Here is a 115343-nt window from a genome sequence, read left to right on the forward strand (position 1 = left end):
AAAATCCTCATGGTGCAAATGTAGCCAGTCGTATTCGGGCAGCTTGTTGTTCAGTACTTCGTCGTCGTACACCACATCATAGGGAATTTCGGCGTAGGTAAGCACCAAAGTCACGGCATCGTCCCACGGAAGCTTAGATTTGGGAGAATACACGGCAATTCGCGGCGCTTTTTGCAGTTTCACCGCGTCCATATTTACGTCCGGTGCGGCGATCTGGTTCAGTATCTGCCCGGCAGTGGCGTCGGAAATTACCTCAAAACTCACACCGCGCACGGTCATTTCCGAAGCAAACTGCTGATTATAAGCTACCATAAAACTGCCGCCCCGGTAGTTGAGGAGCCAGTCCATTTCCATTTCATAATTTTTCAGTATCCAGTACGAAATGCCGTATGCCTTCAAGTGGTTTTTTTGTGTCTCGTCCATCGGGATCAGCAGCCGGTTCGCCATTGCGTTGAACGAGCCGATCAAAAAAATGACGAGCGGGATATACAGGCGTATCACTGGTTTGACTCTTTCGACTTTCATGCGCAGTTTTACATTCAGGTAAAGAATAAATATAGAAAGAAACGGTTACGATCTGAAATTTACCACAAAACTGTACCAGCTTCTCAAACTAGAACTTCATTACTAACGACCAAACCCTGTTTCTGGTGCCCCAGTTTTGAACCGCTATGATAATACGCGAAAATATCGAAGAAGGTCTGCGTTCGATCCAGAGCAACCTGCTCCGCACCGTGCTTACAGCCATGATCATCGCCATTGGCATTACCTCGCTCGTGGGCATCCTCACTGCCATTGACGGTATCCAGGGCTCGGTCAACAGCAGTTTCGCCGATCTCGGGGCCAACACTTTTACCGTCCGCAACCGTGATGATGACGATTTTCGTCGGGGCGGACGCCGCAGCAAACAATACCCGGCAGTAACCTACCGCCAGGCAAAGACCTTCGCTGAAAAATTCAAAGCTTCCTACGAGGCGACCGCTTCGCTTTCCGCCGACATTGCGGGTGCCGTACAGGTTAACTACCGTAGCGTAAAGACCAATCCAAACAGTAATGTAGTTGGGTCCGACGACCAGTACCTGGGCATCAACGGCTATAAAATCGACCTCGGTCGTAATCTCGACAAAAATGACCTGGAAAACTCCCTGAATGTTGCAGTGCTCGGACAAGAAATCGCGCGTAAACTCTTCGAGCGGGCTGACCCGATCAACAAAGAGATCACATTTATGGGAAGCCGCTACAAAGTGGTGGGTGTATTACAAAAAAAAGGTTCGCTAGGTGGGAATAACAACTCCGACCGCCTGATTCTGATCCCGCTTGAAAACGGTCGCGGCCTGGCGGCCAACCGCACATTAACCTATAACATTACCGCCTCAGCCCCCAATGTGACCGACGGCGATATGATCGTGGAAGAAGCCCGCGGCATCATGCGCCGCATCCGTAACGACGAACTCGGCAACGAGGACTCTTTTACCATCGACCGCGCCGACGCTATGGCAAAGGATTTTGCCAGCATCACCGGCTACCTTCGTGTTGGTGGCTTCGTTATCGGCACTGTCACGTTACTCGGTGCTGCCATCGCATTGATGAACATCATGCTGGTATCCGTTACCGAGCGCACCCGCGAGATCGGGATCCGCAAGTCGCTCGGTGCTACCCCACGTGTAATACGCATGCAATTCCTGATCGAAGCCATTGTAGTATGCATTCTTGGTGGCATAGGCGGCCTGATTCTCGGAATTATAGTGGGGAATTCCATCACCGGCCTCATCAGCGAAAACAGCTCGTTTGTAGTTCCCTGGCTTTGGATGGGCGTTGGAATCACCATATGTGTCATGGTAGGCGTACTCTCGGGTATATATCCGGCCATCAAAGCCTCACGTCTCGACCCGATCGAGGCATTACGCTATGAATAAGTGGGTTAGTTGGCGGCACAGTCTTTTATCGTGAAAATCTCGCGAAAATTTGCAGCAAGGGCTTGCTTAATCTTTTTTTCTGTCTACTTTTGCACTCCCAACAAGTAAGAGAATGCCCAGATGGCGGAATCGGTAGACGCGTTGGTCTCAAACACCAATGAGGTTACACTCGTGCCGGTTCGACTCCGGCTCTGGGTACAAATGGCTCTAATGACAAATTAGGGCCATTTTTTGTTTTTAGATTGTTGGAAAAGCCCTTTCCGGTGCTTTTCATTATATTTAGACAACTTCTCTCCATCTCTCATCTAAATGCCCGTGCTGAGAAAATCTACGCTTTCAACCTTACTCCTTTTACTCATCTTTGACCTATGCATTGCTCAGTTGGATACCCTAAGGTGGCAGCCGGGATTGAAGTTCCAGTCTAGCGATTTTTCGATCGATACTGCAACGAATAATGTGTTTGCTGATATCGTCATTCATTACGAATATGCATTTCAGCCTTTGAAAGCAGGCAACTATTTGCCAATTGTTCACGCCTATGCAATATTGAATCGGAAAACCGCTACCCTACCAGATTCCAGTGAGCGAACACTTCGCTACGTCCAGCTTCTTTTTGATTTGTCGGGCTATCAGAGCAAGCTGATTGAATGGAAGACATTCGAGCTTGGCGAGCTGAACGAGAAGGTCGCTCCAATAAAACCGACCATGGACCGTATTTTTTTGGAAGCGACCAATGAAGTCTCGCAATTGAAAAAAGACATGATTGAACAGCTTTCCCAGCCTGACAATACACAGGCAATGGCTGAATGGGAAGCCAAACTTGCTGATCTGTTACATAATACGCCCGAAATAATAGAAGAAAAAAACGTCGGCGATTTCCAGATCGGACTTTTCGCAGGGATTACCCGAAGTATATTCACGGGAAAAACCAAAGACCATTTTACCGATGCGACCGGATTTGATTTTGGTTTTAATTTCGATATAAAAAGATCAAGGTTTGAATTGGATATGAATTTGGGCTTTAACAAAACAAAAAAAGAACTTCAAGGTAAAGGTGACTGGCCAGCCACGATGAAAACACACTTTGCCTCCATTGAAGTAACTTATGGTGTAAAGATCCACAAAAACAAATGGCTTGCAGTGCCCTACATCGGCTTGGCGATCAACGAATTCACTCCGGCAAAATCCGATAAGGACGACAAACGGCGAGTTGACGGGTACAGTCCGGTAGTGGGTTTTGAGCTCAATCGACTCTTTAAGGACATGCATGAACCGCAAGAAAAAGCCTCATTTTTTTATCGCATCCGCGCATCTGTCAGCCCTGCCAATTTAATCAAAAATTATAGCGGGACCCAGTTTAATCTTAAAGTAGCGGTCGGCTTTGATGTTGCCAAAGTGAGGAGCAGGATGGTGAAGAGAATGTGATTGGTTAAAAAATGCGTCCGATCCTTTTAATAAATCTTTTCCAAGTTCCATTATTTTCCCATTTCCATTCTAGGAATGCCATCACACAACAATTGAGCTATTTTATTCAAATCATCGTATAACCGGTTCGACATTTGTTCGGCTCTGGGTACAAACCGGAACTTTGACGAATTTTCGTCGTAAGTTCCGGTTTGTTCTTTGTATAAATCAGTGTTAATCTGAAAGAAAAAACGTATTTGTCTAAGACGGACAGAACTACGCTGCCTCCGCCAGGCGCGACGTTAGAGCTTAAAGCCCAGGGTCGCCCTGAGAATGTTGTTTTTCTGGTTGCTTTCTTTAAATAGTCGGCTCATCCCCCATTCATGTGAAAAATCCAAGGTCACAAACCCGAATTCAAGGCCGAATCCCGCATTGAGTCCATAAGAAAAATCTTCAATATTGTCTTTATCAAAACGATCAGAACCATTCTGGTCTACATTAATGACATAGGTTCCTACCACTCCGCCTTTGATATTGAATCTGAAAAAACCTCCTTTCGCTCTTGTGAGATAAACACCGATCATCAGCGGTGCCTTCAAAGAATGGATCCGTGGCCCGGTAAGCAGTGGCGCCGTCGAAATGCTATCCTCGCTGGTAACGTTTAAGGAAGAGCTGAAATAGTGCACTCCCGGCTGGATGAAGAACTTTCGCATCCTGAACCTGAAATCAAGGCCTGCATTCCAACCTGCACGTCCTTCATATTGGTCATCCTGGAAGTCTGCATTAAAATTCGAAGCATGAATCCCCACCATAGGAATCACCCACATTCCTGAATTTCTTTGGGGCTTCTCGCCAAACCGCTGCCTGAAATCAAGTCTGTCACTTTTGTCCGAAGGTTCGCTGCTTTCAGCTTCATTTCTGTTTGGAATGGCGGCGTAAGACGCTGCATCTGATGAGGCAGATTGTCCTTTTTTATGTCTTAGCCAAGCCTTATAGTCTTCGTAATCGGCTTGATCCTGATTTGTTACTTCCTCTTTGACAGGTTGAACTGCTCTGGATTGCTGCCCATTGTAGTCTGCCGGAACAATGATGTTGTTGATGATAATGGTAGGCTGACCCGGCTGCTGCGGATAATTCTTATAGGTAGCCTCTAACGCGCGCTGGGCGACTGCCGTTGCGCTGGCAGCATTTGCATCAGAGGTCACATCACGCTGCACAACATAGGGCGTGTTGGGATTCGGCGCGGTAGCAGAGGAGCCTTGCACAGCACTTCCGGTTTGAGAAGAACCAGCATTCGCAGCGACAGGCGCTTGCGGCGCCGGCGTAGACATTCCCGTATTCGATGCTAACTCCTGCTCCTTTTCCTGTATTTCTTTTTGAAGATTTAACACTTCTTCATTCAGCTTGTCAACGCTATCCGAAACTTTCCGGGCATTTTTTGCATCACGCTGAGCATTCTTTGCAGCACTAGAAGCCTTTCTGCTCAGTTTTTTGTCTTGTGGGTTAGCGGCCAAGTCCCTGGCGGCGCTTGTATTGGCATCTGCCGAAGCCTGCGCTGTTGCCGCATTTTCCTGCATCTGGGCGCGCTGCTTATCCAGCTCCTGCTGCTTTTCAATGAGCTCGATCTTCCTTTCGTTAATATCCTTGCTGATCTCTATCGCCTTCTTCTGACCATTTAAGGCCTGTAAGGAATCATTAGGAGCGACTTGTGAAAATGCCGGCGCCGAAAATAGCATTGCCGCCAACACGTGTGTTGCTAGTATTGTTTTCATTAGGATTTTGGTTAGTGATGAATACAACGAATGCAGCTTGCCCGTCAAAGTGTGGATTTGCCGGCAACGAAGCGCCTGGTTTCAGGAAGTTGCATGATTGTGGCTGGCCAGTGGGATAAATATTATGCCGCCGAAAAATTCATCAGAGCATCGCCAACTTACGACGATGTGTACAGAAGTGAACTCAGCTATTTTCCAATAGCTTTAAATAGTAAGTCTGTTAAAAATCTCGCAGTAAAATCCTTGTGTCCCAGTCCACCCACGTCGGTCAGCTTGGGAAGGTAGTTGCTGAAAAACTGCTGAAAATGGGACATTTCTATCAATGTGCTGCTTAATGACCTCGGATACAGATAGTCCGGATTATATTCACTGACGACCTCGGCTATCTTCGCGCATAAATCCTTATACGCCTTGAAAACCTCCGATTTATTGATCTCCTTCACTTCCTTTACCAGGTACACCTTACTGCTTTCGGAAATAATGATCTGGTTCAGGTAGCGCTTATTATAATCCATTGTCCCGCTGCTTTCGGGAAGCTCCTGGGTAAGCAGCTCTATAATGATCTGCAATTTCACCTGCGGGTCGGCCACATTCTGCAACCTGAACATGACCAGGAACTCCATATAGCTCCAATACCAGTTGAGAATGTAAAGCAGTAAGCGGTGCTTATTTTCGAAATAGCGGTAAATCGTAGCCTCCGTAGTGCTCACCTCGGTCGCCAGCTTCTTAAAGGTAAAATGCTCAAACCCCAACTCATAAATCAGGTCTATCGCGCTCTTGATGAGCTGTTTGCCGAGCTCACTACTTTCCGGGTCTTTCAAAAAGACCTTTTCGTTGAGATGAAAACTTACCTGGAATTCCATACGGTGTCATTTACAAAACGAAAATAGTAAAATATCCAGCAGCAATAGTTATTGTATCAACAAAAAAATATTTACTTCTCCATATGATAGTATTACTATTGTTAATTGAAGTGTTGTTATATTTGTGCGATTCGTAAATCATCGAGCTATGGAAAAGGTAAACCCTTTCAAGAGATTATGGAACCTGATTCTGCTGGACCGGTCCGACGTTGGAGCGATTTACTTTTATGCGATGCTGAGTGGCCTGGTCAACCTGAGTCTTCCCCTGGGTATTCAGGCAATTATCGGGTTTGTATTGGGCGCATCGATGGTAACGTCTATTTACGTGCTGATCATTCTGGTGGTGATCGGGGTTGCCGCGGTCGGTCTGATGCAGATCAATCAGATGAAGATCATTGAAAAAATCCAGCAGAAAATTTTCACCCGTTACGCATTTGAGTTCGCCGATAAAATCCCTCGGTTCGACCTGATGAAGACGGACGGGTTTTACCTGCCCGAAAAAGTGAACCGCTTTTTTGATGTGCTCAATATACAGAAGGGGCTTTCCAAGCTGTTGCTGGACGTTCCTGTGGCCAGTATCCAGATCATTTTCGGTTTGTTTTTACTCGCAGTATACCATCCGTTCTTTATCGTGTTCGGGCTAACGCTGCTCTTCGTGCTCACGCTCATTTTCCGGCTAACCGGTACCGACGGGCTAAAAACCAGCCTCCAAGAAAGTGTCAATAAATACAAGACCGTGGGCTGGCTGGAAGAAATGGCCAGGGTTATCAATCCCTTTAAGCTGGGTTATGCCGCCCATTTAAACCTTACCAGGACCGATACCCATGTAAGCAAGTACCTGCAATCCCGTACGGACCATTTCTCGGTTCTGCTTTTTCAGTACAAAACACTGGTCATTACCAAAGTGGCGATTACCCTGGCGATGCTGGCGGGCGGCTCCTATCTTCTGCTCGAACAGCAACTCAATGTCGGCGAATTCATCGCCGCCGAGATCGTGGTACTGACCGTGACCAATGCCGTTGAAAAACTAATCGTCAATCTGGATAGTGTGTACGATGTAGCTACCGGTCTTGAAAAACTGGCGACTGTAACCGAAAATCTTTCCGAAAAGGAAGGTAATGTTGCCCTGGATACAGTCCAAAAAGGTGTGGGCATCGACCTGATTGATTTTTCCTTTTCATTCCATCACGGCAAAAGCATTTTCAGCAATGTGAACATCCACATTCCGTCGGGGAGTTTGGTAGGTGTTTCTACATCCGGCATGTCAGGTAAATCCACTTTCCTGAAAATCCTGGGCGGCCACTTCCAGCAGTTCTCTGGATCATTGCTTTTCAACAAAGTCCCGCTGAGCAATTATCAGCTGCCATCGCTCCGGAAAAGAATCGGTATGTACCTGAATCAGAAAGATATATTTATCGGCTCGGTCTGGGAGAACATCATTGTAGGCCGAAACCATATCACCGCCGAGCAGATCATCCTCCTCGCCGAGAAGACCGGGCTTGCCGGGTTCCTGGATCTGTTGCCCGAAGGATTTGAGACCCAGGTCGACCCCAACGGCAAAAACCTTCCCAGCCAGTACATCAAGCGCATTTCCCTGCTCAGGGCATTGCTCGACCATCCCACCCTTTTGCTGCTGGAAAATCCCTGGGAGGGCATGACGGGGCCTGAAAGGGAGAAAATGATGGAATATTTGTCGGGAAAACCTGACCAGGCTACGGTAATCATCGCCAGCAACGACCCTGAATTTTTAAACCGGTGCGATTACCATATCGTACTAAGTAATGCAACAGCAACCATCACCCGAAACATAGCAAATGGATCAGGTCAACTATAAAATACCGCTCAAATCCCTGGATGCTATTTACCTGCAAGATCAGGAAAGTAAGGTCAGGTATTGGTTTTACGGCATCATGCTCCTGCTCGGCCTCGCGCTTTTCCTGCCGTGGACGCAGAACATCAAAGCCCGGGGCGATATCACTTCGCTTTACCAGGAGCAGCGCCCCCAGAACATCAACTCCCCCATTCCCGGCAAAATCGTCAAATGGGCAGTTAAAGAAGGAGATTTTGTAAAAAAGGGCGATACGATCATGCAGATATCGGAGATCAAGGAGGATTACCTGGATCCTGATCTGGTCAATCGTACTCAGCAGCAGGTAGAAGCGAAAAAAGGCTCCATTAAATTTTATAAGGGAAAAGCCGCCACTTCGGTTTCGCAAATCGAGGCGTTGCAGGCTGCCAGAACTTTCAAAATCAAGCAACTTGAAAACAAACTCGGGCAGCTCAACAACAAGCTGAACGGCGAGCAGGCAGAGCTGGAAGCGGTCACCAATGAATTTAACCTGACGAAAGACCAATTCGAGCGCCAGCAGAAAATGTTCGAGCAGGGACTTGTTTCCCAAACCCAGCTTCAGCAGCGCAATACCACCTTTCAGAATGCCCTTGCCAAGAAAATAGCCGCTGAAAACAAGATCGCCCAGACAAAACAGGAAATGCTCATTGTGGAGATCGAACAAAATGGCGTGGCGCAGGAGTATGCAGAAAAGATCAGCAAAGCAGAAGGCGACCGGCTGCAAAGCCTGAGCAATATAGCCTCCGGGCAAGGGGAAATGGCGAAGCTTGAAAACCAGGTGGCCAACTACACGATCCGGAATGGCATGTACGTGATCCTGGCGCCACAGGATGGCCAGATTGTCCAGGCTAACAAAGCCGGGATCGGCGAGATACTTAAAGATGGGGAACGGATCACGGTGATCGTTCCGACCCGTGTGAATTATGCGGTCGAAATGTATGTGAGGCCCGTAGACCTGCCGCTGATCAGCATCGGGCAGAAAGTCCGGTTCATGTTTGACGGTTTTCCGGCCATCATATTCAGTGGCTGGCCCGAGAACAGTTACGGGACCTTTGGCGGGAAGGTAGTTGCATTCGAACACACGATCAGCACAAACGGGATGTTCCGTGTGCTTGTGGCCGAAGATGCCGCCGACCGGCCATGGCCTAAGCAATTGAAGCTGGGAACGGGAGCGCAGGGGATTGCATTGCTCAAAGACGTGCCGTTATGGTATGAGCTCTGGCGAAATATCAACGGGTTTCCACCGGACTACTACACCTTGAAAGATCCGGCATTGAAAGGTCAGGGAAAAGAAAAATAAAATAGGCTTGTGCATGAAAAGCTTGGCAATACAGTGGGGCCTCCTGATCGGGCTGGTGGTTTTTAATGTGGCAGAAGCGCAGGATTCTACCAGGACGCTCAGCGCGGCGCAGGTAATGGAGCTGGTCCGAAAATTCCACCCCGTCGCCAAACAGGCCAGTATCCTTATCGACAAAGCCCAGGCCGACCTGCTGATTGCCCGTGGCGGGTTCGACCCTGTTCTGGGTGCATATATCTCGCGTAAGCGTTTTGACGGCACCAACTACTATAACAGAACTTCGCCGGAAATTGTGATCCCCACCTGGTACGGGATCGAAGTACATACCGGCGTGGACAACTACACCGGAGAGCGCCTCGACCCGACGATGACCAAAGGACAATCGGCTTTTCTGGGTGTGAGCATCCCGCTCGCGCGGGACCTGCTGATGGACAAGCGGCGCGCCTTCTTAAAACAGGCCCGGATTTTCAGGTCGTTGGCCGACACCGAGCAAAGACTGGTCCTGAATGACTTGCTGATGGACGCCATGGATGCGTATTGGCAATGGGTAAGCTATTATAATCAGTATCTGGTAGTACAGGCCAATGTGGCCGTCAACACACAGCGGCTGGATTTTGTCCGCAAGTCACTGCTGAATGGCGAGCGCGCGGCCATTGATACCATTGAAACACTGGCCCAGTTGCAGAGCTTTCAGTACCAACAGAACCAATACCAGCTGGAATTTCGCAATGCGGGCCTCCGGCTTTCGGCATTTTTGTGGAACGAAATGGGTGAACCTTACACGTTGCCTGAAACCGTGACTCCTCCGGCCGACTGGGATGATGCCCAGCATTTCAAAGACTTCGACCTGGATCTGACCAGTTTGCTTTCAGCTGCCACGCAGACGCATCCTCAACTGCGGAGCTACGATTTTAAACTTCGTGCGCTGGATATTGATAAAAAACTCAAATTTCAGGAGCTTTTGCCCAAAGCGGACTTCCGCTACAACCATTTGAGCAAGGGGTATAATGCATTAGCCAGCGCCGGAGAAGCGGCGATCTTCGACAATAACTACCAATATGGCTTCAAGTTCGAAATACCACTACGGCTTTCGGCTGGCCGCGGTGCATATAAAAAGGCACAACTCAAAATCCAGGAAACACGACTGGGACAAATGCAGAAGCAACTGGAACTGGAAATCAAAGTCAGACAGTACTATAATGAGTTCAATATTCTCAAAGAGCAGATTAAACTGCAAAACCTGAACTATGCCAATTATCAGCAACTGGTTAAAGCTGAGGAGATAAGGTTCTCCAATGGAGAAAGCTCGCTCTTCCTGATCAATAGCCGCGAAAACAAGGCGCTGGACGCCAGGCAGGAGCTGATTGAACTCAAAACAAAATACTACAAAACCGCCTATGCCCTGCAGTGGAGCGCAGGCTTGCTGGATTAAGAATAGCCGGAATGTTTGAGCCAGAGCAGTTGAACTGCATCAAAACGTGTTCAGGTTAGTTACAGTAGGTGTGATCTGTCGCGGGGTACTGGCTTTGAGCACTTCGGCCATCGTCTGACGCAGCCGGTCGTGGGTAAATGCCTGAACGCAGATCAGTCAGAAGCTGGAATGAAAAGGGATTACTAAAAAACGGATTTTGTTCTTGTCTTGAAAGACGTGCTTTATGTCACTAATGGCTTGAATATCTCCCAGTGATGACCAAACGGGTCTGAGAGGTGACCCAGCCTATACCCATAATCCTGATCGGCCACTTCATAGATAATTGATGCCCCGGCTTTTACTGCAAGTTCAAAAACCTGGTCAGGATCTTCGACCTGCAAGCCGATTCTCACGGGTGTACCATTTAGCTTTTCTGGGCTAAAATTGCCATGCTCTTCCGACCGATCTGCAACCACAAACCTGGCGCCCATTATCTCCATCTCCGCGACCACGGATCCATCGGGTCCTGAATTGGACATGAGGACATTGGCACCGAATGCCTTCTGATAAAATGCAATCGCTTCTATACCGTTTCTCACAGTGAGCGTGGGAACAATGATTGCCTTTGCGTATCCATTTTGATCTGTCTTCATGATTGCCGTTTTGACGAAAGTAATACAGTTTCAGCGCCGCGGTCACGATCGTTGCTACGCTGATGTGCTACGAAGGCACCGTTGAATCTAAAAGTAGTAAACAAACTACTCCTACTAGACAGTGAACAGTGTCATCACGTATAAGGACATTTGGGCCGACGGTGAAAAAATGTATGATAATTGGGTTGCCGGCAGTCCAAGGAACGGTACGCTTACTGTATTTATGCACCCAAAGGAGAGATCAGAGAGAGGTAGTTCTGGCAACCAGGAAAATGCATCTCCAGCCTCTCACGGATATACACTTGCATTCGAAATCAGCGTCATAGCAGGCGCGTACCCGGCATGGTTTAACCGAACCTATTTGGGAGAGTTTGAAGAAATCGTACTACTGGGCGTCGCTGTACAAACCGATCGGTCATTCTCTGTCATTGTTCAAATCTGAACAATTGGAAACCCCTCCTTTCTATTTAAAGTAATGTAAACCAGATAATTACAAATGCAATTTCATTAGGCATAGTATTTTATCGACATTATCGGAACAAATCGAAAATACTTATGAAGCGAACGTCTCCGGGAGGGTTTGAAGAGATTCTTTTGCTGAAAGGCAGATGAAAAAGCTGTTTCCACCTCATTGGGCGAGCAAATTCCTGGCCCATTTTGCAGATCCCAACACTTCGGAAGAAGTTCAGGGAGATTTACTCGAAATGTATCAGCATTGGGCGGAAAACCTGGGGGAAAGCCGGGCCAGACGACTCTATGTATTGAACGTAATCAAGTTAATGCGGCCATTTGCCAAGGACAAAAAAGCACAGCAGTATTCCCAAACCTATTCAAATATTCCAGCCATGATCCTTAACTACTTCAAAATCGCATTTAGAAATCTTGCTAAAAACAAGGGCTACTCTGCCATTAATATCGGTGGACTGGCCGTCGGGATGGCCGTCGCTATCCTGATTGGCCTTTGGGTCTACGATGAATTGTCTTTTGACAATTACCATAAGAACTATGAGCGGGTAGGCCTTGTAATGCAACATGTAAGTTTTGATGTTGAAAAAACGACTTACGCCGATTCTCCTATTCCATTGGGTGATGAACTTCGCAGCACATATCCCGATTTTGAATCCGTCGCTCTGGCAAGAAACCAAGGATTACTTGTAGCCTCGGGCGATAAGAAGTTCTCTAAACGCGGCAAAGCCGTGGAGCCGGATTTTTTGGATATGATGTCTGTTAAAATACTTGCCGGCAGTCGTGCGGGGTTGAAGGATGTTAATTCAATTATGCTTTCTGAATCGCTGGCAGAAGCTTTTTTTGGGACCGGAAATCCCTTGAACAAAGTCATCAAGATTGACAATAAACTCGATGTGAAGGTTACGGGTGTTTACGAAGACTTTCCGGATAACAGTTCGTTTAAGGAAATTGCTTTTTTTATCCCGTGGACACTGGCCGTTGCCAAAGACGAGTATGTCAGAAGATCGTTACTGGAATGGGATGAGAATTCTTTCCAGGTTTATGGTCTTCTCAAAAAGGGGGCAGATTTTGATCTGGTTTCGGCTAAGATAAAAGATGTGCGGATGAAAAAGGATAATCCGCCTAGTTATAAACCTGAATTTTTTATCCATCCGATGAGCAAATGGCATTTGTATGCCGATTTTAAAAACGGAATAAACATCGGTGGACTGATTCAATTTGTATGGCTTTTTGCCATCATTGGCATTTTTGTATTGCTTTTGGCATGTATCAATTTCATGAACCTGAGCACTGCCCGTTCGCAACAACGTGCGCGGGAAGTGGGGATCAGGAAAGCCATCGGATCATTTCGCTGGCAATTGATCGGGCAATTTTTGAGTGAGTCATTTCTGGTCGTCTTCGTGGCTTTTGTAATTGCTATTGCACTGGCAGCTCTGGCACTCCCGTTTTTCAACGAAGTTGCAGAAAAGGAAATGTCCATTTTGTGGTTCAATCCCTGGTTTTGGGCCACTGGAATCGCATTCAGCGTCCTGACAGGATTCCTTTCGGGCAGTTACCCGGCACTTTATTTATCTTCCTTTCAGCCACTCAAAGTTCTTAAAGGAACGTTTAGTGTAGGTCGTTTCGCAGCAGTTCCCCGTAAGGTGTTGGTCGTCATGCAGTTCACGGTTTCGGTAACACTGATTATCGGGACCATTGTCGTTTTCCGACAAATCCAACATGCTAAAAACCGTCCAATCGGATACAGTCGCAGCGGCCTTATTGAAGTCCGCATGAACACCCCGGAACTGTACGGGCACTACGATGCCATGCGTAGCGACCTGAAAAACACGGGTGCAGTGAAAGAAATGTCTCAATCTTCAAGTGCAGTAACCGCACAAGATGGCGGAACGACCGATTTCTCCTGGGAAGGAAAGAGTCCGGAAGCGCATCCCCTGTTTATGTCCAATGCCGTGACGCACGACTATGGTAACACCATTGGATGGCGGATAAAAGAAGGCAGGGACTTTTCCAGAAGCTTTTCTACGGACACTGCTTCCATTATATTAAATGAAGCGGCGGTTAAAATAATGGATATAAAAAGCCCGCTTGGCTCTTTCGTCAGGGCGAGAGGTCGATCCTTTAAAGTTGTGGGAATTGTGAAGGATATCATCAAAGAGAATCCTTTTTCGCCCGTCAATCCATCTTTTTTTATATGTAATTATAACTACGTCAATACTATAAACATTAAACTTGCACCAGGTCAGAGCGCAAGTGAGGCGCTGGCGAAAGTTGAAAATGTTTTCAAGAAGTACAATCCTGGCAGTCCGTTCACTTATGAGTTTGCTGATGAAGAATACTCCAAAAAATTCGGTACAGAAGTACGGGTTGGTAAGCTGGCAACTTTCTTTGCCTGCCTTGCGATTTTGATCTCCTGTTTGGGATTGTTTGGATTGGCTTCTTTCGTTGCAGAACAACGGACCAAGGAAATTGCCATTCGTAAGGTATTGGGCGCATCAGTCACCAATTTATGGCAACTGCTTTCGAAGGATTTCGTGATTCTTGTTCTCATCTCTTGTGCCATTTCCGTACCATTAGCACAGCATTTTATGGGAAATTGGCTGAAAAACTACAAGTATCACACTGAAATATCCTGGTGGATTTTTGCTGCTACTGCCCTTGGCGCCTTGATAGTTACGTTACTAACGGTAAGTTTCCAGGCAATCAGGGCGGCATTGCTGGATCCGGTAAAGTCGTTGAAATCAGAATAGCTCTGTAACTTATCTTGTTAAAACAAGCGCCTAGCTAATCCCGGCTATCAGCAGTTGCCGGAACGCATCGGTTGAAACTTCGATATGTTATATATTGTGCGGATTGAGGAGTTCCCCGGGGGTAAGTACTTAGTTTATTATTAACTTGTAAAATACCCTAGCAATTGTGACATGGAGCGCTATTACGTAAGCTTGTTCAATTATGTTGAACAACTCATAGTCCTGCCCGAGACAGATAAAGCGTCGATTCGGGAGTCCTTCCGGCCACTGTTTGTACCCAAAAACACCATCATAGAGTATGCCGGGCAAATACCACAATACCACAATTTCATAGTGACGGGTCATATGCGCAGTTTCCATCTCGACGATGACAATAATGAAATAACCGTCGATCTGAACGACGGTCCCCGCTTCTTTACCTCGTACTACCATTTTATGCATCGCAGTGTGTCTGATAAAAATCTGCATTGCATTACGGATTGCGAGCTGCTCAGGATCAGCCGGGATGACGTGGACAGAACTGCCGGACACAGCAGTACGCAGAAAGATTATACGATCTGGATATTGCAGCAGCATCTTGAGGAAGACAGAATTCGCATCCAGGATATGGCCAATATCACGGCGGAGGCCCGCTATCTGAAAATGCAAAAGGAAAAACCAAACATCTTTAAACACGTTCCTTTACGATACATTGCATCCTATCTGGGCATTACTCAACGGCATTTGAGCAGATTACGCGCAGAAACCGGTAGTTAGCCCGTAAGAAAATAAAACCTTTCATCACTATTGGACATTTGTCTAATCACTCATGCTGTGGCAGGCTTTAAGTTTGACTGAACTTAATGCTTTCTGCCATGATGCCCAAAACTCATCCTTCCCTTTCAAACAAACAAGAAATCGTCTTTTTTCCAAAAATGCTGAATGTCGCCGCCGCCGCCTGGCTGACGGTTGCTTTTCTTGGCCAACTGCTATTCGGGGTTTATATTGTTATTTTTTACGGTGGAAGCACCCTCGCCGGTGAGTTCGACAGGTGGAACGAAGTATTGCCACATGGATATAATGAAGGGGATTGGAAGGGAAATCTGGTTGTGGGAATTCATGTATTGCTGGCCTCAGTGATCGTAATGGGTGGACCTTTACAATTGATTTCAAGGTATCGCTATCCGCGCTTTCACCGATGGCTTGGCCGTGTGTATGTGTTAATGGCCATACTGGTAAGCATGGCAGGGCTTACGATGGTTTGGACGCGCGGCGCTGTTGGCGACACTACGCAGCACATTGGCATCAGCATTCAAGCCGGTTACATCATCGGTTTTGCATTGCTTACTATACACTACGCCAGGACGCGGCAGTTCGGAAAGCATCGAAACTGGGCATTAAGGCTTTATATGGTTGTCAACGGTGTTTGGTTTTTTCGCGTGGGGCTGATGTTCTGGCTGCTGATCAACCGAGGTCCGGCTGGCTTTGATCCAAAAACTTTCACAGGACCTTTCCTGACAGCACTCTCAATTTTAACTTACGCCATTCCAATTCAGCTTATTGTACTGGAAATGTACATTTATGCAGGCAAACATCAAGGCAAGGTTTTCCAGATCATCACATCCATTATTATCTTTATTTCGACTATCATCACGGGCATTGGCGTTTTTGGGGCAACGATAGGCATGTGGCTACCCAGGCTGCCATAACATACAATCACCATATGGAAGTTTGCTGATTGCTTTCCACCCAGACTTTGGCCGTCACCTCCCACCGGTCGGGATATTGATTTGAATGTGCAGATACATCACACAGGGGATAAGATAATTTAGAACAAATCAGGGCACTTTTCGGAGGGAAGCATACAGCAATGAGCTTACAGCCGTGCCCGGGAACGCACAGATGTGTCCGAAAGTGAACATAATATCACCCCAGCATCCACCTTTCAGGCTTGCTTTCAACCTGGCACCATATTTCTTTGCATCCTGATATGCTCAAAAATTACTTCAAGATCGCTTTAAGAGGTTTCCTTAAAAACAAGGGTTATACACTGATCAATGTATCGGGTTTGACGTTGGGATTAGCCATATTCATGCTGATTTCCTTGTGGGTCTGGGACGAGTGGACTTACAACAAGAGCGCTAAAAACCATCAGCACGTGGGCCGGGTGATGTCACATACTGCGCAGAATGGCAGTATTACCACTTCGCCGAATATGCCTTTCCCCCTGGCCGGTGAGTTGCGGGAAGTTTTTTCAGCCGACTTTGAAAGCGTCGCCGTTTCGTGGGATACAGAAGATTATAGCCTGGCGTCTGGCGAGAAAAAGTTCAGGAAAAAGGGCCGGTTCATGGAGCCCGACGGTGCAAAAATCCTCTCGCTTCAAATGCTCAGTGGCAATGACGCAGCGCTCAAAAACCCTTCCCATCTCCTGCTGTCAGAATCTGCTGCATTGTCGATTTTTGGTAACAGCCAGCCCATTGGCCGGATTTTGAAAATAGACAATGAGCTGGAAGGAATGGTCGCGGGTATCTATAAGGATTTCCCGCAGAATTCAGACTTCTATAATTTGTCGTTTATAGCACCCTGGAAACTGTTTGCATCGGCCAAAAGGCGACAGTGGGTCAATGAATTAAAAGACAACTGGAATGTAAACACCTTTGAAATTCTTGTTCAAACCCGAAAAAACACCTCCGTCGAAGCAGCATCGGAAAAGATAGAAGGCGCATTGCTTAAACATTTGAAGGACAACCACAAGGTTGCCGGTTCGATGCCGGTAATTTCCCTTCACCCTATGCACAAGTGGCATTTGTATTCTACCTGGGAAAACGGCCTCAATACAGGAGGACAGATCTATTATGTTAAGCTGTTTACTGCAATCGCCGTTTTTATTCTGCTGCTGGCTTGCATCAATTTTATAAATCTGAGCACAGCGCGGTCCGGTCAGCGGACAAGGGAAGTTGGCGTTCGAAAGGCCGTCGGGTCAATGCGCGTCCAACTCGTAGTTCAATTCGTTACTGAGTCCTTCATTGTAATAGCATTTTCAATGCTGGTCGCGTCAGTGGTAGTTCAATTAGCCTTGCCCTATTTCAACGCTACGGCCGACAAAAAAATCGAATTTCTTTTCACAAGTGACACTGTATTCAATCCGTATTTTTTACTGATTGGCGTGTCGTTTTGCTTTCTAGTGAGCCTCCTGGCTGGCGGCTATCCTGCTCTGTACCTATCCTCCTTCAAGCCAGTCAATATCTTGAAATCCGGTTCAGTCAGTACAGGACAGCATTCGTCCCGACCGAGAAAAATTCTTGTCGTTTTACAATTCACGATCTCTATTTCGCTCATCATTGGCACTGTGGGGGTATTTCGCCAGATTCAATTTGGACAAAACCGAGCTACCGGCTACGAAAGGAATGGGCTGTTATATGTAAAAATTCCGCCAGGCACAGCATCCATTGAAGCATTAAAAAATGACTTGCTTCAATCGGGAATGATTGCATCGGTCGCGCAATCCTCCGGTCCCGTTACCGATCTTCTTTCTAATGCAAGAGGTTTTCACTGGCCAGGAAAGTCGGCCACAGACCAGGACGAGTTTGCTGTCATAGCCGCATCGCATCGCTATGGCGAGACGGTAGGCTGGCATATCACGCAAGGGCGGGATTTTTCGCAAGACTTTATCTCTGATTCTTCGGCAATCATTATCAATGAGTCGGCAGTAAAATATATGGGGCTGGACAATCCGGTTGGCAAAAAGATCAGGTGGAAAGATGGCACTTTCAATGATTCGGAATATCACATTGTTGGCGTGGCGCAGGACATGATCATGCAGTCACCGTATGAACCTGTGAAGCAGACCATTTACTTTATGACTTACGCGCCTAATTACCTGTATATCAAGTCAAGCGCTGGCGTCGGAATAAGCGATGTCCTTGCAAAAATTCGCCCGGTGTTCGACAGGCATTTACCGGGTCTCCTGCTGGATTTTCAATTTGCCGACCAGCAATATGATTTGAAGTTTAAAATGGAAAATCGTGTGGGTAAAATAAGCCTTCTTTTTGCGGCAGTAGCCATTTTCATTTCATCCCTGGGTTTATTCGGCCTGGCTGCCTTTACCGCCGAGCAAAGGCGTAGTGAGATAGGTATCAGAAAAGTCCTCGGCGCCTCAATTGCAAGTGTATGGAAATTGATAGCAAAAGACTTTGTATATCTGACAGTTATTGCCATTGTCATCGCTACCCCGGTAAGCTACTATTTTCTAACCCAAATGCTGGCGAAGTACCATTATCGCGCTGCCATTCCCTGGTGGATATTTGGCGGGTCAGGCATGCTTGCTCTTGCAATTGCGGTCCTCACCGTAAGCTACCAGGCATTGAAAGCTGCCTTTGCAAATCCTGTGAAGGTGCTCCGTTCGGAATAGGTCTTACTCAAAAACTGCTCATTTACGAGTCTCCTCACCTCATCCCCGTTTCAACTACACATCCCCTCACTTAGACTACACTTCCCGGTTTGCAGACGATGACCTTTGACATATTATTCATGTCAAAGAAATTGTTATGACACATCAGAAGGAAAATGCAAGTCTTGAAACAGTACAAACCGCTGTAACATCTCAAAAAGTTTGGTTCATAACGGGCGCGTCCCGTGGCTTTGGACGTGTTTGGACCGATGCTGCCCTCCGGCGTGGCGACAAGGTGGCAGCTACGGCACGGAAGCTGGAAAGCATTGCCGACCTAAAAGAACAATATGGCGAAAACGTGCTGATACTCGAATTGGACGTAACAAACCCAGAGCAGGTAAAAGCCACAGTAGAACAAGCTCACGCGCATTTCGGGCGACTTGATATTGTACTCAACAATGCCGGTTATTCGCTCGTCGGCACCATTGAGGAGGCCAGCGCGAATGATATCCGTGCGCTTTACGAAACCAATATCCTCGGTCCGGTTGCCGTAATCCAGGCGGCCTTGCCGCTATTAAGAAAGCAGGGGGGCGGTCATATAATTGGTACATCGAGCAATCTTGGCCATGTTACCTTGCCGGTGATCGGCTATTACGCTTCTTCCAAATGGGCATTTGAAGCCATTCACGAAAGCCTGGCCGAAGAAGTTAAATCCTTCGGGATCAAGGTTACGATCATCGAACCGGGTGCCTATGCCACCGAATTTGGAAGCCAGCAGTCGTTGAAATTCGCACAAGGCCAGGATATATACGCGGATTTCAAACAGCAGTTCTTTGGAAAACTAATGCAATTGGAGCGGGGTGATCCCCATGCAACACCTCAGGCACTATTTCAAGTCGTTGACGCACCGCAGCCGCCCCTTCGGTTCTTCCTTGGCAGCCAATGCTTGCCTTGGGTGCGTGAGGCTTATGCCGAGCGGCTGGCAACCTGGGAGGCGTGGGAAGAGGTTTCCAATTCTGCCCAGGGTTAAGCCGACAACGAACCGTCAGAAGTCGAAAATGGTTGATTAAGCATTCATGATAGCCGATACCAAATGTCATCGGCTATCATTTTCATATTTCAAGCGATGAACAAAGAAGAGAATAGTCCGAAAAAGATGGGCTCGCTGGCCGATGCGCACCGGGCCTTTGGCTTGTTGAAGCCGCAGCACCCGCTGGTGAGCCTCATCAACGGCTCCTATACCCAGGTTAGTGAGTTCAGCATTCCGCATTACCACGTGCTGGGCTTTTATAAAATCTCCTACAAACCGAAACTGACCGGCAAACTGCGGTATGGCCAGAATTATTATGATTTTGATGAAGGCGGGTTGCTTTTCGCGTCTCCGGGCCAAGTTGTGGGGAGTCACGATAACGACGCCAGCGTGTGTTCCGAATACACGTTGCTCATCCATCCCGATTTCTTTCTAGGGTATTCTTTGGCCAAAAGCATTAAACAATACGGATTTTTCTCCTACTCGACCCGGGAAACGCTGCATCTTTCGGAAGAAGAAAAAGCAACGATCTTCGACATCTTCAAAATGATCGAAAAAGAACTGGCCAGCCGGATCGACGATTTTAGTCAGGATGTGGTTATTTCTCAGATTGAGCTATTGCTGAACTATGCAAACCGCTTTTACAAACGGCAGTTTATTACCCGCAAAGCAGTTAACAATGACCTGCTTGAAAAACTGGAAGCAGTTTTGGATCATTATTTTACCAATCAAACTGCCGTCAACGAAGGACTGCCAACGGTTGGTTATCTGGCAGAGCAGGTCAACTTATCGCCCAGCTATCTGAGCGATATGCTGCGATCTCTGCTTGGGCAAAATGCACAGCAATACATTCACGATAAACTAATTGAAAAAGCAAAAGAAAACCTTTCAACGACTAATCTGACGGTAAGGGAAGTGGCTTACGCGCTAGGATTTGAGCATTCACAATCGTTCAGCAAACTATTTAAAACAAAAACCAGCCTCTCTCCATTGGAATTCAGACGGTCATTTCATGCCGTTTAACACCTATTCGCTCCGCAAACTCTTTACGGGATCGAGCAGGGCCGCGTGAATGGCCTGATAACTTACGGTGAGGAGCGTGATCGCCAGTGTGCCCAGGCCCGCTGCGGCAAAAATCCACCAGGAAATTTGGGTGTGGTAAGTGTATCTTTCCAACCAGCGATCCATAAAATACCAGGCAATGGGTGTGGCAAGCAGACAGGATACGACCACCAGGATCAGAAAATCGCTTGAAAGCAGCTGCCACAAGCTGATGACCGAAGCACCCAGCACTTTTCGGACACCTATTTCTTTGGTCCGTTGCTCTGCCATGAACGAAGCCATTCCAAAAAGCCCAAGGCAGCTGATAAAGATCGCCAGACCCGCAAATAGGGCCGCTAATTGGCTGATCCTTTCTTCGGCAGCAAACTTTAATGCATATTCCTGATCCACAAATTGGTAATTGAACGGTGAATCGGAACTGTATTTTTTGAAAACGGTTTCAATGTTTTTCAATGCCAAACTGGCATTAGTACCAGGATTAATCCTCGCCGTAATAAACCGGCCTCCTTGGGGATGAATAAAAAAGATAGACTTTTTAACCGGGTCATAAGGCGACTCCATGATCATATCGTCGATCACCCCAATTACTTTGAATGGCCGTCCGTCCCAGGTTACCGTTTCCCCGATCGCATCGTTCAGGCTCTGCTGCCCTATCCCCATAAACTTCGCGGCAGCTTCATTGATAACAAATCCGGCAGAATCGGAAGAAAAAGTTCGGGTAAAATCGCGCCCGGCCAAAAATTTCCAGTCAACTGTTTTTCCGAAATCATGGGAGATACCAATCGTCGCAAATTCGGATTGCAGGCCGGGATCTTTCCCTTTCCAATTGAAACCTACATTGGCTGAAAAAACCTCCGTGGGCGGTGCGGCGGACTCTGCTATCGACGTCACGCTCCTTGTTTTCACAAGATCGTCCAGTATGGCGTCAAAATGCGTATGGATATCACGGGAGTTTACCAGCATGGTCACCAGGCCCTGCCTGTTGTAGCCTATGGGGCGATTTTTGGCATGAAGGATCTGTTTGTAAACCACCACCGTGCCGATAATCAGGGTAATGGAAACGGTAAATTGTAACACTACCAGGATTTTCCGTGGCAGCGTCGCCCGCAAACCCATCGGAGTCCATTTACCTTTGAGTGCTTTAATGGGCTGAAAGGAAGACAGGTAGAATGCCGGGTAGCTGCCCGCAATAAGCCCGGTCAGGAGTGTGAACACAATACCGCTTACCAGCACAACGGGCTCACCCCAGGGGATATGCATTCGCTTGTCCGCAATTTCGTTAAAGAACGGCAGGATAAGCCGGGCCAGCAATAACGAGAGGAAGAAGGCAAAGAATACAACCAGAAAAGATTCGGTAAAAAATTGGCTTACCAATTGCAGGCGCACCGAGCCAATAGCCTTCCGGATCCCCACTTCCCTGGCGCGTTTCTCCGACCGTGCCGTACTCAGATTCATAAAATTGATACATGCCAGCAACAATACAAATGCTCCGATAACACCAAAAAGCCACACGAACTGAACGCGCCCGCCGACATTACTTCCATTGACCCATTCGGAATACAAATGCCAGCGGCTCATCGGATGCAGCAGAATCTGTGGCTTGAACTTCAACTCACTTGCATTGGCCTTTCTGAGTTTAATGTCTTTAATTTTGTTAGAAACAATTCCTATATCGCTGTTTTCCGATAGCTGCACCAGGATTTGAAAAGAACTATTCTCCCATTCGTTATTTGCTACCGCTGCTTTCACCCAGTCGGTCGATGAGGCAAACAGGTCAAATGGCGCTATAAAACCCAGTTCGTGAAATTCGGAATTGTAAGGTATATCTTCGTAAACGCCAACCACCTTCACATCCAGGTCTTTATTGATTTTCATCATTTTATCGACCGGATCGGCCTTCTTAAAAAGCGCCTTTGCTACCGATTCGGAGAGCAGGATCGATGCCGGATCTTTCATCCCCGAAGCACTTCCACTTACTATTTTCAATGACAGCATTTCCGCCGCGCCAACCGACATAAAATTGCCCGGTTTTGTAAAACTGGATTCGCCATAAGTCAGCACATGCCTTTGGAGCCAGGACGTGATCACAACACGGTCAAGATCTGCTTCAAAGTTGGATTGCAATTCTCTGAACAACGGCGCCGGAACATTATTGCCTGTATTTACTTCTCCGTCCAGGGTTTGCTGCTGCATTACCCGTGCAATTCCGTAGTAATTTTTATGGTATTTATTAAAAGATAATTCATCATGAATCCATAGGCCAATCAACATAGCGACTGTCATCCCAACTGCAAGGCCACCAATGTTGATTGCGGAGAAAGTCTTCTTTCCCGTCAGATTGCGCCAAGCTATTTTGAAGTAATTTCTGATCATATCGATTAGCTGTACAGTAGGTAAGCCAAAGGCATGAATAAGAAAGAATTTACTTGCGCCGAGTTATACCGGGTTGAGTATCTGAACACTGAAACCTGATTTCACTTCCAAACCAAGGTAGCCACCGCGTTCGGGTCAATGGTGTAGTTGAATTGATTTTCGCCCAGGGCGACCGTGAACTTCTTGTTGTCGGATCCCTGGTTTAGTACTACGAGCACTTTGGAACCATCGGGATTGAGGAATGCAACGTGTTCCAACTGGCTCGACGCGCTCAACCGGTCGGATTGTACGCGGAATGCGCCCGGCTTCACGAATTTGGACATGTGGGCGATGGTGTAATACTCCACATTTTTGGTAACACTGCCATTGGATGCGATGGTGACTACACCGCGGCAATTGTCACAACCCTTGTTCTTAGGCCCGTCGCTTTCATCGAGTGCAATATTCCATAGCAGCGCATTCTTCGACCAGTTGTTTGCCGTGCCAATGAAAATGCTGGACATGTTCCATTTCAGGTTATCGGAGAAATTGGTAGCCCAGCGCCCCCCCGATATTTCGGTAAAGTACAGGCCCTTACCGGGAAACTGATCGTGGACTTCGCTCATAGCAGAAACATTGCCGCCGTAAGCGTGAAATGCGGATCCGGCTACATACTGGCTTGCTTGCGGATCATTTAAGATCGAAATGGGATACCCAGGCCGGTCCCAGTTGTGATCGTACAGCAGGATCTTTGTTTTAATTGCGTTTGTTTTAAAAAGTGGTCCGAGGTGATTTTTGATAAAATTTCCCTGTGCTGCCGAATCCATGCCCATCGACGGATAAGCGGCTTCATGCAAAGGTTCATTCTGCACAGAAATCGCGTCGATAGCAATCCCTTCCTTTTTATAGGCGTCCAGATACTTTACAAAATAATTGGCATAAGCACCATACCATTCGGATTTGAGGCTACCTCCTGCCAGTTTTCCGCTCGTCTTCATCCACGCCGGCGCCGACCAGGGCGTCGCCATGATCCGGATTGAGGGCTGCAAAGCAACGACGGATTTCAAGACCGGTATCAGGTCTGTATGGTCTTTTGAAATGGAGAATTTGCTTAAAGCCGGATCCGTTTGCCCTGCGGGAAGGTCATTGTAAGTAAAGTCTTCCAAAGAAAAATCCGAAGCCCCCATCGTAATGCGCAAGTAACTTATACCGATACCTGCATTGGGATCAAACAAGTCTTTGAGCAAACTCTCGCGTTGCGTAGCATTTAGCTTTTGATTGATCAGGTATGCCGATGAACCCGTCAACGCAGCTCCGAAGCCTTCCATTTCTTGGAGTTTCGTTGAAAAATCGATGTTGATCAGGTTTGCGGATGGTGAGATTGTACCGGCCTTTACGACGGAAAGCGCATTCTCATTTTTTAACAATTTGCTCTGTGTTCCATTTGTGACCCAAACCGCAACCTTGTTTACCGTGGTCGTATCCGTTGGCTTGGGGTCATCACTCGCCGGCGTGTCGGCCGAACAACTGATTAGTGAAAAAGTAAGCCAGGCGAACGTTGCTATCAGAATTCTTTTCATGGATTTGTTTAAAAAAGATAGTCATGCCGGAAGCGGCATCATCAAACACCGACCTTTCCGGCATGACTCCGTGCATATTACTCAATAACCTTTATTCTGGGTCAGATTGGTGTTTTTATCAATCTCTCCCTGTGGAATCGGCCATAATAATCGGGAATCAGTGACTTTGTAATTCAAACTATTGCCTGAACCATCCTTCACCGCTTCCATCACCGGCACTACCCTGCCCGTACGCACCAGATCATACCAGCGCTGGCCTTCGAATGCGAGCTCCAACCGGCGTTCCTTTTCAATGGCCAGGCGCATTGCCGCCTGGTCGGCCGCGGGGGTCGCCGCCAGTTTAGCGCGTGTCCTCACCTGGTTCACCAACGCACGTGCTCCGGCCAGATCGCCGGTTTCGTTCAGTGCTTCCGCTTTCAAGAGTAACACATCCGCCAGGCGGTACATCACTATATTCTGGGAAGCGTCGGTATTGCGCATTTTGTAGGCAAACGGGAACTTCGTCAATGCCCAGTATTTGTCGGACCATTTGCCGGTTACGTTGGCTGTATAAATCGTCGATGCTTTGCGTACGACATCCTTTTCGTCGTCGTAAGCCTTAATCAGATCATTAGAAGGTGTATTAAACTTCTTCCAGTCCGTTCCATAGAACATCGAAGAGCCCCAGTTTCCGCCAGTCGACCAGTCTTCAAAATTCAATTCAAAAATGGCTTCTGCACTGTTTTCATGTTTGCCATCCCATAGATCTTCGAAATTGGGCATCAGCGTGTACCCCAGCGCAATCACTTTATCAGCATTTTCCTTCACTTTGGCCCAATCTTTCCGGGTCGCGTGCACCTTCGCCAGTAACGTATGCACGGCACCCGGCGTAACTGTCATCTTGTTCGGGCCCGACTTTGGAACAGCCGGCGCCGCCTCGTCAAGGTCTTTCACAATTTGTGTATATACCTCTTCGGCCGTGCTTCTTGCCGGATAAAGTTTGCCATAAATTTCCTCGACATTGGAAGAAGTAATGGTTGGCAATTCATCCACCACCAATGGAATATCCCCATAAATGCGAACCAGATCGAAATAGGCCCGCGCCCTTATAAACTTCGCCTCACCGACGATCTGTGTTTTCCGGGCAGCCGATAATGACGCGTCGCTCACCTTGGGAACGTTGGCAATGATCGAGTTAGCGCTTGCGACATGGTTGTACAAATACTGCCAATCCCTGGCTGCAACCGCATTGGTTGAGAGAATACGGAACTCGTCCACCTCAAACCAGGCCGCATTATCGGCCCCGGCGTAGGAATTATCCGATTGACCATCGCCCAGGATAAAGTAATCCATCACATAATATTCCGAGGAGCCGTTCTTGAAAATGGCATAGGAGCCCGCTAACGCAGCTTCGGCACTCGCCGCATCCTTGATGGCTGAACCCGCCGTACCGGTACCGCTTCCGCCAACGACCGTTTGAGAAATAGGCTGTAAATCAAGCTGGTCCTGGCATGCGGGCAGCAGCATCGACGATCCCAGCAAAAGCATTATATAATTTATCTTTTTCATAAAATTCCTGAATTAAAACGAAACATTAAGACCTGCTACAAATGCACGGGACACGGGGTAGGTTCCATAGTCTATACCCAGGGTCGCACCGCTTGATGTAAATGCATTAACCTCAGGATCAAACCCCTTGTAATTTGTAATCGTAAACAGGTTTTGGGCCGTCAGGTAGATGGTCGCCCTGCTCAACTTAATCTTGCTGGCGAAATCTTTGCTGAGTGCATAGGAAATCGTAGCGCTTTTCATACGGAGGAACGATGCATTTTCAACAAAACGCGACGAGATCAGTGAGTTATTGACATTACCATCCGTTGCCCTTGGAATATCTGTGACATCACCGGCCTGTTTCCAGCGTCTCAACACCTCAGTCGACTGGTTCTTGCTGTCATACATCCCTTCCGTTTCTAACCTCGAAGCATTAAATGCCTTGTTTCCCTGCGAACCCTGAAACAGGAAAGACAGACTAAAACTCTTGTAAGTCAGGTTGTTATTCATTCCATAGGTAAATTTCGGTTGTGCCGATCCCAGGATTGTGCGGTCGGAAGGCGAGAAAGCGCCATCGCCATTCACATCGCGATAGATCATATCCCCGGTTTCGGGATTTACACCGTCCGCGATATAGCCGTAGAACGTACCCAGCGAGGCTCCTTCCTGCAAAATGATGATCTGGTCGCTCCGGCCTTCAACGTCGGCATAACGATAGATTTTGCTCAACTGCAGCTCAGTAATCTTGTTCCGGTTGAACGAGATGTTGAAATCGGTTGTCCATTGAAAATCAGCCTTGTCGAAATTGACGGTTGACAACACAAATTCAAGACCCCTGTTTTCCAGCTTCCCGGAATTTCTCGGCATATAGTTGTAGCCGCTTGTATTCGGCAACGGTACGTTAAGCAGCAGGTCGTTCGTCTTTTTCAAATATGCGTCCGCAGTAAATGTAACGCGGCCCTGCAACATGCTCAGGTCGATACCGATGTTGGTTTGTGTGGTAGTTTCCCATTTCAGGTCTGGGTTAGGCGCATAGGTGGGAGGCGTCACAGCCGGGCCCGATGGCGGAGAAGTAGGCGTGCGGCGCGTGTAGCTATTGAGTCCGTAGGATGCGTAGTTCGCCAGACCTTCCTGGTTACCGTTTTGTCCCCATCCACCGCGCACTTTCAGGTCGTTGATAAACTTCACATCTTCCATAAACGGCTCCGCGGAAATACGCCATCCGGCCGATACCGACGGGAAAAAGCCCCATTGATTGCCCTTAGCCAGCTTCGACGACCCGTCTGCCCGGAAATTGGCCGTGATCAGATACTTGCTGTCAAAGTTGTACATCAGGCGCCCCAGGTAAGAATTCAGGAACCATTCCGACTGTTCGGTGTATGCGTCGGTGATTTCGTTCGCAGCATTCATTGTCTTTACGACACCATCGGCGGGAAAATCCCTTCCAGCCATGTAGGAGTTGTTCCAGTTATTTTTCTGGACCGTCGTACCGGCCAATGCCGAGAACTCGTGTTTTTCCCACTTCTTCTCGTAATTCGCCGTGTTTTCCCAAAGGTAGGTAAACGAGTTACTGCGGGTTGCATTGCCGAGCCCGTGCGTGCTTCCGTTACTTCCCCAACCCTCCGTAGTCCGGAACGGGTCGAGGTAATAGTCGTTCGTGTGATTGACAAAATCGATCCCGAAGTTGGACCGCAAAACCAGCCCTTTTGCCACCGTCAGGTCACCTGCTACGTTCCCGAAGATCCTGTTATCCCTGGCAGATTGTGTAGGCCCGAACATGGCGGCCAATGGGTTGTCCCAGCCCGCTTTCAGAGGGTTGGTTGAGAAAATGGTGCCCCTAACTGAGTCCTGCGAATAAATGCCCATTGTGGGAGGCGCGCCCAATGCACCTAAAACGACCGCATTCCGCCCCGCATTATTGTTATCCTTCACATCCCTGATCTTCGCATTGGCGTAGCTGACATTTGTAGTGAGTTTGAACCAGCTTTTGATCTGATTATCAAGGTTCATGCGGAAAGAATACCGCCGGTAACTGGCAGGCTGAATGATACCCTTATCCTGAGTGATCGCTCCGGACACGAAATACCGGTTCTTCTCGGTACCACCTGAAAAGTTGAGCTGATAGTTCTCGTTATGACCGGTTGTAAAAACCTCCTTGTTCCAATCAGTCGTTTGGCTTCCCACCGTTACATTGTGACCCATTTCGTTCATCAAATCGGCATATTGCTGTGGGTTGAGCACCTCGATCTTCTTGGCCATATTTGAAACTCCGTAATAGGCTGCAAAATTTACCTGCGACTGGTTGGCTTTACCTCTCTTTGTAGTCACGATCACAACCCCGTTGGAAGCCCTTGCCCCGTAAATAGCAGCCGAAGACGCATCCTTCAACACCTGAATACTTTCGATATCATTCACATTCAGATCCCTTGTGTCCGTTGTTGGAACGCCGTCGATCACATACAACGGCTCGTTGCCTGCCTGCACGGATGTGGCACCACGCACACGAATGGACAGCGCGCTACCAGGCTTTCCCGACGGCTGTGTCACCTGTACACCGGCCGCCTTACCCTGCAAAGCTTGCGCTGCCTGCAAAATAGGCCGCTCTTCGATATCCTTCGTACTCACCGACGCAATGGAGGTTGTAACGTCCCCACGCTTTTGCGTACCATATCCGATCACAACGACCTCGTTCAGGGTCTTCAAATCCGACCCCAGTGTTATATCGATCTGCGTACGGTTACCGACGGCAATTTCCTGCGTTTCGTAACCGATAAATGAAATGACCAGTACCGCCTGGTCGTTGGGCACACCGATTGAATAATTGCCGTCTACATCTGTCACAGTACCTGATTGCGTCCCCTTCACCAAAACACTTGCCCCCGGCAACGTCTGATTTTGCTGATCCCTGATCACACCTTTCACAACGACTTCCTGCGCATTCACCAGGCCGACTGTCGCTAAAATCATGGCAATGAACATCGTAATTCTCTTTCCCATAGGATGTTAATGAATTATTGGTAATTAATCTGATAATTTCTTGGACAATTCTATGGGCGCAAAGTTAGGGATAGTTTGAGAAAATCAATAGTCGAAATAACACATAAACATCTGTAAAATAGACACTTACATCGTTTATGATACGCTTTAATACCGGAGCAGCATTAGAGTAACTAGGCTGATTTACAGCCTAAGTGCAACGCGCGAAGATGTTTGAGCCAATCAGAACTGATACGCCTGCAAGCCGTAAATTTTTGCCTAAAAAAGTCACGGTTTCGCCATATAATCCGGCCTTTAAGGTATTTTTTCAGCACAGTCCAGGCTCGTTTTGCTTAGGCTGTTTCGAGGGAATGGTCCAATACAAGCAAGCTCCATCCCTCACCCGATTTGGAAGCGGCTATTTCCTTGCGGCGGTCGTGCATGACTTTTTTAATGCGGCTTGCGTATGCCCAACAGGTGCCTTGCCGGATAGAGAGGATTTCCGAAAGTTTATGAGAAGAGATTTTACCTTTGGTGGTATAAATCAAAAAGACCATATAAAATGCCTTATTGATGGGAATGCGGGTGTTTTGAAAAATAGTATGGGCGATCACCGACTCGTCATAGTCGCATCTGGCACATCTCCGGCTGTAAGGCGAGTGGCCGTGAAAGAAGTGGTCATGACCGCATTTCCGGCATTCGTAATGGTCGCCGGAAGTGCCATTCCCCCATTTCATCCCAGCCAGGAACCCGAAGCAACTGTCATTATCCGGGTAAATTCTACTGAATTCTTCAAAATCAACTTCGGTAGACATCACCCTTGCCTGCGTGACTTTTACTACATTGGTGTGCAATACCTCATTGTCTTTTTCCAATAGAAGGTTCATTTGCAGAATTTCCGCTTTCTGCTGCTGCAAAAGTTCGTTTACCTGCATCAGCTCCTGGTTTTGGGCCTCAATGATCGTCGACTTTTCAAGTGCTTCACGCGTCCGCTCCCCCACCTCGGCTTCCAGCCTGACGTTGAGCGAGTCCTTCAACTTTTCATTCATCCTCATCTGATGGATGATCTGTTTCTGCGCCCTGTCTTTTTTCTTTTTAAGGACCCGTACCTTGTCGCCAATCGCAAACGAGAGAAAAATCATCTCGATGACAAAACAAATGCTCAGACTATAATACGTGATGACGCCGAAATTCAGGCCTTCGACATGCAACATCAGCAAAAACTTGTGTATGAAGCCCACCGAAAGAAATGTGTATCCTAAAACAAAGAAACGGGCTGGATGGTACCCCTGCCTGTAAATGTAAATCCCTGTGTAGAAGGCCACAGCGAGCGGGATAAGCTCCACAAATTTGTAGCTGAACCAGTTGGTATCCACCACAAAACAAATAGCAAAAAAGACAGTCCTCAATAGCATCACCAGAATGATGAACCGGTCGAGTTTCGGGGCTTTTCGGTACGTATAAAGCAGTGTCCTGGTAAACTGCAGCGCGAAAATGCTGATCCCGTACAGGGCAATGCCATAGGCATATTGATTCCATTCCGGTGCATTCGGCCAGAGATACTGATAGGCAATGCCATCAATACACATTTCGAACAAACCGACGCACAGGTTGTAGAGAACGTAATATAGATACTGCACCTGCCGTACAGCGACATACATCATGAGGTTATAGAAGCTGAAAACCAGCACCATCCCGTAGAATATCCCGAAGATAAAGTATTCGTCCAGCGCATAAGCGATAAAACGGTTGACCGATCTGAGCACAATGATCGCGTCGGCCGTCTGGTGGGATTTCACCCGGAAGTAATAGGTGCCCTCGAAAGAAGTATCGTTGGAGATATTAAGCTCAAAATTCTTGTGCGCATATTCCCGGTTTTGAAACGGCAGCTGGTCCCCCATGCGGCGCTCGTTATACCCACCCTTCCCATCCGGCAAAAACGCCGTTATATCATCGATCGTCTGATCAAAAAACTCCAGCATCCAGTTCTTATCGCTTTCCGGATTATGACGAACCTTTATCCTGAACCAGTAAGTTGATTTCAAATTGTAATTCTGCGGCGTGTTGGTGGCGCTGTTCTTAAAACGGCTGTTTAATGTTGGTGATAGAACGTCTGCGAAGGTATAAGCACCGTTTTTGTCTTCGAGAAATTGAATTTCATTGCCTGTGAAGATGTGTTGGTCTTCGGAATCTGTAATGCCGATCGGACGCTGGGCGAATGTTGGACACAGAGCGGTCATGAAAAAGCAATAGGCTAATGCCACGGCTTTGATGAAATTCGAGGCGGTGTAAGTGTGTGAAGAATGCGCCATTTGCTTGGATTTATAGCTGTCAAAAACGTGATAACGTTTTTAAGGCTGTTTTGAGTTTAACACCTCCGAACTTCGATGCATAGAGGTAAACAGCCAATTGTCGATTCGTGCCCAAATAATGCATTGATGAAACAGTGAGCATATGACCAGTCGCAAAAAAGCCCGGCATTACCGGGCTTTAAGTCTTTTTTGGAAGCACTGACACATTTTCAAGGCATCTTAAACTCAGTTCCTTTGACTTCCGTGGATATATTAGGGTAAACTGTTAAACCGTAATGAGGGTCAAAATAACTGTTATAGCTGTATATCGCACCGTACGAACGGACAGAAACCTTTTCTCCTGATTTAAACCCTAGCTTATATAAGTCGCTGTAAAGAAATAGTGTGTAGCCTCCGGAGTCGCCAATTGAACTGCTGGTTACCAACCTCACAAACAAGCCCGCTGAACTGCCATCAAAAAATCCCCGTTCGTAGAAGACTTCATCACCACCCGCATTGTGTTTTGGGTATTGTCAATGCCGTCAAGATAGACTGCCGCGCTGGCTGGGCTGGCAACGCCATTGATTATTGCAACAGGCCATCTACCAGCGACTGCCATTGTATTTTAGAAAAAACCTTTTTGCCCGCGAAACCGGTGATCGCATTTCTGACCTTGTCGATCAAAGAATCGGCTTCGGTGTTGGGCGCGATATTACGGTCGTAAACGGCGGCCGTGACCCTGGCATGCTCCCGCGTAAGTGTGAATGTGCTTGTGGATTTTTGATCGTAGAAATGCGTCGGTCCGGTGTCTCCTGAATCGGGTGCGGAAACGGGGCGGACGCGCAATGCAACGCTTTCCACCTCATCCGACCTCGTCTTCGCTATTTCCTCAATCATCACCCAGTCATAACCTTCTTTCGATCCCGGCCCCGGAATATCGATTTTGAGCAACAGTCCTTTTTCAGCGTCGCTATTAACGGGATTTCCATCACTATCCGAAAGCATGAAGTGCGCAAGTGCTTTACCTGCCCATTCGTGCCAATGGTTTACATCTAGTAAACGACCCTCGGCTTCTATAAAAAATGTGCTGGCAGCAGCCGCATCCACGAACTGACGGCTGCTTTCAGCCGTAATTGACTCGCCGCGATAGTTATCAGGCACCGCACCCGTGTAGTTTTTCTCGTCCATATTTTTAAGTAAATCAATGTCAGGAATCGAAGCAAAATCTTCAATTACAATGCTAAACCCTTGCCGCGATGTAGCATCAGCTAATCAGCATTCCTTAGCGCGGAAAAGCAGCCAACATTGTAAATAAGCATGCCATTGGGCATCTGACATGCCTGATTTATCCGTGCGCTTTTTTGTGGAGAAATCTCAACTATGTTCGCATATGTGGCTGGTTCGGTTTTTTCCTGATGCTGCTTCATTTAATTCTTCATCCAAACGATTAACATCATATGAAACCAGAGATCAGAAACATTCTGGGCGGGATTACCGGCGCGGTGGTGCTTAACATCATCCACGAAGTGGCCAAACGAGTATCTCACAAAGCCCCAAGGATTGATATGTTAGGCGAGGAAGCATTCACTAAAACAGTGGAAGCCGTGGGGATAGAAGCACCGACGGGCGATGCATTGACGGTATCGACTTTTATAGCCGATCTTGCTAGCAATGCGGGCTATTACGCCATGATTGGAAAAGGCGACAACGATAATATCCTCATCCGGGGCGCAGGTTATGGCCTTATGGCCGGCCTGGGAGCGATCGGCCTGGCCAAACCACTTGGCCTTGACGAAAGGCCAATCACCAAAACAGGTGAAACCAAGGTCCTGACCGTAGCGTGGTATCTGCTGGGTGGCCTGGCGGCAGCGCTGGCGATTAAGAGTCTAAGATAACGGCACGGTTTTTACCCTGCCGCTGCCTTTCGACAACAATCATGATTATGGAAAATAGAGGAAAATATGCCCTGATCACCGGAGCAACAAGCGGGATCGGGCTTGAACTGGCCAAGCTATTCGCCAAAGATGGTTTCAATCTGGTGATCACGGCAAGGGATATTGCAGAGCTGGATGAGACGAGCGCATTACTTCGCGGCGAAGGTGTGGAAGTATTGCCCATCGCCAAAGACCTGTTCGACCGCGAGCAGGCATTTGGCCTTTACGCGGATATTAAACAAAAGGGGATCGAAATAGATGTGCTGGTGAACAATGCAGGGCAAGGCGTTTATGGCCAGTTCGATCAAATCGACATCGATCGAGAACTGCGGATCATTGATCTCAACATTGCATCGCTCGTTATCCTGACCAAATGCTTTCTGACAGACATGGTCGGCCGCGGATCAGGCCGCATACTTAACCTGGCGTCGATTGCGAGCAAATTTCCCGGACCATGGCAAGCGGTATACCATGGAACCAAGGCGTTTGTACTCTCATTCAGCGAGGCCGTGCGTGAGGAAACCAAAGACACCGGCGTGACTATTACGGCGTTGATGCCGGGTGTTACTGACACCGATTTCTTCAATAAGGCCGATATGCAAGACAGCAAGGCCGTTCAGGACGAGGATAGTATGGCCGACCCAGCCGATGTGGCACGCGATGGCTACGAAGCGCTGATGTCAGGAAAAGACAAGGTTGTTTCCGGGTTGAAAAATAAATTGCAGGTGGCTATGAGTGCGGTCACACCCGACAGTATCGCGGCACATCAAATGAACGAGCAACAAAAACCAATAAGCCAGGATCAATAACCAGGGTTAAGTTAATAGTTAAAAAAACCGGGACGCTTGTCCCGGTTTCTCAATTTAAGTTGGAGTAATTTAGGCTACAAAAGATAAGTCCTGTCGGCTTTTCGGCAGGCCGCTTACCTCTTTCACGAGCGAACTTTCCAATACCGACAGCTTATCGATGTGCTCACTGCAAGCACGTGCTGCATCACTGGCCGGGTCGAGATGAGGCAAAAGCGCCCGGTACTCTTTGAGGATTATCTGCTGGTGCGTCGCGATCTCTGACAGCAGTGCGAAGCTATCCATCACATCAGCGTCGAACTCGTCTACGCTCCGGGTGATGCTGGAAAGTTCACCATCATTGAGATTATTCTTGATCGATTCGTACATACTTCCCACATCTTTCTTGAACAGCAGCGACATCATATATCCGTTACTGCAAATCCGTCTCACCCTGCTGGGTATATCCAGCCGCATTACTGATCGGAGGAGCGACTCTTGCCGCTTATACATCCGCCAGATCCTGGCCACACATTTCACAATGTTACTTGCATCACTCATATTCCTGACTGTGATAGCGCCTACTATGCCCGCTGTTATTTTTTACATTGTTTAATTGCTTGCGACGGCGTAAAAATTATTCCCGGAAAGGCATTCCGAAGGGCTCCACGAGAGCCTTAAGTGCACGTAAGCAGCCGTCTCACATTTAATGCTTAAAATCAAGCACTTACCATAGCAGGCATTCAGCACTATTTCAGCACTATTTTCGAGCTATACTAAAAACTGTGGAACTACATCTTATCGTACCGGGAACGCTGCCGCAAAAAATACACACATGCTCATGCAACCAAATCCACACCGCTTACCAATGCCAGCGTGGTACCTGGACGCGTCCGGTTCTGCGGCACCAATACTGAGGTCCTCATTGATTATTTGGCGTTTTCATCCCCCGCTCGTCTTACTTCTTGAACAGCAGGCGATAAAAATTATATCATGCGAACGTTTTGGCACGGTTTATTCACCTGAACCGGATAGAAAACGCTCCGGACGGCCGACCCGCCAAATGGCAGAATAGTCGTGGTCGAAGACAGTGAGGATCGTCTGCTTACTCTCCACCTGAATGAAGGGAGTTTGCCTATACTAAAAGATTTTCCATGAGCAAAAAAGAAATTTATCTTGTAGAGGATTCCAGTGATTTTCGCCAGGTTGTTCGGACGATATTCAATAAATTTTTGCCTGATTATCACGTCAGATTATTCCAGGGAGGTCAGGAGCTGTATCAATATATGATCCTGCAATCCTCCGAGGAGTTTAAAGGACGTAGGCCTGGGCTCGTCTTACTGGATTTGCAACTACCAGCGATCAGCGGACTTGAAATCCTCAAATTGGTCCGACAAACGCCTTCCAATAAGGAAACAGAGTGGAAAACTATCCCCATTGTAATTCTCACCAACGCTGCCGGGCAACCTGAAATTGTCAGCAAGTGCTATCAGGCCGGCGCAAATTCATTTATTGTCAAACCTGACGATTTGGAAGGGTTACGCACCGTGCTCGAAACCATGTGCCATCAATGGATTGACTACAACCGGCAGGCTACGCCGACATTCCCAACCTAAGCCCAGCTGCAAAAACCTCCACAGTTAGCCTGTGCCGGCGCCGTCTATTATTACTCTTTACTTTTGATTACCGAAGCCTGACCTGCGTAGTCAGTCAAAACAACCTCCCGTTCGGAAAAATCGCGGTATTTCCGCTCCTCTACTATAAAATGGATTTTATTTCCAAACATCTTTTCGCCTGAATAAGAGCGACTGTCCTGGTAAATGTTCTGATCGGAAGGCAGACAGCCATACTCCCCGTTGTACTTTTCTATAAATGAGACCAGTGCATAAAACATTCTTTGCCACCAAAGGTTGTCCTCCGCCGTGCTTCCCATTCCCGGGACGTGGCTGCCCGTGTATTTCTGTTTAGTGATATGGACCCGGTACACATAAAGTTCCCCGGTTTCCAAATGAAGCATTTTAAAACGTCCGGAGAAACCTGCCGGAACGCCATCCAATACGATTTTCGTAGCAAAAACCAAGGTCTTCATCATGGTAATGGTAAGCTTTTCCCTTTTATGTTGATCTGCCGCGGCCTAGCAGCAACTAAACGGCCCAATGGCAACATGCGTACCAGCCACAGTTGTGGCGGAATAGAACTTCCCGCTTACAAAACAGGATCCGTTAATGCGACACAGCTTTCAGCCCCGTGATAGAAAGGATCAATGTTGAGATGAAAAATACCCGCCAGAAACTGACAGGGTCTTTAAACACTAATATGCCGACGAGCGCGGTCCCTACCGCTCCTATTCCTGTCCACACCGCATATGCCGTGCCGATTGGAAGCGTCTGCGTGGCTTTGAGCAACAGAAGCATACTCACTACCAGGGAAATGATAAATCCCGTAAACCACAAATACATTTCGCTGCCCGACGTTTCGCGGACTTTCCCCAAACAGGAAGCAAATCCGACCTCGAACAGGCCGGCGATAATCAAGATAATCCAGTTCATAACCTCGTCTTTTTTTAACAAAGGTCCTATCTGGGATCCGGAAAAAATTTTACAAATGATAAAAAAGGAAGGCACTACCTGATTTCCGCCCGGATCCGGCTGAGACTTACCTGTGTAATGCCCAGGTAGGAAGCGATGTGGCACAATTGTACACGTTGGAGCAAGTCGGGCGCGTCAGAAATCAGGTCGAGATACCGTTGCTGAGCGGTTTTGAACTGCATGGAAATCAGCCGCTCTTCGGTTTTGATGAGCTCTAGTTCGATCAGTTTACGGCCCCAGTTGGCGATATGGATATCGCTTGAAAAAAGATCACCGAGGTGCTGGGCTTTCATTTGGTAAAAATCACACGCTTCGAGCGTTTCCACATGTTCGTAGCCCTCCTGCCCGGTCACATAACTTTTCATTGAAACAACCACGTCACCTTCTTTACCAAACCAGAAGGTAACATCACCGCCATCGGAATCCGAATAAGCGCGTACGATTCCGCTTTTGATAAAATATAAGTTCCTTTCCACTCTGCCCGCATGGAGGAGCTTATGCCCTTTTGGATGACTGACTTCCGAAATTTGTGCCATTAGTGCCTCTTTCGAGGACAAGGGCAAAGGGTAAAACCGGTCCAGGATGAGGTCGATTTCCATCACCGTTAACTGGACAATCTAGCTACGGCCTGTTCTACAGAAGGCAGAAAGTTGATTTGCCTTCCTTTGTTGCTCTCAAAGATGAAGTCGCGCAGGCTTTTGCTTTCGTAATGCGTAAAGTCGCCTACGATCGCTACCCTTATCCTGTAATTAGTGAATTTTTGAAGAATTTCGCCGGCAATCCCCGTTTTCAAATCAAAGAAATCCGGGATGATATTTTGCTCATGCAAGATGATGCGGTCATAATCCTGGTAATACAGATCGACCATTAATTGCAAGGCCTCTTCCGGTGTTCGTATGAGCGTCTGGTCCGATAAAACCTCGGCTACCGGGGTTTCATTGTTTTGGTGTATGTGAATATTCATGCAAATCCGCCGCAATCAATTTAAGCTGGAACGGATCGCTAATTTATACTAAAAACCCATTTCGGCTACAAAATGTGCATTGAACTTTTTCTACGTAAAAAATTATTTTTTCTAGTCCTCATTTGTCTTTTATCAGAAAAAAAATCAAACGAATTCAATAAAGTACGACTTGATAGCCGACTCAAAACTTATTGGATACGCCGAATCACCGTCCAGTTAGCCTCCTAACATCTACTTCATTTAGCATCTGTTCACACGTCACAAACCGTATCCCAGTTATTAGCTCATCAACTCAAAACTACTTTTACAAAGCCATTAGAATTGTATTTTACGGCATTATCCGGCGTAGTTTTGAATCAGAAATAGTGGTTGTTTGATTGCATAATTATCATTAATTTTTGCATTAAAGCCCCCATTAATGCATGATTCATGGTGCCCGAAGCAGCTCACCTCCACATAATTTCAAATGACAATATTCCGGTTTGCCATACAGCCGTGTCACGGAGTTCTCAAGGTGGGCTTCCGGAACAGTCCCAAGAATTTTTTAACGGCATCTTCAGCACCGCCGAATGGCCGGCCCGATGGTACTGCGGCTACTGGTCTGACTTCCATGGCTGGCTTTACATTGTTTCTGACATTCTGATCTGGGCAGCATATTTTCTGATACCGGTTTTCCTGGTCCGGTTTGTTTTGAGGCGCAAAGATTTTCCCTTTCCTAAAACCATCTGGCTTTTCGTCGCATTCATCCTCTTCTGCGGTGCAACGCACCTGATCGACGCGCTGATCTTTTGGTTACCGATCTATCGTTTTAGTGCGCTGGTGCGGTTTGGCACCGCCATCGTATCGCTTACTACGGTTTATTGTCTGTTTAAAATATTCCCGAATGTACTCCTGCTACGGTCGGTCGCCGACCTGCAACGCGAAATAGACGAGCGGACTATCGTAGAAGAGAAGCTGGCTGAAAGCGAGTTCCTGCTCACCGCCGCGGGTAATGTGGGCAAATTGGGCGGCTGGGAATATGATCCTGCTACGGGGCAGTTCAGGTGGACTGCAACCTGCGGTAATATCTTCGAAACCGACGAGGCCGATGTCCATAGCGAGACCGACCTCCTCAAACTCTTCCCCGAACCCTATCAACTGATTATCCGCGCGGCTTTGCGTGAATCTATCCAGTTTGGACAGGCATGGGACCACGAATTACAGTTAGTAACGCCTGCCGGCACGCGTAAGTGGGTCCGGTTTTCGGCCACTCCGTTACTGAATGCAGCCGGGCAAGTCAGCAAGGTTGGAGGCATCATCATGGATATTGACAGATATAAAACGCTGGAAATCGACCTGGTCAGATCGATTGATCAGATGGCGCAAAAGAACAATCAATTGCATAGTTTCACGCATATTCTTTCTCACAACCTGCGCAACCATTCGAGCAATATTGCATTGCTTTCGGAATTCGTCGATGAAACGACACTTACGAAAGATAACGAAGAGCTTTTTCAGAAGATTAAAACCGTGGCTAAACACCTCAACGGAACACTCGATGACCTCTCACAGGTGATCAAGATCCGCGATAACCAATTGGAAGGCGAAAAGTTGGATATCCGTGAGGTAACCGACCAGGTATTAAGTGTGCTGGACGAAAGCTTACATAAAAGCCAGGCACATATCGATCTGGAATTCGAGGAAAAGGAAATCGTATTCCCGCACATTTACCTCGAAAGCATCCTGATGAACCTGATCTCCAACGGGATCAAATACAAAAAAGACGATCAGCACCCGATGATCAAACTTCACTTTTACCGCAACAAAGTGGGGCTTAAAGTGCTGGAATACTGTGATAAAGGAAGAGGAATTGATTTATCGCTGCATGCCGAGAAGATTTTTGGTTTGTATAAAACTTTCCATAAACATGAAGATGCTCACGGAGTTGGCCTATTTTTGATAAAAAATCAGATCGAAGCCCAGGGCGGGAGCATTCAGGTATTTAGCAAGGTCGACGCGGGCATTACATTTAAAATCACTTTTAACGAAAATGCTTGAAATACTCTGCGTAGTTGACGACGACAAGATATTCACCTACCTGCTGAAACGAATCATAGAAAAAGCCAGAATAGCCCGGGAAATCATCTACTTCGAAAATGGGCGCGATGCTCTCGATTATCTTATCCACAACCAGGAAAATGCATTGAAGTTGCCCCAGTTGATCTTGCTCGATATCAATATGCCTATCCTTGATGGCTGGCAGTTCCTGAATGAATACAGTAAAATAAAACCGGATGTTTCCAGCCCTATTTCCATTTGCATGATGAGCTCTTCCTCCGATGTGGCAGACTACGACCGCGCCATGGACTCCGGTCATGTGATCGATTATCTGCAAAAACCGGTACAAATGCCCTCTCTGAAAGAAGTTACCGATCGTGTTCTGTCATTTCTTGGATCAAAATAGCGCGGGACTTGCTATTTTTACCCTTGTAACCAAAGTCATTCCACCCTGCCTTTCCGTATCCTGATAGCGCCGCTCGACTGGGGGCTGGGACATGCCACACGCTGTATCCCCGTCATCCGCTACCTCCTTGAAAAAGGTTGCGATGTTACGATTGCGGCTTCCGGCAATACCTCACTTTTGCTTCGGGAGAATTTTCCGGAAATTTCCCAGCTGGATCTTCCCGGATACGAGGTCACGTACAGCCGAAGCGGAAGAACTTTTGCCACTAGAATTCTGGCCCAGATTCCGAAGATCTTTCGTGCGATCAGCAGGGAGCGCGAATGGCTGCGCAAGACCCATGCCACCCACCAGTTCGACCTCGTTATTTCCGACAATCGCTATGGATTGAAAATTGATGGGTTGAAATCGGTTATCATGACCCACCAGTTGCAAATCATGACCGGTTTCGGGTTCGGCGCGGACTGGCTCCTGCGAAAACTGCATTACCGCATCCTGGAAAAATTCGACGAATGCTGGGTGGTGGATCGCGAAGAAAGTGGTGGGCTGGCCGGCGCATTATCTCACCCGATTCATTTACCTGTGAATGCGCGTTATGTGGGCCTGTTGTCGCAAATGCGGCCGGTGGCGAATGCCACGCCCATAGAAAACGGCCGGATACTTATTTTGCTTTCCGGCCCGGAACCGATGCGGGGCATATTGGAACAAAAACTCCTTCAACAACTGGCCCGACTTGACAAATACCATTTCCATATCATAGCAGGCAATCCCGCAGGCGCTGCTCCTATACTTGTGTCTGCAAACGTCACCTATGCTACGCACGCGAATGCAAACGACCTTACCTTGGCCATTACAGGTGCGGAACTGGTGGTTTGCCGGAGTGGCTATTCAACATTAATGGATCTCGCCGTGCTGGGAAAAAAGGCATTACTGGTGCCCACGCCAGGGCAATCGGAGCAGGTGTATCTGGCGAAGCATTTACAAGAAGCAGGCTTGTTTCTAACCAGGGAACAAGCACACCTCGAGCTCGAAAAAGACATTCCCGAAGCCTTGCGCTATCCGGGTTTTGAAAAACCGGTAACCCGGGAAAGCGAGCATATTAATGAAGTAATAGATTTGGTTTTGAAGAATTTAAAGTAAAAAAAAACAGCCGGGCGGAGAAACACATCCGGCTGCTAAAACTCTGATTAATTACTTAAAATCGCCTGATCCTCAGGCTTTTGCCCCCGCACTACACGAAGCATTTGCAGCACCACCGACAGGATAATTAACCCCAATCCTGCATAGAACGACCATTGCAATTCCTTGTTTTCATGATAGATCAGAATGGCCAGGCCTATTGTGTAAACTGGTTCGAGATTCAGGCTGAGATTGACTGTAAATGCTGAAATGCGGTTTAGCGCCTGCGTTTGCAACATGTACAAAACCACGGTGCAGAAGAACGCCAGTAGCAGAAGATAGCCCCAATCGGAAAGTGACGGCATGAGTGTTGCAACAGGAAAGAAGGAAAAGTAAACGGGCATCAGCGGTGTGAGCGCGATGGCCCCACCGATCATCGAGTACATGGTAACAGTCTCGCTTTTGAATGCATGCGCGAGCCGCTCGTTGGTGATCATGTATAACGATGCAACCGCCGAAGAAATCACACCAAGGATGATCCCGACGCGGTATTGGGAGTCAAAACTGAAAATCAAAGCAATTCCGGCCAGGGTAAGCATGCTCAGCAGCATTTCCGACACCACAAACGGTTTTCGGTTAATCAGCGGCGAAAAGATGGCGGTAAAGAAACCAGTGAGTGAGAAACATACCACGCCTACCGAAATATTAGAATACTTGATACTCCCGTAAAACCCGATCCAATGCAACCCCAAAAGAAGTCCCGCGAGCGAAATACGTCGGAAATCCCGGAAGGATACCACCTCGAACTTCCTGGTCGCGGCCAGGATCAGCAACATTAAAATTCCCGCCAGCCACAGGCGGTACCAGGCCAAAAGCCCTGCATTGACAGTAATCAGTTTACCGAAAATACCGGTAAAACCGGCGAGAATAATGGCTATATGTAGCTTGATGAAAGCTTGTTTCATTGTAATAATTGTTCAAAAAGGTAATTAAATGGACATCAGAAGCACTTGCGACGTGATCAAGCAAATGCAAACCGGTTAAGCAAAACCCGTCGTGCGGGCTAAGGCTCAACAACCTTCGTGAACAATGACAGCAGGCAATAGAAAACTAATTCCCGCGAGGGCAGGAAAATACCAGGATCGGTTCCGGTTATTAAGCCACTAGGCTACCGGAGGAGGCGAAATGCAGAAAAGAAGTCGATTATCGGACATAATATCATTAATTGCCATGCAAAAATAAGGCGGTTCGTCGATAGGAGCAACTGCCTGGTTCAATTTAGCAGGTAAGAAATTAAAAATGGCGGGATGCCAACAAATAAGCCTTCCGCCATTTCATCATGCTACCCGTTAAATACCACTGATCTGCACGCCGAGCAATTTGTAAAACTCTTTCAAAATCGCAGGATGTCCGGGCCACGCTGGCGAGGTTACAAGGTTCCCGTCCACAATCGCCTGATCGGCCGGAATGTTCTTCCATGTGCCGCCAGCCAGTTCAATGTCCGGACCGATTGCCACGTAGGCCGTGAGCGTGCGATCTTGCAACACTTTCGCCGCAGTGAGGATCTGGATACCGTGGCAAATGGCGGCTACCGGCTTGTTGGCCTCGAAAAAATGCCTGGTAATTTCCAATACACGCTTGTTCAGGCGGGTGTACTCAGGCGCACGGCCGCCTGCGATGTACAATCCATCGTAATCAGCCGGGTCTACGTTTTCAAAGTCAACGGTGATCGCGAAACGGTGGCCTTGCGTTTCCTTGTAAGTCTGGTCGCCTACAAAGTCATGAACGGCTGTGGGCACGGTGTCGCCCTTCTTGCGGTCGGGAGCGAGGGTATCTACTTCAAATCCAACGGAGAGTAAAGCCTGATAAGGCACCATGGCTTCATAATCTTCGACATAATCCCCTGCCAGCAACAAAATTTTCTTAGACATAATGGTTAAGTTTAGTGATTAAAGAAGTTAGTATCGCACTTAAAGCTACGCGAAAAACGGCCTTCTGGTTCCTGCAAAGGTTTATCTTTGTCATTCATATTCTTTAAGTAAAGTACGGATATCGCGGATGAGATCGTAGGTGCCGGCATCTGTTGTACCATCGTACATGCCGCGGATGTGCCGGTCTTTATCCATCAATACAAAGTGCCCGCTGTGCAGAAATCCTCCCGGCGATTTGGCGTCTTCGGCAGCGGTAATGAGGTAATGCTTCTGCCCTATTTCGTAAATTTTCTCCCGGTCGCCCGTCACGAACTGCCAGGTGGCATTGCTTACGCCAAGGTCGTTGGAATACCTTTTCAGCACCTCAGGCGTATCATGTTCGGGATCAATGCTATGCGAAAGAATGCGTAACTGAGCATTGTCTTTGAAAACCTCATAAACTTTGAGCATGTTCTTTTTCATAATGGGGCAGATCGTCGGGCAGGTGGTGAAAAAGAAATCGGCCACGTAGATCTTATCCTTGAAATCGAGCTCGGTAACAGTCCGGTTATCCTGGTTGGTAAAGGCAAATGGCGGGATCGCGGGGTAATTGAGCTCCTCCACCTCCTTGCCGCCGACGGTCTTGACAATCTTTTCAGGTTCGCCCATATAAGGCAATTTCCTTGTTTGGCAGGCCGGGAAGGCAACAATAGCCATCGACATGGTCATAAATAGTTTGGTAACAGCTTTCATCGTAAAGGGGTATTATATTAAGTAAATGGCGCAACCGCCAGAAATGACGGTCGCGCCGAAAACACTAAAACAGCCAGCCTACTTGGACGAGCACACGCTCATAGGCCCGCACGTGGCCGGAAGCACTTCGTTGCGTCACAGGCAGTTGTCCGTGCGCGCCCAGTGTCCAGCGGTTAGAAAACAAACTCAGCCCCAATGAGGCGTTCAGCATTTTACCTCCGGTTTCTTCGAGTACCACGCCGTGCTGCCTGCCGTGTTCAGAATGCTCGGCATATAATCCGAGGCTGGGCATGAACGTAAGCGAACCCAATGTAAGCGACCGGTACACATCCACGGTACCGTAAAGCTGATCGCCAAAGCGATAATCCTGCGCATTGGTGGTATTGAACTTCCTGGAAACATTGGTAGCAAGGCCCCATTCGCTAATATTCATCGTGTAGAATGCATTCAGGATGAAGTCGGTGCTACCTGTGCCGGGTTGAAAATTGGCATTGGCAACCTGCGTCACATCGTTTTCATCGAATTTGAAACGGCCGGTCGGGAGTTTGACTCCCCCGCCCACCATCAGCGTGTGGGTCACCGCCGAAGACGCCTCCGTATCCATCAGAGAATTGAAGATGTTATAATTGGCAAGGACAGTTATGTCCCCAAGGCCATTCTGCCTTTTGGTATCCGCGCTGGTATGCTGGCGATCGGAACGGTAGGGTACAAATGCCATGACCTGCACCCTTTTTATCGGAAAGAACCGCCCGTACAATTCTGTCACATTGAATTGCTCTTCGGTGCGTAACACCTTGCTATCCGCATGGGTTGTAAACCGCAAATGCTGGTAACGCACGCCAACAAGCGACTTGTGCGACTGGGGCATCAATCCGAAATACGAACCGCTGTTCGCGCAACCGCAAATATCGCAGGCCATCAGCGGCGTTGACAGAAGTGTCAGAACAGCTGCCATAAATATTAGTATATATCTCATTTTAAATGCATTATTAATTAAAAAGCATTTCCTACTCCCGGATCGGAAAGCTTTTCATCATGGATAAACTGATCGTCAGAAAGCGTTTTCAGGAAGCCTACCAGCAAAGCCTTTTCACTCCGGGAAAGCGAAATGCCGGGCCTGCCGCCGGGGCTTAACAGCACTGGATCGAGCGTGGGCGAAGGCTGCACGCTGTCGGTGTAGTGGTCGAGCACCTCGTCGAGCGTGTGGTAACGCCCGTCGTGCATGTACGGGGCGGTCAGCGCCACGTTACGCAGGCTAGGCACCTTGAATTTGTGCTGGTCGCCGTCCTGGCCGGTAATGGCGAAACGGCCTTCATCATTATTCTGCTGCGGCATAAGGCCGTTGTTCCGGAAGCTAAAATCGGTAAAAAGCTCGCCGGTGTGGCAAGAGCCGCATTTAGTTCGGAATAATGCCAGGCCTTGCTGCTCGGTCGTCGTTAAGGCAGAAGCGTCGCCCATTCTAAAATAGTCATAGCGCGACTCCGCCGATACCATTGTCAGCATAAACTGCGACAATGCCTTCATCATCCGCTCGCTATTGATTTCTTCCGAACCAAATGCCGCTTTAAACATTTTGGGGTAATCTACCGGCTTTTGAGCGGTTTGCCTCAATTTTTCGAGGACATTACCTACTTTTTCGTCCATTTCGACCGGGTTTTCGATCGGGTTGAACGGTAGCAGGTCGAGGTCGTGGACACCGCCATCCCAGAAGAACGAGGTGTTCCAGGCCATGTTCTGCACGGCGGGCGGGTTGCGCACGCCGAGGCGGTCTTCCACACCATGGCTAAGCTCGTGTCCATGGTGCGTGAATGCCGCCTGCTGCTGATGGCAGGTACCGCATCCAACAACGTTGGTCCGCGAGAGAATGCCGTCGTAAAACAGGAACCGGCCCAACTCCACGCCCTCTTCAGTGAGCGGGTTGCGTGCCATGTCATAAACCGGTTCCGGGAAATGTGCAGGCTTTTGCCAGGCTATGGGCGTGGGACCGAAAGCTGCGGGTTGCGGCTGCGAGTGCCGGCAAGCGGCACCCGTTTGCAACAGCCCGAGCCCGACCCAGCAAATGATCGATGATCTGGTCATATCAGTACTTTAATGGATATGATCCAGCGAAAACATTTGTGCATAGTTATCGGCAATTTCCGCCGACCGCTGCGGCTGTCCGCCCATAATGCTGTTGGCCTCGGCGATTTTTGCGCGGGTACCCGGACCATCGAACAGTTTGAGTACATCTACCAGCAAATGCACTTCCGGCGTTTTGGATGCATTCACACCCGCCCGCAACTCGCCGAAATCCACTTTCACCATGCGGGTGTTATTTACCGTCCGCTGCGAGTAGCCGCCAAACAGCCCGATGTGATAATAGAACTTGCCATTCACCGGATTACCCGCAGGGGAAGTGCCCTCCAGCTTCACGAAAATATAACCGGAGTTCCACGACCAATACATGCCGTCGTCCATCATCGAACCCGACGGATCGAGCACTCCCTTGCGTCTCTCGATCGGCGTCGTGCTGCGAAGGCTGTCCACCCCTACCATGAATTCGACCGCCCGATAATCGCCGAACGGCACATTGTTCAGCGTAACAAATTGGGATGCTTTCGTATCCTCCTTGATCAGGAAATAGCTCGAATCCTGCGGCACAGTGTAAATAGTACCGTCGGCGCCAAACAGCCGGACGTTCGAAATAAAATAATTGAATTTGGTAGCAACAAAATCCTCCCCGGCGGCATTCCGGTAAGTCACACTGTTGAGGATCAAGTTCTTATCGCCGGCCACATTATCGAACTCGATCCGTAGCTTGCCGCTCTGTAGAGGATCAGGCAATGAATCGCCGGAAGAATCGGAACATGATGCCAGAAAAATGGCGCATATAACGGCCATGCCGATCGCATAGCCGAAGGAAAAGATATTTTTCATCGGTATAAAGAAGTAATGCAGACGGTTACCATCAGCGGTAATGCCTGGTTTTAAAAATAAATAGGTTAAGCAGTTACCGGAAGGTCAACCGCAGGGAAGAGTGCCGGGTTATACCAGCGGGGGATGAAAAATATCGGCAGCGACAATGCGAGCGATGAATGGGGAATTGAATTCGTAGGTAATGACAACCGGCATTTCTAAATGTTCGGGTGCATTGAAAATATAGGGTTTGCGCGTATCCATGACCTGATAGAGCAAATTGGCCATGTAAGTCTGCTCGGCCTGGCGCTCCTCCTGTTTCTTGGCATCCACGACCCGCTTGGCGAGGTAACATTTGCCATCGCAGACCACGATCGGATTATCACGGTTAACGCAGAGATTAGCGATAATATACTCCCGCCGCAGCTCGTAGTCCAGATATACCAAAGGAATCACCCATGCTTTTACAAGCATCAGGAGCATCAGGCTCAGGGCAATCCATTGTTTTCCGGAAGCTTTCAAAAAGCGGGACAGGTTAAAGAGGACTTTGATTCTGGCGCAAATCTAATGCGGGATGGTTGAGATAACAAATAATATGGGGAAACGAAGGGGATCGAGGAGGAAAGGGAGGATTGGGAAAGGGATGTATCCCGCGCGCTCAGAACTGACGTATCGCCCATCCTCCGTCCTTCCTTTTCTCCAAAAAAATTAATTTTATTTTGTACTAATTAGTAAAGTATTGTATATTTGTAACATCAAACAGAAAAACAATGGCAGGCAGACCAAAAATATATGACGAGACAGCGATCCTGGATAAGGCGGTGGAAGTCTTTTGGGAGAAAGGATATGCCAACGCGACTGCCGACGACCTGCTCCATGCCATGGGAATCGGAAAAGGCAGTTTTTATTTTGCATTCAAAGGCGGGAAGGAAGAGCTGTTCCGCAAATCAATGGACCGGGTTGTTGAGCTAAACTTTCAGGCGATTCGCGAGTCACTCGTTACCTGCGAGAATCCGGTACAGTTTATCCGGGATTTTTTCTTTTCGCTAACTGGCGCTGATTCGCCGATCGGTAACAAAGGCTGTTACTTCGGTAACGCATTGATACAGGTTTCCGCCGACGATTCGGGCCTCAAACTGATCGCTGGCAAATACCTGCACTTACTGGAAGAAATATTTACGGAAGCCGTTCAAAGGGGCAAAGACCTGGGATTGCTTCAAACCAAAGAACCTGCCGAAGCGCTCGGTGCCTACCTGGTGAACCTCTGGAATGGCTTGAACGTCACGCGCAGAATGGAAACAGACCAGCAAAAACTCGCTGAGCTGGTCCGCATGAACCTGAATATATTAAACTGAAATTTTTTTAACCAATTTTGTACTATATAGTACAGTTTATTTTAACCATTTTTCCAATTTTAAACTCTAAAGATCATGAAACGCAAAGCAACAGCAGTATGGAATGGTGACATCGAATCAGGCGCCGGCCACATCACGACAGGCAGCACGGTTTTAAACAAAACCCAATATTCATTCAAAAGCCGTTTTGCAGACGGTGTCGGCACCAATCCTGAAGAACTCCTTGCCGCCGCTCACGCGGGCTGTTTCACAATGAAACTCGACCTCGACCTTACTCAGGCAGGTTACAAAGTGGAATCACTGGAAACACAGTCCGTAGTGACGCTGGATAATGGCAAAATCACCAGATCTGAACTGACATTGCAAGCCAAAGTGCCGGGCATTTCAGAAGATGAGTTCCAGGTCATTGCAAAAGGAGCTGAAAAAACCTGTCCGGTAAGTCAGGCATTTAATTTTGAAATTGTATTGAATGCGACATTAGCGTAAACTTGTCGAATACAATTTAAGAAGCGGCATCTGCAATGGATCAGGTGCCGCTTCTTTGTATTTTTGACCGATGGATAGTTGATAAGATCAATCCCGTAAGAGTCAGTATTATCAGCCTATCTTGTTTTGTTTACTGGAATTAATCCCTGGTTCCGAACTGATTAAATCCAGTTTTTTGTTGCAGGAAGACAACTAGCAACAAAGATGGATACCTTCTTCAAAACCATGTCATCGCCGGTAGGCAAACTGACACTAATTGCCAGCGAAAAGGGACTTCGTGCGGTGCTTTGGGAGCGGGATAATCCTGATCGGGCGGGAGGCGGCCAGGGTATAGAGGATCTAAATCACCCGGTACTTCTAGAAGCGGAACAGCAACTGACTGATTATTTCTCAAAAAAACGAAAATCCTTTTCCCTCCCACTCGACTTTATCGGCAGCGATTTTCAGAAACAAGTCTGGGAGGCTTTACTCACAATTCCTTTTGGTGAAACGAGGTCATATGGTGACATTGCCCGGCAAATAGGCAATCCAGATGCCGTACGCGCGGTGGGTGGGGCTGCGAACAGGAATCCGATTCCTATCATTGCGCCTTGTCACAGAGTGGTAGGCTCGACCGGAAAATTGGTCGGCTTCGGCGGCGGCCTTCCCAACAAGGAACTACTGTTAAATCTGGAAGCTCCATTCCTGCAAACCTCGCTGTTCGAATAACATTCCCAAACTTCCTGCCGCATTACTTCTCAACATGTTTGAAACTTTTACCGATCAGAATTTCCATAGTTTTTGCGACAAGCTCGCTGAAAATGACGAAGATCTTCTCGCCATCATCCAACAGCACGGTTACCCGCCTATGTGGACCCGGCCTAATTCATTTGAAACGCTCGTCCACATTATCTTGGAGCAACAGGTTTCGTTGGCCTCGGCGCTGGCAGCACTAAGAAAATTACAAGAAGAAACCGGCGAACTAACGCCTGAAAAAATCCTCGAATTGAGTGATGTGACAATGCGCGCCTGCTACGTGAGCCGACAAAAAGCGGGTTATGTCCGTAACCTGGCACAAGCGATCGTGAATGGTGAACTCGATTTACCGGGAATGGTGAATATGCCGGACGAACAAGTGCGCGCAAGGCTAACGGCGATGAAGGGTATAGGCAACTGGACGGCGGATGTATATCTGATGTTCGTGTTACAACGCCTTGATATTTTCCCGATCGGCGATTTGGCGGCCGTCAATGCATTGAAACGTGCTAAAAGGCTGTCCTGGGAAAGTTCACGTGAGGCATTACTCGCTGCTGCGGAACCTTGGAAACCATATCGTTCCATTGCGACGATGCTGCTGTGGCACCATTACCTATCGGCGCCGTTCCGGAGCTCAGAATATAGCAAAAGACAGGAGATCAAAGTAACCAATGGTTGACCAGAATGCAATTTTGTAATTTTCTGCTTAGCTTTGCATCATTATTCACCAACCGAAAACACCAGGTGTAAGAGCTTATTTCTTTAGAAAGATCAATGTACGCAGCTATGACAATGCTGCCATTATTCATTTTCAAAAGAAATGCGCTATGCTTTTCCTTCAAGGTGTTACCTATGCACACCCGAACCGGGATGTGCTGTTTTCAGATATAAATTTTATCGTCAATACCCACGACAAAATTGCCCTTATCGGCAATAACGGCGCGGGCAAGTCCACTTTGCTGAGTATTCTGGCCGGGTATTTGAAACCGACCGCAGGGGTTGTAAGCGTGGATTCCAAGCCGTATTATGTCCCCCAGCTTTTTGACCAATACAAACAGCACACGGTGGCCGAAGCGCTCGGCATCTACGATAAGCTATTGGCCCTGAAAGAAATCCTCGATGGGCACCTGACCGATATGAACCTCGAATTACTCGACGACGACTGGGGTATCGAGGAACGATGCCAGGAAGCTTTCGCCCACTGGCAATTGAGTGGACTCAACCTTTCGCAACCCATGGCCATGCTCAGCGGCGGGCAAAAGACCAGGGTTTTCCTGGCTGGGATCATGATCCACGAGCCGGACATCGTACTCCTTGATGAACCCAGTAATCATCTGGATGCGTCAGGCCGGGCGCTGCTGTATAAGTATATCCGTTTAACGACCGATACGCTTGTGGTGGTTAGTCACGACAGAACATTGCTGAATCTGCTCGGCACCGTTTGCGAGCTTGGCAAACGGGGTATAAACATGTATGGCGGGAATTATGATTTTTATAGCGAGCAAAAAGCGATCGAAAACGAAGCTTTGAGCCAGGACGTGAAAGCCAGGGAAAAAGCGCTCCGCAAAGCCAAAGAGGTGGAACGGGAATCCTTAGAGCGGCAGCGGAAGCTTGATGCGCGGGGAAAAAAGAAGCAAGAAAAAGCGGGATTGCCTACAATTGTCCAGAATACCCTCCGAAATAATGCCGAGCGAAGCACAGCGCGAATCAAAGGGGTACACGCCGAAAAAGTGGGCGGCATTGCTCAGGAACTAAGTCAGTTACGCGGCGAATTATCCGGCATTGATAAAATGAAGGTTGATTTCGACAATTCCTCGCTTCACAAGGGCAAGATCCTCGTCACTGCGGAACATGTCAATTTTACCTACGACGATGAACCGCTTTGGCAAAATAGCATTGATTTTGAGATTACGAGCGGAGAGCGCATTGTGATCAAGGGTGCTAATGGTTCGGGAAAAACAACTTTGATACGGATGATTCTCGGCGAACTGCAACCCACTTCGGGAAGCATCGGGGGAGCCGATTTTAAATCGATTTATATTGACCAGCACTATTCGCTGATCGACAATACTTTAACGGTTTATGAGCAGGCGCAGCAATTCAATTCCGGCGCATTGCAGGAGCACGATATCAAAACCCGGTTGAACCGCTTCCTGTTTACCAAAGAATACTGGGATAAAAGATGCGCCAACCTCAGCGGAGGCGAGAAAATGCGGCTGATGCTTTGCTCGCTGGCCATTGCAAATCAGGCCCCGGATATGATCATTCTGGATGAGCCAACCAACAACCTGGACATTCAGAACATCGGCATTCTGACCGCCGCAATTAACGAATACCGTGGAACGCTGCTGGTAGTATCGCATGATGCTCATTTTCTGCGGGAGATTAACGTCGGGCGGGAAATGATGTTGACATAACCACGTTGGAAAGCCCGCTTTCCTTAAACTGCTCATTCTTGCTTCCAACTTCCATATTTCTTTTAGGCTTATCAAAAACAACCTTCACACTTGCGGTCTTTTTTTATCTTTAACCCACAAACTATGCTCAAATGCTGGATATCGTAATCGAAGCCCGGAAGGCCGCCATCAGTGAATCGGTAGTCGTGAAACGTATTTTGCCTTTCCGCCTGAGAAGAATGGTCGGGCCGTTCATATTTATGGATCATGCCGGGCCATTGGGAAGCATTCCTGTGAACCCTTCTTCGATGGATGTGCTTCCGCATCCGCACATCGGGCTTTCGACGGTCAGTTATTTGTTCGATGGGCAGGTAACGCACCGGGACAGTACAGGCGTGCAGCAGATTATCAAACCCGGAGAAGTAAACTGGATGACCGCCGGAAGCGGCATCGCGCATTCCGAGCGTTTCGAGGATCCCGCCGCACTCTCGGGCGGACTCGAAATGATCCAAACCTGGGTCGCATTGCCTGAAAAAGACGAAGAAGCCTCCCCTTCATTTAGGAACTATACCCGGGAAGAACTGCCGGTCTTTACCGACAAAGGCGTATGGATGCGCCTGATCGCAGGGGAGGCTTTTGGGCTTACCAACGGTGTTAATACCCATTCTCCCCTGTTTTACCTGCACGTGGTGCTGGAAGCCGGGGCAACATTTACGGTACCTGCCGGCCATTCGGAAAGGGGCGTATACATCGTGAAAGGCGCTGTGGAAACGGGTGGTCATTTTTATCAGCTGGGGCAAATGCTGGTTTTTAATAAAAATGCGGAGCCAACGATCAAGGCAAAAGAAAATACCACACTGATGTTGTTGGGTGGCGAACCGTTGGGTGAACGCTTTATCTGGTGGAATTTCGTATCGTCCCGAAAAGAGCGCATCGAACAAGCCAAGGAAGACTGGAAACAAGGCCGCATTCAGCTACCGCCAGCCGACGACCACGAATTTATACCATTACCGGAAGATTATTCAAGGCCAGCCGGCGCACCTCCCCGACCAGAACCGCTTTCATAACCGCTGATATTTAGCACTTGGTGTACTGACAGGCTCCTCCCATTTGCTTCGACAGAAAGGTTTTGTATGCAAGATTTACCGATGCCTATGGGCAAGAAAGCCCTGCAATCAAGAAGACTACAAGGCTTTACATAATATTAGTTTCTATTGATGTACTAACCGGCCAGCCGCGAAGGCGACACGCCATACATTTTCTTAAATGCAAAAGAGAAATGCGACAGGTCCTCAAAACCGATTTCCAGATAAACGTCCGAAGCTGTGCGTCCTTTCTCCCTGATCAAATAATGTGCTTCCTGTAACCTACGCTGCCGTAACCAGCGGCTGGGAGATGTATGAAAAATATGTTCGAAATCTCGCTTGAATGTGGCCAGGCTTCTGCCCGTCAGATAAGCAAAACGATTCATCTGTACATTGAAATGGAAGTTCTTGTGCATAAATGCTTCCAGATCGATCTTGCCGGGTTCGCTAAAATCAAATAATATATCTTTCATTACCGGCGATGACCGAAGCAGGATCATAATAGCTTCCCGCACTTTCAATACCTGCAACCCATCGTCGATCAGTTGGTCGTCTTCACTATACGGCATCAGAGAATCCATAAACCCTTTCACTAAACTGCCCCCTTTTATGGCAATGATGGAGCCTGCCTCCTGGCCTTTGGCATGGTCGGCCTGGTAACCTTGCTCCATCGCGAAACTCCTTAAAGTTGGCTGGTCGAGATACACCGAAATGGATTTAAAAACACCGTCGGGCGGTGGCTGTTTAATAAATTTGATCAACTGATTGCGCCGGATAAACCGGTAATCGCCCTCCCTGAAAACATATTCCTTTTCGCCATTGTTAATCGTGAGCGTACCGGAAATCTGATAGCTGAACACGTGCTCGGGCGCAAACTGCTCCCCCTCGCGATTCCGTATATAATAGCAGGAATACGCGATTGGGAAGGGTTGTTTATCGGGTTTCGGATCGGACATAGACAAAGTTAAAAATTAAGCGTCTTTCTTGATCCCGGTGTACCATTTACCCATTGACGTTTTCAGAAAGTCTTCCGATTCTTGGTGATCTGTGGACAGGCTCACTTCCAGCCATTCTTCCATTTCGGCATTCCGGGCTTCGTCGGCGCTTTTGAGGATGCCAATGGCCTCGCTACCAAGCACCAGGTGCACAGGAGGTGCAGGATGTGTGGCCAATGCTACCATTACATCGGCTGCCTTTTCAGGATCGCCGACCGGTACAAACTTGCCTGATTTAAAGTAATCCGTACGCTGGTTGACCATTTCGTAACCTTCTATTTCGCGGGCGTAGCTCATCGAAGCGCCCGCCCAGTCGGTACGGAAACCACCCGGCTCCACGCTCGTCACAAATATACCCAGCGGAGCAACTTCCTTCGATAATGCTTCGGTAAAACCACCCAAGCCGAATTTTGCCGCCTGATACATCGTCAGACCTGCATTTCCAACCCGACCACCTATCGAGCTGATCTGCAAAATGCGGCCGCTACCCTGCTTACGCATGTAAGGCAACACGGCGCGGGTCACTTCTATGGGTGCATAAAGATTCGTTTCGAGCTGGCTGCGCACCTGTTCGTCTGTATATGCCTCTGCCGCACCGATAATACCGAAGCCAGCATTATTAACCAATACATCGATCCGTCCAAAATGTGCTACGGCGTCGGCCACCGAGTGATACACTTGCTCGTAATTCGTCACATCTAGCGCGATAGGTTTGATCTGATCGCCATATTGTGCCACCAGGTCGTCGAGCTGGCCAAGGTTGCGGGCTGTGGCTGCTACTTTATCTCCGCTTTTTAAAACCGCTTCTGTGAGGCTGCGTCCCAATCCGCGGGAGCTGCCTGTAATGAACCATACTTTTGTCATTGTCTTGTTGTTTTAAGTACAATACAAAAGTATCCGGTCCTGGCCCGCCCCACTTTGTTGAAAAGCTCAGAGTTGGTTTGTTGAAAAGCTCACAGGCCGATGCCCAAAAGTTGCCCTGCACAGGATCGGCCTCTCGCGCTTATTTCAGTCAGGATTCTTTTTCAATACATAAAAATAAATTTCCGTGCGAATTTCAAATCCCAGCGATTCGTAAACGCCGATCGCACGTGCATTATCCGCTTTTACGTGCAGGAAAGGCATTTCCCCGTTTTGCTGGATGCGATTGACCTGCCGTAGCAACAAATGCCGCGCATAGCCTTTGCCCAAATGATCAGGATGCGTACAAACGGCGCTGATTTCCGCATGCCCTTCCGGGTGCATTCGCTGGCCTGCCATTGCCACGAGCCTCGCATTGTCGAAAACACCTTCATAATGGCCGAAACGAATCGTTTCGGTGGAGAACGGGCCAGGGTTGGTCTGGCTGGTCAATGCGATCATTTCGGGAACGTGATCCGTTGTCAGGGGAATGGTGACCGGTCCTTCCGGCGCCGGAAAGTCCGGCCCTTTGTAGAGCATTTGATAGCCGGGTATCGCCGCCAGCAACTTCCATGGAAGTGGAATCTCCACGTTTTCATTACTCACAAATATCACATTATTGCCAAAAGGAATAGCCTGGTGCAATGCGGGTAACCCCTCCAAGGCATGGCCTTCCACAGCTACAAACGGGGAAACTTCGGGCTGAAAATAGGCCGAACCGCCGCTCACCTGCCCTAACGCATGGTTATGAGCTCGGAGCGCGTACCAGACCGGATTATCAAGGATTTGTTTCATTTAATATTGGTATTTCGATGGCAAATTTACGGCTCTCACTGTAATTTTAGCCTGTCAAATCCCAAATCTAGGCCATTTGTAAGCTTGTAAGAACCTAATTGAACGATTGTCGATATTGTAGCGGCGTCACCTGCGTTTTATTCTTGAACAATTTATTGAAAGACTGCGGGAAACCGAACCCCAGTCTGAATGCGATTTCAGCTACAGACAAATTGGTGCTTGCGAGCAATTCCTTGGCCTTTTCAATCACATAATGGTGAATATGTTGCTGAGTATTCTGCCCAGTGAGGTTTTTCAGTAAATCACTGAGATAACTGTCCGAAAAATGCAAGGAGTCGGCAATGTAGTTTACGGTAGGCAAACCTTGCTCAACTAGTTTTTCACTATTGAAATAGGCTGACAATAGGTTTTCCAGTTTCAGTAAAACATCATTGTTAACAGGTTTACGGGTAATGAACTGCCTGTTATAAAACCGCTCAGCATAGCTTAGTAGCAGTTCAAGATGCGCCACGATAACCTGCTCACTGTACGAATCAATATTTGAATTCAATTCATGCAACAGCATTTTAATCACCGAAACGATCAGCTCTTCTTCCTTTTCGGAAAGGTGCAATGCTTCGTTCACCTCATAGCCGAAAAATCCATAACCTTTTATTTTAAGGCTTAACGGGTGCCGACGGATAAAATCGGGATGAAAAACCACGCACCAGCCAGATGGCCGGTGATTGTCGCTGATATTGCTCACCACCTGCCCTGGTCCGGTACAGAACATGATCCCTTCATCAAAATCAAAATACCCCTGCCCATAGCGTATCTTGCCGACAACATCCCGTTTCAGGGATATGCAGTACATATCCATAATGAGCGTTTCTACGCCAAAATCGGCATGATCATGATTCATGTCCTCAAAGTTGAACACACTCACCAACGGATGGCTCGGCCTGGGCAGACCAAGGATTCGGTGCTGTTCCGAGACAGAGCGGACGATAGACGGCGATTGCTTTTTCATTTCGGGTCAAATATGGTAAAACGCACAGGCAGCCGGTGGTCGCCTGTGCGGATTGTTACTGGTTAACCGCCGCCATTCCGAACTGGTCATACCGGTCGCCGGTATCTGTACCGAGAGGAATAATGGCTTCCAGCCGGGCGATATCTTCACCACTCAGCCCGATTGCAGCGGCTTCGATATTCTGTTCGAGGTATTTTCGGCGTTTTGTACCCGGGATTGCGGCGTGGCCTTTTTCCAGCACCCATGCAATGGCGAGTTGTGAAGAAGTGATCTGCTTTTCCGCGGCCATTTGTTGGATTTCTTGCAGCAAATCGAGGTTCTTCTGGAATTGCTCTCCCTGAAAGCGGGGAATACTTCGTCTGAAATCGTCGGCTGGGAGGTCTTCCGCACTCTTCAATTCACCTGAAATGAACCCTCTCCCGAGCGGCGAGTAGGCAACGAACCCAATACCGAGCTCAACCAGCGTTTGCAGAATGCCCATTTCTTCTACCGAACGCTCGAATAGCGAATACTCCGATTGCACCGCGGTTACCGGATGCACGGCATGCGCTCGCCTGATCGTTTCCGACGATACTTCGGACAATCCGATATAGCCCACCTTCCCTTCTCTTACAAGCTCCGCCATCGCTTCGACGGTTTCCTCAACGGGTGTTTGCGGATCAACGCGATGCAGGTAATAAAGGTCGATATAGTCGGTACCAAGATTTTTCAGCGACCGTTCCACCGCTTTCCTCACATATTCTTTCCGCCCGTTGAATTGCCAGGTGATCTGCTCGTTATCATCTATTTCCCACCCAAATTTGGTGGCAACAATGTAGTCATTCCGGTGGCCTTTGATGGCTTTGGCAATGAGGCGTTCGTTGACGAGCGGGCCATACAGATCGGCCGTGTCCAGAAAATTACCGCCCAGTTCTAGCGATCGGTGGATCGTGGCGATCGCTTCCTGTTCGTCGGCTTTGCCATAAATGTCCATATGGGCCATGCCCGTCATACCCATGCAACCTAATCCCAATTGAGGCACTACCAAGCCCTGGCTTCCTAGGCTGATTTTTTTGATGCTATCCATAATTTCCGTTTTTTTACTGTTGCAAAGGTATCCCCTCGCCCACAGCCCGGAGTAGCCAGTTTCCGGAGAGTTGTATCCAATTTCTGGAGAATCGCAAAAACAGGTAGCAATTCAAAAGCGGTATCATTGTAAATTGGACTGCCAATGGTAGTTACTTAAAACTTACACCAAATGCTCTAACTGCCTGAAAATTACGACCAGCGACTTTCCTCTTTCCGAAAGCGTATATTCGATATGGAGCGGCTTCAATTTGATCACTTTCTTATCAATCAGATTTTGCTGCTCCATTTCTTTCAATGCCACGGCTATCGCCTGCTTACTTGAACCTTCCAATACCCGCAAAAGCGCATTAAAGCGCACAGGACCAGCTAATGCCATCCTGAATATCTGCGGCTTCCACTTGCCCGACAATTGTTTCAACAAACCCTCCACCGGACATTGGGCCGGGTCGCTTTCTATCTCTTCCATATATAGCCGGATGCGGTTCCATGTTAAGTACCGCGGTCAAAAGTTACTCGATTCGACCGGTTTTTTTATCCATAAATTAACTATCTCAGTTATTAAGTTGATTATCAACAAACTAAAACAAACAGATCCCTTCTGCCAATGGTCAAGAATTTTTGACTAATTGACTGCTTGCGAGGCTGTGACGAAATTTGTTGCGAAAAGGCATTTGAAATGCCGAAAATTCATCTCTCATGACAATAGCAAACAGTAACCCACTTCTGTGTGATGTCGAATCAGGCATTTGTGAAATGCCCGGCTCTCCATCAACCGCCGACGGCAATGTACTACCTGATGCAGGTAAGCCAGTCAGGATCATCTATTTTACTGACCCGATATGCTCGTCCTGTTGGGGCATTGAACCCCAACTACGGAAGCTCAAACTCGAATACAGCCAGCATTTCGAGATCGAATACCGGATGGGTGGCCTCTTGCCAGACTGGACTTACAACAGTGGAGGCATCAGCAAGCCCTCCGATGTGGCCGGGCATTGGGACGAAGTTAGCGTGCATTACGATATGCCCATTGACGGTGACGTATGGCTGGAAGATCCGCTTCATTCCTCTTATCCGCCATCGGTTGCCTTTAAGGCGGCGCAATTGCAGGGCCAGGATAAAGCCATCCGTTTCCTTCGCGAACTCCGGGAAATGGTGTTTCTCAAAAAGATCAATATCACCAAATGGGAAAATCTGAAAGCGGCGGCGGGTATGGTCGGGCTGGACATAACGCAATTTGAAAACAGTTACAGAGGGGATGCCAGGGAGCTTTTCAAAGGGGACCTTGACCTGGCTGCGCAACTAGGCGTGCGGGGCTTTCCGACCCTGTTTTTTATAAACCAAAAAGGAGAACAGGAAAAAATATATGGCACAAAACCTTACCCAATTTTTGAAGCTGCCTTACACAACCTGTTGCCGACATTAACCAGGAAAGACGTTGATACAGATTGGAAAAGCTTGTTTTCCAAGTACAACACCCTTACATCGCGTGAATTTTCTGAGCTATCAGAAACTCCCCGCTCTGAAAGCGACGCTTTCCTGCAAAAGCTGATGGACGAGGGTGAGCTGACAAGGTTTCGGATCAGGAACGGGATACTTTGGATCAGGGAGTAAGCCAGGCCATTAACATGCGGGCCGTTACAGCATGGAAATCGCTGAGTTAAACACCTTGGCTTTTATTAAATCCGCATTCAACTTCCCTTGTGAGGGATGTGGAACTTCGATGCAACAATCACAATACCTACTACAATAAAAGGAATACTAAGCAGCTGTCCCATATTAAGCACCATATCGTTTTCGAAGCTTTCCTGGTTTACTTTGAAATATTCGTCTATAAACCGGAGCGAAAAAAGAATCGTCAGCATTAGCCCAAACAGTATGCCATTTGGCCAATCGGTCCGCTTATTGTGCCACAAATAATACATGACCACGAATAGCAAGGCACAGTAAATTGCTTCATACAACTGAGCCGGATGTCTTGGGATACTATCAATATTTGTGAATACGAAAGCCCATGGCATAGTCGAGGGTATCCCTACCATCTCGGAGTTTATTAAGTTACCCAAACGGATAAATACTCCGCAAAGCGGGGCTACAATGGCAATCCGGTCTAGCAGCCAAAGGAAATTCAACCTGTTTTGTCTGGCATAAATGAACGTTGCGGTGATTAAGCCTATTCCGCCTCCGTGGCTGGCCAGCCCGGCAAGGCCTGTAAAATGGAATGCGGGTGTAAGCGAAACGGGCAATATTTCGATGGGATGCTGCCAATAGTATAACGGGGCGTAGAACAGGATATGCCCTAACCTTGCACCAAGTAACGTGCCAATGATGAGGTAAATAGCTAGTTTATCTATTTCGCCATTCGGACGTTTTTCAGCCTTGAAGATGTATGTACCGACCGAAATACTTAGAAAAACGCCTATTGCCCAAAACACTCCATACCAGCGCGGCACGTCCAGAAAGGAGAACACTTCCGGCCTGATGTTCCAAACGATGTAGTTCAGCATGTTTGACAAAAGATCAGCAAAAACAAAAATGACGACATGTTATAAACGAGCCTGCGAACTTTCGACCGGCTAGCAAGGTCATGCTGTATTGCCCCCAGAATATCTTCTTCTAAAATAAGCGGAAAGCCTTCATGCTGCTTTTGCAACTCCCAGGCCCTTTTAAGATCATCGATGTTCATGGAAATAATAGTCTTTAAGTCTGCACTTCAATCGGTTTAGCCTCGTGCTTACGTTGGTTGCTGAGAGGTCGAGCATCAAGGCGATTTCTTTATTGCCATACCCTTCCGCCCAAAGCATCACAATCGCTTTGTCGCAGTCGTCAAGGCTGCCAACCAGCCAGGCAAATATTTGCTTATCATCCGCAGTGGGGGCGAGATCGAATGAAAGTTCGTCCAGATGAGTCTGTGATATAGGCTCATGAGCACCGAGGTTCTGATCATTTTTCCGTTTCGTCAGGATCGTGTTAAGGGTAACTTTGTATATCCAGGTGCTGATCTTGGATGTACCACGAAATGTCGGGAAGGAACGCCAGAGCTGTAAGATCACATCTTGTCTGGCATCTTTAAAATCATCCGCCGCGGGGAAATAGGTCCGGCAAATGCTATTAATGATCCCAGTATTAACCTGAACAGTTTTTATAAATTCCTTTTCGAGAGACATGAGTTTCGTCGCTTAAATGCCATTCGATAGATTAGTATTGAAATTAGCGGATTTGTCACAGCAAGAATCTTTTTTTTGATTCCTTATCGCGCCCTCCGATCGAGCCGGCAACATTTCGACATAAAAAAAGCACTTGCAAAAAAATGCAAGTGCTTGACATTCAAGTGATCCCGTTTGGATTCGAACCAAAGACCTACTGCTTAGAAGGCAGTTGCTCTATCCAACTGAGCTACGGGACCTGGAATTATTTTAATACTTCGTTCAAAAAAAACAGGCAGTCAGCAGTGCAGGTTTACTGCATACGGCTTACTGCCTGTTTTGCTTTTATCGGTGAGACGGAAGTTGGAACGGTAGCGGTCCACCGTCTGCGACCCTCTGGCCCCAAACCAGATGCCCTCCTATCTTATTTTTTTCATTCATGTCGGGGAGACAGGATTCGAACCTGCGACCCTCTGGTCCCAAACCAGATGCGCTACCGGGCTGCGCCACTCCCCGAGAATTCTCTTTCTACTTTAAGAAAGAACCCATTATTTCAAACGTTCAGAAAAGGTGTAGAGGAAGCGGGATTCGAACCCGCGGTACCCTTGCGAGTACGGCAGTTTAGCAAACTACTGGTTTCAGCCACTCACCCATCCCTCCTTCTTTCCGTTCTGGGTTGCAAATATAGGGGGTTCGTTTTCAGAAATGCAAACATTTCAATAAAAAAACTTCACCAGAAGCCTGAAATGCCTATTTTTGGCAAAGTTTAAATTACCCCAATACGTTCATTATGAACTGGAATTACCCCTTTGAGAGCACTGAATATTTTTTTATATTTTTTTTCATTTTTGCCTACACCGCCTACATTATCCGAACTGTCAGGATAGCCCGGCAGCTTCAAACTACTGCCCGGACACTGATCATTAAACTGTTTCTTCGCAGCATCACCTTTTCACTTTTGATCATCAGTCTCCTTGGGCCGTCGTTTGGTGAGGCCGAGCGCGACATCCAGGCCAAGGGAAAGGACATCTTTATGGTGGTAGATCTTTCCAAATCCATGGACGCGGCGGATGTGACACCTTCTAGGCTCGAAAAAGTAAAGTTTGAACTCAACCGTTTCATCGAGAATGAGCGGGCCAACCGGATTGGCATTATCATTTTCTCAAATGACGCATACATTCACGTCCCGCTTACATATGACGTGGCTGCGCTTGAACTTTTCATACAATCCCTACAAACAGACCTGTTGCCGACGAATGGCACCAACGTGTGTGGCGCGATTGAAACGGCTTACAATAAGCTCATGAACACCGCCGACCCCACAAGCCGGGCCAAGATGATGGTGCTCTTTACCGATGGCGAAAACAGCACAGGATGCAGCAATTCGGTTTTTAATAACCTCAGGCGCTTTGGCATCGGGGTATATTCGGTGGCAGTGGGCACGAAGGTGGGCATCAGCATACAGCACAACGGCAAGCCCCTGATGGACAAAAACGACAAACTGGTGATTAGCAAGCTCGACGAAAATTTCCTCCACGGTATAGCCAATTCATCGCGCGGCTCCTATTATGAGCTTAATAATTCAAAAAATGATATTCCGAAGCTCATCAGCGATATCAACCAGGCCGAAGGTGCATTGGTAGACTCGCGGACGATCACCGTCGTGAGTAACAAGTACTATTATTTCCTTGGTGCGGCATTGATTCTAATCCTGCTGGACGTACTAATTACCATCGGGACGTTTCGACTCTAAGCGCAATTCCCTATTTTTGCACGCCAATGTGAACCGATATGACGTCTTTGATCCTTTATGTCCTGCTTTGGCTTTGGGATAACCGGACTTTCGATTCCATTACCAAGGCTAACCAGCGAAAGCTCGATGCCGAACAGGCATTTAAGAGTAAGGAATATTCCAAATCCGCTGATCTATATTACCAGATCACTTACGGCTCGCTCTTTTCTGATCCCGCCGCAAGATTGAACCTCGCCCATTCACTATATAAAACAGGCGATTACAAACAGGCTTTGAAACATTACCGCCTGCTGAGCGATATCGACAATAGCGGCATTGCATCCGTTGCCAATGCGCAGATCGCATTGATTCTGGTAAATAAAAAAGACACGGCCAGCGCGCTCACCAACCTGAGAACTGCGCTCCGGCTCGAACCCGGCAATGCACTGGCGAGAAACAACTATATCATCCTCAAAAAGAGCTTTTCGGGCGTAGACCAGCCTTCGGACCTGACGACACGGAAAAGGCGGTCGGAACAGCAGAGTAATACGCAAAGCCAGCCACAAACTCCGCCCGAACCACCGAAGGAATCACGGGAGGTGACGGAGGATTTTAAAAAGGAAGAGTTATTGAAAAGTCTTAGGGCGATGAACATGACCGAAGAGCAGGCCAGGGCCATTCTCGATGCCATGAAATCGAACGAATCCCAATATATTTACCAGCTCCGGCGCAAGCAATACAATCAGAAGCCCGGACAAAAAAGCGAAATCGAATGGTGATTTTATCCATAATCTAATGAACAGCATACCAGCAACCAACTTCCAGTTTCCCGGCCAGACCGCCTTTTATAAGGGGAAGGTCCGTGACGTTTACTCGTTCGACCAACGCCTCGTCATGATCGCTACCGATCGCATTTCTGCATTCGACGTGATCCTGCCGCGCGCCATTCCTTATAAAGGCCAGGTTTTGAACCAGATCGCCGCACATTTCCTGAACGCCACTTCCGACATCGTGCCCAACTGGCTCGAAGAAGTGCCCGATCCCAATGTGAGCATCGGTATCAAATGCCAGGCTTACCCGGTGGAAATGGTGGTGCGGGGTTACCTGGCTGGCCATGCGTGGCGGGAATATAAGTCGGGAAAACGCGAAGTATGCGGTGTGGCCTTGCCCGACGGTTTGAAAGAGAACGACAAGCTACCCCAGCCAATCATTACCCCCACAACCAAGGCGCATGAAGGCCACGACGAGGATATTTCAAGAGCGGAAATCCTTGCACAGGGCCTTGTAAGCGAAGACGAATATGAGCACCTGGAACGCTATACACTCGCCTTGTTCGCAAAAGGGACTGAAATGGCGGCAGATCAGGGGCTTATCCTGGTGGACACCAAATATGAGTTTGGGCAATTGGATGGCACGATTTATTTGATCGACGAAATCCATACCCCTGATTCCTCGCGGTACTTCTACAAAGACACTTATGAAGAAAATCAGCGCGCCGGAATCGCACAGAAGCAGCTTAGCAAGGAGTTTGTGAGGGAATGGCTGATCGAAAATGGTTTTCAGGGTAAAGACGGCCAGACCGTCCCTGAAATGACCGATGAAAAAGTTGCTTCGATCTCCGAACGTTACATTGAGTTGTTCGAGCAGGTAACGGGGATGAAATTTCAGAAAAACAATCTGGACCACCCGCTGGAAAGAATCGAAAAAGCAGTGCTGCGCGCATTGGCATAACATCCTGGCGTATCTATCTATACAAAACACTTGTTGCACAAAACGACAACCGAAATGGATTTTAAACTGGAAAAGAAAGAACAATACGTTTACATCGAAACCGAGGAAGCCGCTTTCGCCGGGGATGTACCCGCTTCTTTCGAAGAAACAGCCCGCTCGCTCTTCCGGGAAGGCTATCACAGCCTGATCGTGAATATGCAGACCGTCAAGTCACTGGATGCAGCGGGAATCATTACATTAAAGAAAGTAAACCGCCTCTGTGTAAACGACCTTGGCATGCTCGCAATCGTGACGCGCGATGACGATTTCATCGATCTTTTGGAGGATTTACGCATTCCTGATCTCACCGTTTTGCCTACAAAAGAGGAAGCGATCGATGCCGTTTTCATGCACAGTCTTGAAAATGAATTTGGTGCCGGCGATGACGATTATGATGATGAAGATTACGAGGGCGTGAGCGAATCCAAAGAGCCCTGATATTTGAATTGTATAATTTTTCAGCCTGTTATGAAAACGTCCCGCCAAAATACCGCGGGGCGTTTTTTGATGTCATTCCCACACTTTTTATATTTTCCTTAGGCGCTTTTTGTAATCCTCCAAGGCACCGAAAATGACCTCTCCGACCTTCGAAAATGGCAATCAATAAGGCAATCTGTTACACTACTATCAATATTTCTATAATAATTGTAACTAATCGACCAAATGCATATTAGTGGTAGAAAATTTTGCCATTCGCATATTAAGCCAAATATTTTTTATGATTATCTTGCGTGGCTTTACCCAATTCATCACACACTGGGGGTTTCGCTTTCCTTTTAAAGTGCTTATTTAAACAAATTCTAATTACGAATTTGTTAATTACTCTACAATTCGATAAATGTCGCAAATGTCTGAACAAATGGTAGAAAATCAGGGACTGTACCGCCCGGAATTTGAGCATGATGCATGTGGAATCGGTTTCCGGGCTAACATCAAGGGTCGTAAGTCGCACCAGATCGTGGCAGATGCCATTCACATGCTTGAAAGGATGGAGCATAGAGGTGCAACTGGTTTTGACCCTAACACCGGTGACGGTGCTGGTATTTTAATTCAGATCCCACATGAATTCTTTGTTGAAGAATCTACCAAATTAGGGTTTCATCTGCCGGGTGCGGGTGAATACGGTGTGGGGATGATCTTTTTCCCGGGCGATGAGATCGTACGGGAAGAGTGCCGGGACATCCTGAACCGAAAGATCAAGAAGCTGGGCCTGCAATTGCTCGGCTACCGCAAGGTCCCTACCCTGAACAACACCCTGGGTGAAGGCTCGCTTTCCGTTGAACCAGCGGTGGAGCAGGTGTTTATCAAACGTCCGGACGACATTACGGACGATATGGCATTTGAACGTAAGCTGTTCATTCTGCGCCAGGTATCCACCCGTTTGATCAAAGACACTGTGAAAGGCGGCGCGAAGTTCTATTACTCTTCGCTTTCATGCCGCACCATCTCCTATAAAGGACAGCTTACCACTGCCCAACTGAAATACTACTTCCCCGATTTGGAGAACGAGTCTGTCGTATCTGCATTGGCGGTAGTGCATTCCCGTTTCTCAACCAACACATTCCCATCGTGGGAGCTGGCCCAGCCATTCCGCTACATCGCGCACAATGGCGAGATCAACACCGTTAAAGGAAATGTGAACTGGATCCGCGCCGGGGAAAAGTCATTTGAATCGGAATACTTTACAAAAGAAGAAATGGACCTGCTCCTGCCGATTTGCGACAGGAACCAGTCCGACTCCGCCAACCTGGATAATGCCATTGAATTGCTGCACCTTTCGGGTCGCTCATTGCCGCATGTAATGATGATGCTCGTTCCGGAAGCATGGGACGGCAACGACCAGATGGACCCGGAACGCAAGGCATTTTACGAATACCATGCGGCCATTATGGAGCCCTGGGACGGCCCTGCATCAATCTCGTTCACCGACGGTAAAATGGTAGGCGCCACGCTCGACCGGAATGGTCTGCGTCCGTCACGCTACTGGGTGCTTGACGACGACACCATCATTATGGCGTCCGAAGCGGGTGTGCTCGAAGTAGACCAGGCACGCGTCGTGACCAAAGGTCGCTTGCAACCCGGACGGATGTTCGTCGTGGATATGGAGCAAGGCCGCATTATTCCGGACGAAGAAATCAAATCACAAATATGCTCCGCGCAGCCTTACCAGCAATGGCTGGATGAGAACAAGCTGCACGTAGACCAGCTCGATCACCCGATCCGCACCTATCGCGCTTACGACGACAATGCATTGCTGAAACGTCAGGTTGCATTTGGTTATACTTCGGAAGACCTGCGGATGATCCTCGCACCCATGGCCCAAACCGGCATGGAAGCGATCGGGTCCATGGGTACAGACTCTCCGCTGGCAATCCTTTCGGAGCAAAGCCAGCATTTGTCAACCTATTTCAAACAACTTTTCGCACAGGTTACCAACCCGCCGATCGACTCGATCCGGGAGCGTGCAATCATGTCTCTGATCTCGTTCGTAGGCAGCACAGAGAACATTCTGACGGAAACACCAAAACATTGCCGCCAGATCGCATTACCGCATCCGATCCTTTCGGTGCAAGAATTCGACAAGCTGCGTTTCGTGGATAAGGACGGCTTTCAGGCTAAAACCATAAATACCTACTTCCGCGCCGACGAAGGTGGAAAAGCATTGGAAAGAGCTTTGGACAGAATCTGCCGTTACGCGGTAGATGCGATCGAAGACGGATTTGAAATCCTCATCCTCTCCGACCGTGCCATCGACTCCGACCACGCGCCGATCCCTTCATTGCTCGCAACGGCAACCATACACCATCATTTGATCCGCGAAGGATTGAGAGGCAAAGTTGGCTTACTCGTAGAAGCGGGTGACGTTTGGGAAACCCACCACGTAGCGACATTAATAGGTTACGGTGCGGCTGGAATTTGCCCTTACATGGCCTTCGAAACGCTTTCGCACATGAACCGCAAGAACATGATTGAAGGCGAGTTCACGGACGAAAAACTGCACTACAACTACATTAAGGCCGTTAACAAGGAGCTTTTGAAGATATTCTCGAAAATGGGAATCTCGACCCTGCAATCTTACCAGGGAGCGCAAATCTTCGAATGCGTCGGCTTGAATAAAGATGTAATCGACAAATATTTTACAGGAACCATCTCGCGGATCAGCGGTATGGGCATTCCTGAGATTGCACGCGAGATTCTGGTGCGTCACAAAGTGGCTTATCACGAAACCGCCGAGCAGAAGCCAAGATTGGAAGTGGGTGGCGTTTACCAATGGAAACAACGGGGTGAAGCACACATTTTCAACCCGCAGTCTGTGCATTTGCTGCAACAATCGACCCGCAATGCGAGCTACGAACAGTTCAAGAAATATTCTAAACTGATCGACGACCAGAGCCACAAAGCGCTGACATTGCGCGGATTATTGAGATTCAAAAAAGGCAATGCGATTCCATTGGAAGAAGTCGAGCCTGTGGAAAACATATTTAAACGCTTTGCGACCGGTGCTATGTCCTTTGGATCGATTTCCTGGGAAGCGCACACGACGCTGGCCATTGCGATGAACCGCATTGGCGGTAAATCCAACTCCGGTGAAGGTGGCGAAGACGAATTGCGCTACAACAAGTTGCCGAACGGCGACAGCATGAACTCGCAGATCAAACAAGTGGCATCAGGACGTTTCGGCGTAACGAGCCATTACCTGAGCAATGCGGGTGAATTGCAAATCAAAACGGCGCAAGGTGCAAAACCGGGCGAAGGTGGTCAGCTTCCGGGCTTCAAAGTGGACGACTGGATCGGCCGTACCCGTCACTCGACGCCGGGTGTAGGCTTAATCTCACCTCCTCCTCACCACGACATTTACTCGATCGAGGATTTGGCCCAGCTGATCTTTGACCTTAAAAATGCCAACCGCGCCGCTCGTATCAGTGTGAAACTGGTATCAGAAGCCGGTGTAGGAACCGTGGCATCCGGTGTGGCGAAAGCACATGCCGACCACATTCTGATTTCGGGTTACGACGGTGGCACCGGAGCCTCTCCATTGAGCTCGATCCGCCACGCGGGTCTGCCGTGGGAGCTTGGGTTGGCCGAAACGCACCAGACGTTGGTCAGAAACAAATTGCGCGGACGGGTAACCGTTCAGGCCGACGGACAGCTCCGCACCGGCCGCGACCTCGCGATCGCCGCATTGCTCGGTGCCGAAGAATGGGGTGTAGCCACTGCCGCATTGGTTGCAGCAGGTTGTATTATGATGCGTAAATGCCATCTGAACACCTGCCCGGTGGGTGTGGCCACGCAGCGTAAAGAACTCCGCGCATTGTTCTCGGGTAAGCCTGAGCATGTGGTGAACATGTTTACCTACATGGCGGAAGAACTACGCGAGATCATGGCACAGCTTGGTTTCAGAACAGTAAATGAAATGGTTGGTCAGGCGCAATACCTCGAACTGCGCAATGACATTAAACATTGGAAATATAAAAACCTGAACTTCGACGCGATCCTGTACAAAGAAGGCGACCTCTCGGTAGCGCAATTCAAACAGGAAGAACAGGATCACGGCATCGACGCCATTCTCGACATCGACCTGATCCGTTCCGCAAAACCGTCGCTGGACAGCCAGGAAGAGATTTACGCGGAATTCCCGATCAACAACCTGAACCGGTCGGTGGGAACAATGCTTTCGAACGAAATTTCTAAGAAATACGGCGGTGTGGGCTTGCCAACGGGCAATGTCCATTTCAAATTCCGCGGAACAGCCGGCCAGAGCTTTGGCGCATTCAACACCACCGGCGTCCGTCTGGAACTGGAAGGAGATGCGAACGACTACTTCGGAAAAGGCCTCTGCGGTGCAGAACTGATCGTGTACCCCGACCGCGACGCGAAATTCAAACCGGAAGAGAACATTATCATCGGTAATGTGGCATTCTACGGTGCTACTTCGGGTGATGCCTACATCCGCGGAACGGCGGGCGAGCGCTTCTGCGTACGTAACTCAGGCGCGAAAGTGGTTGTGGAAGGTGTGGGTGACCACGGTCTCGAATACATGACGGGCGGTTTGGCGATCATCCTCGGCGAAACCGGCCGCAACTTCGCGGCGGGAATGTCGGGTGGAGTAGCTTACGTGCTCGACAAAGCCGGCAATTTCGAAGAGAAAGTGAATAAAGAAATGGTAACGCTGGAACAATTGAACGAAGAAGATCAAAGTATTCTCCGTGAATACCTGGATAAGCATTTCCAGTACACAACCAGCAATATTGCTTTCCAATTGATCCAGAACTGGGAAGAGTCTGTCAAGAAGTTTGTCAAAGTAATGCCTTCCGACTTCCGCAAAGCGCTGGAAGGACGCGGTATCACATTGGCGCAGCAGATTGCAGACAAAAACGTGGTGTACAAAGACATCGTCGTGGACGTGGTGCACCAATAATTTTTCAGTTTAGGATCAACTATCAGAATTTTTAAAATCAGTAATAAGAATGGGAAAACCAACCGGATTTTTAGAGTTTGAAAGGGAGTTGCCAAAAAAGAGAAGCGTAGACGAGCGTCTGAAAGACTATCGTGAGATCGAAACCGCACCGACCGACTCTAATTCCAAACAGCAGGCAGCCCGTTGTATGGACTGCGGAATTCCTTTTTGTCATAATGGTTGTCCGCTGGGCAACATCATCCCCGAGTTCAACGACGCGGTGTATGATGAAAACTGGGGACTGGCCTATGAAATATTAGCATCTACTAACAATTTCCCTGAATTCACAGGCCGCATTTGCCCCGCTCCGTGCGAAGCATCCTGCGTACTGGGCATTAACAAGCCACCGGTGGCGATCGAGTATATCGAGAAAGCGATCATCGAGAAAGCATTTGAATTGGGCTTGGTTAAACCAAGAATCCCTAAGTTCCGCACCGGCAAAAAAGTAGCCGTGGTGGGTTCCGGACCTGCGGGAATGGCTGCGGCTTACCAGCTCAACCAGGCGGGGCATTCAGTGGTATTGCTGGAAAGAGCGGATAAAATCGGGGGACTGGTACGTTACGGTATTCCCGATTTTAAACTGGACAAAGGCGTTATCGACCGTCGGCTGGCCGTAATGGAAGCGGAAGGCGTTGAGTTCCGTACCGGTGTGAATGTGGGTGTGGATATCAAGGCGGATGAATTGCAGAATGAGTTCGACGCGGTGCTTCTGACCGTTGGATCGACTGTGCCAAGAGATGTCAAAATCCAGGGCCGCCAGTTTAAAGGCGTGCACTTCGCAATGGAATTCCTCAGCCAGCAAAACAAACGCGTAGCCGGTATCGACCGGGTGGTAGATCACCGCGGCACAACTTATGCGAATGGTGAAATCCTTGCCACCGACAAACACGTGGTGGTCATTGGTGGTGGTGATACAGGTTCCGACTGCGTAGGTACTTCGGGCCGTCATGGTGCGAAATCCATTACGCAGATTGAATTGATGCCTATTCCTCCGAAAGACCGTGATGCTAGCACTCCATGGCCAAACTGGCCGATGATGCTCCGCACGTCCACCTCGCATGAGGAAGGCTGCGACAGACATTGGTCTATCAATACCAAAGAATTCGTAGGCGACGAAAACGGTAACCTCACGGCATTGAAAATAGTAGACCTAGACTGGCAGAAAGACCCTGAGTCGGGCCGTATGCAAATGAAAGAGGTGGAAGGCAGCGAGCGTACCATTCCTTGCGACCTGGCGTTTCTGGCAGCCGGCTTCTTGCACCCATTGCAAGAAGGCCTGCTAACCGACCTTGATCTGGAATTCGACGAGCGCGGCAACATCAAAACCAACGGGTATCAATCTACTTCCAACGAAAAAGTGTTTGCTGCCGGTGACTGCCGTCGCGGACAATCGCTTGTCGTTTGGGCGATCTCCGAAGGTCGTGAAGCGGCCCGTTCTGTCGACGAATACCTGATGGGCGAGTCGTTCCTGGAAGCGAAGGCGGTATCGATGCTGAATCCTGTATTTGCGCACGCATAATTCAATAAAGGATTTAAGCCAGCCTCTATATATTGTTATTGTAAGAAAGCTGCCTTTACCCGGGCAGCTTCTTATTTTATATCCCTTTATATTTGAAATCAGATTCATCACGCCGCTATGTTTTTGCATCATTCTCCTTTCTGGCTCAGGGCATTCTTTCCCGGTTTCACCTGGCGCATTCCCGCGAAGGACAAGACGATTTTCTTAACCTTCGACGACGGGCCCATTCCCGACATTACAGAGAATGTGTTGGAGCTATTGGCCAAATTCGATGCAAAAGCTACCTTTTTCAGCATTGGCAATAATGTGCTGAAACATCCCGATGTGTATGAAATGGTAAATAAAGGCGGGCATTCTATTGGTAACCATACTTTTAACCACATGAATGGCTGGAAGACGGATGACGCTGTTTATCTCGAAAACATTGAGAAATGCCAGCAGCAGCTTAACCTCGCCACGCAACTCTTCCGCCCGCCTTACGGAAGGATCAAAAAAAGCCAGTCAAAAGTGGTTTTAAAAGACAAGCAAATCATCATGTGGGATGTCCTGAGTGGCGATTTTTCAGCCGACATTACGCAAGAAATCTGTTTAAAAAAATCGATTCAACACACGCGGCCCGGCTCCATCGTGCTCTTTCACGACAGCATTAAGGCCTCCAAAAACATGCTTTACGCATTACCCCGTTACCTCGAACATTTTCGGGCTGCCGGATACCGGTTCGAGCCATTACCGATGTAAATATGATTGAAACCCACGCCCACATATACAGCGACGACTACGCTGTAGACCGCACCGAAATGCTCGACCGCGCCTGGAATGCAGGTATCGAGCAAATATGGATGCCAAACTGCGACCATGAAACGATCGACGGCATGCTCGAACTGGCCGAGAAATACCCCGGCAAATGCCTCCCGATGATCGGCCTGCACCCGACCTATGTAAAAGATGGTTTTGAAAAGGAATTGCAGGTCATGGAAGACTGGCTGGGCAAATATCAGTTCATTGCCGTCGGAGAGATCGGCATGGACCTTTTCTGGGACGTTACATTTAAAGAACAGCAGGAAAAGGCATTTCTATATCAATGTGGCCTCGCACGCAAGCATAATCTCTGGATTGACATTCACAGCCGGAGCGCTTTTTGGGAAACCGTAAAACTCATTGAAGACTTCGCCGACCCCGCATTGACCGGCATTTTCCATTGCTTCACGGGCACGTTGGAAGAAGCACAAAAAGCCATTGAACTAGGTTTCAAGCTTGGCATTGGCGGTGTGGCAACATTTAAAAATGGTGGTTTGGACAAAGTGATCCCGCATGTGGATCTGGCACACCTGGTGCTCGAAACCGACGCGCCTTACCTGGCTCCTGTCCCCTATCGCGGCAAACGCAACGAAGTCGCCTACATAGACCTTGTGGCCCAACGCGTGGCCGATTTGAAAGAAATGAACAAAGCAGACGTCATCGCCGCCACCACCGCGAATGCGAAAAGCATGCTCAAATAGTAGTTGTAATGAGTTATTCTAAAATCCACATCAATCCCATCTCCCCCGAACCGACCGTCGGTTCCGTACTTGTGATTTACACGGGAGGCACGCTGGGGATGGTTTATGAAACGAAAGGCAAGCAGCTCGTTCCCTTCAATTTCCAGCAGATCATCGAAAAAGTACCGGAAATAGGTCGGCTGGATTTTGATATAACCTTCCTTTCCTTATCCGAGCCCATCGACTCATCGAACATGAGCCCGGCCATCTGGATTGAAATCGCAGGCATTATCGAGGCGCATTACGAGCAGTTCGACAGTTTTGTGATCCTGCACGGCACGGATACAATGGCTTACACGGCGTCGGCATTAAGTTACTTGCTTGAAAACCTCAACAAACCCGTCATCCTTACCGGCGCACAGTTGCCGATAGGCGTTGCCCGCTCGGACGCGCGCGAGAACGTGATCACTGCATTGGAACTGGCAGCAGCCAAGAATGCGGATGGCCACCCGATTATCACCGAAGTTTGCATCTACTTCAACTCTTCGCTGCTGCGCGGCAACCGTTCCAAAAAGCAGGAAAGCTCCGATTTCAATGCATTCCATTCCGAAAACTATCCCGCACTGGCCAATGCCGGCGTGCGGATCGAATATAATTTCCCCTACATCAAGCCTTACGAGCCAGGTTTGAAACTCAAAGTCCACAAAAACCTTGACACCCATGTCGCATTCCTGAAAATGTTCCCGGGCATCAGCCAGCAAGTTGTTGAATCGATTCTGAACATTGCAGGACTCCGGGGCATTGTCCTCGAAACGTATGGCGCCGGCAACGCGACGACCGAACCGTGGTTCCTCAACGCAATCAGCAACGCCATTGAGAAAGACATCATCATATTCAACGTCTCCCAATGCGACGGTGGCCGCGTTTCCCAAGGCCAGTACCAAACCAGCAAGTTTCTCGAGCAGATCGGCGTCATCAGCGGCTCTGACATCACTGCGGAAGCGGCGATCACGAAAATGATGTACGTTTTCGCCTGCGAAAGTGCCATCGGAACTTGCGTTGAAATGCTTGGAAAACCCCTGCGCGGAGAAATGAGCATTTGATTTAACGACTTAGATTTGGAAACAAAAATCTCTTCCCTATCTTTGCACCCCATAACCACGAAATAGAGAGGTGCCCGAGTGGTTGAAGGGGCTACCCTGGAAAGGTAGTATGTGGGTAACTGCATCGTGAGTTCGAATCTCATCCTCTCTGCAAGTAAGAATACCAAAAAAGCATCAAATCCTGTAAATCAAACATTTACAGGATTTTTTGTTTTTCAGAACTAACCAGAATATGCAAATTTTCCCAATATCTGGGTGAGCAGTACTCGGCGTTAAAAGTATTTAAGGGAATACTATTGTAAAAATGTACATCATCAGGTTGACCAAGAGCACAACTGCATATAAGCTATTCGTTTGTCCCTTATTGAGCGAGAGCATTACCGTAAAGATTGAAAGAACAAGCAAAACCATAGATTTCATGCTCAAACCTAAAATAAGCGGGAGATCCATTATTGTACAAACAACCACCACAGTTGGGATACTAAGTCCTATACTTGCTAATGCAGAGCCAAGTGCCAGGTTAATGCTGGTTTGATACTGGTTACGTCTTGCAGCGCGGATGGCGGCTATGCCTTCCGGCAAGAGTATAACAGCTGCAATAGCCACACCTACTAATGCAGTCGGCAACCCGGCTGCAATCACTCCGCCTTCAATTACAGGTGAAAGGTTTTTAGCAAGGAGAATAACTACCCCTAAACAAACCAGCAAAAAACCCAAACTCACTAAAGCCTCCGCTGGGGTAACAGCTTTTTCCTGACCGGACACTTCAGTCAAAAAATATTTTCGATGCCTTATGGTTTGCGTAAATATAAAGGACCCATATATTACAAGACAGCATATACCAATAACAATAAGCTGTGGGGCACTGTAAGATGGTCCGGCAATACTGGTAGTGAAGTTTGGGAGAACCAGGGTGAGCACTAAAATTGATACAAGGCTTACCAAAGCAATGGTTACGCTTTTTGTTTCGAAGCTCTGTTCTTTAAATTTCAAAGCTCCTACAAACATACTGATACCCAGGATGCCATTTAGAATAATCATAACGGCTGCAAAAAGTGTATCCCTTGCATAGGTATCGGCACCGGCACCTCCCGTCAACATGAGTGACACAATGATCGATGCTTCCAAGAGTGTTACCGCTACCGCTAAGATAATGGTGCCGTAAGGTTCGCCTACCTTGTGCGCTACTACCTCAGCATGATGCACTGCAGAAAGTACACCCACAATTAAAGCGATTGTAGCTAACATATTGACTACAAAGCCGGTCCCAATTGGCAAACCCAGATAAAAGATCCAGGCAAAAATGGGTGCTATGTAAGTCCAGTGGAGTATTTTTTTCATAACAATAAGGTAATGTTCGAAATTACACCAACCAATTCAGTATTAGGCACCCTATTTACTTATTTGAACAACTATGGTAGGAGGCGATCTTCTCCTTGCTGGTAATGTTCATGGGTTTTAACAGGTGCACTTTTTGATTTGTTCATTCGCATTTGAAACACATCAACCAGCAGTGAAAATGCCATAGAAAAGTAAATGTAACCTTTTGGGATTTCAAGACCGAAGCCTTCACTGACCAAAGAAAAGCCAATTAGCAACAAAAAGGACAAGGCCAGCATTTTGAATGCAGGATGCCGGTTTACAAAATTACTGATTGTTTCAGCAGCCACCAGCATTAGTATCACCGTCGCAATAACTGCCACATACATTACCCACACTTCCTTTACCATACCAATGGCGGTTATAATCGAATCGATGGAAAAAACCATATCCATGATGAGTATTTGCGTAAGGACTTGCCCGAATGAGGAAGCTTTTATCTGTTTACTCTGGTCGCCCTCTTCGCCCTCCATTTTATGGTAAATTTCCGTAGAACTCTTGTAAAGCAGAAATAAACCTCCTGCGAGTAGGACAAGCTCTTTCCCGGAGAAGCCTTCCCCGAAAACCACGAATAGGTCCTTATCCAATTTCATGATAAGAGAAATCACCAGCAGAAGGCCAATCCGCATCACACCGGCGAGTACCAGGCCGTATTGTCTGGCTTTTTTCTGCTGATTTGCCGGAAGCTTCGCGGCGATTATTGAAATAAAAATTACGTTGTCAATTCCTAGGACCGCTTCCAAAGCGACCAGCGACAAGAGAGAAACGATGACTTCGAATTCCATGGATGGTTGATTATGTTATCATTATAAGGACTAGCACCGTCTTAACTCCCCGTTATGGGCGGGTTTGTTTCTAGTCTGGCAATTCAATATTTTAAAATCATTTTCTTTTCACGGATTATTTTAGTAAATTTACAACTGTAAAAATGAAAAAGCAAAAAAATGACCTATCTCAGTGCTCAGCCGCAGTTCACTACTTCATGGGATGATATCTGTTACCCTGTAAATCCAGTGTGGCTGGCCGACCTGCTGCCAGATTATGAAATCATGGCTACGGATAAGCAGCAACTTATTGTTGGTCAGCCTTTTCGCGGAGCTAAGACGATTTTCGGTATTCAAAGCGCCGACTATGCTATTATACCCAACATATTGATCAGAGAAGTTGTCGATAAGCTCTTTGCTGACTATAAACTGGAAATCAAATACACGACTACGGGGGAATTTAGCATTAACATCATTCTTCCTGAGCAGCTCTCCATCGGCGGCGAGCAGTTGCAGCGCAGCATGATTTTGACCAATAGTTACAATGGAAAAACCCCATTTAGTGTCCAGGGCAAGACTTTGACGGCCATGCTGGACGGTTCCGGAACGCCTGGCACAAGCATGTACCGCGCAGTTTGCCAAAATGGACTAATGGGATGGGCGGATTCCTTTTCCGAACTACCAAAATATCAATCCTGGTTGAAGGAACGCGGACAGGGAAAAGAAAAAAAGCAGAGGCCCAACAGTGGCGTCAACGCAAAAAAAGATACGGCCAGCCGAAAAATTCACCACAGCAGACAAACTCCTGAACTCTTTCGGGAGCAGCTATACGAACTGCTGGTTGGTCAGAATTACAAAAGTCCTACCCTGACGACTTCTGTATATGAACATCTTCAGCAAAAATCCGTTGGCAGAGCGGATGAAAAAATGCTAAAAACACTGCCAATTCCTGTTCAGCTGGCCAAGCAAGCCTATGAGCGACTTAAACTGGAGCAGCGCCTTCTTGACGCGGATTCATCTTACTGGTTGATGTACAATGCTGTCAATCACGCTCTTTTCAATGCACGCAGCAGTCTTACTCTAAATGACCGCTACAAGCTTGATGAAAAAGTTTTCCATGAGCTCGCAGCCAGTTCTTTAAGATAATACAAAGTGCTGTGTGCGCTTTATCGGCTCACTTGCTGTATGCCATATGCCCGGGTTAACCTTGGCAACGCGCATACGGCTTAAAACTATTTATACCTATATGAACAATCAAAGAAACACAGTCATACTTAGCGAAGACGATTTTCGCATGTTGAAACAGTTTGCAGAAAACTTCCCTAGCAGCCCGAATGAAATGACGCTGTCCTACGAGTTAAACCGGGCTATCGTCGTCGAAAATGATCAGTTGCCGGAAGATAGTGTCCGCCTGAATTCGCAAGTTCGCGTAAGGGAGCTGGCTAGCAACAAGGAAATGGAATTCAGTATAGTCATGCCCGCCCTGGCAGACATCAAACAAAAGAAGATCTCTGTGCTTACACCTATGGGAGCAGCCATGATCGGACTTTGTAAAGGCGAGACCATTGAGTGGAAAATGCCTGCCGGTATGAAAAAGTTTGAAGTGATGGAAGTTACTCAGATCGCAATGTAAACAGCGAATGTCCGATCACAGGCCCCGTTTTGGAAATTAAACAGACTAACTGAAATGATCATGGAAAACGAAAAAAGTAGCCCGGAAAAGGAAACGTTTACGGTTATGCTCTACGCATTTACGATCATGCTCGTTTATATCACCATTTGCTTATTGATGGTAAACATCAAATAAAAACACTTATATAATGGAATTTTTTAACCAGATCTCCGATGTCTTTTTCCACCTGGATAAACATTTGGGACACATCATTGAGCAGTATGGCGCATTCACCTATGTGGTCCTCTTTCTCATTATTTTTATAGAAACAGGGGTTGTGTTAATGCCATTTCTTCCTGGCGATTCATTACTATTTGCAGCAGGAATGATGGCTGCGAAATATTCCGATTCGCTCAACATCTGGCTCATTGTTGCACTGCTTATTATAGCGGCCATACTTGGCGATAGCTGCAATTACCTGATCGGACGCCGTTTTGGAGCTAAAATTCAACAGATCCGCCTTTTCGGAAAAAGAATGATCAAGCCTGAACACCTTGCTCATACCCATAGTTTTTATGAGAAATACGGAGCGTCCACAATTGTAATAGCACGTTTCGTGCCCATTGTCAGGACTTTGGCACCCTTTGTTGGAGGCGTTGCGGCTATGAACTACGGCGTATTTTTTAAGTTTAATATCATCGGGGCTATTCTTTGGGTTGTGAGCCTGGCATTTGCCGGCTACTTTCTGGGCAGTATTCCACTGGTGAGGGACAATTTTGAAAAAGTAGTGTTAGGAATCGTTGCATTATCAGTATTGCCAATATTATGGCAGCTAATTAAAGCGAAATTTAGGCCTACCAGCCAGCCAAAGGTGATGGTTTAGGGTTAGCCTACTTGAAAAAATCGCCATATCGCCTCCGCTTCTATGCTGCAACTGGAAGTCAAAACCGTCTGAGAGCCGAATCCCGTCAGAATGTGCTGGCGAAGATACATGACGTGAGTCTTTTTAAACCCAAAGGCCAAAATTGCTGTCTGCTTTATCTAGTCCTCTCGAAGGAATAAGTGATCCGTATAATTCTATACTGTGGAAATAAGGGGAGCAAATTGCTGATAACGAGATTGTCGTACTCATAGCAACTCGGCATCCTCCGAACCGAGCCATATTAGTCCTTTGGTAAGATATTTAAGGGATGCGCTGCTCTTCGTTATTGCTTGGCTATGAACCTACCAGTTATTGCCAGGTACATAACCTCAGATAAATGTTAATCACTTATGATAACCGGCAAAATTAAATTCGCTGCAGCAGAAAAAAGCCTGTTTTTTCCGACACTCAAAGACAGGATAGACCAGTACTTTGCCCAAGGTCGCAAGTCCCGCTATGCCAATAAGGAAATGATCATCAAAACTATCGTCTTGCTATCCGGATACATTATTCCATACATAATTCTTCTTGCATTTGCGCCGCCACTGGCCGTAAGCCTGGTACTGTGGCTAATCATGGGAGCCAGTATTTCAGGAATTGGGATGAGTGTAATGCATGATGCCAATCATGGGGCATTTTCCAAGAGCGCTACCATCAACAAGTGGCTCGGACGTACGATCTATTTGGCTGGCGCCGGAGTGGTGAACTGGAAACTGCAGCACAATGTGCTTCACCACACCTATACCAATGTGGCAGACCTGGATGAAGATATTAAAGACCGGGGTGTAGTGAAGCTTTCACCACATGATAAAGCAGGTCCTATGCATCGCCTTCAATGGATATATGCCTTTTTATTCTATGGCATTGTAACGCTGTATTGGGTTTTGTTAAAGGATTTTATCCAGTACTACCATTTTATTAAGGCCGGCATAAACCGGCAAAGCCAGGCTGAGAACCAACGGATGCTAGCTGGATTGATCATTTTGAAAACCGCCTATTTAGGTATCTTCTTTGCAATTCCTGTGCTTGTGTTTAAAATCGCGTTCTGGCAGATACTAATCGGTTTTCTGCTCATGCATTTCACAGCCGGATTAATACTGACCGTGATTTTTCAACTGGCTCATTCAGTAGAAGGGACGCAGTATCCCTTACCTGACGACCACGGCGTAATCCATAAAGATTGGGCTACACACCAGTTAGAGACAACCGTAAATTTCTCTGCCGACAATAAGTGGCTGAGCTGGTATATCGGGGGGTTAAACTATCAGATTGAGCATCATTTGTTTCCCAAGATATGCCATGTGCATTATCCGGAACTGGCCCCGATTGTCAAACAAACCGCCACTGAATTTGGCTTGACCTATCTTGAAAACAAGACCTTCTCGACAGCTTTGAAAGCCCATATTAGGAGTTTAAAGCGTTTCGGCGCACCAAACTTGGAAGAATCAATTGTATAATCGTTGATGGTGTGTATAGTGCACAGTAACATTTAACGAATGGAAAACCAAAAAATCAGGGTTTTCAACTTACAAAATCAATCGTCTTGCTTTTTACTGTCGCGTTTTTCCTTTTTATCTGCACGCTTTTCTTTCAAGTTCTTAGCAGGCTTTTTCTTATCGTCTTTCTGCACCACTTTTTGATTTGACATATTTTTTGTTTGTTAGAATGTAGTGATTACTTCTGTCTTTCGATGGCATCCAGCAGTTGTTGGAACGGCTTGCTAAACTTGTCAATCCCCTCTTCTTCCAGCTGTGTTGCTACTGCATCCATATCAATGCCGGCTACTTTTATCCTTTCAAGGATGCCGGCCGCACCATCAATGTCCTCTTCCAAACGGCTTGCCGGATCGCCGTGATCGCGGAATGCCTGCAGCGTTTCCATAGGAATGGTGTTAACTGTATCAGGCCCGATGAGTGCTTCTATATAGCGAGTATCTTTAAAAGCAGGGTCTTTGCTACTGGTGCTTGCCCATAACAGCCGCTGCGGTACTGCGCCTTTTTCGGCGAGCTTTTTCCAGCGATCTGTGCTGAACATGCGTTTGTATATTTGGTATGCCGTCTTTGCGGATGCAATCGCTACCTGACCTCTTAGATCTCCAAGTCCTTTCTGGTCTAAAAACGGGTCAACTAAAATGTCGATGCGACTTAAAAAGAAGCTGGCTACTGATGAAATATGGTCTACCGGCAAGCCATCTGCCGCCCTTTTTTCCAGGCCAGAGATGTAAGCCTCGGCCACGGCCTTATAACGGTCCAGACTAAAAAGTAAGGTGACGTTCACATTTATGCCTTCGCTGATCGCAGTCTCGAATGCGATCAATCCAGACTCCGTCCCTGGGATTTTAATCATCACATTTTCCTTGCCGACTTGCCGCCATAGCTCGCGCGCCTGCTTGATGGTCGCTTGTGTATCCAGGGCCAGAAATGGGGAAACTTCCAGGCTCACATATCCGTCGGCACCAACAACCCCTTCCTCATTGTAAACCGGTGCCAACAGATCGCATGCCAGTTTAATGTCCTCCACCGCTATGCTAAAAAATATCTCTTCATTTGTTTTGTCACTTTTTGACAGCTGGGCAATATCCTCGTCATAATCTGAACTGCTGCTAATTGCTTTTTCAAAAATAGCAGGGTTGGATGTAACGCCCCTTAAGCCATCTTCTTCAATCAACTTTTTCAATTCACCAGAAAAGATGATCTTACGGTCAATGAAGTCCAGCCAGATGCTCTGTCCAAAATCATGTATTTGTTTTACTTTACTTGTCACCATCGGAAACGTTGATTTAAATATTTTAGATAAGTTGAGCGCTCATTGCTCCTGCTCACTGCAAGCCCCGGTTCTTAAGGCAGTAGCCAGAGCTGAAAGCAGCGATGGCATTTCCCCCTCAGCACCGATATCCGGGGCAATCTGTAAAACTTTTGCGGCTATTGCTTTCATTTGATCTGTAACACCTGTCGAATCTGTCGGGTCTGATATCAACAAACCTTTGAGCTTGTGCAACTGCTGAGCGATCGGCTGTGTATTTTCACTTTCCGAAAGCGGCAGGATCCATTGATTGATCAACGCTATTCCAGCCTGTGCGGTAACAGGCTCCTGGTTGCCCATTAGCATGCTAGTTGTAATTTCCAATAACTCGGTTGTATCAGCAAGACTCTTCATAGTTATGAATAGTTAAAATTACATGCGTACTTGTCAAACCAACCGGAGATGCCTGCTTAAACCAACCGAAACTGACTCCTGCAAATCATCTGCTTAGAAAGGTATGTGATTCGACTTGCCGCTTTACTATTGTCTCATCTTTAAAAGGTTAAATCGATTTGTTGATCAATTCCCAGAACAAAGGAATAATGGAATTTTTTTGTGAGGCGTATTCAGTAAATATCATGCCATAGCATTGATAAGTTGGCAGCAATGATCAAGAACGCGCTGATTTTCCTACCAGTTACCTAACGAAGTATGTGGTATACACTTCTGATAAAGGAAAAATCTCATTTAGCGACAGGCAATGCCTGAGGAATTTTGTTCCATTCCGTTCAGTCCAAATGGTAGTCTCAATTGGTTCACTGAGCATATAAGCCGGGCAGGCAGCCCAGAGCTGGATTTCGCTCTGTGGCATTTCTGGCGAGCGGTAGACTTGCCTGCCGGCCAGTTCAACTAACGTCATGCTGTGTACGTTAATTGCTAAAAAGGAATTTGAAAAGGGGCCGGGAGATCCTCAGCCCCTTTTCGTTACCGTCGGCCTGGGTATTCCAGGCGGGTTGCTCTCCGGCAGAGCTCATTTCTGCTTTACCAAGCAGTGGTTGGTTATCACTTTGTCGGAAAGCTCGCTGACGTCTTGGCTTTGGGCAATTGCTTTACTATCTGAAAATGTTTGCAGAGGTGTTTTGCCATGACAAACATTGTAATATTAGATCCGCTTACCTGACTGCTTTAACGGTTTCCTTGCGGCTTTTAGCTTACGGACAAAGCTGGTCAAGCAAAGCCAGTAATGCGCGAAGTGCATCCTTGATTCGCTGTGGGATCAACGGAAGACTGAGAATTATTGCGATCACGGGTTTTAGCTTTTTATAAAGCTCACAAATTTTACCCGTATTGACAGCGCCAGCAACCCCGACGCTCGACACGTTGAAGCTTTCCAGGTTCATTGAATCGATTTCCTTTTCAATAGAAAGCAGCTCCTGGATTGTGATTGATTTTTCTTCCATTTTAACAAATGATTAAGTGAACGAATAGGAACTTAACCATCTCAAGACGACGATGAGGGTAACATTGAAAGAATATGAATCTTTTGTTAAAAGTGCACCCAAACAGCCCCATGAGAAGGATGGTCAAAAATAGCAGCAGTGGCGGATGGGCACACGGGGCTTTTTCCCGTTTTTAATTGGGTATTTTTCTGATATCGAAATGAAAAGTCTAATAAAATGCTCGACCATTTAGCGGTAGCCTATGGAAGCAACCCACCAAATGCATTGCCTGTTCCCCGGTTATCAAACTTGCCGGTAAACAGGCAAAATTATTTATATTTAAGTATCACCATCGCTTTATGTACCGCCATGAAATACAGCGCCTCATTAGATAAATCTACTAAATTGCTCACGATCGGACTGACGGTATTCTTTATCGCAGTGCTCGTTTTTGAGGCCGTTACATTTTCTGCCGAGGCAAGAGTAGGCTTCTTCGCTTCCGCTGTGATCCTGGTCGTGACTTACCTGTACGCTTATCTTTACCACCCGACGGGATATACACTTAATGCAAGCGAGCTGCACATCCATCGCCCCATTGGCAGCCTGACTTACGCCCGCGGACAGTTCACATCTGTAAAGGTCGTTCCAAAGGAAAACCTGAGATACAGCCTGCGCACATTCGGCGTCGGCGGCTTGTTCGGCTACTACGGAAAGTTCTACAATGCTGCCTATGGTCATATGAGCTGGTACCTCACCCGTCGCGAACATCTGGTAATGATCACATTGGAGAACAAAAAGAATATTCTGCTTTCGCCCGACGAAGCGGATGCCTTCCTCAAAAACTTGCAGACCGACACACCATTGTTTAGCTAGGGCACGAACCCCCACCTATTTGCTTAGCAGATTTTTGGAAAAGAACGGCAGCATCTTTGTCTCGATCCGCTCACCGATTTTGTTTAGATGGTCGCCCTGATATTCTTCGTAAGCATGCTCGACTTTGTAGTTGGCATCACCTCATGCAGCCTTTTAATATTGGTGGCAATGGGCTGGTCACGGTCACCGGCGTCGAAGCCGATCCCTTTCATTTGTTTGAGATTGGTAATGTATTGATCGATATCCGATAGCGGCACATTAGCACTCCATTTGATCTCGGCGGCAGGACTTAGCTTCCCATTTTCGACGATCGGGTCAGTGAAGAATGGCGGTCGTGTCGGATTGGGAGACCAGGCTGCGGCATAGGCGAGGGCGGCTTTGGTCAAAAAATCGGCTTTTGAGATGTCCTCCACCGTTTTTACTGCTTCGATTTTGGCAATAGCCTCGGACGACGAATGCACGTTACCCGGTGCAAGACAGCATGGACTCAGCAGATAAATGCTGGAAAATATCTCTGGGTGGCGTTCCCCGATCCGGATGGTGCCATATCCTCCCATCGAATGTCCGGCCAAACCGCGGCTGTGCGCTTTCGGGATCGTGCGGTAATGCCGGTCGATGTAGTTAATAAGCTCTTTGGACACAAAGTCCTCCCAGTTGCCGGCAGTAATGGAATTAGAATAATAGCTGCCGCCACTGCGTGTGAACGCATTGGGTGTAACGATGATCATCTCTTGCGCCTGTCCCGAAGCAAATACCTTATCGACTATTACCGGAAGGTTAATCCAATGCTTCACAAATCCGTACCATTGTGCATCCGTGTCCGTGAAGCCATGCAGCAAATACACCACCGGAAACCGTCGTTTTGCATCTTTTTTATAGCTGGGCGGCAAATACACCGACACGTCCGGATCGGCCGGGTTACCTTCCAAATTGCCTTCGAGAGCCTTACCGTGCACTTTGATCCGCTCCACAGCGCCTTTCAGAGGCGCTTGGGCAAATGTAATCGCAGGCGCGATCAGGATTGAAAACAAAAAGGCGGTCAATCTACTTTTCTTCATTTCAGGTCAGGTTTTAATATGGCCCCAAATTAAGAAAGATTGACCGCCTGTTAAAGCGCATTTTCGATGACAATGATTTTCTGTTAATAAAGAAATCGCTGCCCCTCCTGCAAAGTCGAAACATGCCTCATTTTTCCGTGGCGAAAAGCACTGTAAAGCTCCCTGATCTCGTCCTGATGGTCGGAAATAAACGGGCCATAGGAAATTATTTTATCGTTTTGTGGCTCGCCCGCGTATAACACGACGCGTGCGCCCCCGCGGTCCGCGACTACCGTCAAATCGCTTGTTGCACCTACCGAACCCCTATCCAACCAGCCTACCTGACTGGCAATCAGTGATTTCTGATCATTTCCTACTGTCACATTTCCTTCTATCACATACAGAAACGCATTGTAAGATGCCGGCAGTGATTCGCTAAGCCTGGCACCCGGTTGCAAGCGAATATCCGCGACGATCAACGGCACGTGGTTTTTTACCGGCGAATGTAAACCCGCGAATGAGCCACTGTACAAAACCGTTTTCACCCCGTTCATTTCCACCGTCGGTGCATTTTCAAAAGAGAGGTCCTGTACCCTGGGTTCCGCCCAGCGGTCGGCTTTGGGCAGGTTCAACCACATTTGCAACATACGCATCCGTGACTTGCCTTCGATGGTTTCGGTATGCACGATACCGCTACCAGCGGTCATCATCTGGAAATCGCCTTGTTTCATGATATGGGTTTCATCGCCGATTTCGCCTTCGAGCAAAAGTGAAACTGTTTCAAAGCCGGCATGCGGATGTGGCCCGCCCACGGGTTCGTCGTCTTGTTTGTCGAGAAAATCGTCCATTAGCAGAATGAACGGGTCACTGTGTTCGAACTCCTTGTAAACTACTGCCCGCGCCGTATGGTCGGGACCGAGAAAACCCGGCTCCGCAGCCGGTGTTTTGATACTGACTATTTTCCTCGTTATACTTTGATTTTCCATGATGTGTTTTCCTCTCAAGATTACTGAAACCATGGCCGGCTTCATTTAGTAAACAAAAACAGCACGCTCACTGTGCGCCATACACCGCTATACATTTTGTTAGCACAATGCGGCTGATGTGCCTCATACAGGAAATCAGGGATACCGGCAAATTCTTTTTGTCAACTTTTTGTTGAAACAAGTGACAGGGCAATCATTGCAAACCTGCACGGTGGCCTATGTCATAAAAAACAGTTTAAGAGCCCATTCTACACTTCACAATGCAATTTTATTCAGAACGTTTACGCTACGAAAAATTTACTCCAAACCATTTTGAGAACTATTTCCGGCTTGTATCGCAGCAGGACGTGATGTTTCACATCAGCGGCGCCGGGCTTGATCTCGAAGGGGCGCACCGGAGATTTGAAATATCGCTCCGTGCCGACCGGCAGCAGAGTGATATGGGTTTTGTCGCAGTCTATGAGCAGGCAAGGGATTTATATGTAGGCTTAGGCAAAATCGTCCCTTTTGAAGATGGTTTTACCGAAATTGGCTATGCATTGCTGCCTGAATTCTGGGGCCAGGGCTATGCGTCGGAGATTACCCGAAGACTCATTGCCTATGCCCGTGATTGCGGAAAGGTGGAATCACTTGTTGCGTTGGTAGCTCCCGAAAATCGAGCGTCTATTCATGTACTCACCAAGCAGCAATTCCGTTTCTTCCGGGAAGTTCCCGAAGGCGACGAAGTTCGGCACGATTACATTCTGGATTTGTAGGCCTGACGATCGGTGAATGCCAGACGGATTTCCGAGTTGGGATCGGCATACAATTGAGCCAAACCTCCGTAGTAGAGGTTCAGGCTTTTATTGGGCAGGCGGCCATGGCTTGAAATGATTTTGATGCCGCAAATTTCATTTCAAGCCATCAATCTGCCACTTCAAATTGTATGCGCTGGGTTGTTGATGTGGTTATTTGTCAAAATAGGAAAGTGAATTGCGAATTCCTCTTTCTTCCAGATTGCCTCAATTGCATTCATAGCGCTCCTAGACGCATCACTTGAACTCACGTGATCGAATTCACCCTGGCGTCCGATATTATGTATATCCCAGTTCAAAAGCCCTTCGTGAAAGTCATTGACCTTTGTCCTGTCAAATGATTTTCCGAAAACAGGATAGCCGTTTTCTGTAATACGGTGCCCTATTAATGAAATATTTTCAAAAGTATCTTGCAGTTTCGTCGTTTCAAAAGTTTTTCTGAAATCAGAATCCAGTTCTATTGTAAGAAGCGGATTGGACAATTCATCCTTAGCCGGCATCGACTCAACAACAAAATAATGCCGGCGTGGTGTGTTGTCAGTTTTCTCGATATTATAATAGTTGGAATGAAACGTAATTCTTTTCCATTTCCCTTTTCTGGAAAAATTAAAAAGTACAAAGCATTCTGGTAGGATTGCTTCCTTTGCCTCATAGAACAGGCTGCATAAAGGCTGATAATTTATGTGAGCATCCAATTTTATCCCGGTCATCTTGCTTGTCAAATGTAAAGGCTGGCTCGATAAAAGGTAATCATACTCCACAATTGACCCATCGCTCACTTCTATACACTTGTCCCTATAATTAATCTTTTCAACCCGGCGATTGTATAGCACATTACCACCGGTGACCATGATTGCTTCCCCAATATATTCGTACATAGCAGCAAATCCGGATTCAGGTCTCGCCCAAACATTTTGCGCGATAGAATATCTCGCGAAGTAATCAAAATTACCTTTCAGTATGTTTTTAAGCACATTTTTGCTCCTGAATTTATCAATTACACCGTTAACCCTTTTCCGGGCAAACTCGACATGAATATCTCCTGGATGTAAGTGAAACAATCGTTGTATATAGTTATCCAGCCCGGTTTTTCTATAAAACGGCCCCATAAAATACAAGAGTAGTTCCTCCACATTGCTGCATTCCGATTCAGAATGAAACACCCGGTATTGCAAAATTCTAAACAGGTCCCAGAGCGTTGCTACCAGCCCATGTTCCTTCACATATCCCCTTAGCGTTATCGGATACTTGTCAAGATTAAAATCATTACTTAATGATAAATGTCCGGAACTTCCAGCGTGTATCATTTTTTCCCGGAGACCTGGGAACAACGAAAGAATCTGATGGTGGCTCCAAAAAAAGAATGCCCCCAAGTCAAAATGCAATCCATCAATTTCTACATCTTTATGAAGACCGCCCAATGAACCGGCAGCTTCCAGCAATGTCACATTTTGAAAGCCTTTTTTTAAGGCATGCGCAGCAGCAGCGCATCCCGCAGGGCCGCCGCCTATTATGACAATTCTTTTGTCAATCTTCATGAAAATCGTAGAGGTGTTAAATGATCATATTTTAACTCAGCATCAATTCAGATATCCAATATATCACATTTATTATTGGTTTAAGACAAATGTACCAATTGTAATTTCCTTTGGTGACAAATGTCCCCCAAACGTCAGTGATCGACTGCGATGCATTCAATGATTATCCCAAGTTGTGGGGGTTGTTTTTTGTACAAATCGATATTCACCGCTTACCCTCCTTGTGTCTTTTACCTGTCGATGTGTGGACCGTGATGCCACCGGTTCGATAGGTACCAGGCGGCAATGAGTCCAGGAAAGCAAGGAATGAACTCGACAATCCGAGGGTGGATTCTATCTCCTTAATAAAATCATCGATGGCAATTGCCTCTTTAAAATAGTACCTCTGACTCGATGGATTGCTGTAACTTTTAAAAGTGAATGAAACTGGTGTAGTATATTCAATTGAATAGCTTGTGCCGTCCCCAGTTATCCGCCTTGGTCGTAAATCATCTCCGTTGGGAATGGAAGCAATCGATCGCTTTGCGAATGCCTCATAGACCTTGCGTGCCTGTGACTTTTTCAGTGGCTTAATATTAAACAGAAGTTTTTCGTCTGAGCGCGAAACATACCCCTTATTGTCTGACAGAGCCTGTTTTGTGAAGAAATATCGCTTTCCTTTAAATGTATCGAAGTCATTCGTTTGAATCTCAACCGCCCAATTTCTGAAGAAATCCGCAACATCAGGCTGTCTTTCGAAACATGCGGATCGATCATACCCATTGTTACCATTCGCTCACGCTGCCAACGATACCACAATGTCGTGTCGCCAGAATTATTAACAGGGATTGAAACCTGTTTTGGTTGACCGCAAAGGCCCGAAAAAACGAACAATGCAAGTAGAATGGTTAGTAGCCTAGACCTCATAGCATGCTAAAATATTTTCCTTATTAAATTCTAAAATATCGGCTACAAAAGCAAGCTTCACAACTTATACGGCGCGTTGGAGGCCTCAGCATCCCTCTTTTACACTTGGCATAATTCTTTGAGCCAGCCTACTCAAACGCAAATCATACCACATCAGCAAAGAGCTGGCACCAAATGACTGAACAACAACCATTTACGCACCAAACCATCGTAGTCGCCGGGGCGACAGGCCACCTGGGGACATTAATTGTAAAAGAACTCCTCGCCCGGCACGCGCATGTGAAGGCGCTTGTGCGCAAGGACACGCCTCTCACCAAAACCGATCCGCTCGAAAAAGCCGGTGCAATGGTAATCCCGGTTGATTATCAGAATACGGTAACACTCGTCGAAGCGCTTCAAAATTCGCAATGCGTCGTTTCGGCGTTATCCGGGTTACGGGAAGTGATTGTAGAAACGCAATCTCTGTTATTAACGGCGGCCCTGGATGCGGGCGTGCCTCGCTTCGTTCCATCGGACTATTGCATCGACTACACCAAACTCGCCGAAGGCTCGAACCGTAATCTTGATCTGCGAAGGGAATTTGCCAAAATCCTCGACCACACGCCCATTCACGCCACATCAGTGCTCAATGGAATGTTTACCGACCTGCTCAAAGGCCAGGCACCGCTAATACTGCCGTCATTCAACCGGGTAATTTATTGGGGCGATGCCGACCAGCCGATGGATTTCACGACAATCGCTGACACTGCCGCATTCACTGCCGTCGCCGCGCTCGATTCGCAGGCGCCGCGATTCCTGAAAATAGCGGGCGAAGTCGCCACAATCCGTGGCTTGCAGCGGGCTGCGAGCCAGGCATATGGAAAGGAGTTTAGTTTACGCAGGATGGGCGGACTTGGATTTTTGGAAACGATGATCAGCATTATGCGGACCATCGCCCCTGCCAAAGACAGCGTGTTCCCGCCATGGCAGGGCATGCAGTATTTACACAATATGCTCACCGGTTTACCGAAATTGGAGCCGTTGGATAATGCGCGTTATCCCGAGATTAAATGGACAAGGGTGCGCGAGGTACTTGCTTAGCTATTCTGCCAGAAATTCCTTAATGAGTGTCGCGGTAACTTCCGGTTGTTTGCTATCGGGTTTGGGGGTACATATTTCGCCGAGTAATGCACCGTGTATGCCGGGCAGGATTACCAGTTGCGCTTTTGGGATTAGTCTGGAAACTTCTACGACGTGTTCAATCTTAATCACATCCTGGTCACCGGACATGATCAATGCGGGTGCCTGAATGCGCGTAAGATCGCTTTCAGGCCAGTCGGCGAAGGTGCGGCGGCGTTCGCGGTCCTTGTTGAACATGGCTTGCAACCCCTTTGGGTCGGGGTTTACTTTGAGGAAGCTTTCCTTCAATGGTGCGGGCATGTTATCGAGCGAAGCATTGTCCATCATCTCAAAAAAACCATCGATCATCCCGGCGCGGGTGTAGTTGGAGGCCACAACGATGATCTTGTTGATCAGCTCAGGATGGCGTCCTGCCAGTTGCATCGTCGTGCAGCCGCCGTCGCTGAAACCGAGGACATTGGCTTTGCTTACTTTTAAATATTTCAACAAACCGGCCACATCGTCCGCATCCTGAGTGAACGACTCTGGTGTGTCGCGGTCGCTCGTGCGTCCATGGGCTTGCATCTCAACGGCGATGATTTTGGTAAATGCGGATAACCGCGGAAAAATGCGACCAAACGTTGTTTCGATCGTAGAACCGCCACCGTGGATCAGCACGAGCGGCATATCGCCGCTTCCGTGGATCTCGTAATACATTTTCAGGCCGTTGACGGGCGCATAACCGGTTGTTTTTGCTTGCTCCATTTTATTTTGCTGTGCTTGAACGGATAAATGCAACATTGCGCAAAGCAATGCGAGTGCCAGGGTTTTCATGATTGCCGTGCCGATTTTCTGTCTTCCAGGTACAACGAGAGCTTGTCCACATTCTGCTTCAAACCTTCGGCAGCATTGTTCGATTTTATAATCCTGATCATTTGCTCGGTCGATTCGAAAAGCATGTGCCATTTCAGGAAAGTCTCCTCACCCTGCGCTTCGAATTCCACGGTAGTAACGAAGTTGGGTGCAAAGTGCTGGAATACAATCTTCTTCAAGGGAACAACCTCCTTAAATATACTCCTGTTCTGGTAGTCTTTCCCATCGGGCCCGTGCATAACGAGCTCCCAGGCACCACCAGGCTCTACGTCCATCGTGGTAATGGTGTTGGTAAAACCGGTCGGCCCCCACCATTTGGCTATATGTTCGGGCTGGGTCCAAACTTCCCATACCAATTCGACAGGTGCATTGAGTTTGCGGGTAATGATCAGTTCGCGGTCGTGCGTGCTGCTTTTTTCATTTTCCATATCGCTCTTTTTTTAGTTGTTCCAAATAGGCTTCCAATGAATCCAGTTTCGCTTCCCAATGCTTTTTGTACTGCTCCACCCACATGGAGACCTCGCTCAGCTGGTCGAGACGGGCTTCGCAAATGTGGTCCCTACCTTCCTTCCGTATAAAAATCAACCCGCAATCGGTGAGTATTTTGACATGCAAGGAAATCGCCTGTCGGGTCACATCGAAATGCTCGGCAATGGTATTCACATTCTGCGGCTGTTCGGCCAGCATCCCGATGATCGCCCGGCGAGTAGGATCTGCAATGGCCTGATATACATCTCTTCGTGCTTTCATAATAGGCAAGTATTTGCTTGCAAATATATACGCAAGTATTTGCTTGCGCAATAGCTATTATTTATTTTTGAAGTGTCATGGAAACGTTTTCACTTTGGCGCACCAACCCCCTGCGGTTGTCCCTTTTAGGGAGCATGCGTGACAGTTGCATCTGATACTTTTGCATCAGTCAACAACTAAACCAATCCAATCACCATCAAAATCTTTTAGCTATGCCCAAGATCAATCCTTACCTCAACTTCGACGGGAATGCCGAAGAGGCTTTCACATTCTACAAATCCGTATTTGGCGGAGAATTCCAGGGTGTTCACAGAATGGACGGCGCGCCAGGCACGGAGAATTTGCCTGAAAACGAGAGAAACCGTATTATGCACATCGCATTGCCGGTCGGTGATGAACTGCTGATGGCTTCGGACATTATGCCATCTATGGGCCACACGCTCAGCCTCGGCAACAACAACTACATTTCAATTTTCACAGACAGCCGCGAGCAAGCCGATGCGTATTTCAATGGCCTCTCGGCAGGTGGTACCATCGAAATGCCCATGGAAGACCAGTTCTGGGGCGATTACTTCGGAGCCTTCAGAGACAAGTTCGGTATAAACTGGATGATAAACTTCCCCGCGCAGCACAGCGCATAATGTACAGTTGTAATGGCGAAAGGCCGGTTCAAAAGATGCGAACCGGCCTTTTTACATGAAAACACTACACATTACTTTCCTGCCTTATCTTTTTTAGCATAATAACGCTGCACAAAACCCACCCAGTCCTTCTCGCCCTCGGGAATGCGTACGTCGGGTGCGAAGCCGATATTGTCTATACGAAACTCCCTTACCCAGCCGTTGCGGCCCCAGGGCACTGCAAGGTTGAATGTGCCGTCGCAAAGGTCAAAGTTCTGATCATCTCCGTAGTCCATCACACCATGTGAGTTGGTGCCGAACAATGTTACTTTTTTGCTTTGCTTACCTTCGTAAATAAAAAACTCCGTTGCGCTGCCGCAGTCTTTGTCGATCAGGAAGGCGATATGCTGTGGATAAGCTTTCGGATCGACATCATAACGGCGCTGATAGTCTTCGCCGGCGCTCACCAACTTGCCCGGGTTCTTTTTTATTTTCTCCAAAAGTTGTGTTCCTCGCTTGTAGTAGGAATTAGTTGTGTCTTTTTGTGATTTGAAATACTTATCCATCCTGGTGATATACTCCTCGCTCGACCGGTAATCCCACGACGGATAAACAAATGTATTGGTGTAAATCAGCTTCGCCATTTCGTCGGAAGTGCTCGCGTTGCCTCCCCCATTGCCGCGCAGGTCGAAGATCAGATGCGGCGTTTGGGCAAGGAGCGTCTTGTTGGCAAGCAGAATGCTGTCTATTTTGCCCACTTCGCGCAGATCAAACGCGGCGAGTTTCAGGTACAGAAAATCTTTATTCAATTGCTTGAATTGAACCAGGTCCGTCCCTCTTGCATTGGCTTCCATGGCGCTTACACCCTTGTGCACCCAGCCCTGCCAGATCATAAAAACATGGCTGTCCTTAAAGAAAGCGGTATAATCTTGCAGGACTTTAAGGCATTCACCTTCCGTTTTAGCCTTGGGCGCGCGGGTGCGAACATCTTTTAACAGTTTGTCATAAGCCGGGCGTGTGGTGGCGGTAACCTTGTCGTCGAAGCCGGCGTAAATGCGGGTTACTTTGTCGATAGCCTGCTCGACCGCTCCCTGGCAGCCGCATGCAGCGCTCAGTGGTTTCGATTCTTTGCTATCAGTTTGCGCGAAAGCCATTTGGCATAGCAGAGCGAGGATGAAGGTTTTGAATAGATGCGTAGATTTCATAGCGTTATGATGATGTAACTGTTTTTGATTAAAAAGAAAAGGTTTGCTACTTTCATGCGGTTATCCTCGGCCGTAACTGGTCATAAATCTGACTTTATGCCTAATTTGCTTCGTTGCGCCATTATCGAGGATGAACCGCTGGCGCAGGAACTGCTCGAAAAATATGTCCGTCGCGTTTCGTTCCTGGAACTAGCCGGAACTTTCGACGATGCCATCGCAGCGTTCACGGATCTGCCCGGGCTGGCGCCTCACATTGTTTTTCTGGACATCAACATGCCCGAAATGAGCGGCATTGAGTTCCTGAAAGCCTTGCCCGCCCCGCATCCGGTAGTGGTGATGACCACCGCTAACCCCCACCACGCGCTCGAAGGTTTCGACCTCGGCGTGGCCGATTACCTTTTGAAACCCATTACTTTTGACCGCTTCCTGAAAGCGATCGGCCGTATTCGCGAACGTTTTCCAGCGACGACGAATATTGCGGAAGGCGGCAATGCACAGGTGGCCGACATTTCGTTGCAAGAGGAGCCCGTCGTAACCGAACCCGGTTTTGCGTATTTCAAAACCGACAAACGCATTGAACAAGTACTTTTCGCCGATATTGAATACGTGGAGGCACTCGGCGATTACCTGCGCATTTTCCTGCCGGATCGAAATATTGTCACGCATTTGACCATTAAGAAGTTGCTCGAAATCCTGCCCGCCGGAAATTTTATCCGCACGCACCGGTCGCATATCGTGCAGTTGCGGCATATCCGCACCATGGAGGGCAACACGCTGGTACTTTCTTCGGGTAAGGAGCTGCTCATCGGGCCCAATTACCGCGACGAAGTCCGGACTGTGATGAAAAAGTGGCTGGCGAATAGCTGACATATTTGCGTGCTGTTTGTATTGTTTGAAATACATCAGCAAAAGTATCCGACGGCAATGCGAACGCTCAATTTATTCGATGAAGGCATCGGGCTTTTCGGTAAAACGTGGTTTTGAATTTTTATCGAAAATCGGGCGGTGTTCATCGAAAGAAAGCTGTGAACAGGTCCAGAGTCGGGTATTTTGGTTTGATATTAAAAAACGCTCTATGATACAACGCACTCTGGCACTCATCACCGACGAAACCCGCTACCGAGGATTAACCCGCCTGGCCTTTCACGGGGTGTTGATCCTAGGGGTATTCCTGCTGATCTTTTCTGCTTATATCCCCTGGTTCCTCTACCCTTCCTCGCCGCTCGATTGGCCGTTCAAAACTTATGCAGGGCCGATACTGCGCGATTCGCTGTGCGTGATCGTACAGTATTATATGCTGGTATTTCTTGTGAAGCATTACGCGCGCAAGCCATTGCTTCTGGTGCCGGGGCTTGTTGTCTTTTACTTTGTGCTCTTTACCTGTTATTACTATACGTCTTATGTTGTAAAGCGTTATTTCGGCTTGCCGGACGACTACTCAGGCTCTATCAACCACTTCGAAAGGTTTTCTTTCTGGCAAGCGCTTACGCACCCTGTTACTTTTTTTCATTTGATGTTTATCATTGAAAGGGCTTTCTATCCGCTCGCATTGAGATTACTGATCGAAATCTACCGGCGGCAGAAACGAAACCTGCGGCTCGAAAAGCAGTATACCCGTCTGGAACTGGATTTCCTGAAAAGTCAGATTAACCCACACTTTCTTTTTAATGTATTGAACAGCGTGTATGCGCTCACTGAGGAGAGCAATCCGCGCGCGGCCCGCATTGTGGAGCAGCTTTCGGGCATGATGCGCTATTCGCTATACGAGACCTCCGACACCCTCGTACCTTTGTATAAGGAGCTGGCATTCATCCGCGACTACGTGGGCTTGGAACAACTGCGGACGGCTAAGAGGCTCCAGCTGGAAGCTGTTTTCCCAGAGCACGTCGATGAGGGGCTAGCTATCGCACCATTTATCCTGATCACTTTCGTAGAAAACGCATTCAAGCACGGTGTGCACAATACGACGCGAAAATCTTGGGTAAAGCTGAAAATAACCTTAGATGACGAAGCATTAAGCCTCAAAATCAGCAATCAAAAAACCGCGGATGCGTCACAGCAAGCCGGTGGGATCGGCCTGATTAATGTCAGGAAACGCCTCTACGCATTGTACCCCGGCCATGAGCTCACCGTCAGCGATGAAACCGAAGTTTATCATATCCAGTTGCAAATTAAGTTAACCAGAAGCGAATGGACTCGTAACGCTCCGTGGCAACTGCATGCCCTCGCCAACTAACCTCTATTCCTTATGTTGGGTAAACAGCCAGTCCATCAGCCCCTTCTCCTGTTTGACATAGCCCCAGATATCATGCCCGGAAAATTCGTACTCCGTGTATTTCGGCTTTCCGCCCGCCTTTCGGATCGCCTCGATCATATCCCGTGAGTGAGCTACCGGAGCCAGCTTGTCCTTTGCACCGTGAAATGCCCAAATGGGCGTATTAACCAGCTTAGGGCCATATTTCGGATCCCCTCCGCCGCAGATCGGGATGGCAGCGGCAAATAGCTCGGGATGCGCGCTGATGAAATGCCAGGAACCATATCCGCCGCCTGAAATACCCAGGACGTAAATGCGTTTGCTATCGATCGGTAGCTCACTTTGTAATTGTCGGATCGTTCTGAAAACCAGTGAATCTACACTTGGTGATCCGTGCATCCCACTGAACCCGACTCGCTCCGGGCTTTGGGGCATGAAAATGAATGCCGGATACTTCGCTCTGTTTTGAGGCTCCATTAAGAACGGTGCGGGATCGGCCGATAGCTGATGAATGTTGTCCTTCCCATGCGCGCCACCGTGATGCAGGCACACGATTAAAGGATATTGTTTGGCAGAATCGTAGTCAAGCGGTTTTAAAAAACGATATGGCAATGTATCGCCACTTTGATCGACAAAATAGCGGGCTTCCACGAGCTTGGACCGTCGCAGCTCGGTAGACGAAGGTTTGTAAGCATGGCCACGACTTACGGCTTCCACAGAAAAATTGAATCCCAGAAATAACAGACCTACAAACGCCGCCAGTTTTAAAAGCGCAGGCAACGTTTTGGGGGGCGCATAGTCCGGAGCAACGGACCGCCTGTTTTCGAGCCGGAAATGAATCAGGATGCAAACCGGCACCGTCACTTCGCAAAAGGTGCTCCATCGGCTGATTCTCTCAATTAATAGCTTTGTACCGGCATCTCCGGTGCGGAAATAAGAATATAATAAGGCCGCCTGCAAAAGCGAGAAGATCACCAACAGAATACCGCTCAGCCTGAGCCATCGCTTTTGCCCGGCATTGGTAAATATCAAACTTAACGCGAAAAGTGCGTTCGCTGCAAACAGGACATAAGACACATTCTGATAATACTGCTGGAATTGCACCCTCAATTCCACATTGAAAATCAATGCATATTGAAATGACGCAGGGATAAACAAAATAATATATGTGATTGCCGCAGCAAGGTAGCCATGGTGCAGAAAGTACCGTACCAACGCACCAAAGACGATAGCGTTGACTGAAAAAACCAGCCAAAGCCACGGGTAAAACGATCCCATCGTGAAAACATTAAATCCGGCATTCAGCAAGGCGAGTGACTGGATCAGCGATGTGATCACGAGAATCGACAGAAAGAAAATAATGAAGGAATAGAAATCCTTACTGAGCGGCTTGGTATTCATGGGAGAAGGCGTTTGGTAAGGGATCAATTAGCATGTTCAATTAAGTTAATTCCCCTATTGATTTCCTTCGCTGTTACATAACCGGCGAGTGATCTGTTTGAATGGCGACCCTTAAAACAGCGCATCACTTGCCAGCCAGCTTCTTAGCCTGGGCTTCCAGGATCAGTTGCAGGTCGGCACTGGCGTCGGTTACATGCGCATAGGAGCCCAGGCCTAACTCACTGAGTTTTTTGAGCTTCTGACCGGTGTGCTCGTTGCGCCCGAATGTAAAAACGCTTAAATAGATGTCCTGGCGAGCATTCTGGCGAATCATGTCCGTTACTTCATCACTTACGGGGAACTCGCCGTCGGTTGCCAGCACAATGCGGTTGTTGCCGGCGCGTATGTATTGCTTGTTAGCGGTTTTATAAGCCAGCTTGATGCCCTCATTGCCATCGGTATCGCCATCGGATTGGAGCAGGTCGATCATTCTTGAAATCTCCGCTGCTTTTGCGCCGGAAGTTGGTTTGAGAACAACCCTTGCTTTGCCAGAGTAAAGCACAATGGATATCATATCCTCCGGCCGTACCAGCGTTAGCAGCGACTTGATCGACCTTTTCAGCAAAGGCAGTTTGTACGGCGAGTTCATTGACGATGATACATCCAATAACAGCACCATGTTATTCGGCGCAAAGCCATCCAGCGACCGCGTAACATTTTGCAGTTGCGCATTGCGATCGACATACACCGTATCCACGCGCACGCGCTCTACATACACGGTATCGCGTTTCACCTGCGCAAGAGGAGCCGCTTCATTCGTGAGCGGGCGGGCGTCCTCGCGTACAGGAGGCTTCGGTGCCGCCGGTATTTCAGTGTTGTTTGTTTGAACCTGTGCGATATTCCCGACCGGCTTTTCCACCGGCTTTTCAATCTCAGGCTCTTCGTTTTCCACAGGTGGCGCAGCAGGCTTCTGAGGTTTCGTGCGCCGGAATGCGAAAACGTCTGGCTGGTTAATGGTTTTCAAAAGTCCGGCCTTCGAAAGCTCAATAAAGTTGTTGTACTGATAGACCAGCTCATTGTTATAAAAATAGTAGAACGACTCATACGGATGCGCCGCGTAGCCTGACGAGGCAGGTTTGTATTTCTGTATCTTTTCCGCAAACCGGCCCGCGTTGGTGCCTAAGTCTTCATACGGCGTGTACGGACAAAGTCCATTGCTACGCCCATAGCGCTGCAAGCCTTTCATGTTCTTGTATTCGTCGGCGATCAACTGGCGGCTGTCGGCTTCGAGAACCGTTGTTTCGGGCAGTTTTGGAACATCGCCCCGAAAGTAATCACGTACACCAAACATGGCGTCGTGCGCATTGTCCATCGTTTTTAGCATGGCATTGCCAGCGATGTACCAAGAGGCTGTCGGGCTTGCGTTCGGGTAGCTTTCGTGGATACGGCGGATGTCGTTGTAGAGCTGCTCTTTCTTTTTATCCAAAATATCAAACAACACAACATAGCGGTCGAGAATGGCGTCGGAGCGTTTGAGCTGGTCTTGCAGATATTGCTTTTCAGAAGTATAACGGACCAGTTCGATACTTAGCCCGTCCATTTCCTGTAAAATATTCATTAAAACTTCGGCTTCACCGGACACCTGTTTACGGTAGGGCTCGGGTAATGCGCTGCTAGCGGCCAGAAGTAATGTGTATTCAGAGGAAGGCAATTTGAAATCTTCGTGCGAGTAGCTCAAATTTGCCCGTTTCGGAGCCTTGGTTGCATCACGGTAGTATTCGGCCGAACTCTGGTAATTGCGCACGATCATTTGCATCATATGCATCTGCCGCAGCGATTGATTGATCCAATCGACATATTGGTTTAAAGTTTTGATCATTGCAGCGCTCGCGGGTGCAGATGCCTTTTTTACATTGAGCGGCTGATAGCTTTTGTCCTGAAATGGCGGGGTGCCTTTCCCTGAAACGACTACATCACCAGAACTCTCCGCTTTCATCACCGGACTGAATTTCGGGTAATTCAGCAGCAAATGCACCGGCTTACTGTACCCCACAAACGCCTCGTACATTTCCACCATATCCTGGTTGAACTGTTTCAGGAGCGACATATATACCTCATTCCCATGCTTTGCCGACTGCTGCGCGGCGAAATTATGGTCGTTAAGCGCCCGCCCTTTGATATCCTGCATCGAAGCCAGCGCTGATTTAAAGCTGCCTACCATGTCCGAAGCGGGATACTGCAACTGAGAGGCCGTATTTCCGATCGTAGCCAATGCCTTTTCGTCGTCGAGCATACTTTGGCGAACCAGGGTTACGGGCCACTCGGCGCTTGTTTCTTCATTTAAATAGTATGGTAATGCTTCCAGTAACCGCTGCTGGCTGGCTATCACCTCCCCCATTGCTTTCTCCGTCAGGAGGTATGGATCGGTTGCAGGATGGGATTGATGCTCGACGTAGGTCCGCCTGATTTGCGTGTACAATGCATTTTTATCGTGTGCATAGCGTTCAAAAAGCGATTGCATATCGGCCACCAATGCATCGGACTTTTTGAGGTTATCCCTTTTATAATCCTTCAAAAGCACGTAGGTTTCCAGCGCTTTGCAAGTTTCATCCAGCTTCCCAAGCACTTTCCAGACATTCTCCGTTCCGGCATTCAGTTGCTCCCGCCTGCCCGCCTCAATGCCCAGACCGTGTAATGCCTTTTTGTAGTAATATTCTTCCAATGGACCCGACGACTGCAACCGCAGCCCATAATCTGGCTTTTTACGGTACCGACTTACATCGTCCTGGTATTTACGCAGCATTTCGAACCGCCGGATAACCAGTTCCGACGATTGGCTCAAAAATTCGATGTAATGGTTTAGCGAAGTCTGCGGCGCCTCCTGCTGCGCGGCGACGGGACTGATAATGAATGCAAGAAGAATGAACAGGATGGAGAATCGCCTCATACGTAAGCTTCTGGAAATATGTGTGTTATCGGATGCCCGAAGGTCGGGATTTTTGCCCGAAAATCGGCAGTACACATACTTCCGTAAAATAATTCGTCGTGGCGTGGAATGTCATTCCCCTTTATAAAATGTACTCGTTACGAATGTGGGAATGCTGTTGTTCGCTAGCAATCCGCAAAACGTGACAAAACATAAAAAATGTTAACTAAACAGGCTTGCAGGCGGCTTCAACTGTCAATCGACCAGCGGCTTTTTAAATAGACAAATAATCGGTCAGTTCGGAAATGTCGACTTTAAGCATCCTGCTTTTGAAAAGATCTGCTTTGTACTTGAAAATGAAATTGCGGAGCGACATGCCCGTCTGGTTGAGCACACAGAGATTGGCAACGTCTTCGGAAATATTAAAGCGCATCAACAATTCTGGCACGCGGATGTTCTTGTTCTGGTGCAATTCCTCGCGCAAGTAATCGACAATGTCACAGGCGAGGTTTTGGCTGGTGGCCTTTTCTTCCACTTTTTTCGTTTCGAAATTATTCCTAGCCAGGATAGTGACAATCAGGTCGATACTGCCGCGAATGAGCTTGTTGTGGGAGGTGGGTTGCTGCGTTACTTCAAAAAGAATCTGATTAATAAGGTAGTCGATGGTTTGTGCGTCACGCTCATTTTGCAACGGCTTTCCCTGGGTGAGCCGCACGCTTTCGCACAAATGTTCCGCCTGCTTATAAATGTCGGCAAAATCGGGGCTAGCCTCTTTTTTCTGCAGAAAGTCGTCGGCCAGCCAGTTATCGAACGCGATCACAAAGATCTCGGCGCTATTGTCCTCCTGGAAAATCGGGTGCTGTCCCGGGCGAAGCAGCATTACACCTTGCTGAGCATATTCATACAATTTCCCATCCAAACTAAAATGTCCCTCGCCGGCGCGGATGAAAATCAGGCGATAATGCGGGGCCAGATCATTGTGGGTTTCCCAGATACGGGTCTTACTTTGAAGCAAATGGTACTTCTTGTGGGCATTGAATTGGATTACAGACATAACACAAACCTCCTGCTGTTTCCACCCAATTTGGACAAGGCATTCCTGGAAAGAAAATCCAAATCGCGGAACGCCGGTTTTCGGTGGCTGAAGCGGCCATTTTGAATGCGGAAGTCAACTAACGGTTATTTGCCTAACCAGCTTTTGAACTCGGCCATCCGCTCCGAACTGACGTAAGTTTGCGTCGCGGTGGCAGGGTTCAGATCGATTTTGAGCTTACCAGCCGAGATAGCGTACATTTCCCGGATGGCATGGAGCGACAGTAGCATGGTGCGGTTAATCCGGAAAAACTCGGCAGGATCGAGCATTTGTGAGAGTTTTTCGAGACTGTACTCAACGGCGAAATGACGGCCGTCGAAAAGCCGTAGGAATGTCGCGCGTTCTTCGATGGTGAAGTAGGCGATTTCGGAGGTTTTGAAGCTAAAAATTCGCGAACCGGCCGTAACCAGGAAACGGTCTTTGTATTTTCCGACGGACTCCAAATACACCTGTTCGCCCGATTCAATACTGTTCATCGCCTTGATCCTTTTGAACTTGGCAAGCGAGGCCTGCAGTTCAAGCGGGTTAATGGGTTTCAATAAATAATCTATACTGTTCGCCTTGAAAGCCCGGAGCAGGTAATCGTCGAATGCTGTTGTGAAAATGATCGGGATCATCAGGTTCTGGCTCTCGATAAGCCGGAAACCGTTGTCGTCTTCGAGATGTATGTCGAGAAAAATAAGGTCAGGCTGCGTTTTTTCCGTGTTTTGCAAATAGGCGATCGTGTCAAATACCGACGGAATAATGGCCAACACTTTAATGTCGGGATCAATATTCCGGATCAGGTTTTGCAGACGTTCCGCGCTCAGCTCCTCGTCTTCTACAATCAGTACGTTCATGACAACAAGGGAACTTTCACAGTGAAATGGCTCGTCGTTTTTTCAATAATCACATCTTTGTCCTGCAACAATTTATATCTGCTAATAATGTTTTTTAAACCCAGACGCGTTGTCGGCTGATCCTGTTGCCTCAATTGCAAAGGATTGCTGACCACCAGCATCTGATCACACATTTTAATACTGATTATCAAAGGGTTCGCAACCGACATCGTATTATGCTTCACCGCATTTTCGACCAATAGCTGCAATGTAAGCGGTATGATCGAATACTTATCCTGGTCGGCTGGCGTCAATTCCGACTCCAGCACCACCTTTTCCTTGAACCGCGTGCGCAGCAGGTACATATAAGTATCGAGAAACTTCATTTCTTCCCGTAAGCTGATTTTATCCAGCTCCGATTGTTCAAGAATATAGCGGTAAGCCGATGACAGTTCCTGAATAAACTCGCCCGACTGCTCCGGCCGCGATTCCACCAGCGACGACAACACGCTCAGGTTATTAAAAAGAAAATGGGGGCTTACCTGATTTTTCAATGCCAGGAAACGCGCACGTAGGTTTTCCTTTTCCAGACGCTCCGAGGCCACAAGCAACTTCTTCATTTTTTCCTGCACCTGATTGCTCACACAGAGGTAATAAGCGGCGATCAGCGCCAGGATCGTGAGCGCCTGGCCTGCACGCCAGCGCGTATGCATAACGTCAGGTACACGCAGATTGCCCAATGCGGGCCGCGGCAACGGGTTCCACCATTGGCTCATAAGACCCCAGGTGCGGATCAGGGCCATATGGAAAATGAAAGCGAGTATCACCGCGGGGATGAGTGCGATAAGCTGGTCGCGGATGCTGAATGCAGGGGACTTGTCAGCCCCTGTGAATGCGGCCTGTTTTCCTAAGAACCAGTCCATTAGATAAATCCAGGCCGTGTAGAAAACGGTACTGATCACAATTTCCAGCAAAAACAATGGCAGATTGCGTGGGATCGTATAGTAATATTCCGGCGGGACATTTATGAACGTACGTAACGGGATATAAACCAGCGCAAGGGCGAAACCCAGCAGCCATTTTTGCCCGAAAAGATAACGCCGCATAGTTAGGTAGTGAGATTTGGAAGCTCCAAAAATAAGGCAATTTCATGAAAATTTATCAGTATTTTGCAAGGTAAAACCAACCGGAAACATTAAAATAAACCTTTATGACCCGCTTTTTCGTCACCGCATTCGCCGCATTGCTTTCCCTGAACACTTACTCGCAAACATTGAACACCCTTTCGGCCGCCGAAAAGAAGGAGGGCTGGAAACTGCTGTTTAACGGCAAAGACCTTAATGGTTGGCACGCCTATAATGGCAAAGCTGTCGGCTCGGCCTGGATCATTGAGGATAGCGCGATCAAACTGAATGTACCCGAAAGGGCCGGTAACAAAGCCAAAAATGGCGGCGATATTCTGATCGACGAAGTTGTTAATGGCGATTTTGAGTTTAAAGCCGAATGGAAAGTGAGCAAATATGCTAACAGCGGTATTTTCTTTTTCATACAAGAATCTCCCAAATACAAGAATATGCACGACACCGGCCTGGAATTGCAGGTAATCGACGATAAGATTTATGAGGGTGCCCGCGAGAACACCCATCGCGCCAGCGACTTTTTCGGCATCGCCAACGCACGTCTGCGCGAAGGCAATCCGCAGGGCGAATGGAACAAGATCCATTTCATCGTCAAAAAGGGTAAGCTCACCGTATATCAGAATGAATTTATCGTTCAGGAGCACAACCTCAACGGCACCGACTGGAAACAAAAAGTTGCCAACAGCGGGTTGAAAGATGCGCCTATTGCCAGTGGGAATTATGCTGGACGCATTGGTTTGCAAGATTGGGGTAGCTCGGTTTGGTACCGGAACATCAAGTTAAGAAAACTTTAAGAAGCAGAACGTGGCGCAGTATCACCCGCACGGCCGGGACATTGTTCCGGCTTTTTTAATCGCCCTTTTCAAAGCGTTCCTGCAAATACCAGCGCATACAGGAGTCTCCATCCATCCTGCGGACAAAGCTGAAATAGATATCCGACGGGCAACCCCACGCACCCACATATGTTACGCCGATCTTCGGATATTTCCTCACAATGCTATCTGGCAAGGTAAGCTGGTTTGAAGGGCTGCTTGCGTAGTAAGGAACATATGTTTGTGTACCCGAAGTGTCCTTTAAAGGCGCAATAGCCCAATCCAGGGCTATCGACGAAGGTGAATCTGCCGTCAGCACAATCCCGTTCGTGCCCTCATAGCAATCCGAAGAAACCGTCATCCGCTCCACTGCCACACAGTTATCGCGTTTTTCAACCTTCTTATCGGAACAGGCCAATGCAAGTGCAACCAGGACTAGGATCTTTTTCATAGAAATTTGCTTTTAGCGCATGACACGGTTATTGGGCGTATGGTTGTTGTGGTCATGGGTTCTTTGTAAAAGCAGATATTTCTTCCAGCTTACCTGGATCTGTCGCGAATAATTGATGTCGAACCTGACAAGACCATCTGCTAATGTCATCTTGCCTCTGCGCAAACTCATTGCTTTTAATTCTGAAAATTGCTATTTTTGAAATCCATATATTGGTATTAAAAATATCAATATATATAACTCAACCGTTCTAAAATGCTTCACCCCGCCCGGAAAAACGGCTTGTTTAACAAGCTGCAAGAGGATATTCTTGCATTGCAGGGGTTTAGAACGTCCGTTGGGGCCAGTAAGATTGATTTTGGGCTGGGAGTGATGAATGCCGCTTTTCCGAATGGTGCATTTCCTACGGGCGCTGTACATGAATTTATTAGTACTAATGCCGAAACCGCCGCAGCTACCACTGGATTTATGGCAGGCTTGCTGGGAAAACTGATGGGAGATTTTGGGATATGCCTCTGGATAGGGATCAAGCCTATTGTGTTTCCTGCCGCTCTCAAAATTTTTGGCATTGAACCTCACCGCGTCATTTTCATCGACCTTAGTAAAGAAAAGGACGTAATCTGGGCCGTAGAGGAAGCATTGAAATGTGAATCACTGGCCGCAGTCATCGGTGAGCTTAGGGAGATCACTTTCACTGAATCGCGCCGGTTGCAACTGGCTGTGGAGCAAAGCCGTGTTACCGGTTTCATTCACCGTAACAATCCACGGGCTGTAAATACGCTCGCCTGTGTATCACGCTGGCAAATAACCCCAATGACGAGCCAGATCGAAGCAGGTATGCCAGGTGTCGGTCATCCTTGCTGGCATGTGGAATTACAAAAAATAAGGAACGGTGAACCCGGAGAATGGGAAATGGAATGGGTAGCCGGGCATTTCGAATATCTTGAAAAAGACATTGCAGACCCAACAACGGTTTATCATCTGTTGCAAACGGGCTGATACAATATTTCTTGGAACCTAGTTGATTTATTTAATTTAATATATAATTTTATTTTATATTAAATTAAATAAATCACCCCATGAATTATTACACAGCATTTCTAGTCATAAGTATCTTTCATGCAGGACTGCTTACTTGCCAGAAACCTGCCCCTGACATTGGGGAACAAAAAGCAGCGGATACTAATAATGTCGTCATAGAAGAGAAAATCATCGATGGCGATTTTTACGATAACATGCCGAATGCTCTGGAAGGGTCGGAGACAATAAGTATCCCCAATGACTTTATTCCCATTGAAGTCGATGTTCAGCCTCAATTTCCAGGCGGAAAGGCTGCGCTACAACGATACATTGATAAATATCTTCAAACTCCACCGTCCGTACGCCAGATAAAAATAACCGGCAAAGTATATACGTCTTTTGTCATCTCCGAAACGGGTGAAATACAAGAGGCTACTGTGGTCAAAAGCTTGCGTTTCGATTGTGATCAGGCAGCTTTGCAACTCATCAATTATATGCCAAAATGGAAACCGGCCCGGAAAGGCGGAAAACCTGTGAGCATCCGTCATTACCTGGAAATACCCTTTGATTTTAGAACACAATAGATTCTCTGATCACACTATCAGTTGGCTAGCTGCCTTTTAAAGAACTTCCAGGATTCCTCAAACATGTCAAAGTCAGTCACGAAGTCGTGCTTGCCATTGACTACTTTCAGCAGTGTTACTTCCGGCTTTCCTTTTTGTTTATAAGTATACTTTTCAGCCGTAATATTGTTCGAAGTATCGCCATCCGGCATGATTGATTTCACCGGCTCGCCTGAATAACCATCCAGCTTGGCCCAATATTGGAATGACTGATCCGTCGACCGCACCGTCCCTAGTGTTACGCCGGGCGTGGTGACCTCTCCTCCGTTATAAGGGTTCGTCTGATCTGCCGTGCCATTTGTGATCATCACCGGAATTGGCACGTTCATCGGTGTGCAATCCATATTTGTGTCTGTTGGCAAATTCGCTACGATCGCTGAAACAGCCCGGATTTTCCCCGGCATCGTTAACGCCAGCTTGTAGGACATGTGGCCACCCCCTGAAAAACCCGTCGCAAAAACCTGCATTTTATTGATTTTATATTTGGAAGCAAATAGATCGATCAATGCCTCAAAAAATGCCTCCTCATTCAAATTCTGCACATTAGCCACCGCTGTGGAAGCTTTTCGGCATTCATTCCAATACCTTTTATACCCGCCCGGATACACCACCATCACATTCTCCGCTTCGGCCAGAGATTCCAGCTTTGCGCCGCGCCGCACCAGCCCCAGCGGCTCCCCTCCCGAACCATGCATTACAAAAACCAAACTGGCGCCCGGTTTCACTTTGGTTGCCGGGTTATAAGCAAAAACACGGTAATGCCCTTCTATCAACAGCGAATCCAGCACATGCTGGGCCTTAGTAGTAATTGCCGAAAGGATCAGGAATGCAGAAAAGAGGTATTTGAACATTGATGGATAAATTGGATTTGGTATGCGCAAGTTACACAGCGGGCCGGACATCTTTTGTAAAAAGCATCCTTAGCTCCTATTTTCTTGATAGCGTTCTCAAATCCTGCTTTCAAACATCCAGACGTGCCCGAACGGATCGATAATATCTCCCTGCCGGTAGCCATAATCATAGTCCTGCGCCGGGGAAGCGACTTTCCCTCCGGCGGCAATAGCACGCGACATAAATGCATCGACATCGTCAACAAATAACCCGATGGTCACGGTCGAGCCGGCATGTCTTGCCGGGCTAAATGACGTTGGATTACGGGTTTCTTCATGCAAATGGAAGATTGCGCCTTCTATTGAAAGCTCCGAAACATGAATGCTACCGTCATCATTACTGAACCGCCGGAGTTCGATGGCACCTAAGCCCTTGGTGTAAAAATCAATATTGGCCACACCGTTGGGAATGTACAGTTGTGGCGCGAAAAATGGGATTGTTGAGGCCATGTCTAGCGGGTTTGTTTGTATGAATTTAAGAAATCCTACCTTTACTCCTTCCTCCTTCAACTATTTCTTTAAAAGTCGTCCAACAGCCTTTAAAACGGCGTCCCTATTCTTAGCTGCCTTAATGAATTGCGGAAGTTTTTCGACCATGGTAGTAACACGCATCGTTTGCCGCTCACGCAGTTTTGCAGTGACGTAGTTGCGGATTTCTAACAAGTGTTCCTTGTTATTTGCCCACAGTGTGTCACCTTTCACATTTTCGCGAAACCAGAGCGGCAACCCAAATACCGGATCCACGAGCCTGTCAGCACAATATTTCAATCGATACGGGATATTATTGGGCTTATAGACCTCAGGGGCATGGCAATACGGGCATGAGTATTTCAACTCGGCAACCTTTTCCTTGTTGTTTGGAATAGTAACTTCGATGGATTCGCCGCAATTGCTACATGCTCGTCTGACGGAGGCGGTATAGCGAATACGTTCTTCACCCAGCTCGGTATAATTGCAATGATGGCACAGAAGCTTATCGTCACCAATCGCCTCACGTTCTTTCCTGATGACTCTTGCGGCCCGTGCACATTTGGGACATTCCACCCAAAATTCCTGTATGTACGCATAACGCGTAAACGGTGGCCCAACATAACGATCATCCGTGCTTTCAATGCTGTTCATGCCTTAGAAGAGTGTTACTTTTTAATACTAATCTCCGGTATCGAAACCTTCGCAACATCAGTAACTATCGTCTTTCTGGTAGTTTTCAGGCCCGTTAAAAACGGCTGAATGGCACTGCCATAAGCACGGTTACTAAGCGCAAAAAGAATAATTCCCTTCTGTCCTGACTTTGCCGTTACTGTCTTAAACCTATAAACGTCATGCTCATAGATACTCTTCTGCTCATCCGAAGCCGTTTGTCCGATCAGGCAATCGATGATCTTTTCGCCGGTCGCGGCATTGCCAATCACTTCAAAATTAACATCCAATGTTTTTTTCATTTGTTCCAACTCGCGGAGTTTGGTGCGTACAGCCTCATCAACACTGGTGCTAGCAACCACAAAATCAATGCTGATCATCGATTTGTAATTAGGGAAAGCGTCCCCTGCGATCAGATATTCCTGCTTGTAAAGTGATGCGTCCGGATGGGATGACCAAATCAACTGGTAGTTTTTCTTTTGCAACACAATCGGACCTGAAATCCCCATATAATTGACCGCCGGCTTGTTATTCTGCCCAAAACTGTAAACCGAAGCCAGTAGCAACGAAGTTGCTACCAATGGGATCATTTGAATGATAATTTTCATGCGTATATGGATGGGATATGGAAAAACGAATGCAAATCAGAACGCAAACATATCATCTCCATTTGCCAAACACAATGCAGAACCACACTCAACTACCCATCAACTTCCCTGAGCCACAATATTTTGAGTAAACGGCAACCCGGAAATGACTGCTATCAATTCACTTTCGACAAGTAAGTATCCAATTGTTTGAAAGTACCTTCATAACCCTGGTTCATGCTTTCATTCAATTCCCTGAAAGCTTTCTCCTGCTCTGGTGTTGCGTTCACTGGTTTCGCATAGAGCGTGAGTGTGGTAATACCGTCAGTTTCGCTCAATGTAATATTGTTATATACTTCCAATGGGAAATCAAATGGGAAGGGTGAGGTACGGATATTCCCCTCAGCATCCGCAAACGAGCTCAAAAACTCGATAAAATCGAACTGCCTGATCTTCTGGTAACGAAAAAGTGCCCACATGACCATTCCGCTGCTATCGAGCTTGTAATGCGTTGTTCCACCTTCGCGAAAATCGAAGTTGATAAGCGTAAGTTGCGAACCGGCCGGTCCCCACCACTCCGCAAAGGCTTCTTTGGATGCGTAAGCATTGAATACGAGCGATTGCGGCGCTTTGAACTGACGTACGATCGTTAGTTCTGCTTTTTCAGCTGTTGGGTTTTCCATCTTATTGATCGGATTGATTGTTGTTTTGAATTCGGTTCAAATAATTGTCCAGAGAGTCAAACTGCGTATTCCAGAACTGCCGGTATTGATCGACCCAACTAGATACTTCCTTCAATGTATCAAGCCTGGCTTCACAAAACCGCTCTCTTCCCTCCTGCCGCACCACCACCATTCCACATTCGATCAGTATTTTGATATGTTGCGAAACAGCCGGCCTGCTAATCGAAAACTGATCGGCAATAGCATTCAGGTTCATAGCCTGGAAGGCGATCAGGTTAATGATTTGCCGCCGTGTTGGGTCTGCAATTGCCTGGAAGACATCTCTTCTTGCTTCAATCGACATATATGTAAGTATTTACTTACGCAATAATATATGTAAGTAAATACTTACGCAAATTTTTGAAGCATTTTTTATTTAAATTTTTAGCAATCAGTCTAAAACCAAACTATTTGAAGCGTTTTCGCTTGGGGCGTTCTCCTACCTTTTTAATACTCTCTGCCAATGGGAGGTCTTCGGGCATTGTTCCTCCCAATTCCTGAATGGTCTGACGCACCTTAGCCCCGACTTCAAAATGCGTTCGGTTCGCTTTTTCTTTCCCAACGATATTCTCCCGTCTCAATTTGTCATCGGTTTGCGTAGCACGGAAGACATTTGCAGCCAATTCGGAGCTACCCATGTGATCGAGCAGGCTCTGGTTCTTTTTCAACTCCTTCCTTTCCTTAATTGCCTTGGCATCAAGCCCGCCATACAATCCCATGTAGCCATGATTCTGAAAAATAGCGTAATCGATTGGCTCGATAATCCCCGCAGTTTTGGCAGCTTCGGCCAGGAGAAGATTGTTTCTTGTAAGCTCTCCTCTGAGAAAAATCCGCTTTTCGTCCTCAGTGTCTAACCTATTGTACTCCTCCATTTGCCTGATTTCCTGCAAACGTGTTTGTACCGCGAAGTAGGTTTGCCCCAATGCGACCACTTCCTTTGCAGGGTCGGCATTCTGGACAATCAGGTAACATGCGTAGCGGCTCAGTTTCACATTTTCAACCATACGCTTACCACCTTTTCCTAGCCCGATCATTCCGAGCATATGCTCGAAATGATCCACTACATTCTGCCCGCTGTTTGTACAGGCCTCCCTTGCACGTTCCATAGCGGGTTTGAAATGCCGGTACTCCGTGTATTCGAGCACTTTTGCCAGATCCCTGGCACTCCAGAATTCATTGCCATTGTCATCAGATTTTCTGATTTGCTCGAAGAGCGATGGGCCTTGTGGTGTAGTCATTGTATCCAATTTTAAGTGTGTTAAAGATTGAAACAAAGCAAAAAAATCTCTGGCAATTTTCAAAGCATTTTGATATTATTGTAATCTATTTTCAGATATTTATAATATCAATTTATTTAACGCCAATCTTAAGACACTTCATCAACAACCAGATAAGCAATGCCAAGCCGCTTCATTTCCATATGGTTCCCTAACCTTGCTACGGATCATTGGATCCGCATCAGGCCGGAATTATATGGGATTAAATTCGCATTAGCGGCACCTGAACATGGGAGGATGGTTGTGAAGGCCGTAAGTGAAGCTGCCAGGATCATGGGTATCGAAACAAACATGGTTGTGGCGGATGCACGGGCGATCTTCCCGGCTTTGGTAGTGCTGGATTACGAACCGGAAGTTGCCTTACAAGCATTACGGGCATTGGCTGAATGGTGTATCCGCTATACGCCTACTGTTGCGCTTGACTCACCCGACGGTCTCATTCTCGACACCACAGGCTGCGCATACCTATGGGGTGATGAACGTGCTTATCTGAATGACTTAGTGACCAAACTTGGGCATGCTGGATACCATATACGCGCCGCAATGGCAGACACGATCGGCGTAGCATGGGCCCATGCACATTTCGGACGCTCGGGCACCGTTATTCCATCAGGAGCGCAGTACAATGCGTTATTGCCACTTCCCTCGGCTGCCTTACGGCTCTCTTCCGGGACGATTGAAAAAATGCAGAAATTGGGCTTTTACCAAATCCGAAATTTCATCAGAATCCCTGCCAGGGTCTTACGAAGAAGGTTCGGCCCTGAAATAACCGATAAGCTGAGCCGTGCGCTTGGCTATGTTCAAGAGTTTATAGATCCTGTCCGACAAGCTGTGCCATATCAGGAACGGCTTCCGTGCCTGGAACCGATCGTTACGGCGACGGGCATTGAAATAGCTTTACAAAAATTGCTAGAAATGCTCTGCACGCGTTTGATGAAAGAAGGGAAGGGACTTCGAAGTGGTGTTCTGACCTGCTTTCGGGTGGATGGAAAGACCCAGCAAATTGATATTGTGACCAACCGTGCCTCGCATCATGTCAAACATCTTTTCAGGCTTTTCGAACTCAAAATCAAAACCATTGCCCCGGGTTTTGGAATTGAACTATTTATCCTGGAAGCACCTGAGGTGGAGGACATTGCGATCACACAAGGCACCATGTGGGATACGACCGGCGGCTTTGAAAACTCAGCAATCGCCGAATTGCTTGATGCCGTTACCGGTCGGGTGGGCACGGGAGTGATCCAACGGTACTTGCCAGATGAACACCATTGGCCGGAAAGATCGGTCAAATTGGTTACTTCCTTGCAAGAAAAACCTAAAATCGACTGGCGTACCGACAGGCAAAGACCCGTTTTCCTGCTCCCAAACCCAGAATCCATTATAGTAACCGCACCTGTTCCCGATTACCCCCCTACTGTTTTCCGGTACAAGGATAATGTGCATTACATCGATAAATCCGAAGGGCCAGAGCGCATCGAGCAGGAATGGTGGCTCCAACAAGGCCTTTACCGAGATTATTACACGGTAGAAGACCGCGAAGGCAGGCGCTACTGGCTTTTCAGGCTAGGCCCCAATCCTGAAGACGAGGACGAAAGGAAAGCCGAATGGTTCATACATGGCTTTTTTGCCTGAATTATAAGCTTCGGGCCGAAGCAATTACACTTCATCAACATGAATTATACGGAACTACAAGTCACAACAAATTTCAGCTTCCTCCGCGGCGGGTCACACCCTGAGGAGCTTGTGGATCAGGCCATTCAACTGGGTTACAAAGCTATTGCTATCACCGACCGGAACACGCTCGCGGGCATCGTTCGCGCTCATGCGGCTACGAAAAACAAGGATTTTCGTATCATTCCGGCCTGTCGCCTGGATTTGCGCGATGGCCCCAGCCTGCTTGCTTATCCCACCGACCAAGATGCATACAGCAGATTATCATCATTGCTAACAGAAGGGAACCTCCGCACTGAAAAAGGTAAATGCGATCTCTTTAAAGCCGATATTTACCGCAATGCAACCGGCATCAAGTTCATTGCGGTCGCTCCATCTGCACTCAATGAGTCCTTTGATTTTGATCCCGTATTTGCCCGAAACCTAAAAGAATACCGCGAAAAACTGGGCACCGATCTCTACCTCAGTGCCGTGCGGTCCTACCAGGGCGATGATATGAAAAAACTCTACCGGCTTGACCAGCTTTCTAAACGGCTCCATATCCCACTCATAGCCACCAACGATGTACATTACCACAACCTGGAAAGGCGTGAATTACAGGACGTTCTCACCTGTGTCCGCGAAAAATGCACCATTTACAATGCCGGTTACCGCTTACATGAAAATGCCGAACGCTACCTAAAACCCGACGCGGAAATGCAGCGGTTATTTTCCAAATATTCGGAGGCCATTGCACGTACCCAGGAAATTGTGGATGCCTGTCAATTTTCGTTGAGTAGCTTGAAATACGTGTATCCGGAGGAACTAACCACAGAAGGCCGAACGCCTTTGGAGGAACTGGAATATTTGATAGACAAAAAAACGAAGGAAAAATATAGGAATGACATACCCAAAAAAATAGCCGCTGCCATTAAACATGAGTTGAAATTCATTAAAAAAATGAATTATGCTCCGTATTTTCTTACTGTTTACGACATCGTTCGTTTTGCTCGTGAACAAAATATACTGTGCCAGGGCAGAGGTTCAGCAGCTAATTCCACAATATGTTACTGCCTGGGAATTACTTCCGTCGACCCAATAGAAATTGATTTGCTTTTCGAGCGCTTCATTTCCTCCGCCCGTAACGAACCGCCGGATATTGACGTGGACTTCGAGCATGAGCGGCGTGAGGAAGTGATACAATACATTTATAACAAATATGGCCGCGACCGGGCTGGTATAGTTGCAACGGTTACCCAAGTCCATCAGAAAGGCGCTGTGCGGGATGTGGCCAAAGCAATGGGAATGTCCATGGACGCCATCAACCGTCTTTCCAGCTCACTGTGGGAATTAACTGACGAATGGTTCGATGGCAAAATCATGTCCGATCATGGTTTTAATCCCAAAGACCCGCATTTGCTCAAAATTCTTGACCTCACAAGACAATACCAGGGTTTTCCGCGTCAGCTAGGCCAGCATACCGGTGGATTCGTGATCACGCAAGGCAAACTCTCCGACCTTTGCCCTATCCTGAATGCAAGAATGGAGAACCGGACCTGCATTGAATGGAACAAGGACGATATTGATACATTGGGATTTCTTAAAATCGATGTGCTCGCGCTAGGTATGCTCACGTGCATACGCAAAGCATTTGATTTGCTAAGGCAGCATTATGGTATCATTCATGACCTTGCCAGCATTCCACAGAAGGATGAGAAGGTGTATGATATGATTTGCGAAGCAGATACAATCGGTGTTTTTCAAATCGAGAGCCGTGCCCAACAATCCATGTTACCCCGGCTCAAACCTCGGTGCTTTTATGACTTGGTCATTGAAGTGGCTATTGTTCGTCCTGGGCCTATCCAGGGGAATATGGTGCATCCATATCTTAAAAGAAGGAATAAGGAAGAAGCAGAAGTTTACCCAAGTGAAGAACTGAGAAAGATCCTTGAAAAGACAAAAGGAGTTCCGCTTTTTCAGGAGCAAGCCATGAGCATAGCCATTGTAGCTGCCGATTTCAGTCCAGACGAAGCAGACGAACTCAGACGAAGTATGGCAACATTTAAAGCAAAGGGAGTTGTATCTAGGTTGAAAGATAAATTGGTAAATGGTATGGTTAAAAAAGGTTATAAACGAGAATTCGCCGAAAACATCTTCAAACAGCTCGAGGGTTTCGGAAGCTACGGCTTTCCGGAAAGCCATGCCGCCAGCTTTGCACTGCTGGTATACGTTTCTTCCTGGATCAAATGTCACCATCCCGACGTCTTCGCTGCCGCATTGCTGAACAGCCAGCCGATGGGTTTTTACCGTCCTGCACAGATCGTGATTGATGCCCGAAAGCATGATGTGGAAGTGAGGGAGATCGACATTAACCATTCTTTTTGGGATAATACCCTTGAAAATATCTCCCAAAAACAATGTGCGCTCCGACTGGGTTTCAGGCAGGTCAAAGGATTGAAGGAAGAGGAGATGCGGCTCCTTGTAGCAGCGCGCACCAAGCCATTTACCCATATTCATCAATTACTTAAAGCAGGGATTTCAATAACAACCCTGGAAAAACTCGCCGATGCCGACGCATTCAGGTCCATTGGATTTGACCGCAGGCAGGCATTCTGGGAAACCTCTGCATTAGCCGACAGCCCGATGGGTCTTTTCGAAGGGCAAAATTCGGCCAGCGACACCGAACCGGATATACAGCTACCCGAAATGATGCTTTCTGAGCACGTTATTCAGGATTATGCTTCGACATCCTTGTCTTTAAAAGCACACCCCGTCAGCTTTGTGCGCGACCAACTGAATGCATTGGGTGTGGTTCGAAGTAAGGATTTGGAATATATTAATGATGGAAAAATCGTTAAAGTAGCTGGCCTGGTACTGGTTCGCCAGCGCCCGGGCACGGCGAGCGGGATTTGCTTTATCACAGTTGAGGATGAAACCGGGACGGCCAACCTGGTCGTTTTTCAGAACCTGTTTGAAACCTATCGAAAAGAAGTACTTCGCTCCAAACTGCTGATGGTGGAAGGCAAGGTTCAAA

At 47.7% G+C, this 115343-nt stretch carries 105 protein-coding genes and 5 tRNA genes (2 of these 110 cut by a window edge); 51 read left to right on the plus strand and 59 right to left on the minus strand.

Annotated features, from left to right (window positions below):
* Positions 1-501: the beginning of an asparagine synthetase B gene (locus LZD49_RS11140; RefSeq protein WP_409021318.1), read on the minus strand. 762 nt of this gene lie to the left of the window's left edge; the window shows 501 of its 1263 coding nt (coding positions 1-501); it begins with the start codon at positions 499-501; the stop codon falls past the left edge of the window.
* A 170-nt stretch (positions 502-671) separates the two neighbouring features.
* Here LZD49_RS11140 and LZD49_RS11145 point away from each other — a divergent pair, with 170 nt between their 5' ends.
* The 3 genes from LZD49_RS11145 to LZD49_RS11155 all read left to right on the plus strand — a co-directional run bounded on the left by LZD49_RS11145 (position 672) and on the right by LZD49_RS11155 (position 3341).
* Positions 672-1916: an ABC transporter permease gene (locus tag LZD49_RS11145; protein WP_234667428.1), complete on the plus strand. Its 1245-nt coding sequence runs from the start codon at positions 672-674 to the stop codon at positions 1914-1916.
* 114 nt (positions 1917-2030) lie between these two features.
* A tRNA-Leu gene (locus LZD49_RS11150) sits at positions 2031-2114 on the plus strand.
* 183 nt (positions 2115-2297) lie between these two features.
* Positions 2298-3341 (plus strand): hypothetical protein, encoded by a 1044-nt coding sequence (locus tag LZD49_RS11155; protein ID WP_234667429.1) that lies wholly within the window; start codon positions 2298-2300, stop codon positions 3339-3341.
* Between the two features lie 281 nt (positions 3342-3622).
* On the opposite strand, the gene LZD49_RS11160 is transcribed toward LZD49_RS11155, so the two are convergent.
* Both LZD49_RS11160 and LZD49_RS11165 read right to left on the minus strand, forming a co-directional pair.
* Positions 3623-5092 carry an outer membrane beta-barrel protein gene (locus tag LZD49_RS11160; protein WP_234667430.1) on the minus strand — a complete coding sequence of 490 codons (1470 nt, stop codon included), beginning with the start codon at positions 5090-5092 and terminating at the stop codon, positions 3623-3625.
* A 188-nt stretch (positions 5093-5280) separates the two neighbouring features.
* Positions 5281-5955, minus strand: coding sequence for a TetR/AcrR family transcriptional regulator (locus tag LZD49_RS11165; RefSeq protein ID WP_234667431.1), 675 nt, complete (start codon positions 5953-5955; stop codon positions 5281-5283).
* A gap of 148 nt (positions 5956-6103) precedes the next feature.
* On the opposite strand from LZD49_RS11165, the gene LZD49_RS11170 reads away from it, so the two are divergent.
* From LZD49_RS11170 to LZD49_RS11180, 3 genes are read left to right on the plus strand one after another with little or no spacing between them, the layout of a single operon-like run.
* Positions 6104-7789, plus strand: a complete 1686-nt coding sequence (locus tag LZD49_RS11170) for a peptidase domain-containing ABC transporter (protein ID WP_234667432.1) — start codon at positions 6104-6106, stop codon at positions 7787-7789.
* Positions 7770-9104, plus strand: coding sequence for an HlyD family secretion protein (locus LZD49_RS11175; protein ID WP_234667433.1), 1335 nt, complete (start codon positions 7770-7772; stop codon positions 9102-9104). Before LZD49_RS11170 ends, LZD49_RS11175 begins: the two co-directional genes overlap by 20 nt.
* Positions 9105-9117: 13 nt before the next feature.
* The gene (locus LZD49_RS11180; protein WP_234667434.1) at positions 9118-10533 is read left to right on the plus strand and encodes a TolC family protein; all 1416 of its coding nucleotides are present in this window, start codon (positions 9118-9120) and stop codon (positions 10531-10533) included.
* Positions 10534-10754: 221 nt separating this feature from the next.
* Here LZD49_RS11180 and LZD49_RS11185 read toward each other — a convergent pair whose 3' ends face one another.
* Positions 10755-11165 carry a VOC family protein gene (locus LZD49_RS11185; protein WP_234667435.1) on the minus strand — a complete coding sequence of 137 codons (411 nt, stop codon included), beginning with the start codon at positions 11163-11165 and terminating at the stop codon, positions 10755-10757.
* A gap of 121 nt (positions 11166-11286) precedes the next feature.
* Between LZD49_RS11185 and LZD49_RS11190 the strand changes: the two genes are divergently transcribed.
* The 7 genes from LZD49_RS11190 (at position 11287) to LZD49_RS11220 (ending at position 20805) form a co-directional block, all read left to right on the plus strand.
* Entirely contained in the window at positions 11287-11607 is a 321-nt protein-coding gene (locus LZD49_RS11190) for a hypothetical protein (protein ID WP_234667436.1), read from the plus strand.
* Between the two features lie 166 nt (positions 11608-11773).
* Positions 11774-14383 (plus strand): ABC transporter permease, encoded by a 2610-nt coding sequence (locus LZD49_RS11195; protein WP_234667437.1) that lies wholly within the window; start codon positions 11774-11776, stop codon positions 14381-14383.
* Between the two features lie 171 nt (positions 14384-14554).
* Positions 14555-15139 carry a Crp/Fnr family transcriptional regulator gene (locus tag LZD49_RS11200; RefSeq protein ID WP_234667438.1) on the plus strand — a complete coding sequence of 195 codons (585 nt, stop codon included), beginning with the start codon at positions 14555-14557 and terminating at the stop codon, positions 15137-15139.
* A gap of 98 nt (positions 15140-15237) precedes the next feature.
* Positions 15238-16071 (plus strand): DUF2306 domain-containing protein, encoded by an 834-nt coding sequence (locus LZD49_RS11205; RefSeq protein ID WP_234667439.1) that lies wholly within the window; start codon positions 15238-15240, stop codon positions 16069-16071.
* Positions 16072-16352: 281 nt separating this feature from the next.
* Positions 16353-18773 carry an ABC transporter permease gene (locus LZD49_RS11210; RefSeq protein WP_234667440.1) on the plus strand — a complete coding sequence of 807 codons (2421 nt, stop codon included), beginning with the start codon at positions 16353-16355 and terminating at the stop codon, positions 18771-18773.
* Between the two features lie 136 nt (positions 18774-18909).
* The gene (locus tag LZD49_RS11215) at positions 18910-19782 is read left to right on the plus strand and encodes an SDR family NAD(P)-dependent oxidoreductase (RefSeq protein WP_234667441.1); all 873 of its coding nucleotides are present in this window, start codon (positions 18910-18912) and stop codon (positions 19780-19782) included.
* A gap of 96 nt (positions 19783-19878) precedes the next feature.
* Positions 19879-20805: an AraC family transcriptional regulator gene (locus LZD49_RS11220; protein ID WP_234667442.1), complete on the plus strand. Its 927-nt coding sequence runs from the start codon at positions 19879-19881 to the stop codon at positions 20803-20805.
* Between the two features lie 3 nt (positions 20806-20808).
* Here LZD49_RS11220 and LZD49_RS11225 read toward each other — a convergent pair whose 3' ends face one another.
* The 6 genes from LZD49_RS11225 to LZD49_RS11250 form a co-directional block, all read right to left on the minus strand.
* A complete protein-coding gene (locus tag LZD49_RS11225; RefSeq protein ID WP_234667443.1) occupies positions 20809-23217 on the minus strand; it encodes an ABC transporter permease in 2409 nt (802 codons plus the stop codon).
* Positions 23218-23318: 101 nt separating this feature from the next.
* Complete coding sequence (locus tag LZD49_RS11230) at positions 23319-24776, minus strand: glycoside hydrolase family 30 beta sandwich domain-containing protein (RefSeq protein WP_234667444.1); 1458 nt, start codon at positions 24774-24776, stop codon at positions 23319-23321.
* Positions 24777-24857: 81 nt separating this feature from the next.
* Positions 24858-26324, minus strand: coding sequence for a RagB/SusD family nutrient uptake outer membrane protein (locus tag LZD49_RS11235; protein WP_234667445.1), 1467 nt, complete (start codon positions 26322-26324; stop codon positions 24858-24860).
* Between the two features lie 12 nt (positions 26325-26336).
* Positions 26337-29303, minus strand: coding sequence for a TonB-dependent receptor (locus tag LZD49_RS11240; protein WP_234667446.1), 2967 nt, complete (start codon positions 29301-29303; stop codon positions 26337-26339).
* Between the two features lie 332 nt (positions 29304-29635).
* A complete protein-coding gene (locus LZD49_RS11245) occupies positions 29636-31594 on the minus strand; it encodes a 7TM diverse intracellular signaling domain-containing protein (protein WP_234667447.1) in 1959 nt (652 codons plus the stop codon).
* 564 nt (positions 31595-32158) lie between these two features.
* Positions 32159-32761 (minus strand): hypothetical protein, encoded by a 603-nt coding sequence (locus tag LZD49_RS11250; protein WP_234667448.1) that lies wholly within the window; start codon positions 32759-32761, stop codon positions 32159-32161.
* Between the two features lie 269 nt (positions 32762-33030).
* On the opposite strand from LZD49_RS11250, the gene LZD49_RS11255 reads away from it, so the two are divergent.
* Positions 33031-33468, plus strand: coding sequence for a hypothetical protein (locus LZD49_RS11255; RefSeq protein ID WP_234667449.1), 438 nt, complete (start codon positions 33031-33033; stop codon positions 33466-33468).
* 47 nt (positions 33469-33515) lie between these two features.
* The gene (locus LZD49_RS11260) at positions 33516-34316 is read left to right on the plus strand and encodes an SDR family oxidoreductase (protein ID WP_234667450.1); all 801 of its coding nucleotides are present in this window, start codon (positions 33516-33518) and stop codon (positions 34314-34316) included.
* 69 nt (positions 34317-34385) lie between these two features.
* Here LZD49_RS11260 and LZD49_RS11265 read toward each other — a convergent pair whose 3' ends face one another.
* Positions 34386-34853 carry a hypothetical protein gene (locus tag LZD49_RS11265; protein ID WP_234667451.1) on the minus strand — a complete coding sequence of 156 codons (468 nt, stop codon included), beginning with the start codon at positions 34851-34853 and terminating at the stop codon, positions 34386-34388.
* 593 nt (positions 34854-35446) lie between these two features.
* Here LZD49_RS11265 and LZD49_RS11270 point away from each other — a divergent pair.
* Positions 35447-35908: a response regulator gene (locus LZD49_RS11270; protein WP_234667452.1), complete on the plus strand. Its 462-nt coding sequence runs from the start codon at positions 35447-35449 to the stop codon at positions 35906-35908.
* A gap of 50 nt (positions 35909-35958) precedes the next feature.
* Here the strand turns inward: LZD49_RS11270 and LZD49_RS11275 are convergent, their stop codons facing one another.
* The 4 genes from LZD49_RS11275 to LZD49_RS11290 all read right to left on the minus strand — a co-directional run bounded on the left by LZD49_RS11275 (position 35959) and on the right by LZD49_RS11290 (position 37844).
* On the minus strand, positions 35959-36384 hold the full coding sequence (locus LZD49_RS11275) for a hypothetical protein (RefSeq protein WP_234667453.1): 426 nt from the start codon (positions 36382-36384) through the stop codon (positions 35959-35961).
* 130 nt (positions 36385-36514) lie between these two features.
* Positions 36515-36841: a multidrug efflux SMR transporter gene (locus tag LZD49_RS11280; RefSeq protein ID WP_234667454.1), complete on the minus strand. Its 327-nt coding sequence runs from the start codon at positions 36839-36841 to the stop codon at positions 36515-36517.
* A gap of 74 nt (positions 36842-36915) precedes the next feature.
* On the minus strand, positions 36916-37479 hold the full coding sequence (locus tag LZD49_RS11285) for a Crp/Fnr family transcriptional regulator (RefSeq protein WP_234667455.1): 564 nt from the start codon (positions 37477-37479) through the stop codon (positions 36916-36918).
* A 5-nt stretch (positions 37480-37484) separates the two neighbouring features.
* Positions 37485-37844, minus strand: coding sequence for a DUF4180 domain-containing protein (locus tag LZD49_RS11290; protein ID WP_234667456.1), 360 nt, complete (start codon positions 37842-37844; stop codon positions 37485-37487).
* A 495-nt stretch (positions 37845-38339) separates the two neighbouring features.
* Between LZD49_RS11290 and LZD49_RS35820 the strand changes: the two genes are divergently transcribed.
* The 3 genes from LZD49_RS35820 (at position 38340) to LZD49_RS11305 (ending at position 41424) form a co-directional block, all read left to right on the plus strand.
* Entirely contained in the window at positions 38340-39881 is a 1542-nt protein-coding gene (locus LZD49_RS35820) for an ATP-binding protein (protein WP_234667457.1), read from the plus strand.
* The gene (locus LZD49_RS11300) at positions 39874-40287 is read left to right on the plus strand and encodes a response regulator (protein WP_234667458.1); all 414 of its coding nucleotides are present in this window, start codon (positions 39874-39876) and stop codon (positions 40285-40287) included. Before LZD49_RS35820 ends, LZD49_RS11300 begins: the two co-directional genes overlap by 8 nt.
* A 177-nt stretch (positions 40288-40464) precedes the next feature.
* Positions 40465-41424, plus strand: coding sequence for a glycosyltransferase (locus LZD49_RS11305; RefSeq protein WP_234667459.1), 960 nt, complete (start codon positions 40465-40467; stop codon positions 41422-41424).
* Between the two features lie 47 nt (positions 41425-41471).
* Here LZD49_RS11305 and LZD49_RS11310 read toward each other — a convergent pair whose 3' ends face one another.
* From LZD49_RS11310 to LZD49_RS11340, 7 genes are all read right to left on the minus strand, one after another.
* On the minus strand, positions 41472-42368 hold the full coding sequence (locus LZD49_RS11310) for a DMT family transporter (RefSeq protein WP_234667460.1): 897 nt from the start codon (positions 42366-42368) through the stop codon (positions 41472-41474).
* Between the two features lie 384 nt (positions 42369-42752).
* Positions 42753-43334, minus strand: coding sequence for a DJ-1/PfpI family protein (locus LZD49_RS11315; RefSeq protein WP_234667461.1), 582 nt, complete (start codon positions 43332-43334; stop codon positions 42753-42755).
* A gap of 90 nt (positions 43335-43424) precedes the next feature.
* The gene (locus LZD49_RS11320) at positions 43425-44066 is read right to left on the minus strand and encodes an SCO family protein (RefSeq protein WP_234667462.1); all 642 of its coding nucleotides are present in this window, start codon (positions 44064-44066) and stop codon (positions 43425-43427) included.
* 64 nt (positions 44067-44130) lie between these two features.
* Positions 44131-45021: a transporter gene (locus LZD49_RS11325; RefSeq protein ID WP_234667463.1), complete on the minus strand. Its 891-nt coding sequence runs from the start codon at positions 45019-45021 to the stop codon at positions 44131-44133.
* Positions 45022-45059: 38 nt separating this feature from the next.
* Positions 45060-46145 (minus strand): cytochrome-c peroxidase, encoded by a 1086-nt coding sequence (locus LZD49_RS11330; protein ID WP_234667464.1) that lies wholly within the window; start codon positions 46143-46145, stop codon positions 45060-45062.
* 9 nt (positions 46146-46154) lie between these two features.
* Positions 46155-46982, minus strand: coding sequence for an MbnP family protein (locus LZD49_RS11335; RefSeq protein ID WP_234667465.1), 828 nt, complete (start codon positions 46980-46982; stop codon positions 46155-46157).
* Positions 46983-47090: 108 nt separating this feature from the next.
* A complete protein-coding gene (locus LZD49_RS11340; protein ID WP_234667466.1) occupies positions 47091-47483 on the minus strand; it encodes a hypothetical protein in 393 nt (130 codons plus the stop codon).
* 248 nt (positions 47484-47731) lie between these two features.
* Here LZD49_RS11340 and LZD49_RS11345 point away from each other — a divergent pair, with 248 nt between their 5' ends.
* The 6 genes from LZD49_RS11345 to LZD49_RS11370 all read left to right on the plus strand — a co-directional run bounded on the left by LZD49_RS11345 (position 47732) and on the right by LZD49_RS11370 (position 53000).
* Complete coding sequence (locus tag LZD49_RS11345) at positions 47732-48316, plus strand: TetR/AcrR family transcriptional regulator (protein ID WP_234667467.1); 585 nt, start codon at positions 47732-47734, stop codon at positions 48314-48316.
* A 75-nt stretch (positions 48317-48391) separates the two neighbouring features.
* A complete protein-coding gene (locus LZD49_RS11350) occupies positions 48392-48802 on the plus strand; it encodes an OsmC family protein (protein ID WP_234667468.1) in 411 nt (136 codons plus the stop codon).
* 204 nt (positions 48803-49006) lie between these two features.
* Positions 49007-49510, plus strand: coding sequence for a methylated-DNA--[protein]-cysteine S-methyltransferase (locus LZD49_RS11355; protein WP_234667469.1), 504 nt, complete (start codon positions 49007-49009; stop codon positions 49508-49510).
* 34 nt (positions 49511-49544) lie between these two features.
* Complete coding sequence (locus tag LZD49_RS11360) at positions 49545-50216, plus strand: DNA-3-methyladenine glycosylase (protein ID WP_234667470.1); 672 nt, start codon at positions 49545-49547, stop codon at positions 50214-50216.
* Between the two features lie 148 nt (positions 50217-50364).
* On the plus strand, positions 50365-51954 hold the full coding sequence (locus LZD49_RS11365) for an ABC-F family ATP-binding cassette domain-containing protein (protein WP_234667471.1): 1590 nt from the start codon (positions 50365-50367) through the stop codon (positions 51952-51954).
* Positions 51955-52085: 131 nt separating this feature from the next.
* Positions 52086-53000: a pirin family protein gene (locus tag LZD49_RS11370; protein WP_234667472.1), complete on the plus strand. Its 915-nt coding sequence runs from the start codon at positions 52086-52088 to the stop codon at positions 52998-53000.
* Positions 53001-53155: 155 nt separating this feature from the next.
* On the opposite strand, the gene LZD49_RS11375 is transcribed toward LZD49_RS11370, so the two are convergent.
* From LZD49_RS11375 to LZD49_RS11400, 6 genes are all read right to left on the minus strand, one after another.
* Positions 53156-53974 carry an AraC family transcriptional regulator gene (locus LZD49_RS11375; protein ID WP_234667473.1) on the minus strand — a complete coding sequence of 273 codons (819 nt, stop codon included), beginning with the start codon at positions 53972-53974 and terminating at the stop codon, positions 53156-53158.
* Positions 53975-53989: 15 nt separating this feature from the next.
* Positions 53990-54877, minus strand: a complete 888-nt coding sequence (locus LZD49_RS11380) for an SDR family NAD(P)-dependent oxidoreductase (RefSeq protein WP_234667474.1) — start codon at positions 54875-54877, stop codon at positions 53990-53992.
* 144 nt (positions 54878-55021) lie between these two features.
* The gene (locus LZD49_RS11385; protein ID WP_234667475.1) at positions 55022-55708 is read right to left on the minus strand and encodes a GNAT family N-acetyltransferase; all 687 of its coding nucleotides are present in this window, start codon (positions 55706-55708) and stop codon (positions 55022-55024) included.
* 94 nt (positions 55709-55802) lie between these two features.
* A complete protein-coding gene (locus LZD49_RS11390) occupies positions 55803-56717 on the minus strand; it encodes an AraC family transcriptional regulator (protein WP_234667476.1) in 915 nt (304 codons plus the stop codon).
* Between the two features lie 55 nt (positions 56718-56772).
* Complete coding sequence (locus tag LZD49_RS11395) at positions 56773-57783, minus strand: aldo/keto reductase (protein ID WP_234667477.1); 1011 nt, start codon at positions 57781-57783, stop codon at positions 56773-56775.
* Between the two features lie 162 nt (positions 57784-57945).
* Positions 57946-58251 carry a helix-turn-helix domain-containing protein gene (locus tag LZD49_RS11400; RefSeq protein ID WP_234667478.1) on the minus strand — a complete coding sequence of 102 codons (306 nt, stop codon included), beginning with the start codon at positions 58249-58251 and terminating at the stop codon, positions 57946-57948.
* 230 nt (positions 58252-58481) lie between these two features.
* On the opposite strand from LZD49_RS11400, the gene LZD49_RS11405 reads away from it, so the two are divergent.
* Positions 58482-59396, plus strand: coding sequence for a ClpXP adapter SpxH family protein (locus tag LZD49_RS11405; RefSeq protein ID WP_234667479.1), 915 nt, complete (start codon positions 58482-58484; stop codon positions 59394-59396).
* Positions 59397-59473: 77 nt separating this feature from the next.
* Here the strand turns inward: LZD49_RS11405 and lgt are convergent, their stop codons facing one another.
* The 5 genes from lgt to LZD49_RS11430 form a co-directional block, all read right to left on the minus strand.
* The gene (gene lgt, locus LZD49_RS11410) at positions 59474-60289 is read right to left on the minus strand and encodes a prolipoprotein diacylglyceryl transferase (protein WP_234667480.1); all 816 of its coding nucleotides are present in this window, start codon (positions 60287-60289) and stop codon (positions 59474-59476) included.
* Between the two features lie 165 nt (positions 60290-60454).
* The gene (locus LZD49_RS11415; protein ID WP_234667481.1) at positions 60455-60949 is read right to left on the minus strand and encodes an RNA polymerase sigma factor; all 495 of its coding nucleotides are present in this window, start codon (positions 60947-60949) and stop codon (positions 60455-60457) included.
* A 165-nt stretch (positions 60950-61114) separates the two neighbouring features.
* Positions 61115-61188: transfer RNA gene (locus tag LZD49_RS11420), tRNA-Arg, on the minus strand.
* Between the two features lie 182 nt (positions 61189-61370).
* A tRNA-Pro gene (locus tag LZD49_RS11425) sits at positions 61371-61444 on the minus strand.
* 57 nt (positions 61445-61501) lie between these two features.
* Positions 61502-61588 (minus strand) — tRNA-Ser (locus tag LZD49_RS11430).
* A 130-nt stretch (positions 61589-61718) separates the two neighbouring features.
* Between LZD49_RS11430 and LZD49_RS11435 the strand changes: the two genes are divergently transcribed.
* From LZD49_RS11435 to LZD49_RS11480, 10 genes are all read left to right on the plus strand, one after another.
* On the plus strand, positions 61719-62681 hold the full coding sequence (locus LZD49_RS11435) for a VWA domain-containing protein (RefSeq protein ID WP_234667482.1): 963 nt from the start codon (positions 61719-61721) through the stop codon (positions 62679-62681).
* Between the two features lie 38 nt (positions 62682-62719).
* Positions 62720-63439: a tetratricopeptide repeat protein gene (locus LZD49_RS11440; RefSeq protein WP_234667483.1), complete on the plus strand. Its 720-nt coding sequence runs from the start codon at positions 62720-62722 to the stop codon at positions 63437-63439.
* Between the two features lie 16 nt (positions 63440-63455).
* The gene (locus LZD49_RS11445) at positions 63456-64391 is read left to right on the plus strand and encodes a phosphoribosylaminoimidazolesuccinocarboxamide synthase (protein WP_234667484.1); all 936 of its coding nucleotides are present in this window, start codon (positions 63456-63458) and stop codon (positions 64389-64391) included.
* Positions 64392-64445: 54 nt separating this feature from the next.
* Positions 64446-64868 carry an STAS domain-containing protein gene (locus LZD49_RS11450; RefSeq protein ID WP_234667485.1) on the plus strand — a complete coding sequence of 141 codons (423 nt, stop codon included), beginning with the start codon at positions 64446-64448 and terminating at the stop codon, positions 64866-64868.
* 400 nt (positions 64869-65268) lie between these two features.
* Positions 65269-69849, plus strand: a complete 4581-nt coding sequence (gene gltB, locus LZD49_RS11455; RefSeq protein ID WP_234667486.1) for a glutamate synthase large subunit — start codon at positions 65269-65271, stop codon at positions 69847-69849.
* 49 nt (positions 69850-69898) lie between these two features.
* The gene (locus tag LZD49_RS11460; protein WP_234667487.1) at positions 69899-71407 is read left to right on the plus strand and encodes a glutamate synthase subunit beta; all 1509 of its coding nucleotides are present in this window, start codon (positions 69899-69901) and stop codon (positions 71405-71407) included.
* Between the two features lie 117 nt (positions 71408-71524).
* Positions 71525-72145 carry a polysaccharide deacetylase family protein gene (locus LZD49_RS11465; RefSeq protein ID WP_234667488.1) on the plus strand — a complete coding sequence of 207 codons (621 nt, stop codon included), beginning with the start codon at positions 71525-71527 and terminating at the stop codon, positions 72143-72145.
* A gap of 2 nt (positions 72146-72147) precedes the next feature.
* The gene (locus LZD49_RS11470; protein WP_234667489.1) at positions 72148-72906 is read left to right on the plus strand and encodes a TatD family hydrolase; all 759 of its coding nucleotides are present in this window, start codon (positions 72148-72150) and stop codon (positions 72904-72906) included.
* An 8-nt stretch (positions 72907-72914) separates the two neighbouring features.
* Positions 72915-73988 (plus strand): asparaginase, encoded by a 1074-nt coding sequence (locus LZD49_RS11475; protein WP_234667490.1) that lies wholly within the window; start codon positions 72915-72917, stop codon positions 73986-73988.
* Between the two features lie 64 nt (positions 73989-74052).
* Positions 74053-74139 (plus strand) — tRNA-Ser (locus tag LZD49_RS11480).
* A 131-nt stretch (positions 74140-74270) separates the two neighbouring features.
* On the opposite strand, the gene LZD49_RS11485 is transcribed toward LZD49_RS11480, so the two are convergent.
* Both LZD49_RS11485 and LZD49_RS11490 read right to left on the minus strand, forming a co-directional pair.
* On the minus strand, positions 74271-75329 hold the full coding sequence (locus tag LZD49_RS11485) for a calcium:proton antiporter (RefSeq protein ID WP_234667491.1): 1059 nt from the start codon (positions 75327-75329) through the stop codon (positions 74271-74273).
* Positions 75330-75400: 71 nt separating this feature from the next.
* Positions 75401-76153: a TerC family protein gene (locus tag LZD49_RS11490; protein ID WP_234667492.1), complete on the minus strand. Its 753-nt coding sequence runs from the start codon at positions 76151-76153 to the stop codon at positions 75401-75403.
* A 159-nt stretch (positions 76154-76312) separates the two neighbouring features.
* Between LZD49_RS11490 and LZD49_RS11495 the strand changes: the two genes are divergently transcribed.
* The 4 genes from LZD49_RS11495 (at position 76313) to LZD49_RS11510 (ending at position 80123) form a co-directional block, all read left to right on the plus strand.
* A complete protein-coding gene (locus tag LZD49_RS11495) occupies positions 76313-77278 on the plus strand; it encodes a hypothetical protein (protein WP_234667493.1) in 966 nt (321 codons plus the stop codon).
* A gap of 100 nt (positions 77279-77378) precedes the next feature.
* The gene (locus LZD49_RS11500; RefSeq protein ID WP_234667494.1) at positions 77379-77765 is read left to right on the plus strand and encodes a GreA/GreB family elongation factor; all 387 of its coding nucleotides are present in this window, start codon (positions 77379-77381) and stop codon (positions 77763-77765) included.
* Between the two features lie 187 nt (positions 77766-77952).
* Positions 77953-78627 (plus strand): VTT domain-containing protein, encoded by a 675-nt coding sequence (locus LZD49_RS11505; RefSeq protein WP_234667495.1) that lies wholly within the window; start codon positions 77953-77955, stop codon positions 78625-78627.
* A 389-nt stretch (positions 78628-79016) separates the two neighbouring features.
* Positions 79017-80123 carry an acyl-CoA desaturase gene (locus tag LZD49_RS11510; RefSeq protein WP_234667496.1) on the plus strand — a complete coding sequence of 369 codons (1107 nt, stop codon included), beginning with the start codon at positions 79017-79019 and terminating at the stop codon, positions 80121-80123.
* A 217-nt stretch (positions 80124-80340) separates the two neighbouring features.
* Here LZD49_RS11510 and tal read toward each other — a convergent pair whose 3' ends face one another.
* From tal to LZD49_RS11525, 3 genes are all read right to left on the minus strand, one after another.
* Positions 80341-81432, minus strand: a complete 1092-nt coding sequence (gene tal / locus LZD49_RS11515) for a transaldolase (protein WP_234667497.1) — start codon at positions 81430-81432, stop codon at positions 80341-80343.
* Between the two features lie 39 nt (positions 81433-81471).
* The gene (locus LZD49_RS11520; RefSeq protein WP_234667498.1) at positions 81472-81822 is read right to left on the minus strand and encodes a hypothetical protein; all 351 of its coding nucleotides are present in this window, start codon (positions 81820-81822) and stop codon (positions 81472-81474) included.
* A gap of 797 nt (positions 81823-82619) precedes the next feature.
* Positions 82620-82868 carry a hypothetical protein gene (locus LZD49_RS11525; RefSeq protein ID WP_234667499.1) on the minus strand — a complete coding sequence of 83 codons (249 nt, stop codon included), beginning with the start codon at positions 82866-82868 and terminating at the stop codon, positions 82620-82622.
* A 216-nt stretch (positions 82869-83084) separates the two neighbouring features.
* On the opposite strand from LZD49_RS11525, the gene LZD49_RS11530 reads away from it, so the two are divergent.
* Positions 83085-83720: a PH domain-containing protein gene (locus LZD49_RS11530; protein WP_234667500.1), complete on the plus strand. Its 636-nt coding sequence runs from the start codon at positions 83085-83087 to the stop codon at positions 83718-83720.
* Positions 83721-83803: 83 nt separating this feature from the next.
* Here the strand turns inward: LZD49_RS11530 and LZD49_RS11535 are convergent, their stop codons facing one another.
* Both LZD49_RS11535 and LZD49_RS11540 read right to left on the minus strand, forming a co-directional pair.
* A complete protein-coding gene (locus tag LZD49_RS11535; RefSeq protein ID WP_310590485.1) occupies positions 83804-84778 on the minus strand; it encodes an alpha/beta hydrolase-fold protein in 975 nt (324 codons plus the stop codon).
* A gap of 83 nt (positions 84779-84861) precedes the next feature.
* Complete coding sequence (locus LZD49_RS11540; protein ID WP_234667501.1) at positions 84862-85743, minus strand: pirin family protein; 882 nt, start codon at positions 85741-85743, stop codon at positions 84862-84864.
* Positions 85744-86003: 260 nt separating this feature from the next.
* Here LZD49_RS11540 and LZD49_RS11545 point away from each other — a divergent pair, with 260 nt between their 5' ends.
* Positions 86004-86498, plus strand: a complete 495-nt coding sequence (locus tag LZD49_RS11545; protein WP_234667502.1) for a GNAT family N-acetyltransferase — start codon at positions 86004-86006, stop codon at positions 86496-86498.
* Positions 86499-86659: 161 nt separating this feature from the next.
* Here LZD49_RS11545 and LZD49_RS11550 read toward each other — a convergent pair whose 3' ends face one another.
* On the minus strand, positions 86660-88075 hold the full coding sequence (locus LZD49_RS11550; RefSeq protein ID WP_234667503.1) for an NAD(P)-binding protein: 1416 nt from the start codon (positions 88073-88075) through the stop codon (positions 86660-86662).
* A 1080-nt stretch (positions 88076-89155) separates the two neighbouring features.
* Here LZD49_RS11550 and LZD49_RS11555 point away from each other — a divergent pair.
* Positions 89156-90061 carry an NmrA family NAD(P)-binding protein gene (locus LZD49_RS11555; RefSeq protein ID WP_234667504.1) on the plus strand — a complete coding sequence of 302 codons (906 nt, stop codon included), beginning with the start codon at positions 89156-89158 and terminating at the stop codon, positions 90059-90061.
* Here LZD49_RS11555 and LZD49_RS11560 read toward each other — a convergent pair whose 3' ends face one another.
* The 3 genes from LZD49_RS11560 to LZD49_RS11570 are packed head-to-tail and all read right to left on the minus strand — an operon-like array spanning position 90062 to position 91702.
* On the minus strand, positions 90062-90913 hold the full coding sequence (locus LZD49_RS11560; protein ID WP_234667505.1) for an alpha/beta fold hydrolase: 852 nt from the start codon (positions 90911-90913) through the stop codon (positions 90062-90064).
* Positions 90910-91380 (minus strand): SRPBCC family protein, encoded by a 471-nt coding sequence (locus tag LZD49_RS11565; RefSeq protein WP_234667506.1) that lies wholly within the window; start codon positions 91378-91380, stop codon positions 90910-90912. The genes LZD49_RS11560 and LZD49_RS11565 overlap by 4 nt, the downstream gene beginning before the upstream one ends.
* A complete protein-coding gene (locus LZD49_RS11570; RefSeq protein ID WP_234667507.1) occupies positions 91370-91702 on the minus strand; it encodes a helix-turn-helix transcriptional regulator in 333 nt (110 codons plus the stop codon). Before LZD49_RS11570 ends, LZD49_RS11565 begins: the two co-directional genes overlap by 11 nt.
* A gap of 212 nt (positions 91703-91914) precedes the next feature.
* Between LZD49_RS11570 and LZD49_RS11575 the strand changes: the two genes are divergently transcribed.
* Positions 91915-92343 carry a VOC family protein gene (locus LZD49_RS11575; RefSeq protein ID WP_234667508.1) on the plus strand — a complete coding sequence of 143 codons (429 nt, stop codon included), beginning with the start codon at positions 91915-91917 and terminating at the stop codon, positions 92341-92343.
* 71 nt (positions 92344-92414) lie between these two features.
* Here the strand turns inward: LZD49_RS11575 and LZD49_RS11580 are convergent, their stop codons facing one another.
* Positions 92415-93527, minus strand: coding sequence for a S41 family peptidase (locus LZD49_RS11580; protein WP_234667509.1), 1113 nt, complete (start codon positions 93525-93527; stop codon positions 92415-92417).
* A gap of 96 nt (positions 93528-93623) precedes the next feature.
* On the opposite strand from LZD49_RS11580, the gene LZD49_RS11585 reads away from it, so the two are divergent.
* On the plus strand, positions 93624-94394 hold the full coding sequence (locus tag LZD49_RS11585; protein ID WP_234667510.1) for a LytTR family DNA-binding domain-containing protein: 771 nt from the start codon (positions 93624-93626) through the stop codon (positions 94392-94394).
* 208 nt (positions 94395-94602) lie between these two features.
* Entirely contained in the window at positions 94603-95763 is a 1161-nt protein-coding gene (locus LZD49_RS11590; RefSeq protein ID WP_234667511.1) for a sensor histidine kinase, read from the plus strand.
* Between the two features lie 3 nt (positions 95764-95766).
* Here the strand turns inward: LZD49_RS11590 and LZD49_RS11595 are convergent, their stop codons facing one another.
* The 5 genes from LZD49_RS11595 to LZD49_RS11615 all read right to left on the minus strand — a co-directional run bounded on the left by LZD49_RS11595 (position 95767) and on the right by LZD49_RS11615 (position 103104).
* Entirely contained in the window at positions 95767-97182 is a 1416-nt protein-coding gene (locus LZD49_RS11595) for a dienelactone hydrolase family protein (RefSeq protein ID WP_234667512.1), read from the minus strand.
* A 124-nt stretch (positions 97183-97306) separates the two neighbouring features.
* Positions 97307-100108: a VWA domain-containing protein gene (locus LZD49_RS11600; protein WP_234667513.1), complete on the minus strand. Its 2802-nt coding sequence runs from the start codon at positions 100106-100108 to the stop codon at positions 97307-97309.
* Positions 100109-100361: 253 nt separating this feature from the next.
* A complete protein-coding gene (locus tag LZD49_RS11605; RefSeq protein WP_234667514.1) occupies positions 100362-101141 on the minus strand; it encodes a hypothetical protein in 780 nt (259 codons plus the stop codon).
* Between the two features lie 125 nt (positions 101142-101266).
* On the minus strand, positions 101267-102019 hold the full coding sequence (locus tag LZD49_RS11610) for a LytTR family DNA-binding domain-containing protein (protein ID WP_234667515.1): 753 nt from the start codon (positions 102017-102019) through the stop codon (positions 101267-101269).
* Complete coding sequence (locus tag LZD49_RS11615; protein WP_234667516.1) at positions 102016-103104, minus strand: sensor histidine kinase; 1089 nt, start codon at positions 103102-103104, stop codon at positions 102016-102018. Before LZD49_RS11615 ends, LZD49_RS11610 begins: the two co-directional genes overlap by 4 nt.
* 104 nt (positions 103105-103208) lie before the next feature.
* Between LZD49_RS11615 and LZD49_RS11620 the strand changes: the two genes are divergently transcribed.
* On the plus strand, positions 103209-103931 hold the full coding sequence (locus LZD49_RS11620; protein ID WP_234667517.1) for a DUF1080 domain-containing protein: 723 nt from the start codon (positions 103209-103211) through the stop codon (positions 103929-103931).
* Positions 103932-103986: 55 nt separating this feature from the next.
* Here LZD49_RS11620 and LZD49_RS11625 read toward each other — a convergent pair whose 3' ends face one another.
* Both LZD49_RS11625 and LZD49_RS11630 read right to left on the minus strand, forming a co-directional pair.
* Entirely contained in the window at positions 103987-104400 is a 414-nt protein-coding gene (locus LZD49_RS11625; RefSeq protein ID WP_234667518.1) for a hypothetical protein, read from the minus strand.
* Between the two features lie 12 nt (positions 104401-104412).
* On the minus strand, positions 104413-104571 hold the full coding sequence (locus tag LZD49_RS11630; protein ID WP_234667519.1) for a hypothetical protein: 159 nt from the start codon (positions 104569-104571) through the stop codon (positions 104413-104415).
* An 84-nt stretch (positions 104572-104655) separates the two neighbouring features.
* Between LZD49_RS11630 and LZD49_RS11635 the strand changes: the two genes are divergently transcribed.
* Both LZD49_RS11635 and LZD49_RS11640 read left to right on the plus strand, forming a co-directional pair.
* Entirely contained in the window at positions 104656-105399 is a 744-nt protein-coding gene (locus LZD49_RS11635) for an ImuA family protein (RefSeq protein ID WP_234667520.1), read from the plus strand.
* Between the two features lie 80 nt (positions 105400-105479).
* Entirely contained in the window at positions 105480-106004 is a 525-nt protein-coding gene (locus LZD49_RS11640; protein ID WP_234667521.1) for an energy transducer TonB, read from the plus strand.
* A gap of 17 nt (positions 106005-106021) precedes the next feature.
* Here LZD49_RS11640 and LZD49_RS11645 read toward each other — a convergent pair whose 3' ends face one another.
* The 7 genes from LZD49_RS11645 to dinD form a co-directional block, all read right to left on the minus strand.
* Positions 106022-106894, minus strand: coding sequence for a PHB depolymerase family esterase (locus LZD49_RS11645; RefSeq protein WP_234667522.1), 873 nt, complete (start codon positions 106892-106894; stop codon positions 106022-106024).
* 96 nt (positions 106895-106990) lie between these two features.
* Positions 106991-107383 carry a VOC family protein gene (locus LZD49_RS11650; protein ID WP_234667523.1) on the minus strand — a complete coding sequence of 131 codons (393 nt, stop codon included), beginning with the start codon at positions 107381-107383 and terminating at the stop codon, positions 106991-106993.
* Between the two features lie 60 nt (positions 107384-107443).
* Positions 107444-108055, minus strand: a complete 612-nt coding sequence (locus LZD49_RS11655; RefSeq protein WP_234667524.1) for a hypothetical protein — start codon at positions 108053-108055, stop codon at positions 107444-107446.
* A 14-nt stretch (positions 108056-108069) separates the two neighbouring features.
* A complete protein-coding gene (locus LZD49_RS11660) occupies positions 108070-108681 on the minus strand; it encodes a hypothetical protein (RefSeq protein WP_234667525.1) in 612 nt (203 codons plus the stop codon).
* Between the two features lie 155 nt (positions 108682-108836).
* Entirely contained in the window at positions 108837-109343 is a 507-nt protein-coding gene (locus LZD49_RS11665; RefSeq protein ID WP_234667526.1) for an SRPBCC domain-containing protein, read from the minus strand.
* 1 nt (position 109344) lies between these two features.
* Positions 109345-109686, minus strand: coding sequence for a helix-turn-helix transcriptional regulator (locus LZD49_RS11670; protein ID WP_234667527.1), 342 nt, complete (start codon positions 109684-109686; stop codon positions 109345-109347).
* Positions 109687-109789: 103 nt separating this feature from the next.
* Positions 109790-110620, minus strand: coding sequence for a DNA damage-inducible protein D (gene dinD / locus LZD49_RS11675; protein ID WP_234667528.1), 831 nt, complete (start codon positions 110618-110620; stop codon positions 109790-109792).
* A 159-nt stretch (positions 110621-110779) separates the two neighbouring features.
* Here dinD and LZD49_RS11680 point away from each other — a divergent pair, with 159 nt between their 5' ends.
* Both LZD49_RS11680 and LZD49_RS11685 read left to right on the plus strand, forming a co-directional pair.
* Positions 110780-112291 (plus strand): DNA polymerase Y family protein, encoded by a 1512-nt coding sequence (locus tag LZD49_RS11680; RefSeq protein WP_234667529.1) that lies wholly within the window; start codon positions 110780-110782, stop codon positions 112289-112291.
* Between the two features lie 39 nt (positions 112292-112330).
* Positions 112331-115343 carry the 5' portion of an error-prone DNA polymerase gene (locus LZD49_RS11685; protein ID WP_234667530.1) on the plus strand. The gene runs 218 nt beyond the window's last position, so only the first 3013 of its 3231 coding nucleotides appear in the window; the start codon lies at positions 112331-112333; its stop codon lies off the right edge, out of view.

The sequence above is a fragment of the Dyadobacter sp. CY261 genome, from assembly GCF_021440085.1.
Lineage (GTDB): Bacteria > Bacteroidota > Bacteroidia > Cytophagales > Spirosomataceae > Dyadobacter.

Bases quoted from the DNA above. Each gene is read 5' to 3' on its own strand.
- LZD49_RS11145 (WP_234667428.1), top strand. From the start codon at position 672: ATGATAATACGCGAAAATATCGAAGAAGGTCTGCGTTCGATCCAGAGC.
- LZD49_RS11160 (WP_234667430.1), bottom strand. From the start codon at position 5,092: ATGAAAACAATACTAGCAACACACGTGTTGGCGGCAATGCTATTTTCG.
- LZD49_RS11165 (WP_234667431.1), bottom strand. From the start codon at position 5,955: ATGGAATTCCAGGTAAGTTTTCATCTCAACGAAAAGGTCTTTTTGAAA.
- LZD49_RS11170 (WP_234667432.1), top strand. From the start codon at position 6,104: ATGGAAAAGGTAAACCCTTTCAAGAGATTATGGAACCTGATTCTGCTG.
- LZD49_RS11175 (WP_234667433.1), top strand. From the start codon at position 7,770: ATGGATCAGGTCAACTATAAAATACCGCTCAAATCCCTGGATGCTATT.
- LZD49_RS11180 (WP_234667434.1), top strand. From the start codon at position 9,118: ATGAAAAGCTTGGCAATACAGTGGGGCCTCCTGATCGGGCTGGTGGTT.
- LZD49_RS11185 (WP_234667435.1), bottom strand. From the start codon at position 11,165: ATGAAGACAGATCAAAATGGATACGCAAAGGCAATCATTGTTCCCACG.
- LZD49_RS11195 (WP_234667437.1), top strand. From the start codon at position 11,774: ATGAAAAAGCTGTTTCCACCTCATTGGGCGAGCAAATTCCTGGCCCAT.
- LZD49_RS11200 (WP_234667438.1), top strand. From the start codon at position 14,555: ATGGAGCGCTATTACGTAAGCTTGTTCAATTATGTTGAACAACTCATA.
- LZD49_RS11205 (WP_234667439.1), top strand. From the start codon at position 15,238: ATGATGCCCAAAACTCATCCTTCCCTTTCAAACAAACAAGAAATCGTC.
- LZD49_RS11210 (WP_234667440.1), top strand. From the start codon at position 16,353: ATGCTCAAAAATTACTTCAAGATCGCTTTAAGAGGTTTCCTTAAAAAC.
- LZD49_RS11215 (WP_234667441.1), top strand. From the start codon at position 18,910: ATGACACATCAGAAGGAAAATGCAAGTCTTGAAACAGTACAAACCGCT.
- LZD49_RS11220 (WP_234667442.1), top strand. From the start codon at position 19,879: ATGAACAAAGAAGAGAATAGTCCGAAAAAGATGGGCTCGCTGGCCGAT.
- LZD49_RS11225 (WP_234667443.1), bottom strand. From the start codon at position 23,217: ATGATCAGAAATTACTTCAAAATAGCTTGGCGCAATCTGACGGGAAAG.
- LZD49_RS11230 (WP_234667444.1), bottom strand. From the start codon at position 24,776: ATGAAAAGAATTCTGATAGCAACGTTCGCCTGGCTTACTTTTTCACTA.
- LZD49_RS11235 (WP_234667445.1), bottom strand. From the start codon at position 26,324: ATGAAAAAGATAAATTATATAATGCTTTTGCTGGGATCGTCGATGCTG.
- LZD49_RS11240 (WP_234667446.1), bottom strand. From the start codon at position 29,303: ATGGGAAAGAGAATTACGATGTTCATTGCCATGATTTTAGCGACAGTC.
- LZD49_RS11245 (WP_234667447.1), bottom strand. From the start codon at position 31,594: ATGGCGCATTCTTCACACACTTACACCGCCTCGAATTTCATCAAAGCC.
- LZD49_RS11250 (WP_234667448.1), bottom strand. From the start codon at position 32,761: ATGGACGAGAAAAACTACACGGGTGCGGTGCCTGATAACTATCGCGGC.
- LZD49_RS11255 (WP_234667449.1), top strand. From the start codon at position 33,031: ATGAAACCAGAGATCAGAAACATTCTGGGCGGGATTACCGGCGCGGTG.
- LZD49_RS11260 (WP_234667450.1), top strand. From the start codon at position 33,516: ATGGAAAATAGAGGAAAATATGCCCTGATCACCGGAGCAACAAGCGGG.
- LZD49_RS11265 (WP_234667451.1), bottom strand. From the start codon at position 34,853: ATGAGTGATGCAAGTAACATTGTGAAATGTGTGGCCAGGATCTGGCGG.
- LZD49_RS11270 (WP_234667452.1), top strand. From the start codon at position 35,447: ATGAGCAAAAAAGAAATTTATCTTGTAGAGGATTCCAGTGATTTTCGC.
- LZD49_RS11275 (WP_234667453.1), bottom strand. From the start codon at position 36,384: ATGATGAAGACCTTGGTTTTTGCTACGAAAATCGTATTGGATGGCGTT.
- LZD49_RS11280 (WP_234667454.1), bottom strand. From the start codon at position 36,841: ATGAACTGGATTATCTTGATTATCGCCGGCCTGTTCGAGGTCGGATTT.
- LZD49_RS11285 (WP_234667455.1), bottom strand. From the start codon at position 37,479: ATGGAAATCGACCTCATCCTGGACCGGTTTTACCCTTTGCCCTTGTCC.
- LZD49_RS11290 (WP_234667456.1), bottom strand. From the start codon at position 37,844: ATGAATATTCACATACACCAAAACAATGAAACCCCGGTAGCCGAGGTT.
- LZD49_RS11300 (WP_234667458.1), top strand. From the start codon at position 39,874: ATGCTTGAAATACTCTGCGTAGTTGACGACGACAAGATATTCACCTAC.
- LZD49_RS11310 (WP_234667460.1), bottom strand. From the start codon at position 42,368: ATGAAACAAGCTTTCATCAAGCTACATATAGCCATTATTCTCGCCGGT.
- LZD49_RS11315 (WP_234667461.1), bottom strand. From the start codon at position 43,334: ATGTCTAAGAAAATTTTGTTGCTGGCAGGGGATTATGTCGAAGATTAT.
- LZD49_RS11320 (WP_234667462.1), bottom strand. From the start codon at position 44,066: ATGAAAGCTGTTACCAAACTATTTATGACCATGTCGATGGCTATTGTT.
- LZD49_RS11325 (WP_234667463.1), bottom strand. From the start codon at position 45,021: ATGGCAGCTGTTCTGACACTTCTGTCAACGCCGCTGATGGCCTGCGAT.
- LZD49_RS11330 (WP_234667464.1), bottom strand. From the start codon at position 46,145: ATGACCAGATCATCGATCATTTGCTGGGTCGGGCTCGGGCTGTTGCAA.
- LZD49_RS11335 (WP_234667465.1), bottom strand. From the start codon at position 46,982: ATGAAAAATATCTTTTCCTTCGGCTATGCGATCGGCATGGCCGTTATA.
- LZD49_RS11345 (WP_234667467.1), top strand. From the start codon at position 47,732: ATGGCAGGCAGACCAAAAATATATGACGAGACAGCGATCCTGGATAAG.
- LZD49_RS11350 (WP_234667468.1), top strand. From the start codon at position 48,392: ATGAAACGCAAAGCAACAGCAGTATGGAATGGTGACATCGAATCAGGC.
- LZD49_RS11355 (WP_234667469.1), top strand. From the start codon at position 49,007: ATGGATACCTTCTTCAAAACCATGTCATCGCCGGTAGGCAAACTGACA.
- LZD49_RS11360 (WP_234667470.1), top strand. From the start codon at position 49,545: ATGTTTGAAACTTTTACCGATCAGAATTTCCATAGTTTTTGCGACAAG.
- LZD49_RS11365 (WP_234667471.1), top strand. From the start codon at position 50,365: ATGCTTTTCCTTCAAGGTGTTACCTATGCACACCCGAACCGGGATGTG.
- LZD49_RS11370 (WP_234667472.1), top strand. From the start codon at position 52,086: ATGCTGGATATCGTAATCGAAGCCCGGAAGGCCGCCATCAGTGAATCG.
- LZD49_RS11375 (WP_234667473.1), bottom strand. From the start codon at position 53,974: ATGTCCGATCCGAAACCCGATAAACAACCCTTCCCAATCGCGTATTCC.
- LZD49_RS11380 (WP_234667474.1), bottom strand. From the start codon at position 54,877: ATGACAAAAGTATGGTTCATTACAGGCAGCTCCCGCGGATTGGGACGC.
- LZD49_RS11385 (WP_234667475.1), bottom strand. From the start codon at position 55,708: ATGAAACAAATCCTTGATAATCCGGTCTGGTACGCGCTCCGAGCTCAT.
- LZD49_RS11390 (WP_234667476.1), bottom strand. From the start codon at position 56,717: ATGAAAAAGCAATCGCCGTCTATCGTCCGCTCTGTCTCGGAACAGCAC.
- LZD49_RS11395 (WP_234667477.1), bottom strand. From the start codon at position 57,783: ATGGATAGCATCAAAAAAATCAGCCTAGGAAGCCAGGGCTTGGTAGTG.
- LZD49_RS11400 (WP_234667478.1), bottom strand. From the start codon at position 58,251: ATGGAAGAGATAGAAAGCGACCCGGCCCAATGTCCGGTGGAGGGTTTG.
- LZD49_RS11405 (WP_234667479.1), top strand. From the start codon at position 58,482: ATGACAATAGCAAACAGTAACCCACTTCTGTGTGATGTCGAATCAGGC.
- lgt (WP_234667480.1), bottom strand. From the start codon at position 60,289: ATGCTGAACTACATCGTTTGGAACATCAGGCCGGAAGTGTTCTCCTTT.
- LZD49_RS11415 (WP_234667481.1), bottom strand. From the start codon at position 60,949: ATGTCTCTCGAAAAGGAATTTATAAAAACTGTTCAGGTTAATACTGGG.
- LZD49_RS11435 (WP_234667482.1), top strand. From the start codon at position 61,719: ATGAACTGGAATTACCCCTTTGAGAGCACTGAATATTTTTTTATATTT.
- LZD49_RS11440 (WP_234667483.1), top strand. From the start codon at position 62,720: ATGACGTCTTTGATCCTTTATGTCCTGCTTTGGCTTTGGGATAACCGG.
- LZD49_RS11445 (WP_234667484.1), top strand. From the start codon at position 63,456: ATGAACAGCATACCAGCAACCAACTTCCAGTTTCCCGGCCAGACCGCC.
- LZD49_RS11450 (WP_234667485.1), top strand. From the start codon at position 64,446: ATGGATTTTAAACTGGAAAAGAAAGAACAATACGTTTACATCGAAACC.
- gltB (WP_234667486.1), top strand. From the start codon at position 65,269: ATGTCGCAAATGTCTGAACAAATGGTAGAAAATCAGGGACTGTACCGC.
- LZD49_RS11460 (WP_234667487.1), top strand. From the start codon at position 69,899: ATGGGAAAACCAACCGGATTTTTAGAGTTTGAAAGGGAGTTGCCAAAA.
- LZD49_RS11465 (WP_234667488.1), top strand. From the start codon at position 71,525: ATGTTTTTGCATCATTCTCCTTTCTGGCTCAGGGCATTCTTTCCCGGT.
- LZD49_RS11470 (WP_234667489.1), top strand. From the start codon at position 72,148: ATGATTGAAACCCACGCCCACATATACAGCGACGACTACGCTGTAGAC.
- LZD49_RS11475 (WP_234667490.1), top strand. From the start codon at position 72,915: ATGAGTTATTCTAAAATCCACATCAATCCCATCTCCCCCGAACCGACC.
- LZD49_RS11485 (WP_234667491.1), bottom strand. From the start codon at position 75,329: ATGAAAAAAATACTCCACTGGACTTACATAGCACCCATTTTTGCCTGG.
- LZD49_RS11490 (WP_234667492.1), bottom strand. From the start codon at position 76,153: ATGGAATTCGAAGTCATCGTTTCTCTCTTGTCGCTGGTCGCTTTGGAA.
- LZD49_RS11495 (WP_234667493.1), top strand. From the start codon at position 76,313: ATGACCTATCTCAGTGCTCAGCCGCAGTTCACTACTTCATGGGATGAT.
- LZD49_RS11500 (WP_234667494.1), top strand. From the start codon at position 77,379: ATGAACAATCAAAGAAACACAGTCATACTTAGCGAAGACGATTTTCGC.
- LZD49_RS11505 (WP_234667495.1), top strand. From the start codon at position 77,953: ATGGAATTTTTTAACCAGATCTCCGATGTCTTTTTCCACCTGGATAAA.
- LZD49_RS11510 (WP_234667496.1), top strand. From the start codon at position 79,017: ATGATAACCGGCAAAATTAAATTCGCTGCAGCAGAAAAAAGCCTGTTT.
- tal (WP_234667497.1), bottom strand. From the start codon at position 81,432: ATGGTGACAAGTAAAGTAAAACAAATACATGATTTTGGACAGAGCATC.
- LZD49_RS11520 (WP_234667498.1), bottom strand. From the start codon at position 81,822: ATGAAGAGTCTTGCTGATACAACCGAGTTATTGGAAATTACAACTAGC.
- LZD49_RS11525 (WP_234667499.1), bottom strand. From the start codon at position 82,868: ATGGAAGAAAAATCAATCACAATCCAGGAGCTGCTTTCTATTGAAAAG.
- LZD49_RS11530 (WP_234667500.1), top strand. From the start codon at position 83,085: ATGCTCGACCATTTAGCGGTAGCCTATGGAAGCAACCCACCAAATGCA.
- LZD49_RS11535 (WP_310590485.1), bottom strand. From the start codon at position 84,778: ATGAAGAAAAGTAGATTGACCGCCTTTTTGTTTTCAATCCTGATCGCG.
- LZD49_RS11540 (WP_234667501.1), bottom strand. From the start codon at position 85,743: ATGGAAAATCAAAGTATAACGAGGAAAATAGTCAGTATCAAAACACCG.
- LZD49_RS11545 (WP_234667502.1), top strand. From the start codon at position 86,004: ATGCAATTTTATTCAGAACGTTTACGCTACGAAAAATTTACTCCAAAC.
- LZD49_RS11550 (WP_234667503.1), bottom strand. From the start codon at position 88,075: ATGAAGATTGACAAAAGAATTGTCATAATAGGCGGCGGCCCTGCGGGA.
- LZD49_RS11555 (WP_234667504.1), top strand. From the start codon at position 89,156: ATGACTGAACAACAACCATTTACGCACCAAACCATCGTAGTCGCCGGG.
- LZD49_RS11560 (WP_234667505.1), bottom strand. From the start codon at position 90,913: ATGAAAACCCTGGCACTCGCATTGCTTTGCGCAATGTTGCATTTATCC.
- LZD49_RS11565 (WP_234667506.1), bottom strand. From the start codon at position 91,380: ATGGAAAATGAAAAAAGCAGCACGCACGACCGCGAACTGATCATTACC.
- LZD49_RS11570 (WP_234667507.1), bottom strand. From the start codon at position 91,702: ATGAAAGCACGAAGAGATGTATATCAGGCCATTGCAGATCCTACTCGC.
- LZD49_RS11575 (WP_234667508.1), top strand. From the start codon at position 91,915: ATGCCCAAGATCAATCCTTACCTCAACTTCGACGGGAATGCCGAAGAG.
- LZD49_RS11580 (WP_234667509.1), bottom strand. From the start codon at position 93,527: ATGAAATCTACGCATCTATTCAAAACCTTCATCCTCGCTCTGCTATGC.
- LZD49_RS11585 (WP_234667510.1), top strand. From the start codon at position 93,624: ATGCCTAATTTGCTTCGTTGCGCCATTATCGAGGATGAACCGCTGGCG.
- LZD49_RS11590 (WP_234667511.1), top strand. From the start codon at position 94,603: ATGATACAACGCACTCTGGCACTCATCACCGACGAAACCCGCTACCGA.
- LZD49_RS11595 (WP_234667512.1), bottom strand. From the start codon at position 97,182: ATGAATACCAAGCCGCTCAGTAAGGATTTCTATTCCTTCATTATTTTC.
- LZD49_RS11600 (WP_234667513.1), bottom strand. From the start codon at position 100,108: ATGAGGCGATTCTCCATCCTGTTCATTCTTCTTGCATTCATTATCAGT.
- LZD49_RS11605 (WP_234667514.1), bottom strand. From the start codon at position 101,141: ATGTCTGTAATCCAATTCAATGCCCACAAGAAGTACCATTTGCTTCAA.
- LZD49_RS11610 (WP_234667515.1), bottom strand. From the start codon at position 102,019: ATGAACGTACTGATTGTAGAAGACGAGGAGCTGAGCGCGGAACGTCTG.
- LZD49_RS11615 (WP_234667516.1), bottom strand. From the start codon at position 103,104: ATGCGGCGTTATCTTTTCGGGCAAAAATGGCTGCTGGGTTTCGCCCTT.
- LZD49_RS11620 (WP_234667517.1), top strand. From the start codon at position 103,209: ATGACCCGCTTTTTCGTCACCGCATTCGCCGCATTGCTTTCCCTGAAC.
- LZD49_RS11625 (WP_234667518.1), bottom strand. From the start codon at position 104,400: ATGAAAAAGATCCTAGTCCTGGTTGCACTTGCATTGGCCTGTTCCGAT.
- LZD49_RS11630 (WP_234667519.1), bottom strand. From the start codon at position 104,571: ATGAGTTTGCGCAGAGGCAAGATGACATTAGCAGATGGTCTTGTCAGG.
- LZD49_RS11635 (WP_234667520.1), top strand. From the start codon at position 104,656: ATGCTTCACCCCGCCCGGAAAAACGGCTTGTTTAACAAGCTGCAAGAG.
- LZD49_RS11640 (WP_234667521.1), top strand. From the start codon at position 105,480: ATGAATTATTACACAGCATTTCTAGTCATAAGTATCTTTCATGCAGGA.
- LZD49_RS11645 (WP_234667522.1), bottom strand. From the start codon at position 106,894: ATGTTCAAATACCTCTTTTCTGCATTCCTGATCCTTTCGGCAATTACT.
- LZD49_RS11650 (WP_234667523.1), bottom strand. From the start codon at position 107,383: ATGGCCTCAACAATCCCATTTTTCGCGCCACAACTGTACATTCCCAAC.
- LZD49_RS11655 (WP_234667524.1), bottom strand. From the start codon at position 108,055: ATGAACAGCATTGAAAGCACGGATGATCGTTATGTTGGGCCACCGTTT.
- LZD49_RS11660 (WP_234667525.1), bottom strand. From the start codon at position 108,681: ATGAAAATTATCATTCAAATGATCCCATTGGTAGCAACTTCGTTGCTA.
- LZD49_RS11665 (WP_234667526.1), bottom strand. From the start codon at position 109,343: ATGGAAAACCCAACAGCTGAAAAAGCAGAACTAACGATCGTACGTCAG.
- LZD49_RS11670 (WP_234667527.1), bottom strand. From the start codon at position 109,686: ATGTCGATTGAAGCAAGAAGAGATGTCTTCCAGGCAATTGCAGACCCA.
- dinD (WP_234667528.1), bottom strand. From the start codon at position 110,620: ATGACTACACCACAAGGCCCATCGCTCTTCGAGCAAATCAGAAAATCT.
- LZD49_RS11680 (WP_234667529.1), top strand. From the start codon at position 110,780: ATGCCAAGCCGCTTCATTTCCATATGGTTCCCTAACCTTGCTACGGAT.